Origin of the sequence: Massilia sp. 2TAF26, assembly GCF_052115005.1 — a bacterium.
In the GTDB taxonomy this organism is placed as follows: Bacteria; Pseudomonadota; Gammaproteobacteria; order Burkholderiales; family Burkholderiaceae_D; genus Telluria.
On sequence record NZ_JBFRFV010000002.1, the window covers coordinates 1 to 113,673 of the forward strand.

Consider the following 113,673-nt stretch of genomic DNA (forward strand, 5'->3'; position numbering starts at 1 on the left):
AACGTGAACGCCTATCACAGCCGGATGCGCACCTGGCTGCTGCCTTTCCGCGGCATCGCCAGCCGTTACCTGGACCACTACTTCGGCTGGCGCTGGGCGCTGGATGGCCAGCGCATTGCCAGTCCAGACGCCTTTTTGAGAGCGGCGCTCGGCAGATTCAACACTTAGCGCGAACAGCGCCTTGACTAATGTGCTGCCCGATAAGCACTAGGGACGTGGGAAACGGAACAGATCTCGTCGCTGCCCGTCTGGGAATATTCGCCTCTCGATCTGGAATGCGCCCAGGCGAAGGGCCAGTGCGCGAGCCGGGGCATTGTCATCAGTCATGTATGTTTCTACCGTTTGCCAGCCACACTCCCGATAAGCATAGGCAATCGCGGCACGCGAAGCCTCATGCGCGTAACCTTGCCCGCGTGCGTCAGGCAGCAACCACCAGGTCAACTCGCGTGGCCACCCCAGGCCCTGCCAGAACCCGCATACACCGAGCTGGGCATCGTCACGTAGTCGTTCCACAACCCACACTCCGAAACCTTGCAAGTACCAGCAGCCGATATCAGTCGCCAGCCGAGCATAGGCAGCGCTCGGACTAAGGGGGCCGCCGTAGAAAGCGGATGCCTCGGCGTCCGTATAGAAACGCCGGTAGAGATCTTCTGCGGTCGGGCTGGGTGGTACGAGACGCAAGCGTTCAGTCTTCAAGGTGGGGATCATGTATTGTAAAAAAGCAAAGAAAATGTCGAGTTATGGGCCCAGCGTTGCTGTTCGAGCTGCGAATGAGTCAGCGTGTCATTCCTAGTGCTGGCGAGCACATTGACCGAGTCCACGGAAGCGATAGGAGCGGCGGCAACGGCCGAGGCGTCGGCGGGACCGGCGCTTGCTGCGAACGATACGGTAGCGGCGGCGATCAGGGGCAGTGCATATTTGGTGCGCATGGTTCAAATCTTTTTTTCGATGTTGAGAACGGACTGAAGCCACATGCGGACTGCCGATCCACGGACTTTCAATCTCGCCGGGTCACTCGCGATGACCTGGCGAACGATGGCAGTGTAATGAGTGCACGCGCCGCGCTTCCGCGAAACGGCTGAAACGTGAAAAGCGCGGGGTGAACTGCATCTTTCGCGTAGTGGACGCGATTGCTGCCGCGCGCGCTGCAGACGCTGCTCGGCTGCGGCGAATAGAAGACGAGTTCGGGCATCAAAAAAACATCGCAGCCACACGATGAGGCAGTGGAAATCACAGCGCTATCGCCTATATCGCATTGACCGTTTCGGAAATCCGCAAGCTGCTGTCTCTGTGGCGCTTGTGACGAAGAGGCTGCTGCGGGGCGGCGCCAGATGCAGCGTGGCGGCCCGAAATGCAGGCCGCCCGTCAAGCCGCCGTCGGCATGATGTCGCCGAAGCCGGCGATCATCCCGAGCGCGCGCGGCGCGATGCCCTGGCCCTGCTGCGACTGCCGGATCCAGTAGCCGACCTGGGCGAAGTTGTGCTCGCGGTTCACGCCCAGCTGCTCGACGCGCGCCTCGTCCATAAAGCTGGTGTAGCAGTCGCCGATGCGCTGTTCGTCGGTGCCCTTGGCGGCATGCTGGGCGGCGGCTTTCTCGATGATAGCGCGCAGTTGCGGCTGGGTATTCTCGCGCAATTCCATGAACGAGCCCCAGCTCGACTTATCGGCCGGGATCTCGGCGGTCTTGAGCCACTTGCCGTTCAGGTGCTCGACGAAGTCGTCCTGCGTGCGCACGGATGGATCGACATATTGTGGGGCGATGCCGGATGCCAGCGTCTGGCCGCCGTGTGCGGCTGTGTTCTTGGCCGATCCTTCGGCGGCGTGGGCAAGCGGGGCGGTCAGTGGCAGGCCAGCGCGCTCGGTGCGGCGATGGCGCCAATGCCGGTCGGGTAGGTTGACTGCAGGCTGGCGTCCGACCGATTGCAGAGCTGGCGGCAGGGCCAGAAATTCTCCGATTATTAAAACGAAAAAATCACGTAAAGAAGCTAAACCGTTTTGCGATTCGCCCCGCGAATCTTCTTATCTTTCTGCACCAAAGTATATGTATCTGCATGGAATATGTATTCTATTATACATTAATTATTAGTTCTTGTCTTTCTTTGAATCCTGTTTGGCGGGACAAAAAATCTTATTTGCAACGAATTCAAACAAATACATTTTTTTTACTTGACCCTGAAAATACACAGGTGATCCCATTGCCGGCTTGAAAGAAAGCATCGGGCTTTCGTTCAAGATTGCTGCATATACGGCACCTTGCGGCCGGCTGTTTCCACGCCAGCCGCATTCAACACAGGAGAATAAGAAAATGATGGAGAAAGTTTTGTCCCGATCGATTCGCATGATCTGCCTCGGGAGTATGGCATTCGGCATGAATGCGGTGTACGCGCAAGACGGTCAGGACGCGTCGATGCAGCGCGTTGAAGTGACCGGCTCACGCATCCGCCAGGTCGACAGGGAAACGGCGCAGCCGGTCCAGGTGATGACCCAGGAACAGATTCAGAAGACGGGCCTGGTTACCGTGGGCGACATCCTGACCCAGCTGTCCTCGGCCGGTACGCCCGAGTTCAGCCGCGGCAACTCGCTGACCTCGAATATCGAAAACGGCGGCCAGTACATTACCCTGCGCAACCTCGGCTCGAACCGCCTGCTGGTGCTGGTCGATGGCAAGCGCTGGACCCAGACCGTCAATGGCTACACGGACCTGTCGACCGTGCCGTCGGCGATGATCGAGCGGGTCGAAGTGCTGAAGGATGGCGCGTCTTCGATCTACGGTTCCGACGCGATTGCCGGCGTGGTCAACATCATCCTGAAGAAGAAGCTGGACGGCGCCCAGCTGAGCCTGTACACCGGGGCGAACCAGAAGGGTGATGGCCGCAGCAAGGATTTCTCGCTGTCCTACGGCGCCAGCAATGACAGGGGCCGTCTGATGATCGGCCTGTCGCACACCGAGCAGGGCGTCGTGTGGCCTTCCGAGCGTGACATCACCCGCTATCCACGCGGCATCAACCACCCGACCGCAGGCTGGGGCATGGGTCCGTTCGGCGACATCAGCCCGGTCGATCCGGTCACTGGAGGGCAAAACAACGACCCGGCCACGGGTGGCTGGGAACGCGTGTTGAACCACGGGGGCGGCGTGCGCTCCGACCCGCGCTTCCCGACCAGCTACCACGACAAGACCGGCAGCATCGACGACAAGTACAACACGGCGCAGGACATGATGTTCCAGATGCCGAACAAGCTGGACACGCTGTTCACGAAGGGCACCGTCGACCTGCCGTACGACATGCAGCTGACTACGACGGCAATGTACTCGCAGCGCAAATCGAGCACCCAGATCGCCGGTCAACCGCTGACCAGCGAAACCCAGCCGGGCTACAAGGTCTACATCGACAAGAACAGCTACTACAACGGGTTCGGGCAGGACCTGTATTTCCTGCGCCGCACGGTGGAAGTGCCACGCGTGACCGATAACCAGAACCGCACTTTCCACGTCGATTCCACCCTGTCCGGCAACTTCACGATGCACGGCCTGGCGTGGAACTGGGACGTCGGCTACAACCACAGTGCACAGGACGGTTACATCTACTCGACCGGCAACCTGAACCTGCTGAACCTGAAGAAGGCGCTCGGCCCGTCGTTCATGAATGCCCAGGGCGTGGTCCAGTGCGGCACCCCGTCGGCCCCGATCTCGCTGCAGGAATGCACGCCTTGGGACCTGATCAGCGGCCCGCCTGCGTTCAACCCGCAGGTGCGCAATTACGTGATGTCGACCGGCCAGGCAAGCTATGGCAGCACCATCAACAGCGCCACCGCCAACCTCAGCGGCGAAATCTACCAACTGCCGGCCGGCGCGCTCGGGGTCGCCGCGGGCCTGGAACGCCGCGAGGTAAGGGGCGATGACCAGCCGGGACAGTTCGAGCAGTCCGGCTACTCGAGCAACCTGGCGGGCAATCCGACGCACGGCCGCTATACCGTCAAGGAAGCCTACGCCGAGGTCAACATCCCGGTCCTGAAGAACGCGCCGCTGGCCCAGTTGCTGAGCTTCGACCTGGCTACCCGCCACTCGGACTACAGCAACTTCGGCACCACCAACAACAGCAAGGCCAGCTTCATGTGGAAGCCGGTTCGCGACCTCCTGGTCCGCGGCACCTACGCGCAGGGCTTCCGCGCCCCCGCCGTCGGCGACACCTTCGGTGGCGGCGCGCAGTCGTTCGACGACATCATGGACCCGTGCGACAGCAAGTTCGGCCAGCGCGGCACCACGGGCGTGGACGCCCGCTGCACCGCCGCCGGCGCCCGTCCGGGCTTCCGCCAGATCGACCAGACCGGCACGCCGGTCACCAGCACCGATGGCACCCAGGGCATCGTGCCGTTCATCTCGAATCTCGGCAACGCCTCGCTGCAGCCTGAGCGCGCCAAAACCACGACCATCGGCTTCGTGTACAGCCCGTCGTTCCTGCCTGGCCTGTCCGGCTCGCTGGATTGGTACCACATCAAGATCAGCAACCTGATCACGGGTGTGACCGCGAACCAGACGGCCAACTACTGCTACGTCCAGGGTATCCAGTCGTACTGCGACGCGATCAAACGCGATCCGGTAACCGGCCAGATCAACAGCCTGTCGCACGGCAACGTCAACGCCGGTGGGCTGGAGACCGCAGGCTTGGACCTGTCCTTGAACTACCGCTTCCCGGGCACCCGGTACGGCCGGTTCGGCCTGCGCTCGGACTCGACCTTCGTCAGCAAACTGCGCACGAAGGCGACCAACGATGCCGAATGGATCAACCAGGTCGGCGAATACGACGCCGGCGGCGTCCTCGCCTACTATCGCATCAAGTCGAACCTGACGCTGGACTGGACCCTGGGGAAATGGAGCGCTTCGTGGACCGCCCGTTACTTCAGCCCGCTGCGCGACCAGTGCTACAGCCATGATGTGAGCGCCCCGATCGAGTGCACCAACCCGACCGGCCAGGCCAACTGGGGTACCGGCTACAACCAGATGGGCGCAATGGTCTACAACGACCTGAGCGTCGCCTACAAGACTTCGTGGAAAGGCCAGATCATGGTCGGCGCCAACAACGTGTTCGACAAGCAGCCGCGCAGCACCATCCTTGGTGCTGCCTCGGCGTCGCGCGTCGACGCTAACTTGCCGATCGACCGCTTTATCTACGTGCGTTACAACCAGGCGTTCTGACCGAAGGGCCCGCATGGGCCCATTTCGGACGCTGTCTGATCGAGGCCCCTCGGCTTGCCTGAGGGGCGCACACGGCTCAGCGCGTTTTTTTGCAGTTTGGATACGTATTTTTTTCAACTCGTCGCGCCGCGCGTGTGGCAGCACTGGAAAAAAGTATAGTGCTGCATCTCCGACTACACACATGTAGTTGGAATAAATCGAAGGAGACGAGATGGATTTTGCACCAAACAGCATCGGCAACAATAGCGACAACGATAGCGCCAACGATAGCTACAACCATAGCGCCAACGATAGGCCGACCCTGGCTTACCACCGCCCGGCCCGGCGAAAGACGCGAATCACGATCTACCTGGACGACGAAGTCCTCGACCATTTCCGCGCGCTGGCGAAACGCTATGGCACCGGCTACCAGACACTAATTAACGCCGCGCTGTGCAGCCGCCTATCAGGAGCCAGCTGCGAACCCGGTTGGTTCGTATAAGTCGCGGGCGCGGCTGCGCCTGTTGTTATTTGCGCAAAACCTTTTCGGGTGCCGTCGGAGTAATTACGCTTGAAGTAACGCATGTTTGCGACCGAATTCCGAGGCAGCGCTAGTCCCAAAACTAAACGGAGTGAAAAACAATGACGATAAGCCGTCGATCCTTTCTCAAAGCTGCTGCGGCAATGGGCGCTTCTCTGGCATGGGTCGGTCCGGCCCGGGCTTCGCGTGTCCGTTGGCACGAGCGGCGTGATCTGTATCCGCAAGGGGTTGCATCGGGCGATCCCGACCCGCACAGCGTCATTCTCTGGACCCGGCGTCCGTTTGCCGGGGAAGCGCGCCAGGTCCTGACTGTCGAGGTAGCGGAGGACGAGGCATTCCACCGGGTCATTGCGCAGGCCAAGGTGCCGGTCTCCAGCGACGCGGACTGGACCGCGCGCGTGCTGCTTGGCGGTCTCAGTCCGGCGCGCGTCTACTGGTATCGGTTCACCGACGCCGACGGAAACGGCAGCCGGGTTGGCCGCACAATCACTGCACCCTTGCCCAATGATCCGCGAACGGTGAACTTCGCGTTCGTGAGCTGTCAGCATGTCAATGAAGGCAAGCTGAATGCCTACCGCAGGATGATCTACGAAGACGAACGCGTACCTGCCGCCGAACAGCTCGGCTTCGTCCTGCACCTGGGCGATTTCATCTATGAAATGGTCCAGTACCCGGACGAAGTGCAAACCCGCTACGATCGCACGATCTATGAGGTGGCGCGCATCCCGGACGGCCACAAGATCGGCAACTTCCACATTCCGCTGACTGTCGATGGCTACCGTGCGATCTATAAAGGCTATCTCCTCGATCCCGACCTACAGGACGCGCGCGCGCGCTGGCCGTTCGTCGCCATGTGGGATAACCACGAATTCTCGTTCCAGGGTTGGCAGGGTGTTCTTAAAGTGGGCGCGTTCGAGCAGCCTGGCCAGAGCGTCAAGGTGGCAGCGAATCAAGCCTGGTTCGAGTATCTTCCTGCGCGCGTCACGCGCGGAAACCGCCCGCTCGAACGTTTCGATCCGCCCGCCGTCAACAACGTGCCGATCAAGGAGTTCGACGAGCATGGGCTGGGGACGGAACCAAACAATCTGGCGGCGATCAACAGCCTCAAGGGCTATCGGGCGCTGCGCTATGGCCGGCATTTGGACCTGATCATCACCGACCAGCATAGCTATCGAAGTGCGGACTCCTTCGGCGATCCGTCGCTCAATAAACTGTTCGGCAAGGAGTACATTGGCATGTTGCCGGAGCCGATGATGCAGATCCTGGACGGTGGGCGCGCCTATAACGGTGGCAATCCTCCTGCGGTCGTCAGCCACAATGGTGTCGAGGTGCCCAATCCGCAACACAACGCGCCGCCGCAAACGATCCTGGGAATGGAGCAGAAAGCATGGTTCAAGGACAAGCTGCAGACCTCGAAGGCGACGTGGAAAATCTGGGGCAATACGATGGGTGCACTCGATTCTCGCGCCGACCCGCAGAACCTGCCTGCCGGCCTGACCAAAGAGCCGTGGCCGCCACATACCTATGCGGCGCTGAGTGCATATGATTACGGCTCAGCGTGGGCGGAACGCGCTGAGATCTACCAACTCGTGCGCGACGCGAACATCACGGGCTTCGCGATCGTCTCGGGCGACCGTCACAGCTTCTGGGCCGGATATGCAACTGCGGAACTTCCGCCCGGTAAGTTCGACCCGGTCGGCTTGAGCTTCGTCGGCGGATCGCTCACCAGTGCCGGCACCATGGAAGCTTATGAGCACAAGCTTCCAAAGAATGCGCCCTTGCGCGCGTTGTTCCTTGCGGACAAGGAGGGAAGTGCCAAGCCAGAATGGACCCATAACATGCTGCTCAAGCACGGCGTCCGTTCATGCCTGGAATACGCAAAAAATTTCGACCTCGAGCGCGCACGGTCGCTGTCGAATCCGGATCTGGCGCCGCACCTCGAATTCATCGATCTCGGAGGGCATGGTTATTCAAAGGTACGGTTGTCGGCCGATGAAATGCGCACCGAATTCGTTTGCATTCCACGCCCGGTCACGCGCAGCGAAAGACCGGATGGGGGCGACATCCGGTATAGGGTCGTGCACACTGCAGCACTGTGGAAGGGCGGAGCGCGTCCGCGGCTGAAGACCTCGGTGCTTGAAGGCGACATCGGGCTTGCCATGTGACGGAGTCACGTCGTGATCGTCGAGATCAGTGATGAGCGACCGAAGCCGAACGCGCAGCGGTCGTCTCCGTCAGGTGTCCAGCACTGGTGATTCGACGCCGAACGTCGGGCCATGCCGCCTGCTTCGGCAGTCGCCCGCCGGTACGAGCGGAAGATGGTGTCGCCCTCTGGCTTATTCTGTCGCGCCACCCCCGGAACAGCCCCTTGAAATCAGATTCAGGAGTGTTTCACGGCTATAATTCGGCCCGTTCCAGATTCTTACTCAAGGGTCGTCGGGCGTAGTTTCGCGCTCAGTGTCAACTAAGTCTGCACCATTAGCTTCTCTACTGCGCAATCCGCGCTATCTGGAGAAGCACCATGAACCGAACCGCAAAACTCTCCCTTCTGGCCATCGTCGTCGCTGCAAGCGGCACGGCAGCCTATGCCGCCAAGGCCGGCATGGAAAACGACGCCATGGCGATCAACAAAGCCAGGATCCCACTCACGCAAGCTGTGGCGGTCGCCCAGCAGCATGTCAACGGCAAGGCAGCGCGGGCCGAGTTCGAGCATTCGAAGCAGGGCTGGGTGTATGACGTGGAAGTCGTCAGCGGCAGCAAGGTCTACGATGTGAGGATCGACGCCGACAAAGGCAGCGTCATCTCGTCCGCCGAGGACAAGGCAGACCACGACGACGACCAGGACAAGGAGGACTGACAGGGCGCATCCGGAGGCGGGACCGTCCGCGATGGCGGTCCGGCCACCGGGGCCGCGTCCAGGTCGGCAGTTCTTCCACAAGCCTGTGAAGGCCGGCCGCCTGGCGCCGAGCCGCTATTCGGCATCGGCCGCCTTGCGTAGGTTCATACTGGTCAGCATACTGCTGTTCAGGCAAAGGGCAGCGCGTGCGGCGCGCTAGGCAACATTGAAATGGAACGAGCTATCCATGCGTGTCTTACTGGTCGAGGACGACCTGATGATTGGCGAAGCGATACAGGACGCGTTGAAAGATGCGTCGTATGCGGTCGACTGGGTAAGGAACGGGCAAACGGCCTTGAGCACATTCGCTTGCCAGAAATACGACATCATGCTGCTTGACCTTGGCCTGCCCGGCAAGGACGGGCTGGAGGTGCTGACGGCCATCCGCGCCAGGAATAACCCCATCCCCGTGCTCATCATCACCGCGCGCGATCAACTGGACGATCGCCTGCGCGGTCTGGACGGCGGCGCCGACGATTACGTGCTCAAGCCCTTTCAGATGGCCGAGCTGCTGGCGAGGATGCGCGCCGTATCGCGCCGCAAGGACGGGAACCCGGTGCCGGTCCTCGGCAACGGTATCGTAGCGCTCGACCCGGCCACGAAAGTGGCCCGCCTCGTCTCGGGCGCCTCGGTGCAGCTGTCGAACCGCGAGTTTTCATTGCTCCACGCCTTGCTGGTGCGGCCTGGCGCCATCCTCTCGCGCGGCGAGCTGGAGGACCGCATCTACGGCTGGGGAGAGGAAGTCGAGAGTAATGCTGTCGAGTTCCTCATTCATTCGCTGCGGCGCAAACTGGGCAGTGACATTATCAAGAACGTCAGGGGAATGGGATGGATGGTTTCAAAAGGCGCCTGAGTGAGTCGGTCCAGCTCAAGCTCTCCTTCACACTGTCTGCCGCCATCCTCTTCGTCGCCGCCGTCGCCGGTGTTTTCTCCTTCCTGTCCGCCCTCGACGAGGCGCACGAACTGCAGGATGACGTCTTGCGCCAGGTGGCGCAACTCATGGACCGGCAGCGCTTGCCGCCTGCCGCGTCAACGATCGACGCCCGTCCCAGGAACAGCGAGGAGGAATCGCGTGTGATCGTCCAGCGGCTGGGCGACGAAAACCGGTCCCGCTTGAGCATCGACGGCGGCGGAGCGCTCCCGCTGCCGGCAGCGCTCGTCGATGGCATGCACACGCTGGACCTCGGCGGCGAGACCTTCCGCGTGCTGGTCAGGACAACCGCGGCCGGCGAGCGCATTGCAATCGCCCAGGAATCTGGCTTCCGTAATGAAATCGCGCGAGACAGCGCGCTGCGTACCACGATGCCTTTCCTGGTTCTCGTGCCAGCCCTGCTGCTGATCGTCACCGACCTGGTGCGAAAAATGTTCAAGCCGATCGCCATGCTGTCCGCCGAGATCGACCAGCGCGCCGAGCAGGACCTTCACCCCATCGAGGAAAGCCATCTTCCCATCGAAGTTCGGYCGTTTGCCGTGGCGATCAACCGTTTGCTTGGACGCGTGGACAGGGCCATGGATGCCCAGCGCCGCTTTGTTGCCGACGCCGCGCACGAGCTGCGTTCACCCTTGACCGCGCTGTCGCTGCAGGCTGAGCGGCTGGCGGCGGCGGAGATGTCGGCCGAAGCACGCGCGCGCCTCTTTGCACTGCGGGCGGGCATCGAGCGTGGCCGGAGCCTGCTCGACCGGCTGCTCACACTCGCCAAGGCACAGGTGTCGGGCGAATCGCCCGGCAGGCCGGTGTCGGCCCAGGCTATCTACCGTCGCGTACTGGAGGACCTCATGCCCCTGGCGGAGGCGAAGCAGATCGATATCGGCGTCGAGGGCGCGCAGGACGCCGAGGTATGGGTGAGTGAGCCGGACCTGATCGCCCTCGTCAGGAACCTGGTTGATAACGCCATCCGCTATACGCCCGAAGGTGGGCGCGTCGATCTTTCGATAGCCACGGCCGACGGCCAGACCCTGCTCGGCATCCGCGACACCGGTCCGGGCATTCCGCCCGCTGAGCGCGACCGGGTGTTCGATCCCTTCTATCGCGTGCTCGGTAACGAACAGGTCGGCTCCGGGCTTGGCCTGTCCATTGTCCAGGCGATCGCCAGGCGCATCGGCGCGGAGATTCGCCTTGGATTTTCCGATGAAGTAAAACGGGCCGGTTTGTCCGTCGAAATCATTATGCGCAGACTATGACTGGAGTCTTCTCACGGTAGGAAACTTCGATCGTCGTATGGACGATTTCTTCATGGACTGCCAGCTGGGAGCGGATACCTTGCTTGACCCTCCCATTATGGGAATGCTTAGAGTCGGTATCCTCATATTGAGGAGGGCATCATGTTTGACATCGGATCGGGTAGCGCAGACTCGCCAAATTCTGCCGCGGTGGCTCGTCTTCCCGTTGGCGATCGAACTGGCGCGTCTGCACGGGAGCAGAACGTGGCCAAGGCAAGGGACGGTAGGGATGCAGCGCTGGGAGCAGGGGTGGACCCTGCCGGATCCAGAAAGAAAAGCATCGGTACAGGGATTGAGGGATGCCGATGCCTGAGATCACGGTACTCCTCATTCCGGACTGACGGTAAGTGGAACGGGGGGCGTCGACGGGGCCTGCATGACAAGCCGTGGCATCCTCCGCCACGATTTCAATTCCTTCGCGGCGGTTGATTTGCGCGCAAGTGCTTGACCCACTCTTCGCAGCAGCCACGGGTGGCGCTCTTGTAAACCTCGACGGCCTGGTTCGCTGCCCCGGCGAGCATCGGCGGTCCGATCATGGCCGCCGCAACCAGGTCTTTCATGGCTGTGCGCTTGTTGCCGAGTACATCGAGACAAACCGGAAGGCGATCAAGGCGCGCGCAGGCATCGAAGGCCTCAGCCCTTGCTCCTTGAAATGCAAGTTCCGACCGATGGTCTGCTGTCGATTGAGAGTCTTGTGAAAACACCAAGGCCGTCATTACCGCAGGTCGGCAATCACTTTTCACACAGCCAAACTGGATTTCACATGGTGAAATTTGCTGCGCGCCGCTTTCACCATGAAATTTCGTTTCGCAATACTGCTTTCCACATAATGAAATAAATTTCATAAGTCATTGAAGTTAAAGGGATAAATATTCTCACAACTCTTATATAAGATAGAAGATAGTTCGTCGTGCTCGCTCTATGATGAACGCATCCGACTACGATTCGCTTCGCACCACCGTTAGCGGCGAACGCAGGAGATTTCGATTCTTTCTTATGGAGTTCATCATGTCCCAGTACCAGAACGATATCCAGGCCATCACCAGTCTCAAACAACAGCAGGGCGACGGCTGGCATGCGATCAACCCCGAGTCCGCAGCTCGCATGCGCGCACAGAACCGCTTTCAAACCGGCCTCGACATCGCCCGCTACACGGCCGGGATCATGCGTCGCGACATGGCGAACTACGATGCCGATCCATCCAAATACACCCAGTCGCTGGGGTGCTGGCATGGTTTCATCGGTCAGCAAAAAATGATCTCCATTAAAAAGCACTTCAACAATACCGACCGCCGTTACCTGTACCTGTCGGGTTGGATGATTGCCGCGCTGCGTTCGGAATTCGGTCCGCTGCCCGACCAGTCGATGCATGAGAAAACGGCGGTGCCCGCCCTGATCAAGGAGCTGTACACCTTCCTGCGCCAGGCCGATGCACGCGAGCTTGGCGGCCTGTTCCGCCAGCTCGATGCCGCGGAAGGCGAAGCGCGCGCCGCCGTCCAGGCCAGGATCGACAATTTCGTCACCCATGTGGTGCCGATCATCGCCGACATCGACGCCGGCTTCGGCAATGCCGAGGCAACCTACCTGCTGGCCAAGCAGATGATCGAAGCCGGCGCCTGCTGTATCCAGATCGAAAACCAGGTGTCGGACGAGAAGCAGTGCGGCCACCAGGACGGCAAGGTCACTGTGCCGCACGAAGACTTCCTGGCCAAGATCCGCGCCGTGCGCTACGCCTTCCTCGAACTGGGCGTGGACGATGGACTCATCGTGGCGCGTACCGATTCGCTCGGCGCTGGCCTGACCAAGCAGATCGCCTACACCCGCGAGCCGGGCGACCTCGGCGACCAGTACAACAGCTTCCTGGACGTCGAAGAGGTATCGCTCGATGCGATGGCGAACGGCGACGTGGTCATCAAGCGCGACGGCAAGCTGCTGCGCCCGAAGCGCCTGCCCAGCAACCTGTTCCAGTTCCGCGAGGGTACCGGCGAGGCGCGCTGCGTACTCGACTGCATCACCTCGCTCCAGAATGGCGCCGACCTGCTGTGGATCGAAACGGAAAAGCCGCACATCGCCCAGATCGGCGGCATGGTGAAGGAAATCCGCAAGGTGATCCCGAACGCGAAGCTGGTGTACAACAACAGCCCCTCGTTCAACTGGACCCTGAATTTCCGCCAGCAGGTCTTCGACAGCATGAAGGCCGAGGGCGCCGATGTGTCTCACTACGAGCGTTCGCAACTGATGAGCGCCGAATACGACGACTCGGAACTGGCGCGCGATGCCGACGACCGCATCCGCACCTTCCAGGCCGACGCGGCGCGCGAAGCCGGTATCTTCCATCACCTGATCACGCTGCCCACCTACCATACCGCCGCGCTGTCGACCGATAACCTGGCCAAAGAATACTTCGGCGAGCAGGGCATGCTGGGTTACGTGGCCGGCGTGCAGCGCAAGGAAATTCGCCAGGGCATCGCCTGTGTCAAACACCAGAACATGTCGGGTTCGGACCTGGGCGACGATCACAAGGAGTACTTCAGTGGCGAAGCAGCGCTGAAGGCTTCGGGGAAGCTCAACACCATGAACCAGTTCTGAGGAAATGCGCACGCACAGGCTCGCCATGGCGAGCCTGTGCGGAGCATTGCATTAGTCATATCGAGGAACCCAAATGAATTGTATGCAAAACGAGGTGCACGATGACTCTCGAACGGTCGGCCGGGTCGGCATCATCGGCGCCGATGCCATGAGCCTTGGCATCGCGGTAAGCCTGCTGGATGCCGACGTTCCGGTGACGCTCTTCGAACCCGAGCGCGAGTCACTCGACAAGGTAGTCGAGCTTGTCCGGTCGGGCTACCGGAATGCGGCCGCGAAAGGCGAGCTTCGACAGGCCGAGCGTGACAGGCGCATGGCACTGTTGGCCGGCACGGTAAATTTTCATCACTTGAAAGACTGCGACTTGATTGTCGACGCGGAGCCTGGCGACAGGGCAGGCAAAGAGAAGTTGTTCCGCCGGTTGGACCAGGTTGCCAGGTTCGGCGCCGTACTGACGACCCGAGCTTCGTATTCCGGCGTCGACCACATCGCTGGATGCACGAGGCGCCGGGGCGACGTGCTTGGCTTGCATGTTTCGGCGTCTTCGGAGACGGAGGAGATATGGACGATCGCGCCCGGGAAGGAAACTTCAGGTGACGCCCTGGCTACAGTAATCGCACTCGCGCAGAGACTTCGTAAGGGCGTCGCAGTTCGGGGCAACTTCCAGGGCATTGTCAGCAATGCGAAAAGCGTCGCGCTGGATGCCGACTGTTTCGCACCACGGAAAATCGATCAGGTACTGGACTAGTCTGGTTTGTGGTAGCACTCTGCCGCCGCCTGCTTACCGCAATGCGCGAGCTCCGCCACGGCCTCGTCGAACAGGCATCCATCATGTCCATAGGACGTATCGATAGAATCACGAGCTGGAAAAAGGGGCCGCGAATATGCTTGTCGGTATTAAATCGATAAGCGGAGACGACCATGAAACCCCGATTGCTGGCACCTGGCCTGGCGATGCATTTCCGTTCGCCTGTGCGCTTCGGTAGCGCCTTGCGTGGCTACGAAGCGCTGCTTCGCACCCTGCAGTTGATCTTGTTTTTCTGGGGCGGGGTAGTTGGCGCGAAGGTGCTTGCTCACTTCGTCACGCAGGGCGGCTGGCTGTTGGCCGGGCCGGAGAGTGCGGCCGGCGGCAACCTGGCGTTGCTGCGCACCGGCGACAGCGTGTGCGTGGACCTGAACATCGGACGCTGCGACGTACTGCTGCCGGATGCGGAGCTGGCGGCGCGCAGGAAGGATGCGCCGCCGCCCGTACCCGGCAACCAGACGCCGTGGCAGGAGATCTACCGCGCCAGCGTCGGCCAACTGCATACCGGTGCTGTAATAGAAATGGCGTTGAAGTACCGGGGCGTCGCTCAGGACATGCCACGCCATAATCACTGAGGAAGACTGTCGCGCCGCCACCGAATCAACGGCCGCGTCCAGCGTGGCGACGACGACCTGCGCCTGCTGCAGAAAGGCCATGCCTTCCGAGTCGGTATCAGTGTAGCGATGTGCGGTACAGGTCTGCCCGTCGGGTCACATCCCGGCGTCGAAGAGTTTCCTGACTGCTGCATTATTTAAAAACCTGATTGTCGAAATCGGAATGGATCGGTATCCACCATCCCTTGACTTGGGCAGACTATGTTCACTCGCAAGATTTATGGGCGGCATCAAGAAAGCGATAGAGGTGCGCCCTTACTGGCTATTACAGCGAATAGCCAGTCGCCGTTCGCCGCGAGGAAAACACATGGGGCGGGTCAAACCTAGAACTACATAAAACAGGAGATAAAAACGTGAAAAAAATGACAGGCGGGATCTTGGCTGTGATTACGGCGCTATTGCCTTGATAACGACAATGAAAATGACCTTTCGCCAAAAACTATTTCTGCCGTTGTTTCTTAGTTGGATATGCCTGCTCGCAGTATTCGTGATCGATGCCATGCGCACGCGCGAATTGCGCTTTGACGAACGCAAGATCCAGCTCGCGAATGCGGACGACATGGCGGCGTCGATCACCGGGGAGTACGAGGCATTGGCCGCCAGGGGTGCGCTGCCTCTCGACGAAGCCAAAAAGCAGGCTCTGGCGCGCATCAGGGCATTACGCTTCGGGGATAGCGGCTACATCGTCGTATTCGACAAGGACAAGATGCTGATGCACCCCTTCAAGGCCGAGTTGGAAGGCATGCCGATCGCGAAAGTGGTCGACGTGAACGGCCGGGCAATCAGTGTGGAAGGCGTCAAATCGACCTTGCAAACCGGTTCCGGCTTTACCTCGTTCATGTGGGTCAAGCCGGGCTCGCGGGAGCCGGTACCCAAGATATCCTATACCGTGCACTACAAGCCCTGGAGTTGGTACTTCATGGTCGGCCTCTATGTCGATGACCTGGACCGGGCTTTCCGCGAACAGCTGAGCGAGGCCGCGCTCTGGCTGGCCGTGATCGGTGCCGTTCTTAGTGGCGTGGTTGTGTTGCTGGTGCGAAACATCGAACGCCAGATCGGCGGCGATCCTGAAGTCGCCGTCGCGGTGGCCCAGCGCATCGCGACCGGCGACCTGAGCGTCGAGGTGGCGGTCCGCGCCGGTGACCGGAGCAGCCTGATGGCCGCGATGAAGTCCATGCGCGATGCGCTGGCCGCGGTCGTCACCCAGGTACGCGCCGGCACCGACCTGATCGCCGCTGCGTCGGGCGAAATCGCCAGCGGCATTCAAAACCTGTCGAGCCGTACCGAGGATCAGGCCAGCTCACTCGAAGAAACCGCGGCCTCGATGGAGGAACTGACCACCACCCTCAAGCAGAGCGCGGACAACGCGCGCCAGGCGAATGTGCTGGCGGAATCGTCCTCCGAGGTCGCGGGGCGCGGCGGGGCCGCGGTAGCCAGGGTGGTCGAAACCATGGCGTCGATCAACGCCTCGTCCAGCAAGATCGTCGATATCATCAGCGTCATCGACGGCATCGCTTTCCAGACAAACATCCTGGCCCTGAATGCGGCGGTGGAGGCCGCGCGCGCGGGCGAGCAAGGCAGGGGCTTTGCCGTGGTGGCCAGCGAGGTGCGCAACTTGGCCCAGCGCTCGGCCGCCGCCGCCCGAGAGATCAAGACGCTGATCGGGGACTCCGTGTCAAAGGTCGACGACGGCGTGGGTCTGGTACGGGAAGCGGGCACGACGATGCAGGAAATTCTCGCCGACGTCGGCCGTGTCGGCAGCATGATCGGTGAGATCAGCGCCGCGACCCGGGAACAGGGCATCGGTATCGAGCAGATCAACCAGTCCGTCGCCGAGATCGACCAGATGACCCAGCAGAACGCGGCCCTGGTCGAGGAAGCGGCAGCGGCGTCCGAAGCGATGCGGGAGCAGGCGGCGAGGCTGGCGCAGGCAGTCGGCGTGTTCAAGCTGGCGTCAGGCGCCAAAGCGACAAATCCAGCATTATTCAAAAAGCTGATTATATGAATCAATGTCCAACAAGTATTCAATGGGCGCGAACTTCGGCACACTGTGAGCGATGGTTCCGGACCGCATCGGGAGGCGCGGTCGAGCGAATATCTGGCCGGACAAGAAACAAGAACAGCTTAAATGGAGACTAAAGCATGAAAAAAGTAATATCCAGGGTAGTCCTCGCAGCAGGCGCGCTATCCCTCACCATGCTGGCGCAAGCCGCGGGCGAGGACACCATCAAGGTCGGACTGATCGCACCCTTTTCCGGGCCGTTCGCCGATTACGGCAAGCAAATGGAAGGCGGGATCAAAGCCTATATGGCGCAACATGGCAGCACTGTCGCCGGAAAGAAAATCGAGGTCATCGTCAAGGACACCACCGGGCCTTCGCCCGAAATCGCGAAGCGGCTGGCCCAGGAACTCGTGGTGCGGGATAAGGTCGATTTCCTGGCCGGCTTCGGCCTGACGCCGGAAGCACTTGCGGTCGCGCCGCTTGCCGAGCAGGCGAAAAAGCCGATGATCATCATGAATGCGGCCAGTTCGGCCATTACGACGAAGTCGAATTACATTGCGCGCGTGTCGATGACGCTGCCGCAAAGCTCCGCGCCGATGGCGAGGTGGGCGCTCAAGAACAAGATCCGGAACGTGGTCACGCTGGTAGCCGATTACGCGCCCGGTATCGATGCCGAAACGGCGTTCAAGGCGGCCCTGACGGAAGGAGGTGGCAAGGTCCAGGAGGCAATCCGCGTACCGCTGAAAAATCCCGACTTCGCGCCTTACATCCAGCGCATCAAGGACGCCAGGCCGGATGCGGTGTTCGTATTCGTACCGCCCGGCGAACACACCATCGCTTTCATGAAGGGCTACCGCGAGCGCGGCCTGGCCGAAGCGGGTATCAAGGTCATCGGCACCGGAGACCTGACGGACGATCATATGCTGGCGGCGATGGGCGACGCGACGCTGGGCGTGATCACCACCTTTCATTATTCGGCGGCCCACAAATCGCCTGAAAATGCCGCATTCCTCAAGAGTTTTGCCAGCGCCAACCCTGGCGCGGGCCGGCCCAACTTCATGGCCGTCGGCGGCTACGACGGCATGGCGGCAATTTATGAGGTCGCGCGCAAGCTGAACGGCGACATCAATGGCGACAAAACCATGGCAATCCTGAAGGGCATGCAGCTGAACAGTCCGCGCGGACCGATCATGCTGGACGCCGCCACCCGCGACGTGGTGCAGACGGAATACGTGCGGCGGGTCGAGAAGGTCAACGGGGAGCTGTTCAACATCGAATTCGATCAGTTCCCAAATCAGAAAGATCCGGGCAAACCCTAGCGGTATCGCCCATCGGGCATGACGGCGCAGCGGCTTGTCATGCAGCTGGCCGGGTAGCGGACGCGATATGAGGCGCGCCGCTCCCGGCGGCGTCGCCGCTGGCGAACAGCGCGGCAACCATCTGCCGCAGCCAGCGGTTCGAGACGTCGGCATGATAGCGTTCGTGCCAGTGTTGCTTGACCTGATAGCTCGGTAGATCCACCGGGATCTCCAGGAAGCGGACCGCTTCGCTGCCTGCCACCACGCTCGCATAGCGCAAGGGGACAATGGCCAGCAGCTCGGTCTGCGCCACGATGGACGCGACGCCCAGGAAGCTCGGCAGGTTCAGCACGACATTGCGCTCGATCTCCTCGCGCGCCAGTATCTTGTCGACGATCGCATGGCCGGTGCCCGAGGTACGTACGCGCACATGTCCCTCCTGCCGCAGATTCTCGACCGTCAGCGACGCGCCCACACGCGGATGCGTATGCGCGACCAGGCAGACGAAGTGTTGGTCGAACAGCTTTTGCTGGTAGAAGCCGGCCTCCAGATGTGGCATGAAACCGACCGCCAGGTCGACCGTGCCGTCCGCAAGCTCGGCGGGCGTGGCCGGGGAAATCCTCGATATCTCGAGGTGAATGCCCGGGGCAATGGCGCGCAAGTGGTTCAGCATGCGCGGCAGGAGCACGATCTCGCTGATATCCGTCATGCAGACACGGAATTGACGGGTACTCTCGGCGGGGTCGAATACCGGCTGGTCGGCCAGCGCATGCTGCACTGCCGAGATCGCGAGGCGCACGTCCCCGATCGCGTTCTGTGCGCGTGGCGTGGGCACCATGCCCTTGACGGTACGGCTGAACAGCTGGTCGTTGAAATGGCCGCGCAGCTTGCTCAGTGCGAGGCTGACGCTCGACTGCGGCAGGCCCAGGTTGTGGGCTGCCCGGGTCACGTTCCCTGTCTTGAAGATTTCGTCGAAGATCTGCAGCAGCTCGAGGTCAAAGTGCTTCATTGGTCTATCGATATTTAAAATCCTGATTATAACGATCAAAGATTATCTGTTTCGAAAATACTTCTTTTCCGTCAAAGTGCTTCCACCGCAGGAGCGACGCGGAACATGCCGCGAAATAACACAACGGTAGTAACAGTTTTCAGGAGACCAGTCATGCAATTCCATCTCGACGGATTTCGTCCCGGCGACCCGCATCTTCACCCCGTTTCGCCGCTCGCCCGGCCGCACACCGATGCCGTGCCGGCACAGGTGGATGTACTCATTGTCGGCTGCGGCCCGGCGGGCCTGACGCTGGCGGCGCAACTGGCAGCGTTCCCCGAGATTCGCACGGCGATCGTCGAGCAGAAGGATGGCCCGCTGGAGAAAGGACAGGCCGACGGCATCGCCTGCCGCACGATGGAAATGTTCGAGGCATTCAATTTCGCCGAGCGGGTGCTCCAGGAGTCCTGCTGGATCAACGAAGTCACGTTCTGGAAACCCGACGAAAAGAACCCGCGCGAGATCGTGCGTCATGGCCGCGTGCAGGACACGGAGGACGGCTTGTCGGAGTTTCCGCACGTGGTGCTCAACCAGGCCCGGGTCCACGATCTCTACCTCGAGACCATGCGCAATTCGCCGAGCCGGCTGGCGCCGCATTACGCGCGCAAGCTGCTCGACGTCAAGGTCGATGCTGCTGCCGGCGACTATCCGGTGACGGCGACGCTGGAGCGCACCGACCCGGCACATGCCGGGCAGCGCGAGATCGTGCGCGCACGCTATGTCGTGGGCTGCGACGGTGCGCGCAGTGCCACGCGCACCGCGATCGGCCGCGAACTGGCCGGCGAGGCGGCGCACCAGGCCTGGGGGGTGATGGACGTGCTGGCGGTAACCGACTTCCCCGACGTGCGCTACAAGGTGGCGATCCAGTCCCGCGAAGGCAGTCTCCTGATCATTCCGCGCGAGGGAGGGTATCTCACTCGGCTGTACGTGGAGATGGACAAGCTGAGCGAGGACGAACGCGTGTCGCAGCGCAAGATTACGATCGAGCAGTTAATCGATGCCGCGCAGCGCATTTTCCATCCTTACAAGCTGGATGTGAAGGAGGTCGCATGGTGGTCTGTGTACGAGATCGGCCAGCGCATCTGCGACAAATACGACGACGTGCCCGCAGGACGGGAAAGCGGGCAGCTGCCGCGCGTCTTCATCGCCGGCGACGCTTGCCACACCCACAGTCCCAAGGCGGGACAGGGCATGAATTGCTCCATGCAGGATGCGTTCAACCTGGGCTGGAAGCTTGCGGCTGTCCTGCGCGGACAATGCCCGCCGTCGCTCCTGCATAGCTACAATGCCGAGCGCCAGGCGGTCGGAAAGCAATTGATCGACTTCGACAGTGAGTGGGCGAAGATGATCAGCGAAAAACCGGCCGACGGACAGGGCGGAGGCCTGGACCCCAAGGAGTTCCAGACGTATTTCGAGCGGCACCTGCGGTACACCGCCGGCATGGGCACGAAATACAGCGCAGCGCTGCTCTGCGGTGACGAGACGCACCAGCATTTGGCCGCCGGCTTCGAAGTGGGGACGCGTTTTCACTCGGCTGAAGTGGTGCGCATTTGCGACGCCAAGGTAGTTCATCTGGGACATGCGGGCAAGGCCGACGGGCGTTGGCGCCTCTACGCCTTCGCCGGCAAGGATGACGCCGTGGACGGTAACAGCGGCCTGCGCAAGCTGTGTCGCTTCCTCGAAGATTCACCCGCCTCGCCAGTGCGCAGATACACTGCGGCGGGCCAGGACCCGGACGCGGTGTTCGACCTGCGCGCAGTGTTCCAGGGCAGTCACGCGGACCTCGAAATCCAGGCGATGTCCGCGCTGCTATGGCCGCAGAAAGGGCGCCATGGCCTCCACGATTACGAAAAGGTGTTCAGCGCCAAGCTCAAGCACGGCCCGGACATCTTCGACTTGCGCGGCGTGGATCGGGAACAGGGCGCCCTGGTCGTGGTGCGCCCCGATCAGTATATCGCCCTGGTCCTGCCCTTGGATGCACACCAGGCCCTGGCCGATTTCTTCGCGGAGTTCATGTTGCCCCAGGGCTGATTATCGATTCGCGCGCGTTGATGCGATCTGGTCGAGCACATGCCTGGGAACCGCCGCGTAGTGCTTGAATTCCATCGTGTAAGTCGCGCGGCCCTGGGTCAGCGAACGCAGCGTGGTCGAGTAGCCGAACATCTCGGCCAGCGGCACCACTGCCTTGATCAACTTGCCACCGCCGCCGGCAATCTCGTCCATACCCTGGACCAGGCCGCGCCGGGTCGACAGGTCGCCCATCACGTTGCCGGTAAATTCCTCGGGTGTCTCGACCTCGACCTGCATCATCGGCTCGAGAAGTTCGGGCGAGGCCTTGCGCATGCCGTCCTTGAAAGCCATCGAGGCGGCCACGCGGAAGGCGTTTTCGTTGGAGTCGACGTCGTGGTAAGAGCCGAAGGTCAGCGTCGCGCGCACGTCGACCACCGGGTAGCCGGCCAGCACGCCGGAAGGCAGCGTCTCCTGGATGCCCTTGTCGACCGCCGGGATGTACTCGCGCGGCACCACGCCACCCTTGATGGCGTCGACGAATTCGTAACCCTTGCCGGGCTCGAGCGGCTCGAGCTTGAGCACCACGTGGCCATACTGTCCCTTGCCGCCCGATTGCTTGACGAACTTGCCTTCGACGTTCTCGACCGCGTTGCGGATGGTTTCGCGGTACGCCACCTGCGGCTTGCCGACCGTGGTTTCGACGCCGAACTCGCGCTTCATGCGGTCGACCAGGATTTCCAGGTGCAGCTCGCCCATGCCGGACATGATGGTCTGGCCGGATTCCTCGTCGGTGCGGACACGGAACGAGGGGTCTTCCTGCGCCAGGCGATTCAGGGCGACCCCCATCTTTTCCTGGTCGGCCTTGGTTTTCGGTTCCACCGCCTGCGAGATCACCGGTTCCGGGAACACCATCTTTTCCAGCACGATCACGTGGTGCGGATCGGAGAGCGTATCGCCTGTGGTAACCGCCTTCAGGCCTACCGCGGCCGCGATGTCGCCGGCGAACACTTCCTTGATTTCCTTGCGCTCGTTGGCGTGCATCTGCAGGATGCGGCCCAGCCTCTCCTTTTGGCCCTTGGTCGGGTTGTACACGCTGTCTCCGGAATTGACCACGCCCGAATACACGCGGAAGAAGGTCAGCTGGCCCACGAAAGGATCGGTCATGATCTTGAAGGCCAGCGCGGCGAACGGCTCCTCGTCCGACGGGTGGCGCTCGATCGGCTGGTCGTTCTCGTCATGGCCCGCAATGGCCGGCACGTCGATCGGAGAGGGCAGGTAGTCGATCACGGCGTCCAGCATCGCCTGCACGCCCTTGTTCTTGAAGGCGGAGCCGGCCAGCATCGGCACGATTTCGCCGGCCACGGTGCGCTGGCGCAGCGCCGCCTTGATCTCGTCTTCGGAAAGCGGCTCGCCGTTCAGGTATTTCTCGGTCAGCTCGGGGGTTGCCTCGGCCGCCGCCTCGACCAGGCTTTCGCGCCACGCGCGCGCGACCCCTTCCAGTTCGGCCGGGATGTCGCCGTACTCGAAGTGCACGCCCTGACCGGCTTCGTCCCAGCGGATGGCGCGCATCTTGACCAGGTCGACCACGCCTTCGAACCTGTCCTCGGCACCGATCGGCACCTGGATTGGCACCGGGTTGCCCTTCAAACGGTCGTGGATCTGCTGCCGCACGCGGAAGAAATCGGCGCCGACGCGGTCCATCTTGTTGACGAAGGCGATGCGCGGCACCTTGTATTTGTTCGCCTGGCGCCACACGGTTTCGGATTGCGGCTGCACGCCGCCGACCGAGTCGTACACCATCACCGCGCCGTCCAGTACCCGCATCGAGCGTTCGACCTCGATGGTGAAGTCGACGTGCCCCGGGGTGTCGATGATGTTGATGCGATACTCCGGGTAATTGCCGGCCATCCCCTTCCAGAATGCCGTGGTCGCAGCCGAGGTGATCGTGATGCCGCGCTCCTGTTCCTGTTCCATCCAGTCCATGGTCGCCGCGCCGTCGTGCACCTCGCCTATCTTGTGATTGACGCCGGTGTAGAACAGGATGCGCTCGGTCGTGGTCGTCTTGCCGGCGTCGATGTGGGCGCTGATGCCGATGTTGCGGTAGCGCTCAATGGGGGTCTTACGGCTCATTGCACTCTCCTGAATGTGCGCCCATACCCTGGGCAGGGTGCTGTCTCGTTCTCCCGGGCTGTGGAACGAGCTCGTTTCCGCAATTAGAACATGTCCAGGATACCTGTGTTTCTTGTGCCGTTGAATCGCCAGAACCTGCGGGGTCTGCCCGCGCTGGCTACCGTATCACGTCGATATCGCCAAATGAGAGCGCCGACCCGGCGGACCCTTTCGCATCGGCACCGGGATGCCGGGTTCGGGGCCGGCTGCACCGGCGATCGGTGCAGCCGCGAGCAGGACGTAGCGCCGTCTCAGATCTGGCGGAGGCCGCCATCCACGAACAGTTCGATGCCGTTCACGAAACTCGCGTCGTCCGACGCCAGAAATACTGCCGCCTTCGCGATTTCGTCCGGCTCGCCGACGCGGCCCATCGGAATGAGCGAGGCGAGGTGGTCGAGGAAGCCTTGTTGCTGATCCGGATCGGTGCCAACGAGCTCGACCAAGCCAGGCGTCCTGATCGGACCCGGGCTCAGCGTGTTGATGCGGATACCGCGACCCTTCAGGTCGAGAATCCAGTTGCGGGCGAAGGCACGGACGGCGGCTTTGGAGGCGGCGTAAACGCTGAACGCTTCGGTCCCGCCGCTGGCTGCCGTGGAGCCGGTCAGGATGACCGACGAACCTGTGCCCAGCAGCGGCAAAGCGGTCTGGACGGTGAACAGGGTGCCTTTCACGTTGCGCGAGAAAGTGTCGTCGAAGTGTTCTTCGGTGATATGCCCGAAGGGCATCAGTGCGCCGCCGCCCGCATTTGCGACGAGAACGTCGAGCTTGCCGTGCTTCTGACCGATCCGATCGAACAGGGCGCGCAGCTGCGCGATATCCGCAGAGTCCACACGGGCGCTTTCCGCATCGCCTCCGATTGCCTGGACGGCGGCATCGAGTTCCGCCTGGCGGCGACCGGTGATATAGACTTTCGCGCCTTCGCTGACGAAACGTCTGGCAATGGCCAGGCCGATGCCGGTACTTCCGCCGGTAACGACCGCTACTTTTTGTGCAAGTTTCAGTGACATGGTTTTTCCTTGGCTATGAAATCGGGTTTTGCATTGAACGCAGTCCTCAGTGTGGGGCGAAGCCGGCGGAAGGAGAAGACAGGCCGGCGTCATATCATTTATGCTCTCATTGCATGAATCGAAATCAGGCCTGGGAAAAATGGATAAGTTGATGTGGATGCATTGCTTCGTACGGGCGGTCGAAACAGGCAGTTTCTCCGCAGTGGCAAGGGAGCTGCAGATCGGCCAGCCCAACGTCAGCCGGCATATCGCCTCGCTCGAGAAACTGCTGGGTACGCGGCTGCTGCATCGCTCGACACGCCATCTGGCAACGACGCCGGAAGGACAGGCCTATTACGCGCAGGCAAAGCATGCCCTCGATGTCATTGCGCAGGCGGAGTCCGACGCCCGCGGCGAAGAGCATCCGCATGGCTTGCTGCGCGTGGCATGCGCGGAGAGCCTAGGTACCGAGGTTCTGATGGCGGCCTTGCCCCGGTTCTTATCCCGTTATCCCGACGTGCAGGTCGAACTCAGGCTCAGCGACAGCTATATCGATCTGGTCGCCGAAGGCGTCGACATCGCGATCCGCGGCGGCGCCCTCAAGGACAGCGCGCTGCGTGCACGGCGCGTCGGGACATCCGAGCGCATCTGCGTCGCCAGCAAGGCCTATCTCGAACGGCATGGGGCGCCGGCCGAGCCGCCGGACTTGATGCAGCACGAGTGCATCGTCTACACCCTGCTGGGCAGCGGCGGCTGGCCCTTCAGCACGGGCGAGGTCCACGTCGGCGGGCGTCTACGGCTCAACAACCTGGAAGGCATCCGCCGCGCAGTGCTGGGCGGCCTGGGCATCGGCTATCTTCCTTCCTGGATGGTCGCCGGCGAACTCGATCGCGGCGAGGTAAGCGCGCTGCTGAGCGCCTACGCCGTATCGGGCACGCCCTTGAACGCCTTGTATGCGGCCGAGCGGCTGCTGCCGCAACGGGCATCCGTATTCCTCGAATTCATCAGCGGCGTGTTTGCGGGAACGCGCGGGCTCAACGGCGTGCCCCTGGTCTAGCGGCCTGCGTTCAGGCGCCGGCTTCCGTGGCCGGTGTCATTCGTCGATATGCACCGGGGCCGACAGCCGCACCAGTCCGTACTGTTCAGCAAGAGCAAGGAGGAGGCACCGGCGGAGCCGGCGTCCCCAGCACGTAGCCCAGCGACTCGACCGGCGCGATCGTCGTCGCCTTATGGAGGCGGACGCGCAGGTCGACCAGGGGAAGCAACAAGGCCGAGGGCACGGCGTCGCATTCACCGGCCACATGCAGGTCGCAAACGCTGGCCCGCACGAAGCGGATGCAGTTGGCGGCGTGCGAATTGGCCATGCAGATCGCGCGATTGGCAGCGGCGCTGGCGGGCCAGGCAGTTTCCGGGATCACGGATAAATCGAATTTCAGGTACTCGAGGCGCACGTGCTGGTCCGTGATCGGCGGTGCAAGCACGAGCTCGCCAGGTGAATTCCGGAAGACGGCATCCTGCTTCACTTTGTCGATTGCGGTGGTGTCGCTCGGGTAGATGTTGACGGCGGCGGCGGCGGCGCGGCGTGTGACTTCCTGCAGGGTGTTGTACACGAACAGCAGGCGGGAGACTTCCATGATCCCGAACACGAAGCTGAAGAAGACGACCGCAAGCACCGTGAATTCGATGGCAGCGATCCCCGATTCCCGCACCCCGGGATGTCGTGGAGCACGGCGCGTAGATTTAATTGCCGGCATAGCGCATCGTCACGTCAGCAGTGACTAACAGACCGTAGCGGCCGGTGTCCACGGCGCCGAAGAATGTGTCGGCCATGCCGAAACTGATGTAGACACGCACCTTGGATGGCGTCTTCCCGGTCGAAGAGCCGCACGACAGGCCGTCGCAGGTGATCTGCGGCGGGTCGAACTCCTTGCCGGGAGCAAGTTCGGCGATCTCCTGATTCGCTATCTCTTCCGCAATCTTTTGTGCCGCGGCGCCCAGTTTCTTGGAGCGCATCTCGGCAGCCGGTACCGAAGCCATGTAGCGTGCCGCGTCCTGTGCCGCTTTCTGCGCAACGGTGTAGTGCCACAAGCAGCGCGCATAGAAAACCGGAAAGGTCAGGAGTGTGATGAGGATCGGCAGTATGAGGGCCAGTTCGACGGCCGCGGAGCCGCGCTCCCGCCTGGGCGAACGTGGCAACTTCCTTGGCAAACGCGCTTTCATGGATAGAGCTCCACTTGACCGGAAAGTGCCTGTTCCGGGATCAGGCCGGCAAACTCGGCGATCAGGCTGGTATCTGTAGCCGGGACCGTCATGAAGAATTTGCCGATCGCCACTACGGTCGCGCTGGTGTTGGTGCCGGACGGTGCTGCCGGGGAGCAGGACAATAGAGGTATGTTGAGGACCCGCCGATTCAGCGTCGAGATATCGAGGTGGTCGGCGCCCGGGCTGGCGTAATTGCCGGAGGAGGTGCTGGTCGACAGGTAAGGCGTGGCTGTCGCGGTCGGGTAGCCCGGTGCGGTCGGGCCGGACTTGTACAGGGTCGACCAGTCCGACGTACTGAAGGTCGCATAGCCGCTGGCCGGTTCCGGCGCGTCCAGCGGCGTCGGGGCCTTGGCCGCTTTGGCGAAAGCCCATAGCGGACCGTAGTCGCCCGCCGACGCGGGGGCGGTCAGAAGATCCGCGGCGGTCTCGCGCTTGCCTCGCGAGGTCACCGTCAGGGCGGCCCGGCTGCCCTTCGTCGGATTCATCCATTTGACGGCGTTGTTCTTGTCGTATTCGTAGGCCTGGACGTTGTAGTCCGGAGGGGCGCCATTGGCTGCGCAGGGACCGCTTCCGTAGATGTCGAAGCGCGAATTGAGCGGCGTGGACAGGGATGCCAGCGGCGATGTGGATGGGAGCGAGGTCACGCGAATGGTGCCGCCCGTGAGGCGCGGGACCCATACGCTGCCGCTGCACATGAACGGACCGAGACTCGAGCTGCTGAATGCGGGGCCGGCGCCTCCCGGTACGGCGACCGGGTTGACGATATAGCTGATTGCGCTGGTCCCATTCGGGTTGAGCTGCATCAGATCGTAGCTCACTCCGCGCCTGTAGCCGTATTGAACCAGTTCGTTGAGTGTCACGCCGCCGGAAGTCGTAAAGGTGTACTTGCTGGCGGCGTCAGTGGACATTGCGCAAATCGCTATCGGTGTCACGTTGAGCGCCGACCGTCCCGCCACCGCACTTTCTCTCATCCGGATCGCACTGGTGGCGCCGGTCACCAGATGCATGAGGAAGGTATTCACGGTGCCGACGGAAGGGTCGAGTCCGGCGGTGTCGACCTTGGCGTAGTAGAGCGCCGATTTCGTTGTCTGGGGCGTTCCGTTGGCTGAAGAGGCTGGAATCCAGTTCCCGTCGCGCGCGGGTGCGGTGCTGAAGCTCAGGGCGGCCTCGTTCCATGGGACGGGGGCGCCGTCCTGAAAATAGCCGTAGCGAAGGGCCTCGGCGGTCTCCCTGGCCCTTTTCTTTGCCATCGTGATGCCGTCGTCCGTGCCGTTGAGTTCGCGTGCGGCCGCCAGGGCGACTGCCTTGGCCACGCCGGTCAGGTCGACCTTGCGGTTGTACAGCTGGCCGGCATCCAGGGCCAGGCCGCAGAACGCGACGATGACGAACAGCAGCGGTACGAACATGATGGCGAAAGCGCCTCGTTCGCGGCGGCGCCTCGTCGCGGCATGCCCCGACCTGCGCATGGCCGCTGTGCCGTAAGCGCCGGCCTGGCCGGCACACGATTCGGATTCCGATCCCATACCTTCCCTCGCCATTTCCTTCGATTTCTTTTTCGATGGCACTAGCCGGACCGAATCAGTCTATCGATATATGGGCAAGAAAATTTGAGAATTGGCAAACCGGGGACAGCAAGGCAGACGCGTTCCGGGCGTTGACCGAGGCGCTCAGGCGGCCTGCGGGCGGCGCGGTACCGCCAGCCGCTCGAGGAGCGCCAGGTAGGCGTCCTGGGCGCGCCCGATGTCACCCGCCGCGAACCACTCCTGCTCATCGATGTTGCCGGCGTCGGCATAAACGCGGTAGTAGCGCACGAGCACGCGCAATTCCTGCGCCGGGTCGTCCTGGATCAGGGCGATCTGTGCGCCGTACTGCTGCCCGCGCGCACGGTAGGACAGATAGCGGTACAGATAGGCCTTGCCGGTGCGGCGCTCGTCGCCACCGACTTTGATGTGACTGCCCAGGCCATTGCCGGCCAGGTCGAACTGCGCCAGGACCGCGTCCTGCACGCGCTCGAGCATGGCTTCGACCTGCTCTCCCTTGGCGCCGAACACTCTTTTGGCGGCTTTCGGAAAGTCGGTCCGCATGCGCACTTCGATCGCCGCGAGTACCGCCTCGTGGACCCTGTTTTTCAAGGCCTGTTTGTAGTAACGCACGATCCCGCCATCCTCGAAGGGATCGTCCTGCGCGCGTTCGAGGTACCTGCGCTCGTTCGCCGTCAGCTCGGCCGCGGCATCGGCCGCTTCTTCCATGTTCACGTTTTTCATCGCTCAATACCCATCCATGAATAACTCCATCTCGACACCGCGTGTCGTCCAATTCCCGGCGCCGCCGTCCGCCAGCGGCATCCGGGGATAGCCGTCCTTTTAGATGGCGTACGCCGGGCCCCGGGCGGGGAGCTCATGCCACAGGGCGAGGATCACCGCGAGCTCCGCACGACGATTTATTGAAGCAAACCGAACTTGATGCATCCGTTGGTTCCTTGCTGAGTCACGACAGCATAGGCCGTATGTTGACTAAATGCAACTTGAAGCCTATGCTGCTGGCGGCTCAACTCCAGGCAGACGACCATGTCCGAAGAACTCTTTTCCCACCCGGGATTCAGCAAACTGCGCGAAGCCCTGTCGGTATTCAACCCGTTCGAGGTGCTCGGCCTGGAAACCTACGAACTGCGCCACACCAAGACACTGGCATGGCTCCTGGACCCCAAGGGCAGCCATAACCTGGGTACGGCCTTCATCGAGCGCTTCGTCCGGGGACTGCCTGCCGGGGTCGCAGGGCATGTGCCGGCGAATCTGGACGCGGCGCGCGTCTTTTCGGAACTGCCGGTCAGGAACAAGACCCTGATGCTCGGCGAAGCTTCGTCGCCGGAGGTGGCCGAAGCGGCCCAGCAGGACAGCAGCAAGCGCATCGACGTCTATGTCCAGGTCGACTCCACCTTCTTCCTCGCCATCGAAGCCAAGATCGGCGCGAACGAGCACGGCGATCAATTGCAGCATTACCGCGAAGCGGTGCAAAAGCAGGCCGGCGGACTGGCTTCGGCCAGGACGCTGCTGCTCTACCTGACCCTCGACGGTGCGGCCCCGGCACAGCCGGCCGAAAGGGACTATTGGACGCCCATCGACTGGAGCGGCCATGTCCTCGCTCCCTTGCAGGCGATGCTGCAGGCAAGTCCCCAAGCCGGTGACTGCGCCGGACAGCCCGGTCCCAACGTGATGCATTTCCTGTCCGACTACCTCCGCACCCTGCAGAAAGTCACGGGATCGCGTGACTTCGCTCCCCGCGTACTTGCCGAAGACCTCCTGAAAGAGGAAGACTACGAAGGGCCGATCGGAAACATGCTCAAAACCTTTCATGGCCAGAACGCCGAGGCGAAGGCCCGGCTCGAGTTGCAGCTGAAGGGGCTAAAGGGAGGGCTGGAAGCGGCGAAACTGCTGCAAGCGGTCGAATCCGATCTGCGCGCCAGGGTCTGCGACACGCTCGCATCCCACATCGTGCGCGACGACTGGGTGCGAATCGGTTCCGGCGCGAAAAGGCAGCGGCAATCGGCCACGTCGACCAAGATCGATTTCATGACCCCGACCATGGCGAAGCTGATGGGAACCGGCAAGCCACAGTTCTTTTTCAGGCTCGACATTCGCAGGGCGAAGACGGTCGAACTCAAGCTGTTCTTCGAAAATCCGCAATGCGTCGAGGACAAGGAAACGCTGCCGTCGCTGCAGCGGAAGCTGATGGCATGGCCGGGCAATAAGAGCAAGGAAGAATGGCCCGCTTTCATGGAAGAACACTGGAACCTTGGCCAAAAGATCCCGAAAGGCGGCATTGGCCAGAAAATGGCCTTGACCACCTTCGGTGGGGTCCCAAGGACGATCCTCAGGCCGCATCCTGAACCCAAAGAAATAAGACAGGCGCAGGACTGGCTCGCAAACGTCGTTCGTTTCGTCGACCGCAAGATCGACGGGATGTCGGGCGGGGCGCCGGCCTAGACGCGCTCCACCGAACCGGCGCGACGCGGATTGTCGCTTCATGATCGATAATCGTCATGACTGCAATCGAGGAGCGCCTTTGTCTTTATATACGCACTATCCCGTCAATACGAATGGCCGCGACTTCGTGGTCGGCGATATCCATGGCTGCTTCGACCTGCTGTCGGCGGCATTACGCGATATCCGCTTCGATCCGGAAGCCGACCGGCTGTTCAGTGTCGGCGATCTCGTCGACCGGGGGCCACAGTCGGCGCAGGTCGTCGAATGGCTGGCGCAGCCGTGGTTTCATCCGGTGCGGGGCAACCACGAGCAGATGGCGATCGACTACGTCGCGGGCGAACAGGATGGCCTCGAGTACCGGGTGAACGGCGGCCGCTGGTTCATCGACCTGCCCGCCGGGATGCAGGCCGACATCGCCCGCATGTTCAGCGTGCTGCCCATCGCCATCGAAGTCGGGACGCGCTCGGGAGCGGTCGGGATCGTGCATGCCGACTGTCCTTTCGACAGCTGGCAAGAGCTGGTCGCCGAGCTGGGCGGCGAAGACGGTGAGGTAATCGCCAACATCAGCATGTGGAGCCGTGAGCGTTTCGGCGCCCGCATCTCTTCCCATGTCGCCGGCATCACCAAAATCTTCGTCGGCCATACGCCGGTGGACCGCGACCTCTTGCTCGGTAACGTGCACTACATCGATACGGGTGCGGTATTCAACCAGACCTTGACGGTGCTCCCGCTCGAACAGGAATAGGCAGGACTTGCCGGTAAATGTGTATACTCGGCATTTTGCCGATGTAGTTCCATGGCTGCTGATCAACAAGACAGAACCTCCTTCCTGGCAGGCCGCTTCCGTGACCTCACTGCGACGCTGCTTTCGCTGGCCGCCGTGCTGTGCGCCGGTCCCGTGTCGGCACAGGCCGGCAAGCCGGCGGCACCCGCGGCTGCGGCCGCACCGGTCAAGCTCGACACCGTCACCGCGCGCCGGGGCGACTTCCAGCTGACGGTCGACGCCGCCGGCAAGCTCCAGCTTCATAAATGGGCCGATGCCTATGCCCAGATTGCCGGACAGGTGAAAGACGTGCCGGTCGCCATCGGCGACACGGTCCAGGCGGACCAGGCCTTGCTCGAAATCGCCCCGGCCCAGCAGGCCACCAAGGTCGAGAGCAATCGCGCCCAGATGGCCCGGCTGCAGGCCGAACTCGCCGACCAGCGCGCACAACTCGATTTCGCCCAGCTCCAGTTCAAGCGCCAGACGCAGTTGAAAGCGCAGAACGCGACCCGCGAGGAAGCCTTTGAATCGGCGCGGATGAACGCGTCGTCGGCCAGCGCGCGCCTCGATGCGATCACGGCGCAGATCCGCGAACTCGAAGCGACCTTGAAGATCGATGAGGAAGCCCGCCAGAAGACGCTGGTCAAGTCGCCGATTGCCGGGACCGTGGTGTCCTTGGCCGCGCGCCCCGGACAAATCCTTGCCGCCTCGCAGCTTGCCGCACCGCTGCTTCGGATTGCCGACCTGTCGGAAATGACGGTGGCCGCGCGCGTGGCGGAAAACGATGTGACGCGCTTGCGGCCGGGCATGGCCGCCAGTTTCACGACGCCCGGCTATCCCGGAAAGCGCTGGTCGGGAAAGCTGCGCCAGGTTATTCCCGTCCCGGCCGACGGCACGGGCGAGCAGGGCAAGCAGGCCTTTTATATCGTCCTGTTCGAGGTCAAGAATCCGGATCACGAACTGATGAGCGGCATGAGTGCCCAGGTGCAATTCCTTGTCGCCCAGGCGCGCGATGCCGTGCTGCTGCCGGCCAGCTGCCTCGGCGCGCCGGACGAAGACGGCCTGGTCAAGGTCAACGTGGTCGACGCCGGCCAGCGCGTCAGTGCCCGCAAGGTGAAGGTCGGACTGCGCAATGCGCAACAGGCGCAGATCCTGTCCGGCCTGGCGGCGGGCGACAAGGTGCTGGCCGGTCCCGTGCCCGATGCGCTGGCGGCGCCGGCATCAGGCACTTGAGGTGCGCCCATGACGCCTCGCGCTTTCAGATCGTCTCTCCTGTTCGGCCTGGTTTGCGCCGCGCTGGCGGGCTGCGCCGGCCGTGGTCCGATCGCGGAGCCGCCGCCCAAGGTCGACTTGCCTGCCGCCTGGACGGCCGCCGGGGCCCCGAACCATCAGGAATGGCCCGACAAGAACTGGTGGCAGCGATTCGGCAGCCCTGAACTGACCCGTCTGGTCGATGAAGGCCAGTCCGGCAACCTGGAGCTCGCGGGCGCACTCGCACGCGTGAGACAGGCGGAGGCCGAGGCGCGCATTGCCGGCGTGTCCCTGCTGCCGACGGCGACTTTCTACAGCGACGCCAACCGCTCGGTACCGATCCGGAGCGGCAGCGCAAGCACCTCCGCCGACAGCGGTCTGCAGGTCTCCTACGAAGTCGATTTCTGGGGCAAGAACAAGGCAGGCGTGGCGTCGGCGGAAGCCTCGCTCGAGGCCAACCGTTTCGACCGCCAGACCGTGGCATTGACGGTCACCAGCGGCATCGTCTCGACCTATCTGCAGGTGCTGTCGCTGCGCGACCGGCTTGCCGTCGCGCGCGGGCATGTCGCGAATGCCGAGCACGTCCTGTCCCTGGTGCAGGCGCAAAAGAACGCGGGCGCCGCCTCTTCGCTCGACCTGGCGCGCCAGCGCTCCGTCGTCGCGCAGCAGAAGTCGGACATACCGGACCTGATGCAGCAGGAGCGCGAAGCGCAGTCGGCCCTTGCCATCCTGCTCGGCAAAACGCCGCAGACCTTCTCCGTCGGCCAGAAGGGACTGGACACGATCACCTTGCCCGAGGTGTCCCCGGGCCTGCCCTCCGAGCTGCTGTCGCGCCGCCCCGATATCCGCCGCGCCGAGGCCAGCCTGGCCGCCGCCAATGCCGACGTCGCCGTCGCTCGGGCGAACCTGTTCCCCAGCATTAACCTGACAGGCGCGATGGGCACCCAAAGCAGCGCCTTGCTGTCGCTGCTGAATGCACCGAACCTGCTCGCCAATGTCAGTGCGTCGCTGATCGCGCCGATTTTCGACGGCGGCCGGCGGAAGCGGGAACGCGATCTCGCCATCGCCCGGAAACAGGAGCTGGTCCAGGTGTATCGCGCGACCGTGATCGCCGCCCTGTCCGAAGTGGACACGGCGCTGGGCCAGATCCGCAGCCTGGATGAACAGCGGCGCCTGAAGACCACCGAGCTGGAAGAGGCGCGCCAGGCCTACGACCTGGCGGAAATCCGCTACAAGGCCGGGGCCGAAGACCTGATGACGGTCCTCGACACGCAGCGGGCCTTGTCGGACGTGCAGAACGATATGGGAAAACTGAAACTGAAGCGGCTGCAGGCGACGGTGTCCTTGTACAAGGCGCTTGGTGGTGGCTGGAAGGACGATCCGGGGCAGGGCGTTCCGCTTCCCGCAAAGACCTGAGGCTTGGCGGCGAAACGACACGCCGGCTGGTGCCCTTGGTACAATGAGCTCACCATGAACAAGCCCGCCATCTCCCTCATTCTCGGCGCGACCATGCTGTCCGCCACGCTGGCTGCCTGCAACAGCAAGACCTCGGCCAGCGAAAAGAACTTCGGCATCGCCGTCACCCAGTATTTCGCCAAGAAGGGCGACATGTGCCTGGACCCGGTGAAATGGCCGGTCGACGTGTATGAAACCGACCTGCGCCAGCAGAAGCTGTATCCGGACGGCGTCGCCGGCCAGATGGCGGCGCTGGAAGCGGCGGGCCTGGCCAGGGGCGAGGACGTCGAATCGCCCGGAAGCGCGCCGAAGGTCAAGGTCAGGCGCTACACGATGGCCGACGCCGCCAAGCCTTACCTGCACGCGGACGCCGGGGGAGAGCCGCGCATCTGCTGGGGCCGCAAGTCGCTGGAGAAGGTGGAGCGCTGGACCGACCCGGTCAAGGCGGGCGACCATGAGGAAGCCAGCGTGATCTACACCTACAAGCTGTCGAACGTGGCCGAGTGGGCCAGGAAGCCGCAGGTCAAGGAGGCCTTCCCGGTGCTGGGGCGGAACGTCGACGGCGAGCACAGCCAGAAGGAAAAGCTGTACGTCAGGTCGACGCCGCAGGGCTGGGAAGCGCTCTGATCAATCGTGCGGCGATGGCTTCTTCCCCATTCTTGGAGTAAATTGGAGGAAATTGTATAGAGGTGATGCGATGCTGAACCTGCTCAACGATTTCGAACCCAGGCTCCTCCTGCATGCCGCCATACTCGTGTTTGGCCTCGCCACGTTTTTCGCCCTGATCCTTGTCAGCCGCTGCCCGCAGTGCAACTGGCTCGAATGGGTAAGCGAGCGCTTCAACGCCGACGACACCGAATAACAGACTCGCCGTCAGTTTCTTTTCAGCACCTTCGATCTTGCCCAACGGGCAAGAGAATGCGTTATGCTTGAGTTCGCTCAGCAAGCACATTCCATCCCATCGAAGGAGCCGACGTGAAACGATTGACCGCCAGCCTCGTTGCCATTGCCCTGATCGCATCCGACGCCTCGACCCTGGTCCTGGCGCAGGATTATTCGAAGTACAGTCAGGAGGCACTGGACAAGGAGCTGGCCCGTAACGCGGTGGCGCGGCTGGGCGTGATGGTGCCCATGCGCGATGGCGCCGCCCTGTCGACCGATGTCTACACGCCGAAGAACGCCAAGGGACCGCTGCCCACCATTCTCTGGAAAACGCCGTACAACGAGCACAAGCTGCGCGGAGGGACCCTGCGCTACGTGCTCGAATCGGTCAAGCGCGGCTATGTCTTCATCGTACAGAACGAGCGCGGGCGCTATTTTTCGCAAGGTAAATGGGAGATTCTCGGTCACCCGCAGACCGACGGCTACGACACCCTCAGCTGGATCGCACAGCAGCCCTGGTCGAACGGCAAGGTCGGCACGCTGGGCTGCTCGTCCTCGGCCGAGTGGCAGCTGGCGCTGGCCGGGATGAATCACCCGGCACATGCGGCCATGGTGCCGATGTCGGCCGGCGCCGGCATCGGCAAGGTCGGACGCTTCCAGGAGCAGGGCAACTGGTACACGGGCGGGGTGCCGCGCAATCTCTTCTTCGTCTGGCTGTACGGGGTCGAGAACCCGCTGCGCGCGGAACTGCCGAACGGGCTGCTTTCCGACGAAAAGCTGCGCGCCCGTATCGAGGCCTATAACGACCTGGATGCGAGCAAGCCCAAGGTCGAGTGGAACAAGCAGATCAGGCACCTGCCGGTCGAGCAGATGCTGACTTCCCTCGGCGAGCCGCCATCCACCTTCGAGCAATTCATCAAGCGCGGCCCGGCCGATCCCGCCTGGAACAAGGGCGGCCTGTATCACGAAGGCATGGGCTGGGGCGTGCCGGCGCTCTGGTTCAACAGCTGGTACGACGTCTCGATCGGGCCGAACCTGGAACTGTTCAACCTGGCGCGCACGGCCAACACCGACAAGGAGGCGAGCGCCAACCAGTACGCGGTGGTGGCGCCGGTGCCGCATTGCCAGTACGCGCGGCTCGGGCCCGACACCGTGGTCGGCGAACGCGCCATGGGCGACACCAGCTTCGACGTCGACGGCGCCGTCTACGGCTTGTTCGACCGCTGGCTGAAGGGCGACCAGAAGGCCTTCGCGCAAACGACACCGCGGGTGCGCTACTACATGATGGGCGCCAACCGCTGGCAGAGCGCGGCCCAGTGGCCGCCCGAGAACGCCAGGCCGATGCGCCTCTACCTGCGCTCGAAAGGGAATGCGAACAGCCTGTACGGCGACGGCCGCCTGCTCGGCGAGGCGCCGCCGGCGGGCGAGGCGCCGGACCGCTACCGCTACGATCCCATGAACCCGGTGCAGACCATCGGCGGCGGCGACTGCTGCAACGGCGGCGTGGTGGTGCCGGGCGCCTTCGACCAGCGTCCGATCGAGGCGCGCAGCGACGTGCTGGTCTACAGCAGCGAGCCGCTTACCAGGCCGGTCGACGTGGTCGGCTTCGTGGACGCCGTGCTGAAGGTGTCGTCGAATGCGAAGGACACCGACTTCGCGGTCAAGCTGGTCGACGTCGCGCCCGACGGTACCGCCTGGATCGTCGGCGACACGATCTTCCGCGCCCGCTACCGCAACGGCTACGACAAGCCCGCGCCCCTGAACCCGGGCGAGGTGGTGACCATCCACCCGACGCCGATCGCGACCGCGATCCAGTTCGGCGTGGGCCACCGCATCCGCGTCGAAGTCACCTCGTCGAATTTCCCGAAATTCGTCCGCAACCTCAACACCGGCGGACCGAACGAGAGCGAGAAGGAGGGCGTGGTCGCGGACAATGCCGTCCATCACGCGCCGGATGCGGCGAGCTATATCGAGCTGCCGGTACTGCGCTAAGGCTTGCCGGGCCGCCGGACAAGCCAGTACCGCATGCCTGCCAACAGGAAGCGGTGGACTTCGTCGATCGGCGATGCGTCCCCCTGGCGCCGGAAGCCCGGTTCGCCCAGGATGGCGGACTGGGCTGTCCCGCGCAGCAAGGCAATCCGCCTGTCCTTCCTCTCCCGTGTTGTGGATTTTAACTTTCCTACCCCATCCGCGTAACCAAAGGTGCCGAGCTTGCAACTACCAGCAGTGCGAGTCTTGTGTTGTCATCTTTGTCATGGCAGGATGAGCCATCCTGAGCTCGCACACATTTGTGCGCATGTTCGAACCGGGCTTCGATATGCCAGAGAAAAACACTCCATCCGACAACGACGGGAATCTCGACGGTCAGGCAAGCGAAGCCCGCTATCGCGCGGCGTTCGAGCATTGCACCGACGCCCTGTTCCTGACCGGACTGGATGGCGGCATCCTGTCCGCCAACGTCGCCGCCTGCCAGCTGTTCGGCTATACGCAGGAGGAACTGCTGGCGCGCAATATCGGCGACCTGCTCGACAGCAAGGACCCGGACCTGGTCGCCGCGCTGGCGCGGCGTGCCGCGGCCGGCGAGGGCACGTCCGAGCTGCGCTTTGCGCGCCCTGACGGCGAAGGTTTCGAGGCGCGGGTCGTGGCCAGGGTGTTCACGGACGGCAACGGCCGGCCGGTGACCAGCATGAACGTCCACGACATCAGCGACAGCAAGAATGCGGAAGCGCTATTGCGCGAAAGCGAGCAGCGTTTCCGCCTGCTGTACGAGCATGCGCCGATCGGCATCGGCCACATCGACCTCGACGGCAAATGGATCTATGTGAATCGCGCCTTCGCGGCGATCGCCGGCTATACGCCGGAAGAACTGATCGGCCGCGACAATCTCGAGCTGGCCCCGCCGGACGAGCGCGAGCGCAGCCGCCAGTTCACCGAGCAGCTGCTGTCCGGCGCCATCGAGATCCAGCGCGACCGCCGCCTGCTGCGCAAGGACGGCAGCACACGCTGGATCCGCCTGACCGCGAAGATGCTGCGCGACGAAAGCGGCCATCCACTGTACGGCATCATCCTGTTCTTCGACATCACCGACGCCATGCACGCCGAGGAAGCCCTGCGGCGCAGCGAGGAGCGTTTCCGCACGACCTTCGAGCATGCGCCGCTCGGGATCGCCGAATGCGCGCCGGACGGCCGCTTCGTGGCCGCCAACACGACCCTGCTGGCGATGCTGGGCTATACCTTGGACGAGCTGGAAACCCTGTCGAACCAGGACATCACTCATCCGGCCGACCAGGAAACGGCAGTCCACAATTTCCACAAGCTGTTGACCGGCCAGCAGGCCGTGACGGTGGCGGAGCAGCGCTACCTGCGCAAGGACCGCTCGCAATTCTGGGTCAACGTCACCTGCTCGCTGCGCAACAGCGGCGACGGTCCGCGCGTGCTCGAGATCGTCGAGGACGTCACGGGGCGCAAGAAGGCCGAGGAAGCCCTGCGCGGCGCGGTCGAGTATTCCTACCACCTGGCCAGCCACGACGCCCTGACCGGCCTGGCCAACCGCGCCAGCTTCAACGAGCGCCTGAAGGACGCGCTCAAGTACGCACAGCGCGATGGCCACCTGGTGGCCGTGCACATGCTCGACCTGGACCGCTTCAAGTCGATCAACGATACCCTCGGCCACCACGCCGGCGACCTGCTGCTGAAGGAAGTCGCGCGCCGCCTGCGCACCCACATCCGCGAGACCGACCTCGCCGCGCGCCTCGGCGGCGACGAGTTCGTGATCGTCCAGACCCACCTGGCGGAGGCAGGCGCCGCCGAGGTGCTGGCCGACAAGATCGTGGTCGAGCTGAGCCTGCCTTACCTGCTGGACGGCCAGGAAGTCTACAGCGGCACCAGCATCGGCATCGCCGTGTATCCGAACGATGCGCACGAGCCGGGCCAGCTGGTGAAGCTGGCCGACCTGGCGCTGTACGAAGCCAAGAACCAGGGGCGCCTGAACTACCAGGTGTACCGCGAATCGCTGGGCAAGGCGGCCCAGGAAGCCAAGCGCTTCGAGCGCGAGCTGGAGCGCGCGCTGCGCGACGAGGAACTTTGCCTGCACTACCAGCCGCAATACGACCTGGAAAGCGGGCGCATCGTCGGCATCGAGGCCCTGATCCGCTGGCTGCACCCGGAGCGCGGCCTGTTGACCGCGGCGGATTTCATCCAGGAAGTGGAAAACGCCAACCTGATGCTGCCGGTGGGCGAATGGGCGCTGCGCACCGCCTGCTCGGCCCAGGCCCGCTGGGTGCGCGACGGGCTCGTGGTGCCGCTGACCTTGAACGTGTCCTCGAAACAGATCCGCCATCCGCGCTTTCCGGCCATCTTGAACCGGGTGCTCGACGACACCGGCCTGGCGCCCTCGCTGCTGCGCCTGGAGATGCGTGAGAGCGTGCTGCTGGATCCGAAGTTCTCGGCCCAGGCACTGCAGGAGGTGCGCAAGCGCGGCGTGAGGCTGGGACTCGACGATTTCGGCGCAGAGCTGGCGGCCCTGTCGTCGCTGCAGAAATTCCCGCTCGACATCGTCAAGCCGGGCCAGGAACTGGTGCGCCGGCTATCGCGCCACGACAACGCCTCGGCCATGCTGTCGGCCCTGGTCGGGGTCGCGCGCGACGTCAAGATCACGGTCTGCGCCGACGGCATCGAAACGGCCGACCAGCTGGCCGCCGTCAAGAATCTCGGCTTCGATTGCGGCCAGGGCTATCTGCTCAGCCCGCCGATGGCGGCGTCCGACATGGATCGCCTGGTGGCGGCCGAACTGGCCGGCTGAGGCACTTTTCGCCTGTCATGCATTGACCAGGCGGCCATGCGATCCAAGGCAAGCACGACGTCAAAACGGCTTCCTCGCGCACGCGCACGCGTGTCCAGTGAGTTTTTAAACTGGTAACAAGAGCGTAATGTAAACCACATCGCTGAGTGATCGCTGACCGCCTCGTTTTTATCGGCATGTCGCGATAACCCGCGTGCGGCTGGCATTTCATGCGAATTGCTTATCGAATTCCTGCATAAGCATTTACGACCGGTTGTGAATCCATGAATTCACTTTGCATGAATCCGGTTTCTGTCAGTGTTTTTTACAATACCAAAAATTAATTTGAAAAAAATAACTGCAAGTCGTTGAAAAATTTAAAAAAATCTACAGTGGCATAAAAAATGCTACGTGAGGAGCGCAACATCCCAATCAAAATAAAGGAGCTTTTATGTCTATTGCATCCAAATTCGCCGTCGTCGCAATCCTGTCGGGGGCTGGCGTTGCAGCGCAAGCCGCGCCGGTTACCTACCTTGGCGGTGACAATAACGTGTCCTCGCTTGCGCAAATGGTCAACTCTACTGCGGCAGCCGCAGCTTTTCTTTCGGTTGCCGGAAATCTCAATACGGTTGATTTCGAGTCGGCCCTGCCGGCCAACCTGACCATCACTGGCGGCGTCACAACCAATAACTCGGGATGTGGTGCCTTATGCGGGTTTAACACGACGGCCGGCGGACAATACTTCCGCAGCCTGGTTGGCGGTTCGGCGACGTTCAGCTTCGTTAATCCGGTCGATGCTTTCGGATTTTACGTTACCGGCCTGCAGACAAATCTAGTGTCGCAACAAACCATCGTCTATGTCGATGGTTCGTCAGTCACCCAGACGATCAACGTACCGTCCGCAACGGATGGGGGAGGGGCCTTCATCGGGTTTATCGATTACGGCAACCTGATTGCAAGCGTAACTTTCAACGCTACCAACGATATCGTCGCGTTCGATGATTTACGTTTTGGCCGCTCCGAAAACAATCCAGGCGGCCCCAATACCGATGTGCCGGAACCCGCTACGCTTGCCTTGTTCGGTCTGGCTTTCGCAGGACTCGCTTCGACCCGGCGTCGCAAATCCAGCTAAGTACTTGACCGGAAATAAATGTGAATTTTGGCAAATAGAACCGGATGCGGTGCAAGGCGGCGAGTGCGCCGCAGTGCGAGCACTGCAAGCAGGAGCCAACGCAGCAACGCGCCGGTTCTGGCAGCCAAAAACACATTTATTTATGGGCGAGTACTTAATCACATGAATGGCTGTCCGACTGGCGCAGAGCCATTCTCTACGCCAGTAATTTCGCAACAAATAAGTATTGCCGACAAGGTGCTCGGTGACCGGCAAGCTAGCGAAGCCTTGACGAGGCCGATTTATAAGCCTTCATCAAATCCAGAACGACCCGCGCCGCTCGGCAAACTTCCAGCCGCTGTCCGTCAGCCTGAACCTGTCGTAAAAGACGCCGGGCACGGGCGCCTCGGCGGCGGCCGGCCTGGACCCCTCCTCGGCGGGACGCCTGGCCGACAGCAGCAGGATCCGCGATTGTCCGCGCGCCGACCCGGCATCGTCGACGCTGACGATGATGTCGGTGCAGACATGGAAGGTCATGACGTCAAGAGGCCGCTTGCGGAAGGCGGCGAGGATGGCATCAATGCCGGCGATGGCCTGGTCCGGCGCCGATGGCCGAAAGAGCAGGGCGTCCGGCGTGAACAGGGCCGCAAGTTCCTCGTAACGCCGCTGGTCGTTCAGGTAGGCGTATTCCGAGATCAGGCGGGCGCAGGCCCTTTCGATGGCGGCGTGGTCGTCGACGTGCATGCTCATCGTCCTCAGGCCGACTCCGGCACCCGCCGGGTTTTCAGGAAGTCTTCGAGGGTCTCGCCACGCATACTGGCGTAGACGGCCGGGTTCGACATCTTGACCACGCGCGCGAATTTTTCCAGCACGAAGAAGCTGACGCCATACTTCACCAGCCCGAGCCAGTCCTGGCGGGTCACCAGGCCGCGCTCTTCCTCGTTCAGCTGCAGCTCGTCGAAGGCGGCGTCCAGGTCGCGCGCGACCAGTTCGCGGAAGGCCGGCTCGCGATGGCGCCAGAAGAAGCGGTTCAGGCGAGCCGCGTGGATGCTGGCGTTCAGGTCGAAGGGATAGGTGCCTTCGAGTTCCTCCAGGCCGGCGGTTTGCGGATTGCCGTACACCGGCGCGGCGGGGGCGTGTCCGTCGCCCCCCTGTTCGTAGATGGCGACCGCCATATTCGTGGTGGTGGCCAGGTAGTAGCTCTGGTGGATGCACCTGATGTTGTCGTTCAGGGCGCCGCGCATGGCCAGCCACATGATCACCTCGGCGCTTTCGGCGCCGCCGAGTTCCACCAGTTCCGCGTGGCGCATCTTCGCCAGCCTTTCCGGCTCCTCGACGATCAGACGCAGGAATTCCTCGTCCCACTCGATGTTGTTGAAGCCGGTACGTTCGCCGTGGATCTGGTGCGAGAGGCCGCCGGTGCCGACCACCGCGACCTTCAGGTCTTCCGGATAGGATTCGATGGCGCGCCGCACCGCCTTGCCCAGCTTGTAGCAGCGCGCGGCGGTGGGCAGCGGGTATTGCAGGACGTTGATCGCGATCGGCACGATGGCGCCCGGCCAGGTGGGCTCGTGCGGCCACATCAGGGCCAGCGGCGAATTGCAGCCATGGTCGAGCGGACGGTCCTGGAACATGGCCATGTCGAATTCGTCGTTGACCAGCGATTCCATGACGTGGATGGCGAGCTTCGGATGGCCCTTGATATCGGGCAGCGGACGCTTGCCCGCACCCTCGTCGGCCATCTCGAAGTTCGGCGAGATGCCGACCGCGAAGGTCGGATAGCAATCGAAAAAGAAGCTGTTCGCGTGGTCGTTGTAGAAGAACAGCAGCACGTCCGGCTTCTGCTCTTCCAGCCATTTCGCGACCGGCTTGTAGTTCTCGAACAGCGGCGCCCAGGCCGGATCGTTCTGCCGCTTCTTATCGTATGCCAACCCGATGGTGGGGACGTGCGAGGTCCCGATACCGCCAATAATCTTCGCCATGTTCTCTCGACTTCCTCGTTCAGATCGTATTCATGTCCAGCCATTCCCGCAAGGCGCGCAGGACCGCTTCGGGTTCTTCCATCATCGACATATGGCCGCTGTGTTCGATCAGGCGCAGCTTCGCGCCCGGGATCAGTTCGGCCATGCGCTCGTGGCGTTCGGGCGGGCTCCAGCCGTCTTCCATCCCGCAGATCACCATCGCCGGGCAGGCGATGCTCCTCAACACATCGGTGGCATCGGGGCGGCCGAGGAGGGCGCGGGTCTGGCCCGCGTAGATCGCGCCCGACATCCGTCCCACCATGTCGACCACCGCCTTTACCAGCCGCGGTTCGGAGCGCTTGGCGGGGGCCAGCATCGGCAGGCCCCAGGTCGCGGCGATCGAGGCGATACCTTCCTTCAGCGCCTGGTTCACCAGGACCATACGCCTTTGCTGTTCGCCGGGCGCGGCGGCCTCGAAGCCGGTATCCAGCAGGGCCAGCCTCTCGACGCGCTGCGGCGCGCGCCGGACGACTTCCAGCGCCACCCTGCCGCCCATCGAGTGGCCGGCCAGGGCAAAGCGCGCGGGCGCATCGGCCAGCACCTTGTCGGCCATGGCCTGCATCGACGCCAGACCCTCGAAGCTGATCGTGCGGACTTCGTGGTCCGGCTGCAGGGCCGCGGCCTGGGCTTCCCAGACGGCGGCGTCGCACAGCAGGCCGCACAGGAGATAAATCGTTTTCTTCATATCAATCGATGTATTTGAGACCGGCTTGCGCCAGCGGCTCGCGCATGCCGTACATGTCCATGCCCAGCACGCCGGAGGCCAGTTTCGTGCGCTTCTCGCCTTCGAGGTCTTCGCGCTTCTGCGCGGCATCCGCAACCCTTGCGGCATCGCCGCCCGGCACCACCACCACGCCGTCGTCGTCGGCGATCACGGCGTCGCCCGGGTTGACCAGGGCGCCGGCACAGATCACCGGGATGTTCACCGAACCGAGCGTCGCCTTGATCGTGCCCTTGGCGCTGATCGCCTTGCTCCACACCGGAAAGCCCATCTCCTTCAGCACGCGCACGTCGCGCACGCCGGCGTCGATGATCAGGGCCTTCGCGCCGCGCGCCATGAAGCTGGTCGCCAGCAGGTCGCCGAAGAAGCCGTCCGTGCACTCGGCGCTCAAGGCGGCCACCACCACATCGCCGGGCTGGATCTGTTCCGCCGCCACGTGCAGCATCCAGTTGTCGCCGGGATGCAGCAGCACGGTGACGGCGCTGCCACCCACCTGGGCGCCCGGGTAAATGGGGCGCATATAGGGCTTCATCAGGCCGACCCGGCCCATGGCTTCGTGCACGGTGGCGCTGCCGAAGGCCGCCAGGCGCTCGACGATACCGCGGTCGGCGCGCTCGATGTTGCGCTTGACGATGCCGAGCTGGTTCATATGAGGCGTGGTCATCTTACAGTCCTTTGTTCCTGAGTGCGGTGTCCAGGCGCGGGTAGACCTTGCGCGCATTGCCTTCGAAGATCTGGAAGCGGTCTTCGTCGCTGAGCGTGGCGGCCTGGATATAGCGTTTGGTGTCGTCGTAGTAGTGGCCGGTTTGCGGGTCGATGCCGCGCACGGCGCCGATCATCTCGGAGGCGAACAGCACGTTCTTCACCGGGATCACCTTGGTCAGCAGGTCGATGCCCGGCTGGTGGTAGACACAGGTGTCGAAGAAGATGTTATTCAACAGGTGCTCTTCGAGCAGCGGCTTCTTCATCTCCTGGGCCAGGCCGCGGAAGCGGCCCCAATGGTAGGGCACGGCGCCGCCGCCGTGCGGGATCAGGAACTTCAGGGTCGGGAAGTCCTTGAACAGCTCGCTGGTGAGGCATTGCATGAAGGCGGTGGTGTCCGCGTTCAGGTAGTGGGCGCCGGTGGTGTGGAAGCAGGCATTGCAGCTGGTCGAGACGTGGATCATCGCCGGGATGTCGTACTCCACCATCTTTTCGTAGATCGGATACCAGAAGCGATCGGACAGCGGCGGCGAGTTCCAGTGGCCGCCCGAAGGGTCCGGGTTCAGGTTGATGCCGACCATGCCGTATTCCCTGACGCAGCGCTCCAGCTCGGGAATGCAGGTGCGCGGGTCGACGCCCGGCGACTGCGGCAGCATGGCCGCGCCGATGAAATGATCGGGGAAGAGCTGGGACACGCGGTAGCATAGCTCGTTGCAGATCGCGGCCCAGGTGGCGCTGGTCTCGAAGTTGCCGATGTGGTGGGCCATGAAGCTGGCGCGCGGCGAGAAGATCGTCAGGCTTGATCCGCGTTCCTTCATCAGGCGCAGCTGGTTGGCCTCGATCGAGGCGCGCAGCTCGTCGTCAGTGATGCGAAGGTCGGAGACGCGCGGGCCCAGTTCGGGCGTGCTCAGGTTGGCGACCTGGGCGTTGCGCCAGTCTTCCAGGGCTTTCGGCGCGGTGGTGTAGTGGCCGTGGCAATCGATGATCAAAGGCTTTTTCATTGTGCTTTCTCGTGCAGGAGGGCGGCGGGTACCAGGACTTCGCCGCGCATGATGGGACGCGCCGTGCGCAGCAGGGCGGCGCCGGCGACTTTCTGTTGATCCCGAGGGTCGAGTTCCAGTTCGACGCTGAACTCGCCGGTCGGATGTTCGACCGAGACGGTGCGCCGCAAGCCGCTGCCGGCCCGCGCCAGTCCCCGGGTCACCGAACCCTCCAGCACGCAGGCCGTGGCCACGGTCACCGCCGCCAGCACCCCGATGGCGTCGTGGCAGACGTGGGGGATGAAGCAGCGGGTCGAGACGGCGCCGCCGGCGCCGGGCGCGGACACCAGGCACATCTTCGGGTAGTTCCTGGCCTTGACGTCGCCCAGGCCCATCGCCGGGCCGACGGCCAGGCGCAGCGCTTCCAGCCTGGCCTTCAGGGCCTCGTCGGCGTTCAGCTCCGCCGCGCTCTCGCGTCCCGTGATGCCGAAATCGGCGGCTCGCACCAGCACCATCGGCATGCCGTTGTCGATCAGGGTGGCGTCCACTTCCTGAATGGCGCCGCCGGCGGTGGCGAAGGACACGCGGTCCAGCGTGTTCCCGGTCGGGAGCATGGCAGGGCAGACCGAGCCGGCCGTATCGAGGAAGTTGATCTTCACGGCGGACGCGCTGCCGGGCACGCCGTCGATGCGGGTGTCGCCCGCATAGCGCATGCGCCCGCCCGGCGTCTGCACCGTGACATCGCACTGCATGCCGGTATTGAGGGTCAGGATGCGCGCCGTGGTGGTGCCGGGGCCCGCCTGCACCAGCCCGCGCTCGATGGCGAAGGGCAGCACCGCCGCCAGCATATTGCCGCAGTTGGGCGTGGTGTCGACCTTGTCGGAATCCGGCTGCAGCTGGGCGAACAGGAAATCCAGGTCCACGCCCGGAGTGCCGCTCGCGCTGACGATGCCGACCTTGCTGGTCAGCGGATGGGCGCCGCCCAGGCCGTCGATCTGGCGCTTGTCGGGCGAGCCCATGACGGCCAGCAGCACGCGGTCGCGGCTGGCGACATCGGCCGGCAGGTCGGAGGCCAGGAAGAAGGGGCCGCGGGAAGTACCGCCGCGCATCAGCGTGCAGGGGAGGGGACGGTAGTCGTCGTCGTTGTCGGTCTCGGTGATCATCTGGAATGTGCTCCACTCGGATGGATCAAGTATCGGCAGCCGGGCGCATATTTGGGTTGCCTTATGCGCGAAAACCGTTCCAAAATACTTATCGGCGCTCCAGCGGCCCGGTCAAAACCTCTATCCTTCGGTGCCATGTCGATCATTAATCTCCACCATCTGCGCGCTTTCAATACCGTTGCCGCCACCGGCGGCATCCGGCGTTCCGCCGACATGCTGTACCGGGCATCCAGCGCCGTCACGCGTTCCGTCGCGTCGCTCGAGGAAAGCCTGGGCACCCAATTATTCGAACGGAAGGGGCGCGGCATGCTGCTGACCGCGGCGGGGGAGGTGGTGCGCCTGCGGGCCCAGATCATCGAGGCAGAATTGCGCGAGGTGCGCGACGACGCCGCCCGGCTCGGCGCGCGCGAAGGCTACCTGGTCACCAGCATGGAAGCCCTGTTCAACGAACGCCGCCTGCAGGTGGCGACCATGCTGGCCGAGGTCCACCACATGCCGACCGTGGCCCAGGCGATGGACATGTCGCAGTCCGGGGTCAGCCAGGCCCTGGCCAAGCTCGAGGAAGGGCTCGGGCAAAGCCTGTTCCGGCGTACCGCCCACGGCATGCTGCCCTCGGATGCGGGCAGCCGCTGGATCCTGCGCTTCAACCGGGTGCTGGTCGAGCTCGAGCACATCCACGCCGATATCGCCGCCCTGAACGGCGTGCTCGAAGGTGTGGTCACGATCGGGGCGCTGCCGCTGGCGCGGACCCTGGTGCTGCCGGCGGCGATCGCCGCGTTGGTCAAAAAATATCCGCGGCTGCGGGTGCGGTCCCTCGAAAGCCCATACGAGGAACTGGCGGCGGGGCTGTTGAGCGGACGGGTCGACTTCATCATCGGCGCGCTGCGCAAGTCGGCCAGCCAGGGGCTCGACAGCACGCCGCTGATGCAGGACCATCCCGCCCTGATCGCGCGGGTCGACCACCCGCTTGCCGGCAAGGCTGGATTGTCCTTCAAGGATCTCGAACCCTATGCCTGGGTGCTGTCGCGCGCGGGTTCGCCGCTGCGCATGGCGCTCGAGAACTTCTACAACGAGCATGGCCATCCGCCGCCGCCGCCGGCCGTCGAAACCGGCGACCTGGCCCTGCTGCGCGGCCTGCTGCTGTCCTCGGACATGCTGACCGTGCTGTCGCCGCACCAGCTGCATTACGAGATCGAAACGGGGCAGCTGGCGGTGCTGCGGCTGGAGATGCCCGGCCTCGAACGGCAGATCGGCGTCACCACCCGCGCGGGCGCGCACCTGTCGCCGGGGGCAAAAGCCCTGCTGGCCGAGCTGCATCTGGCGGCCGCCACGGTCGAATCCCACGATAAGTAAATTGGAACGCAATTGGTGTTGAAAGCAATCCTGCGTCAACTGGCCGTGTGTAGAGTCTAGTCAGACAAAACAGGAGACGGCAATGACTGCAGTTCAAACGCTCGATATCCGAGCCCATACCAATGGCCGCAAGATGAGCGGCGCCCAGACCGGCCTGAACGCCTTCGCGCCTTCCTGCTACCCGACCGCGGTCCGCGCCACCGGCGTGTCGTGGATGCTCGGCGTCGGCCGCTTCGGCAGCATCCTCGGTTCCTTCCTCGGTGGCCTGCTGCTGACCATGGGGTGGAGCTTCTCCGCGGTGATCGGCATCCTCGCCATGCCGGCCATCTTCGCGGCCCTGTCCATCGTCGCGTCCCGCAGCGCGGCGCGCACCGCGCTGGCCTGAGCCTCGCCCATAACAAACAAGATCATGCCGGCACCGGTGCTGCAGCGCCGGCGCCTGCCGGGACTCGCGTCTGGTACAGGCAACGAGAGCGCTGCAGCGCATCCTGGAGACACAATGAAGAAGACCTACATACTCGCCGCAGCCATCGCAGCCCTGTCCGGCGCCGCCCATGCACAGTCCAGCGTCACGGTCTATGGCCTGATCGATGCCGCCATCGAACACTACGACAACGCGAACGCGTCCGGCGCGGGCGTGACCCGCGTGCCCGGCCTGACCGGCGGCATGTTCCCGTCGCGCCTGGGTTTCCGCGGCAGCGAAGATCTCGGCAACGGCCTCTCGGCCATCTTCACGCTGGAGAACGGCTTCCAGCCCGATACCGGCAACGTGAACCAGGGCGGGCGCCTGTTCGGCCGCCAGGCCTGGGTCGGCCTGGCCGGCAAGTGGGGCGCGCTGACCATCGGCCGCACCTACAATATGCTGTACATCTCGACCTTCGACGTCGACCCCTTCGGCCCCAGCGTCTACGGCATCGGCACCCTGGACTCCTTCATCCCGAACGGGCGCCACGACAATTCGATCTCGTACAAGGGATCCTTCGACCGCATCACGGTCGGCGCCACCTATAGCCTCGGCCGCGACGTCTCGGCGGCGGGCGGGCCGTCGGCCACCAACTGTCCCGGCGAATCCGCCACCAGCGCCCAGGCCTGCCGCGAATATTCCGGTCTGCTGCGCTATGACGCCCCGGGATCGGCATTCGGTGCCGTGGTCGCCTACGACAATCTGCGTGGCGGCCCCGGTGCCGCCGCCGGGCTGACGAGTGCGGACCTGTCGGATTCGCGCCTGCATGTTGCCGGCTACGCCAACGTGGGCGCATGGAAACTCGGCGCCGGCGTCCTGCACCGGAATAACGAGGGCAGCAAGACCCAGCCGAAGAGCACGCTGGCCTACGTCGATGCCGCCTATTCCGTGACTCCGCAACTGGTCGTCGACGGGCAGATCGCCAGGCTCGATTTCAAGGACAGCCCGAACGATTCGGCGCAGCTCCTGCTGCGCGCCATGTATAACTTCTCGAAGCGCACCACCGTGTATGTCGCGGCCGGCCATATCGTCAACGACGGTACTGCCGCTGTGGCCCTGAGCTCGGGCGGCTCGGTCGGTGCGGGCCTGTCGCAAACCGGCGTGATCACCGGTATCAAGCACTCGTTCTGAGGCAAGGGAAGTAGGGGCAAGCGGCGGCGATGTCCGCTTGCCCCGGCCGGGTTCAGGCGCCCGGATCGCGGAACTTCTCGATCTTGTCGAACTCCACGTTGTACCAGCCGCCGTTCACCTTCTCGGCCTTGCGCAGATAGACGTTCTGGATCGTGTCGCGGGTCGCCGGGTCGATCTCCATCGGGCCGCGCGGGCTAACCCAGGCCATGCCCTTCATCGCCGCCAGCAGCTTGTCGCCATTGCTGTCGCCGCCGGTCTTGGCCAGGGCCAGGTAGAGCAGCTGCATGCCATCGTAGGCGCCGACCGAGTGCATGTTCGGGCGCATGCCCTTGTTGGCCTTCTCGAAGGCCTCCACATACGCCTTGTTCTCCGGCGAGGGATGGGCGGCCGAGTAATTGAAGCTCGAGACCACGCCTTCCGAAGCCGCGCCGATGGTTTCCATCAGGTCGTCGTCGACCACGTCGCCGGTGCCGATCAGGCGGATGCCGGCATTGGCCAGGCCACGGTCGGTGAACTGCTTCATCACCGCCGCCCCCTCGCCCGAGGGGACGAACACGAACAGCGCGTCCGGCCTGGCGTCGCGCACGCGCGCCAGGAAGGGCGCGTAGTCCGGATTGCGCAGCGGGACGCGCAGGCTTTCCAGGATCTTGCCGCCCGCCTTGGTGAAGCGCGTGACGAAGGTCTTTTCGGAGTCGAGCCCCGGACCGTAGTCGGACACCAGGGTCACCACGGTCTTGATCTTGTTCTTCGGCGCCCATTCGGCCAGCGGCGCCGTGACCTGCGGCAGGGTCAGGCCGGTGCGCACGATGTAGGGCGAGCGCTGCGGAATGATCGAGGTGGCGGCCGCCATCACGATCATCGGCACCTTGGCCTGGGTGGCGATGGGGGCCGCGGCCAGGGCCAGCGGCGTCAGGCCGAAGCCGGCCAGCACCTCGACCTTGTCGCGCGCCACCAGTTCCTGGGCCAGGCGCTTGGTGACGTCGGGCGAGAGCCCGCCGTCGTCCTTCAGGATGACTTCGATCTTGCGGCCGGCCACGGTATCGCCGTGCTGCTGGATGAACAGCCGCACCGCCGCGTCGACCTGGCGGCCGGTGGAGGCGAAGGGGCCGGACATCGGCACGATCAGGCCGACCTTCAGCGGGGTGGCGCCGGCGGCGCGCGCGAACGAGGGCAGCAGGCCGGCGGCCAGGGCGGTGCCGCTGGCCAGCAGCAGGTGGCGACGTTGCAGGTCGATTGGATGGGGCATCTTGTCTCCTTTATTGTCGTTGGATGGGATCCCGGACGTAAGGACACCGCGACCAGGATTGCCTGATTGTCGGGCAAGCGCCGAACGGAGGGGTGCGAAATGCTGCTGATGTGGTCTAATTTACTTATCGCAAAGTCTTGCGCGCCCACTGGCAGGGCCGTGCTACCATCGGCTGTAACTTCCGGTTTCTCAGCGCGGATCACATCATGGCCTCCCACAACGCCCCGGCAATCCAGCCCCAGCTCGACGATCTGCTCGAGCACATTCCCGCGGGCGTCGTCGTGCATGGCGTCGACGGCCGCATCCTGAACGCGAACCGGCTCGCCTGCGAACTGATCGGCATGAGCGTCGAGCAATTGAAGAACAGGGTCAGCGGGAAGGCCCGGCCCCTGCTGCGCGCCGACGGCTCGCCCTTGCCGCCGGATGAACTTCCCGCCAACGTCGTGCTGCGCACCGGCAGCAAGGTCTCGGAAGTCATCCTCGGCATTGCCGAACCGCAGCCGGAATCGGTGCGCTGGCTGATCTGTAACGCGTATCCGGAATTCGATTCCAAGGGCAAACTTTGCCGGGTCATCGTCTGCTTCACCGACTGTACCGCGATGAAGCAGGCCCAGCAGGGATTGCAGAAGTCCGAGGAACGGCTGCGCCTGATCCTGCAAGGCTCGACCGATGCGCCGTGGGACTACGATCTCGAGAAGAACGAGATTTATTACTCGGACCGCTGGTGGGAAATGCTCGGCTACCGGCCCGGCGAACTGGGGACCGATACCAGCCTCTGGCTGGACCTCGCCCACCCCGACGACAGGGTGCGTGTTGCCGGCTACTGGGACGATCTGCTGGCCAGCCAGCGCGGCACCTATAGCGTCGAATGGCGCCTGCGCCATCGCGACGGCCACTACGTACCGGTGCTGTCGCGCGGCCTGGTGACGCGCGATGCGGCGGGCAAGGCCCTGCGTGTATCCGGAACGAATACCGACCTGACCGAGCAAAAACTGGCGGAGCGCCGTATCTACGAACTGGCCTATTACGACCATCTCACCGGCCTGCCGAACCGCCGCCTGCTGGGCGAGGAACTGGACAAGGCGCTGGCGCGCAGCGAACGCACGGGCCGCCTCGGGGCGGTGGTCTTTCTCGACCTGGACAATTTCAAGCTGCTCAACGATACGATGGGCCACGACTTCGGCGACATGCTGCTGCGCCAGGTGGCCGAGCGCCTGCGCCATACCTTGCGCCACTGCGACCAGCTGGCCAGGCTGGGCGGCGACGAGTTCGTGCTGGTGCTGGAAGACCTGGGCGACGACCCGCACGAGGCGGTGATCGAGGCCCAGCACGTTCTGGAAAAGCTGCTGTTCACGCTCGGCCAGCCTTATTACCTGGATGGACGCCTGTTCGTCAGCACGCCGAGCATCGGGGTCACCTTGTTCGACGGCGCCGCGACCGGCATCGAGACCCTGCTCAAGCAGGCCGACCTCGCCATGTACCGTGCCAAGGCGGAAGGACGCAATACCGCGCGCTTCTTCGATCCTCGCATGCAGGCCTCGGCCGAATACCAGGCAAGGCTGGAGCGGGCGCTGCGGGAAGGCTTGCTGGACCACCAGTTCGTGCTGTTCTGCCAGCCCCAGTTCAACAGTGAGGGCCAGGTGGTCGGCGCCGAAGTGCTGCTGCGCTGGCGCCGCGCCGACGGCTCGCTGCTCGGTCCCACCGAATTCATCGGCCTGGCCGAGTCGTCGGGCATGATCGTGCCGCTCGGCCAGCACGTGCTGGAGGAAAGCTGCCGCGCGCTGGCACGCTGGCGCAGCGACCATGTACTCGGACAGCTCGAGCTGGCGGTCAACGTCAGCGCGCACCAGCTGCGCAGTGCCGATTTCGTCGCCCGGATGGTCGACATCCTCGAGGAAACCGGCGCGCCGCCGGGCAAGCTCTGCCTGGAACTGACCGAAAGCGTGCTTGCCGAAAATGTCGCGGACACGATCGAGCGCATGCGCGCACTGCGCGGCCACGGCCTGCATTTCTCGCTGGACGACTTCGGTACCGGCTATTCCTCGCTCGCCTACCTGAAGCGCTTTCCGCTCACCGCCCTGAAGATCGACCGCTCCTTCGTGCACGACGTCCACGTCAATCCCGATGCCGTGCCGATCGTCAAGGCGATCATCGCGCTGGCGCGCACGCTCAAGCTCGACATCGTTGCCGAGGGCGTCGAACACGAAGCGCAGCGCAACTTCCTGGTCGATGGCGGCTGCGGCACGCTGCAGGGTTACCTGCTGGGCCGGCCGATGCCCATCGGGGACTTCGAACGGATGTACGGCAGCGGCGGGATCGGCACGGCCTAGACCTTGCGCCCAGGGCGCCGGCCTCAGCAGCCGCGCGGTCGCGGCAGGTAAGGACGCGGTGCCGGATGCCGGCGCCGGTCGGCCAGCCTTTGCCGTTCATCTCCACCTCGCCGATGACGGTCGTCGTATCCGGCGAGCCCGCCAGCATCCACGTCACGCGATACAGGCGCCGCCTCGCTCGCGGCGGGTTGTTCGACGGTCTCAAGTAAGTGTCCAAACGAAAGGTGGTGACATGGAAACTTTCGGTAATCTTTACGCATTTCTTTGGGGTTACAATGAATGTTCAGTTAAGTCGTTGATCTGAAAGAACTCATTTAAGCTGGAATGTATTTTGCTGTGGTTAAGAGTTGCATTACTTGGATGTCCATATAAAAGCGAAGTAACTTCTGGGGGAGCAAAATAATGAGATCTAAGGTTCTGAAAATTGCATTGACAACGGCATTTCTAACGGGCGCGGCGCCAGCGTTCGCAAACCTGGTCTATCAAACGGGAACGCAACAGACCGGCACCGGCCTGGGGGCGGTACAGACGGTGGTAACGGTCCAGGACAATGGTGGTGGGAAGAAAAACGGCACCGAGTCCGGATGCGTGACCTACGTCAGCGGCAATCCGGCCACCCCGGCGGAAACCTGCCCGACGGCCTTAAAGTTGGGCATGCCCACGGCCCTGGAAGGCGGCGACAACACTGCCGGTAACGCTGGTAACAATACCTATTTCCTCAGTTCGATCACCGGCCTCGCCAGCGCGGGCCAGCTCGGCTTCGTCGTCAACGTCAGCGAGCCCGGCGCGACCACGGCCACACTGACCGACCTCTATATGAGCCTGTTCAGGGTTTCGGACAGTACGACGAGATACTACAACTACATGGGACCGGACCTGGTGCTCAGCGACACCGGTGGTATCGGCCAATCGGGCCTTCACCGTTTCGTCCTGGACGACGCCCAGGCCGCCGACGCCGCGGGCTTCTGCAGTAACCTGGCCAACTGCATTGTCGGAGGTGGTGTCCAGTTCCTGAACGGCACAACGCAAGGGGCGCCGGAAACCGTCCGGGTGGCCGCCTTCGAGCGCGAGACCCCGGGCAATCCCGGCGGCGAGGTGCCGGAACCGGGCTCGCTGGCCCTGCTGGGCGCAGGCGCGATGGCCTTCGGCGCAATGCGCCGCCGCTTCACCGCAAAGCAGTAAGCCAGGCGGACAAGGGCCCGGGCGACCGCATCGGTATCACTTGAAGCGGCGTCCGGGCCGGCCGTCCATCCAGGCCGGGCGCCGGCAAGCATTACCCATCACCCATCATCCAGGCAGGCGGTACTGGCGCCTGGCGTCGCGAATCGCTTCGTGATGCCGGTTGGCCCAGTCGACCAGGCCACGCATCGGCACCATGAAGGAACGCCCGAGCGGCGTGAGCTCGTATTCGACCCTCGGCGGCACTTCCGGATACACGGTCCGCAGCACGAAACCGTCTTCTTCCAGGCGCTTGAGCGTGGTCGACAGCATCTGCTTGGACACGTCGCCGATCGCACGCATCAATTCATTGAAGCGCAGGGTGCCGCAATCGAGGGAATGCAGGACCAGCAGGGTCCACTGGTCGCCGATGCGGTCGAGGATGTCGCGGATCGGGCAGCCGTCCGCGGTGTCGGCGTCCAGGCAGGGATGGGCAATTAGTGTGTCGCGCATGGGAATCGGTCCGGCATGGTCAGGCCGCACTGACCAGATCATGCCGCGGTGACTTCTTGTAAAGGGCTCCAGCCTAGCATAGGATGGGGCGTGGTCTACACGGAGAAATTTTCATGGCAAGTATTGCCCTCATCGGCGCCACCGGCAACGTCGGTTCCCGCCTGCTCGACGAACTCGTTTCACGCGGCCACCAGGTCACCGCCATCGGCCGCGATCCCGGCAAGGTTCCGGCGCGTGCGGGCGTCAGCGCCGCGCGCGCGGACATCAATGACGAAGCCGGCCTCGCCGCCGTACTGCGCGGACACGATGCCGTGATCAGCGCGGTGCGCTTCCTGGACAGCGACCCCGAAACCCTGCTGGCCGCGGTGCGCAGCGCCGGCGTGCCGCGCTACCTGGTGGTGGGCGGCGCCGCGAGCCTGCTGGTGGCGCCCGGCAAGCGCCTGCTCGACCAGCCCGATTTCCCCGAAGCCTACAAGGCCGAGGCGACGCGTGGCGCCGCTTTCCTCGACGCCCTGCGGCAAGTCCAGGACCTGGACTGGACCTTCCTGTCACCGTCGGCGATGTTCGTGCCCGGCGAGCGCACGGGCCGCTTCCGGCTCGGCCAGGACGAACTGCTGACGGGCGAAAAAGGCAGCTCGATCTCGTACGAGGATTTCGCCATCGCGATGGTCGACGAACTCGAGAAACCGGCCCATTCGCGCCAGCGCTTCACCGTCGGTTACTGAACCCGCAGCGCCAGCCGGAGCTGCCGCAGCAGATAGTCGACGTCGGCGGCGCCTGTGTAGCGGCCCAGGGTGATCCGCATCGCGCCGCGGGCCAGCGCCTCGCTCAGGCCGAGCGCGCGCAGGACGTAGGAGGGCGCGGCGCTGGCCGAGTTGCAGGCGGAACCGGCCGACACCGCGATGCCGGGCAGCTTGTCGGCCAGGGCATCGGCGCCGGCGCCGGTAAAGCTGATGTTCAGGTTGTGTGGAATGCGCTGTTCCATGTCGCCGTTGAAGCGCACGCCGGGCAGGGCGGCGAGCCCGCCGCACAGGCGCTCCCGCAGCGCGCCGATGCGCGCGGTTTCGTTCGCCATGTCCAGGCGCGCCAGTTCGAAGGCCTCGCCCATGCCCACGATCTGGTGGCTGGGCAGGGTGCCGGAACGCAAGCCCTTCTCGTGCCCGCCGCCATCCATCTGCGCCTCCAGCCGCACCCGCGGATCGCTGCGCACGTAGAGGGCGCCGATGCCCTTGGGACCGTAGACCTTGTGGGCGCTCAGCGACAGCAGGTCGACCTGCAGGCGATCGACGTCGATCGCCACCTTGCCGGCCGCCTGTGCCGCGTCCACGTGCAGCAGTACGCCGCGGGCGCGGCAGATGCGTCCCAGTTCGCCGATCGGTTGGATCACGCCGATCTCGTTGTTGACCATCATGACCGAGGCCAGGATGGTGTCGGGCCGCAGCGCCGCTTCGAAGGCGGCCGGGTCGAGCAGGCCGTTCGGCTGCGGCTGCAGGTAGGTGACCTCGTAGCCCTCGCTCTCCAGCCGGCGCATGGTGTCCAGCACGGCCTTGTGCTCGGTCGTCAGCGTGACCAGGTGCCGGCCTTTGGCGCGGTTCGCGTGGGCCGCGCCTTTCAGCGCGAGGTTATTGGATTCGGTGGCGCCGGAAGTCCAGACGATGTCGCCGGCGGCCGCGCCGACCAGGGCCGCGACCTGGGCGCGCGCCCGCTGCACCGCCGAAGCGGCCTCAATGCCGAAAGCGTGGGAGCTGCTGGCCGGGTTGCCGAATTTTTCGGTCATGTACACCAGCATCTTCTGCGCGACGCGCGGATCGACGGGCGTGGTCGCCGCGTAGTCGAGGTAAATGGGAAACCCCGCAGGAAGCGCCGCCGGCGCCGGGAGATCGGCAGCGCTGCGACAGGATGCCGCCGCGCGGCTGGGCGTGAGTGTGTCGGTCATGGCGGTGTGGTTCAATGATGGGAAAGCCCACCTTAACCGCGTCCGCGACGAAAGCAAACGACCGATTATGCAGATCGATATCGGATTTTCGACGCTCCCAGGCGGCGGCATGCTGATATAATATTTGCCACACTGCAAGCCCATCCCATGAGCGCCCTTTTCGACCACGAGATCATCGAACAGCTGCACGACAGTTCCCGCTCGCTGGTCTATCGCGCCCGCGCGCGGGACGGTACTGCGCTCATCGTCAAGCAGCCCAACCAGCAGTTCCCGTCCTTCCAGCAGCTGGCGCAGTTCAAGCGCGAGTACGCGATCGCGCGCCGCTGCCGCCATCCGGGCGTGGTGCGTCCGCTCGCGCTGGCGCTGCATGGCGGGCGCTGGACCATGATCCAGGAAGACGCCGGCGGCCTCGCCCTCGACAAATTCCTGCGCGCCCAGCCGCAGGGCATCCTGGCGCTGGACGACTTCTTCGAGATCGCGCTGCAGCTGTGCGCGGCGCTGGAAGAGGTCCACCGCCAGGGTGTGATCCACAAGGACATCAATCCCTCCAACCTGGTGTGGAATGCCGAACGGCGCCTGCTGCAGCTGATCGACTTCGGCATCGCCTGCGAGCTGCCGCAGGAAAACCAGGGCATCGTCCACCCGCATGCGCTGGAAGGCACGCTGCGCTACATGGCGCCGGAGCAGACCGGGCGCATGAACCGGCGGGTCGACTACCGCGCCGATTTCTACGCGCTCGGCGCCACCTTCCACGAATTGCTGGCCGGCCAGCCGCCCTTCGATGCGCGCGACGGCATGGAGCTGGTGCACTGCCACATCGCGCGCAGCCCGGACTGGCTCAACCCGGCGCTGGCCGGCCTGCCTGGCGCGCTGCTGGCGATCGTCCAGCGCTTGCTGGAAAAGAACGCCGACCAGCGCTACCAGAGCGTGGAAGGCCTGCGCCGCGACCTCGAAGCCTGCCGCGCGGGTCAGGCGGCACCGGCGCAGCCGCTGCGGCTGTCCGACCACAACGGCCGCTTCCTGGTACCGCAGGCCCTGCACGGGCGCGAAAAGGCGATCACGGCACTGCTGGCGGCCTTCGAACGCAGCGCCGATGGCGGCGGCGAGATGCTGCTGGTGGCCGGCTATTCCGGCATCGGCAAGTCGGCGGTGGTGAACGAGGTGCAGAAGCCGATCGTCGCCCGGCGCGGCTGCTTCCTGTCCGGTAAATTCGACCAGTTCCAGCGCGACCTGCCTTACGCCTCGCTGATCCAGGCCTTCCAGGGACTGGTGCGCCAGCTGCTCGCCGAGCCCCAGGACGTGCTGCGGCAATGGGCGGACAAGCTGCGCGAGACCCTGGGCAGCGGGCTTGGCGTAATGGCCGAACTGATTCCCCAGCTAGCGCTGATCGTCGGTCCGGTCGAGGCGGCGCCCCTGCTGGCGCCGGAACAGGCCCAGCTCCGCCTGAGCCGGGTGTTCCCGCGCTTTGCCCAGGTATTCGCCGCTGCCGGGCATCCGCTGGTGCTGTTCCTCGACGACCTGCAATGGGCCGACGCGCCGACCTTGCGGATGATCGAGCTGTTCATGCGCTCGCGCCACCTGCTGGTCATCGGCGCCTACCGCGACAACGAAGCCGAGGCCACCCGTCCGCTGATCGGCTTGCGCGACAAGCTGCTGGCGGACGGCCTCAAGGTATCGACGCTGGTGCTGGGGCCCCTGACCGAGCAGCAGGTGGCGCGCATCGTCTCGGCCACGGTGCGCGTGCCGCTCGCCGACTGCGCGCCGCTCAGCCGGCTGTGCTTCCGCAAGACCGCCGGCAATCCCTTCTTCCTCAACCAGTTCCTGGGTTCGATCCATGAAGCGGGCCACCTGCGCTACCGCGCCGCGGACAATTGCTGGGACTGGGACCTGGCCGCGATCGAGCAGGCGGCGTACACCGACAACGTGGTCGATCTCCTGCTCGACAAGATCCGCCGCCTGCCGTCGGCGACCCAGCACCTGCTGCAGCTGGCCGCCTCGATCGGCAACCGCTTCACGCTCGACACGCTGGCCCTGGTGGTCGAACGCGCCGCCTGGCGCACGCAGCAGGACCTGTGGCCGGCGCTCGATGCGGGGCTGATCCAGCCGCTCGACGAACGCTACAAATACCTCGATGCGGATGCCGGCCCCGCCGCCGGCAGCAGCGGCATCGGCTACCGCTTCCTGCACGACCGCGTGCAGCAGGCGGCCTACGAAGTCCTCGACGCCGGCGCGCGCGGCGCCAACCACCTGCGCATCGGCCGCCTGCTGCTGCGGGACACGGCGCCGGAGCGGCAGGACGGCAAACTGTTCGAGATCGTCGAGCAGCTCAACGCCGGCCGCGGCTTGATCCAGGACGCCGCCGAGCGCCTGCAGCTGGCCGGGCTGAACCTGCGCGCCGGCGCCAGGGCGCGCCGGTCCGCCGCCTTCCAGGCCACGCTGGAGCACATGCGCATCGGCCTCGAGCTGCTGCCGGCGGATGCATGGCAGCACCACACCGGCCTCTGGCTCGACCTCCAGCTCGGCGCCGCCGAAGCCTATTACCTGTGCGGCCGGTTCGACGCCGCCGAGGCGATCTACCCGATGGTGCGCGCGCACAGCCGCACGCCCCTCGAACAGGTGCGCTGCATTTCCGTCCAGGCCCACCAGTACCAGTTGCAGGGCCGCTTGCAAGATGCCATCGCCGTGCTGCGCGAAGGCCTGGCGCTGCTGGGCGTCGACATCCCGCACGAGGCGGCCCTGCTGAAGACGCGCTTCGACGAACTCATGGCCGACACCATGCGCCTTCACCAGGGCCGCGATCCCGAGGAGCTGCTGGCGGCGGGCGAGATGCGCGATCCGGCCGCGGTGGCGGCGCTGCAGCTGATGCACGGCCTGTGGATGGCCGCGTATTATGCCGGCACGCAGGATATAAGCGGGCTGATGCCCCTGGAGATGACCCATCTCTCCATGCAAGAGGGAAAAAGCGACTTCAGCGCCGCCGGCTACGTCGCCTACGCGACGCATTTCGCGCTGCAAAGCGGCGACTTCGAGCGTAGCTATCGCTTCGGCGCGATGGCGCTGGCGCTGGCCAGGAGCCGCGCCAACGTGCAGATTCGCATCCAGACCACCCTGATGTTCGCCGCCATGTGCAATCACTGGACGCGTCCGCTGCGCAGCTCGGATGCCCTGTACGAGGAAGCCTTCGGCTGGGCGCTGGAGATCGGCGATTTCGTGCAGGTCGGCGTGGTGGCTGCCGTGCGCGCGACCGAAAGGATCATCCTCGGCGACTACCTGCCGGACCTGATGCAGGACGTCGAGCACGACCTGGCGCTGATGCGCGCCAACGGGCAGCAGGCGATGGCCGACTGCTGCGTCGCCGGCGCGCTCCAGCCGATCAGGTCCCTGATGGGCCTGACGGCGCGCAGCGACAGCTACGACGACGACACGTTCAGCGAGGCGCGCTTCCTCGAGCAGTACGGCGCTTCGCGCCTCTACAATGCCTACTTTTTGCAGGGGAAGATCCGCAACGCCTGGCTGTTCGACGCCGCCGATGCCGAGGCGCTGGCCGGCCAGCTCGGCATCATCACCGCAATCATGCGCGGCCAGGCCAAGGTGCCGGAATCGAGTTTCTACGCGGCGCTGATCCTGATCCGCGCCTTGCGCCGCGAGCCGGGACGGCCAGACGCCGGCGAACTGCTGGAGCGGATCGAGGCGCTGCGGTCCAGCCTCGCCCACTGGGCCGGCATCGGCCCTGAGAATCTCGGCGCGAAAGACCTGCTGGTACAGGCCGAGCTGGCCCGCTTGCGCCAGGACCTGCCGCTGGCGACGCGCTGCTACCAGCAGGCGATCGACGCCGCCGGCCTGGCCGGCTACGTCAACGTGCAGGCGCTGGCGAACGAGCTGTGCGGCGAATGCTGGCTGGAGCAGGGCCAGCCGCGCGTGGCGGCGGTCTTCCTCAGGGACGCCATCGCCCGTTACGGCCAGTGGGGCGCCGCGGGCAAGATCGCGCAGCTGCGCGCGCGCCACAGCGGCCTGCTGTCGAACCTGGACGGGCGCACCACGCTCCCGCATTCCGGCACCCACACGCAAACCCACGCCAACGGCGCCAGCGCCCTCGACCTGGTCTCGCTGTTGAAGGCGACCCAGATCCTGTCGAACGAGGTCGGGCTGCGCAATGTGCTGCAGCGCCTGGTGTCCATCGTGCTGGAAAACTCCGGCGGCCAGGTGGCGCGCCTGCTGCTGCTGACCGATGGCGTCTGCCGGCTGGAAGCCAGCATCGACGAGGAGAAGGATGGCGAAGGCGTCACGGTGCTGCAGTCGCGCCCGATCGACCTGGACGCCGCCGCCGATCCGCAGTTCCCGCTGTCGGTGCTGCGCTACGTGATCCGCACCGGCCAGGAAGTCATCGAAGACAATATCGCAGCGGCCTCGCGCTTTGCCGCCGACCCCTATGTGCAGCGTCTGCAGCCGCGCGCCGTGATGTGCCTGCCGATCCGGCACGGCGGCCGCATCGACGGCGTGCTGTACTTCGAGAACCGGCTGGCCGAAGCCTCCTTCACCGCGGAGCGCGTGGAATTCCTGCGCATGCTCGGCGCCCAGGCCATGATCTCGATCGCCAGCGCCAGGCTGCACGACAGCCTCGAACAGCGCGTCGCCGAGCGCACCGCGCAGCTCGAAGACGCCAACCGCAAGCTGGCGACGCTGTCCATCACCGACGGCCTCACCGGCCTCGCCAACCGCCGCCATTTCGACGAGGTGCTGCGCGCCGAATGCGCGCGCGTGGCCCGCCTCGGCCAGCCGCTGGCCGTGGTCATGCTCGACGTCGACCACTTCAAGAAATTCAACGACCGCTACGGCCACCAGGCCGGCGACGCCTGCCTGGTGCGGGTAGCGCACGCGCTGGCCGCCGGCACGCGGCGCGCCGGCGACCTGACCGCGCGCTACGGCGGCGAAGAGTTTTCGATCGTGCTGCCCAACACCGGCGCGGACGAAGCCCGCGACATCGGCGAGGCGCTGCGCGCGGCGATCGAAGTCCTGCACATCGACCACGCGGGTGCGGCCTCGGGGCAGGTGACGATCAGCGTCGGCATCGCGGTCCAGCCGGGGCTGGAGGCAGGGAACCCGGATACCCTGATGCGGCTGGCCGATGCGGCGCTGTACCGCGCCAAGGCGGCCGGGCGGAATCGTGTGGTGCTCAGCGAATGAGCGTGTCCCACCAAACCTGGTCTCGTCGTAAGAGCGGCAAGACCGTGGCTTGAGCCATTCAGGGCTTCTGCGATCGACCTGTCGTGTTGAAAAATTTCCTGGACAGTCAGCCGCGTCGCACGCGGCGGCGAGTGGCCCCGAGAGCGGTCAGGCCTAGCGCTATCAGGGACAGCGGGCCTGGCGCGGGCACCATGTTCACCTGTCCTTCGATGACGTCGTTCTGGCAGGTCTCGCCCCAATGCATGGCGATGGACGAAAAGTTCAACAGGTCGGTCGACGATACATCGATCTGGAATTCCAGCGTCTGGTCGGGCGTCACTGTCCAGGTGCCGGTCAGCCCGGTGTCGGTCACGCTCCCGGAGCCGGTGTCCACGGCCGTCGCCTGGCCATCACGGTAGTAGCAGGCGCTGCCCAGGCCGCAGCTCATGAAGGATTCGCTCATCTTGATGCCGGCGTTGTTGGCCGGGCCATTTAGCTGGTAGAGCCTGAAGCTGCCTCCGCTATTACTGTAGCGGTTGTCGAGGCTGAAGCCATACGACCACAGTGTGCCGTTGCCGGCGTTGTCGCTGACATGGTGGGCATCGCTGCCGTAGGGCGTCCAGGCCGAAGCCAGGAACACGTCGCCATAACCGATACCGCCCGAGGTGAGCGCGGCGTCGATGCCGGCGTGGCCTGCGAAGTTGGTGGCAATGCCTATCGTCAGCATGGCGCCGGCGCGGGTGATCGTGGCGCCATGGATGTAATAGGGCGTGTCCCCGATCACGTCGCCGTAGCCGTGTGAATCGCTGCCCCAGTAGGCGTTGTCGCCCGTGTCGGTGATGACGCCGGCATGCGTACTGGCGGCGGTAAGAAGAGCAAGGGCGGCGAGCATGGTCTTGATGACGTTTTTCATGAATTCTCCAAGTTAATTTGATGCAGCAAATACAAGCAGAAACCATGCCACACGTAAATTAAACTTGAAAATCATGCATTTGTTGTTTCCTATGTTCTACAAATAGTGCAACCTGTAAAGTTTTTCGACAGGGTGAACGATGTCTTTTGGCACCTGGGTCACAGCGCCGGAAGTGACGTTTACCTCGTGGCGACGCTCGGCCATGACAGGACGTCCATGCTGGTCGGCGGACCGATGCCATCGCCTGAAGCACTTCTCCCCCGGCCTGAGGATGACGCCTGCCCGATGCGCTTCAAAGCCGCGTCCAGCCACCCTTGTACAGCACCGGCCCTGTCGGCGCATCCGGATTCGGCGAACCGCCTTTCGGCTCCAGGCTGATCGCCAGCAGCATCACGTCCGGGCCGATGGCGCGCTGGTCGAGCACCAGCTCGGCGCTGTGGTTGTCGGGCAGGATACCGAGCGAGCGCGGCTTGCCGTCGCGGGCGATCGCCCACAGCTGCAGGGTGCGGTCGTCCGGTACGCGTACGTCCTGTGCGACCTGGACGTGGAGGCGCCGGCGTGCCGGATCCGCGGTGACGACGAGGGCGGTACGCGCCTGCGCGTCGGCAAGGGCCGCGACCTGCCGCGGCAGCGGCGCTTCGCCGCGCCCGGCCAGCAGCACGGCCAGGACCACTGCGGCGGCGCTTGCGAAGAATGCGAGCCCGGCCCAGGGCCGTGCCGCGTCCACGCGCCAGAACTGCCACCACGGCGCCGGCGACAGCTGCAGGCGGCGTTCGATGCCGCCCCAGACGCGTGCCGGCGGCGTGACCGGTCGGCCCATCTCCGCCATCGCGGCCAGCCGTCCCTGCCAGCTGGAGACGGCGGCGCGCAGGGCGGCGTCGGCGCGCAGCCAGGTCTCGAAGCGGCGCCGTGCCGCACCGCGCAGGGTGCCGAGCGCGTATTCGGTCGCCAGCCTTTCCCGCAGGACGGCGTTGTCCCGGATGTTCATGCAGTCTCTCCCTTCGTCAGGCAGTCGCGCAGGCGCTCGAGACCGCGGCGGATCCAGGTCTTCACGGTGCCGAGAGGAAGACTGAGCCGGGCCGCCACTTCGCTGTGCGACAGCTCGTGCAGGTAGGCCATGCCGATCGCCTGGCGCTGGCGGCTTGCCAGCCTTTCCATGCAGGCGGCCAGCGCCAGCGCTTCGCGCGAGAGCTGGGCGCGTTCCTGCGGTCCGGCGGCGCTGTCCTGCAGCGCTTCGACGGGGTCGCAGTCGCCCGCCGCGAAAGCGGTTTCCCCGCTGGCCTGCAGGCGGCGGTACGCGTCCAGGGCCTTGTTGCGCACGATGGCCGCCATCCAGGTCAGCGGCGCCGAAAGATGCACCTGGTAGCTCGATGCCGCGTGCCAGATCGAGACGAAGGCGTCCTGCAGCGCTTCTTCCGCCAGCTCATCCTTCCTCAGGATGCGCAGGGCAAAGCCGAACAGCCTGGCCGACGTCGCGTCGTACAAGGTGCGGAAGGCCTTCCTGTCCCCGAGCGCCACGGCGGCAAGAAGCCGGCGCAGATCCTCGTTTTCGTCGAATTCCCTGCTCACGGCGGCCTTGTGATTGGCGAGATGAAACCATTGTAGCGTTTCATCTCATGCTTGCGTTAAATTCATCAATTTATGGTGTCCTCCTTCGCGGACAGGTACTGCTCGCGCACCGACAGCCCGCTCTGTGGCAGGTGGGAGGCCGTGACGGTCGCGAGATAGTCCGCATAGCGGTATTGAAGCCGGGCGGTCTGGATCGGCAGCGCCGCCAGCGCTTCCGGCGCCGGATCGCCCAGCGTCACGGTCGGCGCGCCGAGGGCGCTGCGCAGGCGGGCGGCGGCCGAGGACCATACCGTGCGCAGCGAGGCCGCATCCATGCCGCGCCGGTAGACGTCGACGCCGACCAGGCGGCCGGCCGGGCCGAAGCTCAGCCACAGTTCGCTGACCGGCGGCCCGTCCAGCGCCAGCGTGCCGGCGTCGATGCCGCGGCAGCGCAGGTGGCGGTAGCCGCGCAGCTGCGCTTCGCATTGCGCATGGGCGCGCCCGAGCAGGGCCAGGGCCTCGGCTTCGGTGGTCCGGTCGAGCTGCATGCCCGCCAATGCCGGACGGGCAGGCGCAGGTTCGCTGCCGCGGATCGAGGCCAGCCCCACCTTGCGCAATTGGGCGACCTGTTCCGGGGTCACCGTGCGTACCGGGCAGGGGACGCCGGCGGCAGCCAGGAAGCGCAGGCCGGAGGGCGTGTGCATCCAGCCGATCGCGCCGAGCGCCAGCAGCACGGCGCCGCCGATGCCGGCGCCCAGTTGGAGAGGGCGGCTGAGCGTGTTCATGACTGGCAGTTGGCCGCGGTGTTCGGGCCAAGGTAGACCGGTGCGCCGGAGACGATGGAGCCCTTCAGTCCGACCAGGGTCGGCGCCACGCGATTGATGTAAGCGTCCGGTACGCCGTCCTGTTTCATGACCGCCGCCAGGTCGACGATGAACTGGTCGAACACGCAGCCGGGAATGCCGAGGTCCTTGTGGGCCGTGACCATGTCTTCGCAGGTCTGGGTGGTGTCGTCGGCGGTGACGGGGCCGGGATAGGAATAGGGGCCGCCGAGCACGGCGTTGAACTGCAGGCGCAGGCAGGCCTTCAGGCGGTCGGGCGAGTCGTGGCCCGGTTTGCCGACGACGGCGAAATAAGGGGCTTCCTTCGGATCGGCGAGCAGGCCGGCGACGGCGTCGTCGACGACCTTGCCGACCGCCGCCGGCGCCTTGGCGTCGCCGCCCAGGGCCAGCCAGATATCATTGTTCTGAGGAAATTGGGCCATCGGCTTGTCGTCATTGCCGCCACCGCAGGCGGACAGGACGGCGCACAGGCATGCCGAGGACAGGAAGAGGGTGCGCTTCATAGGGTCTCCAGAAAGTGGTCGATCCGGGGAAATGTCCCCGCCTGGAAGCGCTGCGGTTCCGAGCGTCGCTCTTCAGCCGTCAGGCGCTTTGACCTATATACGTAGCGGATTCGGTTTTGGATTCAAACAGTGGCGAGTGCAAATAGCCCTGCGCTACTTCACCATTTGCGCCATCCTGCGCTGCCGGGGGACATGGCGCGTTCGATTGCTGCCGCCAGCGCTTTCAGGCACAAAGGCTTTTGTACCCAGGCGTCGATCGATGTCGCCGGCGCCTGTGGCTGGCGCCCGCCCACCACGATCACTTTCAGATGCCCTTGCAGCTTCTTGAGCCGTGCCGCCACCGTGCCGCCGTCGGGGTCGCGCAAGCCCAGGCTGATGATCGCCAGGTCGACCCGGAGCGACTCGAGGACGCCGGCGGCGCAAGCGAGGTCCTCGAAGGCGACCGGCACATGCTTCAGCCCGTCCAGCAGGTAGACCACGGCCTGACGCGTGAGCGGATCGTTTTCTACGAGAAGTGTGGAGAGCGGCATCGGTAAGGTAGGGGGAGATTGCTCCTGATTACCTTAGCGCGGCGGAAGAGGAAGTTGGTAAACTGTAACTATTGCTTACAACAAATTAAATTTTCGTTATGCAAACTAGCGCAGCAGTGCCACCCCCTTGATCTGTACCCACAGTTCGCGTCCCGCGCCGATGCCCAGCTCGCGCCGCGAACGCTCGGTGATGCGCGCCAGCAGCGGCGTCTCGCCCATGCGCAGCTGCACCAGCACGTGGCCCGGCGTATCGGTGGCCGCGGTCGCCGTCACCACGGCGGGCAGCAGGTTGACGATGCTGGAGTCGAGCGGGCGCGACAGCGCCAGGCTGACGTCGCGCGCATGGATGCGGCAGCGCAGGCGGCTGCCGATCGCTTCATGGCGCCGGCCGACGCGCAGCACGCCGCCGGCGAAGGCCAGGCGCGACAGGGCATCGTCCTCGTGGCCTTCGAGGATGGTGTCGAGCACCACGCCGGCGTCGTCCACGAAGGCGGGCGGCAGGTCGGCGCGCGCCAGGGTCTCGGTCAGCGGGCCGCTGGCGACCACGCGGCCGGCGTCCAGCAGCACCAGATGGTCGGCCAGGCGCGCCACCTCGTCCGGCGCGTGGCTGACGTAGACGATCGGCACCGACAGCTCGTCGTGCAGGCGCTCCAGATAGGGCAGGATCTCCTGCTTGCGGCGCAGGTCGAGGGCGGCGAGCGGCTCGTCCATCAGCAGCAGGCGCGGGGAGGCCAGCAGGGCGCGCGCGATCGCCACCCGCTGGCGCTCTCCGCCGGACAGCCGGTCCGGCCGGCGCTCGAGCAGGTGGTCGATGCTGAGCAGGGCGGCCACCGCTTCCGGCTCGAAGCGGCGCGCGGCCGGCGGCACCCGCTTGCGGCCGAACTCCAGGTTGGCGCGCACGCTCAGGTGGGCGAACAGGCTGGCTTCCTGGAACACGACGCCGAGGGCGCGCTTGTGCACCGGGACGAAGATGCCGGCCGCCTCGTCCTGCCAGACCTCGCCACCGACCGCCACATAGCCGCCCGGCGCGCGCTCCAGGCCGGCGATGGCGCGCAGGCAGGTGGTCTTGCCGGAGCCCGAGGGGCCGAACAGGGCCGTGATGCCCTGGCCCGGCAGGTGCAGGTCGACGTCCAGCGCGAACGCGTCGCGCTGCAGGTGCAGGCGTACGCGAATTCCAGCATCTTCCATCATCGGCGTCCCTTCAGCGATTGCGGATTGAAGGTGTACAGGGCCAGCAGCACCGCGAAGCTGAACACCAGCATGGCCGCCGACAGCCAGTGCGCCTGCGCGTATTCGAGCGCTTCGACGTGGTCGTAGATCTGCACCGAGACGACGCGCGTGCGGTCGGGGATGTTCCCGCCGATCATGAGCACGACGCCGAACTCGCCCACCGTGTGCGCGAAGCCCAGCACCGCCGCGGTCAGGAAGCCGGGACGCGCCAGCGGCACCGCCACGCTCCAGAAGGCATCCCAGGGACTGGCGCGCAGGGTCGCCGCCACTTCGAGCGGGCGCTCGCCGATCGCCTCGAAGGCGTTCTGCAGCGGCTGCACGACGAAGGGCATCGAATACAGAACCGAAGCCAGCACCAGTCCCGTGAAGGTGAATGGCAGCAGCCCCAGGCCGAGGGTGCTGGTGAGCTTGCCCAGGAAGCCGTTCGGCCCCATCACGACCAGCAGGTAGAAGCCGATCACCGTGGGCGGCAGCACCAGCGGCAGCGCCACCACCGCCGCCACCGCGTTCTTCAGGCGCGAGCGGGTGCGCGCCAGCCACCAGGCGACGGGCGTGCCGAGCACCAGCAGCAGCAGGGTGACGACGGTGGCGAGCTTCAGGGTCAGCCAGATGGCGGCGAGGTCGGCGGCGTCCATCCAGGTTCAGATTTCGTAGCCGTAGGCGCGGATGATGCCCTTTGCCTTGTCGGATTTGAGGTAGTCGCTGAGGGCCCTGGCGGCCGGATTGGCGGCGCCCTTGAGCAGGATGACGGCGTCCTGGCGGATCGGGCTGTGCATGGACTCGGGGACGATCCAGCCGGAGCCGGACGTGAACCTGCCGTCGCGCGACACCTGGGACAGGGCGACGAAGCCGAGTTCCGCATTGCCGGTGCTGACGAACTGGTGGGCCTGGGCGATGTTCTCGCCCTGGACGATCTTCGGCTGCAGGTGCTGGTGGAGCTTCAGCCTGGTGAGGGTCTCGACCGCGGCGGCGCCGTAGGGCGCGGCCTTCGGATTGGCGATCGACAGGTGGGCGAAGTGCCCGTCCTGCAGCACCTTGCCCTGGCTGTCGACATAGCCTTCCTTTGCCGACCACAGCACCAGCTTGCCGGTGGCGTAGGTGAAGCGGGTGCCGGGCACGGCCTGCTTTTCGGCCTCGAGTCTGGCCGGGGTCTCGTCGTCGGCCGCCAGCAGGACTTCGAACGGCGCGCCGTTCGTGATCTGCGCATAGAACTTGCCGGTGGCGCCGAAGGCGAGCACGGCCTTGTGTCCGGTGTCCTGGGCGAAGGCGTCGGCGATCTTCTGCATGGGCGCGGTGAAATTCGAGGCGACCGCCACCTGCACCTCGCCGGCATGGGCGCCGGCGGTCGTCAATATCGTGGCCAGCAGGCCGGCAAGTCGTTTCATGGATGATGGCTCCGAAGCGTTATATTTGTGAGTATATAGCGTTATTTTCATCTTGGCATCTGTTATCGTGGCGCCTGGATCGGGGGAAGAGATGGACAAGGAATTTGCATTGCAGGGCATGGTGTGGATGACGGTGGGTGGCGAGAACTTCGGCGGCCCCGGGCGGGTCGACCTGCTGGCCAAGGTGGCCGAGACCGGCTCGATCAGCCAGGCCGCCAGGGCCATCAGGATGAGCTACAAGGCCGCCTGGGACGCCATCGATGCGATGAACAACCTGGCCGGCGAAGCCCTGGTCGAACGCCAGACCGGCGGCAAGGGCGGCGGCGGCACCCGCCTGACCGCGCGCGGCGAGCAGCTGGTGAAGAACTTCCGCCGGCTCGAACAAGTGCACCGCGATTTTGTCGAACAACTCAACCGCCAGGCGGCCGGCGTGGCCGACGACCTGAACCTGATCAGCAGACTGAATATGAAGACCAGCGCACGCAACCAGTTCTTCGGCACCGTCACCGGCGTCAAGCCGGGCGCCGTCAACGACGAGATCGAACTCGACATCGCCGGCGGCCACAAGCTGGTCGCCATCGTCACCCGCGAAAGCACCGAGACCCTCGGCCTGCAGCCGGGCCGCCAGGCCTTCGCCCTCATCAAGTCGTCCTCGGTGATCCTGGTGACGCAAGCGGATGGCGCGCGCTTCTCGGCGCGCAACCGCCTGCAGGGGACGATCTCGCGCCTGACGCCGGGCGCGGTGAATACCGAGGTGGTGCTGGACCTGCCGGGTGGCGGCACGGTGGCGGCGGTGATCACCAACGAGAGCGCGGAGTCGCTGGCGCTGGCGGAAGGGGCGGCGGCGATGGCGATGTTCAAGGCCTCGAGCGTCATCGTCGGCGTGACGGGATAGCCGCCGGGTTGGCTTCGCATCCCGGGTATATGCTAAAGTGATAACAAAGTCCCGGGTGTCCCATGAACTTGTTCGAACATTTGGCCCTACTGGCCGTATTGGTGCTTGCCGCCGGCTTCCTGTCCCTGACGGAGATCTCGCTGGCCGGCGCACGCAAAATCAAACTCAAGCTGCTGGCCGAGGCAGGCGACGAGCGCGCCCACAAGGTCATATCGCTGCAGGCGCAATCGGCCGATTTCTTCGCGGCCTCGCAGATCGGCCTGAATGCGATCGCCATCCTCGGCGGTATCCTCGGCGAAGGGGCCCTGCGGCCATTCTTCTTCGACTGGCTGTCGGTGGTGTATGCGGGGCCGGGGCGCGAGAACCTGGCTTTCGCCCTGTCCTTCGTGTTCGTCACGACCCTGTTCGTGCTGTTCGCCGACCTGATGCCCAAGCGCCTGGCGATGATCGCGCCGGAGAGCACGGCGATGGCCGTGATCCGGCCGGTCCTGTTCATCATCCGCTTCTTCAAGCCCTTCTCCTGGGCGCTGAACAAGGTGGCGAACATGCTGTTCCGGGTCTTCGGCATCGACACCACGCGCGAAGACCGCATCACCTTCGACGAGATCTCGGCGGTGGTGGAAGCCGGCGCCCAGGCCGGCGTGCTGCAGAAGCAGGAGCAGCACTTCATCGAGAACGTCTTCGAACTGGAGTCGCGGGCGGTGACGTCCACCATGACGACCCGCGAGAACGTGGTGTTCTTCAACCTGAGCGAGCCGGAAGACAGCATCCGCCAGAAGATCGCGACCCATGCGCTGTCCAAGTTCCCGGTCTGCGACGGCGTGATCGACCGCGTGATCGGCTATGTCGACACGCGCGACATCCTGGTGGGCCTGCTGCACAAGCGCTCCGGCTTCCAGCTGAACGAATCGAGCATCCGCACGGTGCTGATGATTCCCGACAGCCTGACCCTGTCCGAACTGCTGGACCGCTTCCGCGCCACCAAGGAGACCTTCGCGGTGGTGATCAACGAATACGCGCTGGTGGTCGGCGTGATCACCCTCAGCGACATCATGGTGACGGTGATGGGCAAGTGGGGCAGCCCGATGGAAGCCGACCAGCAGGCCCTGCGGCGCGAAGACGGCTCCTGGCTGATCGACGGCAGCACCCCGGTGGCGGACATGAAGCGCGTGCTCGAGCTCGATTCCCTGCCCGAGGAAGAGCACTACGAAACCGCGGCCGGCTTCATGATGTACATGCTGCGCAAGGTGCCCAAGCCCACCGACAGCGTGGAGTACGAGGGCATGCGCTTCGAGGTGCTGGACGTCGACCATTACCGCATCGACCAGCTGCTGGTGAAGCGGGTCGGGCGCGGCGAGGCTTCCCCGGCCTTTGCCGCCTCCAGCAGCGATTGAGCTGAGCAGGCCTTTCAAGCCGCGGCGCGCAGCTCCCTGGCCGCGGCCACCATATTGCTCAGCGCCGGGATCACCTCGGCCCACTGGCGCGTCTTCAGGCCGCAATCCGGATTGACCCACAGCCGCTCGGCCGGAATGCGCTCGGCCGCCTTCTTCATCAGCTGCACGATGTGTTCGGTAGTCGGGATGTTGGGCGAGTGGATGTCGTAGACGCCCGGACCGATCTCGTTCGGATAGCGGAAGTCGTCGAAGGCGTCCAGCAGCTCCATGCTGGAACGCGAGGTCTCGATGGTGATCACGTCGGCATCCATGCCGGCGATCGCGGCGATGATGTCGTTGAACTCCGAATAGCACATATGGGTGTGGATCTGGGTGCTGTCCCGCACGCCGTTGGCGGCGATGCGGAAGGACTCGATCGCCCAGTCCAGGTAGTCCCGCCATTGCGCGCGGCGCAGCGGCAGGCCTTCGCGCAGGGCCGCCTCGTCGATCTGGATCACGCGCACGCCGGCCCGTTCCAGGTCCAGCACTTCCGCGCGGATCGCCAGCGCCAGCTGCCGGCAGGACTCGGCGCGCGGCTGGTCGTCGCGCACGAAGGACCAGTTCAGGATGGTCACCGGGCCGGTCAGCATGCCCTTCATCGGCTTGTCCGTCAACGACTGGGCGTAGGCGATCCAGTCGACCGTCATCGCCCGCGGACGCTTGATGTCGCCGAACAGGATGGGCGGCTTGACGCAGCGCGAGCCATAGGACTGGACCCAGCCGTACTGGCTGAAGGCATAGCCCTCGAGCTGCTCGCCGAAGTATTCGACCATGTCGTTGCGCTCGGCCTCGCCGTGCACCAGCACGTCCAGTCCGAGGGCTTCCTGTTCGCGCACGCTGCGTGCGATCTCGGCGCGCATCGCCGCCCGGTAGCCGGCGTCGTCCAGCAGGCCGGCCTTGTGATTGCTGCGCGCCTGGCGGATTTCAAGCGTCTGCGGGAAGGAGCCGATGGTGGTGGTCGGGTAGGCCGGCAGGCGGAGCAGGGCGGCTTGCAGCGCGGCCCGTTCGGCATAGGCGCTGTCGCGGCAGCCGAGGGCGGGATCGACCGCCTTGACCGCGGCCCGCACCACCGGGTCGTGCACGCGCGGCGAGGCGCGGCGCGCGGCCAGGGCGGCGGCGTTGTCCGCGAGCGCCTCCTTCACCGAGTCGCGGCCGCCGCGCAGGGCCTGGGCCAGCACCCGCAGTTCGTCCAGCTTCTGCAGGGCGAAGGCGAGCCAGGACTTGATCTCCGCATCGAGCTTCTGTTCGCTGCCCAGGTCCACCGGCACGTGCAGCAGCGAGCAGGAAGGCGCGATCCACAGGCGCTCGCCCAGGCCGGCCGCGATCGGCTCCAGCCAGTCCAGCACCGCGTTCAGGTCGGTCTTCCAGATATTCCGGCCGTCGATCACGCCCAGCGACAGCACCTTGTGGTTGGGCAGGAGATTCAGCAGCGGACGGACGTCCTCGCGGCCGCGGATGGCGTCGACGTGCAGCCCGGCCACCGGCAGGTTGGCGGCCAGATAGAGGTTTTCCTGCAGCTGGCCGAAGTAGGTCGCCAGCAGCAGCTTGACCGGGCAGGCCTTGAGGTGGTGGTAGGTGCTGTTGACGGCGTGCTGCCAGTCGGCGTCGAGCTCCGTCACCAGGATCGGTTCGTCCACCTGCACCCATGTCACGCCCTGTTCGGCGAGGACGCACAGCAGTTGCGCGTAGACGTTCAGCAGGGCGGGCAGCAGGGCCAGCTTGTCGGCGCCATCCTTCGCCTTGCCCAGCGCCAGGTAGCTGACCGGGCCGAGGATCACCGGCTTGGCTTTCACGCCCTGGGACCTGGCTTCGGCCAGCTGGGCGAGCAGGCGCGAGGCGTCGAGCCTGAATTCGGTCCCGGCCGAGAACTCCGGCACGATGTAGTGGTAGTTGGTGTCGAACCACTTGGTCATCTCGCCGGCCGCGACCCCACCGCAGCAGCCCGGATGCTCTTCGGCCGATTGCGCCGAGCGGCCGCGCGCCACGCGGAAGTAGTTGTCGAGCGCGTCGCCGTGGAAGCCCTGCACGCGCTCGGGCAGGTTGCCGAGGGTGAAGCTCATGTCGAGCACCTGGTCGTAGAAGGAGAAGTCGCCCACCGGCACGAGATCGAGGCCGGCCTGGTCCTGCCAGTGGCGTGCGCGCAGCCCGGCACCCAGCTGCTGGAGCGTCTCGCGCGAGGATTCGCCCTTCCAGTAAGCCTCCAGCGCGAATTTCAGTTCGCGTTTGACGCCGATGCGCGGGAATCCCAGGTTATGAATAGTGGTCATGCCAACTCCATGAATGATTTATTTCATTCATGTTATTGGCGCTTAGTCATGAAGTAAAATGGTCATTTTTCACGTATCCATCGATTTCATTCATATATGCTCGAGCGCGCCCATCTGGAAATCCTCCTCGAAGTGAAACGCCAGGGATCGGTCACGGCCGCCGCCGAGGTGCTGCACCTGACCCAGTCGGCGCTGAGCCACAGCATGCGCAAGCTGGAGCAGCATGCCGGCACCGAGATCTGGATCCGCGAAGGCCGCTCGCTGCGCCTGACCCAGGCCGGCGACTACCTGCTTGCGGTGGCCCAGCGCCTGCTGCCGCAGCTGGTGCTGGCGGAGCAGCAGCTGGCCCAGTTCGCGCAGGGGGAGCGCGGCACGCTGCGCATCGGCATGGAGTGCCATCCCTGCTACCAGTGGCTGCTGAAAGTGGTGACGCCCTATCTGGAGGCGTGGCCGCTGGTCGACGTCGACGTCAAGCAGAAGTTCCAGTTCGGCGGCATCGCAGCCTTGCTGGGCTACGAGATCGACCTGGTCGTCACGCCCGATCCGGTGCTGCGTCCCGGCCTGCGCTTCGAGCCGGTGTTCGGCTACGAGCAGGTGCTGGTGGTACACCAACACCATCCCTGGGCCGGCCAGGAAGAGGTGAGGCCGGAGCAGCTGATCGAGGAAACCCTGATCACCTATCCGGTGCCGATCGACCGCCTCGACGTCTACACCATGTTCCTGCTGCCGGCCAACTGCAGGCCGCGCCGGCACAAGACCATCGAGACCACCGACATCATGCTGCAGATGGTGGCCAGCGGCCGCGGGGTGACGGCGCTGCCGAAATGGCTGGTGACGGATTACGCGCCGCAGCTGCGCCTGCATACCTTGCGGCTCGGGCCGACGGGGATCCAGAAGCACATCCACCTCGGCGCGCGCGAGGCGGACTGGGATACCGACTACCTGCACGCCTTCGTGGCGCTGGCGCGGCAGACCGGGCAGTAGCCGGCGGATTGCTCTATAATCGCCGGTTGCCCACCGCCGCTTGCCGGCCGAACGATCATGAGTCAAGAGATCAAGAACATCAAAGAAGCCGGCGCACTGGTGCTGCGCGCCTGGCGCCAGGCCTCGCCGTTTTTCCTCAGCATCGAGCTGCTGCTGATGCTGCTGCTGTCCTTCGTCAGCGTCGCCGGCGTCTGGCTCGCCGTCATCGGCGACCTGCGCTGCCTGCTGGCCTTCGGTGCGGCGGGCGCCTACCTGACCGCGCGCCCGCTGCTGCACGTGAAGCGCGTGCTGGCCTGGCCCTTCATGCGCTGAGCGGCGCGTCCACCAGCAGTGCCGGATCGAGGGCGCGGATGCGCGGCTCGACGTAATAGCCGCCGGCTTCCACGTACTTCAGGCAGCATCGCCCGCACACGCTGCACTGGAACACGCCGCAGCGGTTGTAGGGATAGTGGCGCCAGGCGATCGGCGCCTCCGCCGACCAGTAGTTCGTCTTGTGCGGATGGTATTCGTCGTAGCTCGCTTCGGCGTAGGGATCCTCGACCAGCGTGCCAAGGGCGCGCACCTGCTGCTCCGGGAAGGCTGCCGGAATGCGCGTCCATTCGCGGAAGGAGTCGATGGCGCAAGTACAGTCCTGCGTGACGGCTGCCGATGCCGTCGCCAGCTGCGTCAGTTCCTCGAAACTTAATCGTTTATCTGTATTCATGGTGGTCCTGAAGTCGGGCCAGCCAGTATGCCATTGCGCGCCGCCGTCTGCCGGCGGCGGCCTTGGGCGCTCGACTCTTGAGCCATCGCACAGCGCGCGTCTGGCAGGGGCGTAGGATTCTCTTCGGCGAGGTAGCAAAGAGGTTATGCAGCGGCTTGCAACGCCGCCCAGACAGGTTCGATTCCTGTCCTCGCCTGAACCGATTCATGACAAAGCCCACTCGCAAGTGGGCTTTTTCTATTTCGTTGCAAACGTCGGCAAACGCAACAGCCAGCGTCATGTTGCCAGCCGCCGGGCGTCGCGAGACCTTGGCTGAACACTAGATTTCAGCCCGAATGTTGCTGGATTCCGGATCAATCACCACACCTGGTTTCGCGCCCCATCGTTTATTTAGGTACAAGCGCGCCGGGTGCTCGATCAGGTGGAAAGCTGCCCACCCGGCGGTCGAAGCCAGTATGAGGCCCAGAACTGGCGACATGCCATGGTGGCGGTAGAGTTGATAGAAGGGCTGCTGCCATAGATACAGCGAGAACGAACAGGTCCCGAGCCTGCGCAGCCATCCAAACTCGAAGATCGAACGATACCAGCCGGGGGCACCGGCCATGCCATTGATCGCCACGGCAAACGCAATGGGACCGGCAATCAGCCGTAGGCCTGGCGGGACTGACCACCAGTAGGCTGCGCCGCCGATCATCAGCGCTATTGGTGAAACCCAAGGGCGGCTCAAGCGCACGCCACCCTCGGTCATACTCAAGAAAATGAATCCAGCCGCAAAAATACCCAGCGACGCTACCTCGGTATGGGAATGGTAGCCGCTTACCTTCGCAGAAGGCACGAGTGTGTAGACCGCGATTGCAGCGATGATCACCGCCAGGATCAGGCCGATTGCGGACCTGCCACGACCTTCATGCGTACGGCACCACAATGCGGCGAGCGAAAGAATGACATATGAATGTTCTTCGACACTCAGCGACCAGATATGCCCAAGAGGCATTACCCATCGGTCGACCACAAAATAGTTATTCGTGAACGTAAGGGCGGACAAAAATTCCGTAGCCGAAATCGGTTGACCGGTAACGACCCATACGCCAAGGATGACTGCAAGATAAACGGCCACTGATGGGAAAACCCGTGCGACGCGCCGCCGATAAAATGTTCCGAAGCCTACTTCCTTGACGAACAGAACATTCGCCATCAACAAGCCTGAGAGGACGAAAAACAGGCCCACCCCGACGGTGCCCAGATTTATTCCTGGAATCGCGAAAAAATGTCCTATGAGCAAGCAACTGATTGCTGCGCCGCGCCAACCATCGAGATAAGGAATGTTTTTTTCCATTATTATGTCCGTTTACTCATGGTTATAATAATTGCAAATATTGATGGGTGAAAGTTGTTTTTTGCCTCAAGATCTTGCTTGATTCTTCACGCAGCCAAACTTCGGTCGCGAGCAACATGCCGTCACTGCCCGGCGACATGCCGACATAGGGTGCTAGGAGTTCTTGCTGGGTGGGGAACCGGAGGGGTGTAGTGCGCAGAGTTGAGGCGCTTCTAATAGCGGGGTTAGAACAACTGCGTCAATATGGACGGTAATAACTTGCCGGTTTACAAGAATTTATCTTGTAAATACGGTTTTCCGAAAGCACAGCGCTTCAATCAAGTCTATTGTTAAATTTTCAGACAGGAAAGAGCAGGAAATTAACGCTTGTTGTAAAAAGTGTTTTCGATACTTGTTAAGTTTTCGGTAAGTAACTTGGTCGCTGATATTATCAATCGGTAATCCAAAGAAAAACTTACAGTCGAGAACACGGACTTGCCATGCGCTTACTAAACATCGAGAAAACAAATCAGCTGAATGATCGGACCCGGATAACCGGACAGGTTCAATACGACGACGGCTTTATCGAAGACTATTGGTTTGAGCTGCCCGGTGCATATGAGCCAAGCACATCTGGCAATCCCTGGCTGTCGATTCTCCTGCCAATAGCGGCAACCCTTGGCGAAAGCCTGCATATTCCTTTTCCTGTCGACCCTGAGCTGATGCGCGGAGCCGAAAGTATTTTGCGGCTATGGGCCTACTGGCGGAAGGACGTCCACGTGGTAGATATAGTCTCGGGACCGCCCGAGGTTCATGCATTCGCACATGAGCGCGGAGCTGCCTCCTTTTTCTCAGCCGGAGTCGACTCGACATTCACGGTTTTACGACGCCCCGATGTGAAGAACTGGATCACGGTTCAGGGTTTCGACATGCCTATTTCTAAGAATGATGAGTTTGAGGAGCATTGCGCACGGCTTGGAAAGATGGCCGAGCACTACGGGGCAAGCTTTATCCCGGTGAGGACCAACATCCGGGAAACGCGATGGCGCAAGGCCCATTGGGAAGCTATTTCGCACGGTCCGGCACTCGCGGCAGTGGCTCTCATGTTCGAAAACCATTTTCATGAGACCCTGATACCGGCTTCCTATGACTACGGTAGTCTGGACCCATGGGGATCCCACCCCTTGTCGGACCCGCTTTTTTCGACCGTTCACACTAAAATTGTCCACGAGGGAACAGCCTATACCCGAACGGAAAAGATCGAATACCTGACCAAGGACCTGAATGCCCTCCGCGAGCTCCACGTTTGCTATCGCGGCGCGGACTCGAAAGGGCAAGACCATAAAAATTGTTGCCGTTGCGAGAAGTGCTATCGCACGATGATTGCGCTCGAACTGTTCGGCAAACTAGATGAGGCATCGTTGTTCGAGAGAGAAAAATTCGAGATCAAGCGAATTGCAAAGATCTTTATCGGCCACAGGTTGGACGAGAAATTTTTTGAAAACCTCTACCAAACCTCGGTGGAGAAGGGCAGGAATGACATCGCCGAGCAGATTGCGATCGCAATTCGCCGTTCGAAATACATAAAACGACTCGGTGCCGCGAGCAAGCTGCCTTTGCTATGGCGGCCGGCGCAAGCCTTCACCAAACACCTGTTGCGCGATTCCCCACGATAATCGGCGCGGCCATACGCTCCAGCCACTTCGCGCGAAAACTTGAGCACGGCAAAGCAGTTCGCGACCCTAGTCCACACCGCGCCAAGCCACCCGATTCCGCCCCCATGCTTGGCCCGGTACAACTGCACATCAGCCGCCTCGAACAGCTCGGCCGCCATTTCCGGCCGCTGTACCTTTCTCAGAAGCGGTAGTCGACGCGCAGGTCGGCGGTACGCGGCTCGCCCGGCAGCGCCATGCCGAAGCTGTTCACGGTGGTCGGACGCACTTCATTCTCGAGGTTGCGCACGCGCGCCTGCACGGTCCAGCTGGCGCCCAGCGGTTCCCAGGCCAGGCGCAGGTCGGACTCGGTGTGGCCCGGCACCCAGTACTTCAGGGCCTGGGTCGGCACCGTCAGCAGGGCGCGGCTGCTGGCGCGCGTGTGGACGCCGGCCACCAGCGCGCCGCCGGGCAGGCCAAAGCGGTGCTCCCAGCCGAGCGACAGGGTGCGGGTGGGCGTGCGGTCCAGCTTCACGCCGGCCCAGGAATGCACGCCGTCAGGCGAGTAGCTGATGTAATGGGCGTCGGTGAAGGTCAGCGCATAGTCGAAGCGGTCGGCCGCGGTGGGGCGCAGCTGGCCTTCGGCTTCGAGGCCGTTGACCACGGCCTGGCCGGCATTGCTGGTCACGTAGACCGGTGAGCCGTTGTGGAAGGCCACCGCCGACAGCTGCAGGTTGCGGTAGTCGTAATGGAAGGCCGCCAGGTTCAGGCTGGCGCGATTGCCCCAGAAGCGGGTCTTGGCGCCGGCTTCCCAGGAGCGGACAGTCTCCGGTGCGTAAGTCAGGTCCGCGGCCGGCACCTGGCTCAGCGCATTGCAGCGCACGCCGAGCTTTTCATCACCGGCCGCGCAGCCGTCGTTGAAGCCGCCGGCCTTGAAGCCGGTGGCGGCGGTCCCGTACAGCATGCTGCCCGGTGCAAGATCAAGCTCGGCACCCAGGCGCCAGGTGGTCTTGTGGATCGACAGCTCGCCGTGGTCGAGGGCGCGCAGGTCGGTGGCCGGATTGAAGGCGCGCGCCTGCTGGTAGCCGATGGTGCCGACCCGCGACTTATTGTCCATGTTGTAGCGGGCGCCGGCGGTCAGGCGCAGGCTGTCGGTCACCGGGTAGGTGGCCTGGCCGAACACGGCGCGGCTGCGCGACACCGACGGGATGATGTCCCAGACGTAGTAGGGCGTCAGGCCGATCGGCTCCATGTCGCGGTAGACGTAGTGGTTGCTGGCGTCTTCGCGGAACCAGTACAGGCCGCCCTGGGCGTTCAGGCGGCCGCCCGACTTGGTGGCGAAGCGCAGCTCGTGCGAGTCCTGGTTGTAGTCGCCGTTGAAGTCATGGCGCAGGCCGATCGCGAAGGTCGGCACCACCCGGTAGTAATAGTTGTACAGGTAGTTGTTCGAAAAATCGCGGTGCGAGCCCAGCCAGGTGGCGTTGAACCCGCCCAGGTCCCAGTTCAGCTCCGCCGACAGCGCCGAAGTGGTCTTGTGCGTGTAGCCCTGTTCGGGGCGCATGTTCGGCGCGATGAAGGCGTTCGTCAGACGCTGCGCGGCGGGAGCGTCGAACCAGACCGGCGCGCCCTGCGCGGCACCGCGGTAGAAATTCGTGTCGGGCAGGCTGTCGTCGTTGCTGGCGTCGTTCTGCGTGTGCTCGTAGCGCAGCAGCAGCGAGCCGTCCCTGCCCAGGCCCAGTCTGGCAGAGAGGCGGGCGGACCAGTCGTCGCGGTCCAGGCCAAGGTGGTAGGGCGTGCCCTGGGCATTGCGCAGGAAGGACTCGCGCTGATTGGCTGCGACCGCAGCGCGCAGCGCGAGCGTCTCGCTCACCGGCACGTTGACGGTGGCGCCCAGCTTGCGGCTGTCGTAGCTGCCGATTTCCGCATGCGCCTCGCCTTCGAACCAGGGCACCGGCGTCTTGCTGATCACGTGGACCACGCCGGCCGTGGTATTGCGGCCGTACAGCGTGCCTTGCGGACCACGCAGCACTTCGATGCGGTCGACGTCGAAGAAGGACACGGTCTGGCTCTGCGGACGCGCGATGTAGACGCCGTCGAGCATGAAGGCGGCCGAGGGATCGCCCTTTTCGGTATTGTCGGCACTCGAGACGCCGCGGATCGTGATGCGCAGGCCGTCGTTGCCGTATTGGAAATAAGTATTCGGCAGGCGGTCGCCGATCGCCATCGGATCGTCGAGGCCGAGCTTGGCGAGCTGCTCGCCGGTGAGCACGCTCATCGCCACCGGGGTCCTGGATTCGGGTGCGGCGCTGCGTTGCGCGGTGACGATCACTTCCTGGATGCCATCGCCGGCGGCGCCTGGCGTTACGGTCTGGGCGCCGGCGGCATGCCAGGCGATGCCGGCCAGTGCGGCGGCCAGCAGGCTGGGGTTCGGGCGAACCCGGTACGTCTTCATGAACTTTCCTGATGCTTGAAGGATAGCCGGAGAGTCTAGCAGTTAGTGCTTATGCGCAATAGTCTCGGGTTACCAGAACGCAACGGTTTGTGACTTCTACGCACCGGATTCAGGCGGGCGCCGACATGAAATTTTCGCAAGCCGCCTTGCCACATCGTCGATTTCCGTCGCCGGCACCTGGCTGTAGCCAAGCAGGAGGCCGGTCCACCCTGTCTTGCGCAAGCCGGTTTCATGCCGTGTCATGCAATGCGCGGTGATGCCGGCACCCCGTGCTGCGTCACTGATGCGGTCATCGCGCCAGTCTGGATCGGCAAACCGGAGCGCCAGGTGCATGCCCGTGCCGGCGCCATGGACCGCCGCCATATCGCCGAAATGCCGGCCCAGGGCTTCGAGCAGGGCATCGCGCCGCTCGCGGTACAGGCGCCGCATGCGGCGCAAGTGCTGTACGAACTGCCCGTCGTTCAGGAATGCCGCCAGGGCGCGCTGTTCAGGCACCCGCCCATGCATGGGCAGGCGGGCCAGGGCCGGACGCGCGGCTTCGGCCAGGCCGGCCGGCAGCACCATGAATCCGGTACGCATGGCCGGGAACATGGTCTTGCTGAAGGTGCCGAGATAAATCACCGGCGCTGATGGCGCGAGGCCTTGCATCGCGGGCAGCGCCGGGCCGTCGTGCCTGAACTCGCTGTCGTAATCGTCCTCGATGATCAGGGCGCCGGCACGGGCCGCGCTGTCCAATAGCGCAAGCCGGCGGCGCATGCCCAGCACCCCCCCGCTCGGATACTGGTGCGACGGGCTGGTATAGATCAGCCGCGGCGGGGTACGCCGCCAGTCTTCGTCGGCCGGCGCGATGCCCTCGCCGTCCACCGCGATGCCGACCGACCGCAGCTGGCCCCCGCGAAACGCCGACAGCGCGCCGAGGTAGCCCGGATTCTCGATCCAGGCAGTGTCGCCGGCATCGCTGAACAGCTGGACGCAGAGCTCCAGGCTGGCCTGCGTGCCATTGGTAACGACGACCTGTGCGGCGTCGCAGCGCACGCCGCGCGCAGCCTGCAGGTAGTCCGCGATCGCCTTGCGCAGGACCGGCAGGCCGGCAGGGTCGCAGTAATCGAACTCGAAGGGACCGGTTTCGCGCCAGGCACGGTCGAGTGCGCGGCGCCAGGCCGCCATGGGAAACGCGTCGAGCGCGGGCACGCCGAGCGCGAAGGCCCCGGTCAACACGCCGGGCGAGGCCATGCCGGTCAGCGCTTGCGCGCGGCGCGACAGGGCCGACGGCGGCCGCTCCGACCCGATCCCTGCGGGAGTGGAAACCGCCACCGGCGCCACCACCGTGCCGCCGCGGGATGTGAGCAGGAGTCCTTCCGCCATGAGTTGCTCATAGGCGTACAACACGGTGTTGCGGGCGATACCCAGCTCGCGCGCCAGGATCCGGGTGGACAGGAGGCGGTGGCCGGCCGCCAGGCGGCCATCCAGGATGGCCGCGCGCAGGCTGGCGTGGACCTTGCGCTGGCGCGGCCAGCCGTCAACATCGTGGTGGCGTTCGAAATCGGCGAGCAGGAGACCATAGTCCACAGGTAGTCCTATCAGATCGGCATCGGCTGGCCCTTTCTTGGTGCCAGTGTGCTGATTATAGTCAAGGCGCTAATTAATCTTTCATGGTCTGTCGAAATCCGTTTCTTCGTTCGTCGATAAGGAATCGAACCACTGCATCCGGTATGACCCATCACCCGACGACACAATGAAAACGCCGATTGCTGCAATATTTCTCGTGCTTGGCCTGCACTGCCCCGCGATCGCGGGTTTCGCCGAGGGCGCCGCGGCCTATCGCGAGCACGATGACGAATTGGCGCTGAAGGAAATCGCGCCGCTTGCCCGGGGCGGCAATGCAGACGCCCAGCATTTGCTCGGCCTGATGTACTTCATGGGCCGTGGGGTGCCGCGCAATTACAGGCAGGCCTTCGAATGGCACTACAAGGCGGCGCTGCAGGGCGTGCCCGACGCGGAGTACGTGATCGGCGCGATGTATTACACCGGCAATGCCGTCCCGCAGGACCAGAAGCTGGCATTGTCGTGGTTCCGCAAGGCCGCGCAGCTTGGCCAGCCGGATGCCCAGTATGCCCTCGGCCTGATGGTTCGGCACCACGTGGCCGACGTGCCGGAGGATGCGGTCACGGCCTACATGCTGTGGGATCTCGCTGCGGCAAGCGGCCACCGCAACGCCGGCGAGCAGCGCGACGACCTGGCGCGCCACATGACTGCACAGCAAATCGATGAGGCGCAAAGACGTTCACGCAACTGGCATCGCGGCATGGCTTTGCCATAAACCTTGAAAGAGAGCGCAAATGAGCTTATTCAGAACAAAGAATCTGGACCATTTAATGGCCAGCAGCCGCAAGCCGGGAGGCCTGAAGAAAGTCCTGGGGCCATTCGACCTGATACTGATGGGGATAGGCGCGGTGATCGGGACCGGCATTTTCGTCCTCACGGGAACGGGCGCCGTCACGGCCGGACCCGCCTTGACGCTCTCCTTCATCATCGCCGGCGTCTGTTGCGGACTGGCGGCCCTGTGCTATGCGGAGTTCGCCTCGACCGTTCCGGTGGCAGGGTCCATCTACACTTACAGCTATGTGACGATGGGCGAGCTGGTCGCCTGGATCATCGGCTGGGACCTGCTGCTCGAGTACGGCCTGGCGACCTCCGCGGTGGCGGTCGGCTGGTCCGGCTATTTCCAGTCCCTCATGACGAGCTTCGGCCTGTCCCTGCCGGAGTCGCTGCGCGGCGCGCCCGGGGCGGTGCCGGGGCAGCACACCTGGTTCAACCTGCCGGCCTTCTGCATCATGATGGTACTTACGGGGATGCTGTCGCTGGGCGTGCGGGAATCCGCGCGCGTGAACAACATCATGGTGATCATCAAACTGGGCGTGGTCCTGCTGTTCATCGGCGTCGGCGCCCGCCACGTCCATCCGTCGAACTGGCACCCCTTCATGCCGAACGGCGCCGGCGGCACGCTGAGCGCCGCCGCTCTCATGTTCTTCGCCTTCATTGGCTTCGATTCCGTCACCTCGGCCGCCGAGGAAGTGAAGCGTCCCGAGCGCGACTTGCCGATCGGCCTCATCGGAACGCTGGCGACGTGCACGATCATGTACATCATCGTGACCGCCATCATGACCGGCATCGTTCCCTACGCAAAGTTCCTCGGCATCGACCATCCGGTGTCGCTGGCGCTTCAATACGCTAACGAGACCTGGTTCGCGGCCTTCGTGGACGTCGGGGCCATCCTCGGCATGACGACCGTGATCCTGGTGATGGCCTACGGCCAGACACGCATCCTGTTCGCCATGTCGCGTGACGGCCTGCTGCCGCATAAGCTGTCCGAGATCCATCCGCGCTTCGGCACGCCTTTTTTCGCCACCTGGATCGTCGGGCTCATCTTCGGCTTGCTGAGCGCGGTCGTGCCGCTCGGCGTGCTCGGCGAACTGGTCAACATGGGCACGCTGGCGGCCTTCTGCCTGGTCTCGGTCGCCGTCATCGTGCTGCGCAAGAAGCGCCCCGACCTGCACCGCGCCTTCCGCTGCCCTGGAGTGCCCGTCGTGCCGGTGCTCGCGATCGTGTTCTGCGCCGTGCTGATGGCCTTCCTGAGCAGGACCACCTGGGCCGCCTTCCTGGCATGGCTGGCGCTCGGCCTGGTGGTGTACTTCGGCTATGCCCGGCAACGGTCCCTGCTGAACCTGCCCGACCATCAAGCGCAACATCAGGAGGAGAAGGAATGTCCGAACTAAAGGTAAAGTGTTTTTCCGTGTCGCTCGATGGCTTTGGCGCCGGCCCGAACCAGAGCCTGGAAAATCCCATGGGTGAAGGCGGGGGCGGATTGCACCAGTGGTTCCGCGGCACCCGTACTTTCCAGCGCATGACAGGAAACGAAGGCAAGGGCGTGGATGGTCCGGACGAGGATTTTGCAGCCCGCGGCCTCGACAATCTTGGCGCATGGATCCTGGGCAGGAATATGTTCGGTCCGATCCGCGGGCCATGGCAGGACGACGAGTGGAAAGGCTGGTGGGGCGACGAACCCCCGTATCGCGTCCCCGTCTTCGTGCTGACCCACCCTGCACGCGCGCCGCTGGCGAGGAAGGGCGGCACGACCTTCTATTTCGTTACCGACGGCATCGAGTCCGCCTATGCGCAAGCCCGCCGCGCCGCGAACGGCAAGGACGTGCGCCTGGGCGGCGGCGTGGCGACCGTACGCGAGTACCTCGAGGCCGGCCTGGTGGACGAGATGCACCTGGCGATTGCCCCGGTGTTGCTGGGATCCGGCGAATCCCTGTTTGGAGGCCTCGATCTTCGCAGCATGGGATTCCGCTGCACCGAGCACCTGCCGACGCCCTCGGCGACGCACGTCGTGCTGCGCAAGGACTGACGGCCGCGCCGGGCCGGGGTCCAGCTCAGTGGCCCCGCAGCAGGTCGGCGCGCGGATAAGCCCACCCCGGCACCCGGGCCGGGCAGGGCGCCTGCGCCAACCCGGCATACCCCATGGTCGAGAAATTCCGGCTACCCGGCTCACCCCAGCGCACATCGGTCGCCACCCAGTCGGCCAGCGAAGGCGCGCGCGCAAATCGCATCCAGGCATTCACATGGCAGTTGGTGGAAGCAAGCTTGCGCAGCGCCGCCACCGGCTGGCGGTCTTCGGCCTGCCAGGCAATCTGCGGCGGCGCGTCCTCGAGCGCGGGACCGGCGATGCGCACAGGGCAGTGCGACACCGGGCTCAAGCCGGGCGCGATGCTCAGCATGCCGCGCCGCAGGTGGACGGTGCCGGCGGCGTCGGTACCGGTGCGGGCCACGGTGACGAAGGACCAGCACAGCGGATTGGCCGGGTAGGCCGACAGCGCCGTGTCCAGCAGGCGCTCGCCGGCATCGATGCGTTTCAGTTCCGCGTCGACGATGGCGTGCGCCTGCTGCAGGGCCATCGCTTGCACGCCGACGAAGAGCAGGGCGGCCGCCAGTCCGGCGCCGAGCGCCATGCGTCCGCGTTCGGCGCGGGTCTCGCCGTGGTGTTCGTCGTTCCAGCGCTGGATCCAGGCCAGCAGCAGGCCCAGCGCCGCCAGGCCGGCCAGCGAACCCCATTGCAGGAAACCCAGCACGGCAGCCGCCAGCGGCACCAGGGCGATCACGGCCAGCCACAGCCGGCGCAGCGGACGGCTGCGGATCATCTCCGCCAGCGGCACGCCGAAAGCGATCCAGAACACCGGTTCGACGATGAAGACCAGGTCGCCGTAATACCAGTTCGGGTCGAAGGGCCAGAAGGGATGCACGCCGTAGACGTTCAGGCTGTCCATGCCGATGTGCAGCAGCAGCCCGATGCTTGATGCCAGCAGGGCGCCGAGCCGCGCCGTCGGACTCTCGCGCAGCAGGCGCCGCGCGGACGGCCACAGCAGCCAGACCAGGGCCAGCAGCAGAGCGGCCTCGGCGAGGGCGACCACGAGCGTGTGCGTGTGGCCGCGGTGGTGCAGCAGATAGCCGAGCGGCGGTCCGAGCAGGCCGGTCAGCACCAGGTCGAGGTCGGGGAAGTTGCTGGCCAGGCAGCCGATGGTGAGCAGCATGCGCGAGCGTACGCGGCGGTGTTCCACCTGAGGTTCGGCGGGCAGGCTGCGGTCGATCAGGGCGCCGATCCCGAGACCGACGACGGAGTGGGTGAGATTATCCATTCTGCAATCTTACCCGGAATACATTGGAAATGGCTTAGCCGGGCGGCACTACCAGCGCTCCCACATAGCCTTCGGGCAGGGCGAGTGCCAGGCAGCGGCTCGCACGCAATGGAGCATCGCCGTCCTCACTCCATTCGACCAGCTCGCGGCCCAGGTATTTCAGGCGCGCCTCGCGTTCGGTCCAGGCGCGCGCAAAGGCCAGCATGCGCTCGTCGGGCGGCAGTGGAATCAGCCTTTCCGCCACCTCAGGGCCGAGAAAATCGCGCGCCACCGCTTCCCAGTCGGGGAAGGCGGCGGCGTCAAAGACCTGGGTGACGTCGATGCCGACCGCGCCCCGCAGCGAGATCGCCGCCACCGACAGCGCGCCGTCATGGCTGATCGCCAGCCAGGCGCGGCGCAGGCCGGAGGGCGCATCCAGCACCGCATAGGGCGGCACCCCTGGTTCGGCGTGCAGGACGATGCGTTCAAGCGGCAGGCCGCTCAACTGCCCGAGCGCGGCGACGATGGCGTCGCGGATCGCCCGCCGGGCATGGTCGCGGTCGGCATCGCCCTGGATGCCGATGACGCCGACCTCATAATCTGCAACTAACCGACAAGGTCCGGCAGGCTCGGCGAAAAACCCCCGGCCGCCAGCAGAGCCCGGGGGAAGCAGCATCCATTGAACGGGAACTGCGGCGGCGTCCTCCATCGATATCCTCCTCGGGCCCGCTCAGCTTCGTTGTGGCGCGGCCGGCAGGCCGGACCAGGCGGTGGCATCCGGAATGTGCTCGCCCTTCATCACCAGGGTCAGCGGGCCGATGCGGGCGTTGTGGCCGACCCGGGCGCTGTACAGCACCGCGCTGCGCGGGCCCACGTACACCTTGCTGCCGATCTCGACCTGGTCGATCTTCATCACGCGGTCTTCGAACAAATGGGTCTGCGGGCAGGACAGGGCGTTCAGTTCGCTGTGGTCGCCGATCGTCACGCAATCGAATTCCGTGATGTCGGTGGTGTCCATGTAGACGCCCTTGCCGATCCGGCAGCCGAGCATGTTGAAAGCCAGCGGCAGCCAGGGTGTGCCGCGCAGGTAGCGCATGAAGTTGGGCACGGCAATGCCCTCGTACATATTGGTCACGCCCTCGGACAGCCAGACGAAGGGCGTCCACATCGGGTCGGCGCGCTTCTTGTAGCGGCCCAGCAGCAGCCATTTGAAGGCCAGCACGAACAGGTAGTTGCCGATGCCGTAGGCCAGTCCGATCAGGGCCAGGTACCAGATCACTTCGCCCCAGCGGCCGGCGCCGGCCAGCGGCATCAGGTCCAGCACCACCGTATAGCCTACCGCGATCACCACCGCGTGCGGCGCGACGATGCGGAAGGCTTCCACCAGAGTGCGGCCCAGGCGCCGCGCCATTGATGGGCGATAGGTCAGGTGTTCCGGATAGCCGCTGACCTGTTCGCGCGCCGGCAGGTGGATCGGCGGCGAGCCGAGCCAGGTGTCGCCGCCCGTCATGCGTTCATTGGCCGGGGCGTGGGTGTGCACGCCCACCAGCACCCCTTCCGGCAGCACGGTGCCGTCCGGGATGTAGCTGCCGTTGCCGACGAAGCTGCGGTTCGAGACCACGGTCGGTTCCATCGTCATCCAGCCGCCGTCGATCTGCTCGTCGCCCAGCATCACGGCGTCGGCGATGAAGGTCTCGTCGCCGAGGGTCAGCATGTCGGGCACCACGCCCAGCGCGGTCGAGATCTCGGCGTCGCGGCCCACCTTGGCGCCCAGCAGGCGGTACCAGAAGGGCGCGAACACGGTGGCGTAGATGCCGTGCAGGACGTTCAGGCTCGATTCCTGGATGTGGCTGACCAGCCACTTCTTGCAATAGGTGTTCGAGTGGACGGCCGAGCGGCCCGGCTGCATGCGCGGCAGGAAGCCCCAGCGGATCGCCGCCGACACCAGCATGGTCAGGAAGATCAGCACGGCGCTGGCCGGCAGCGCCAGCACGAAGTAGCGCACCAGCTGGCCGTGGATGGTGTTGGCCTGCATCCAGGCCAGGGTACCGCGTTCGTCGAACCAGTCGATCAGCACGAAGCTCGGGAAGACCGGCATGAAGAACAGGGTCGCCACCAGCAGGATGCCGAACACGAAGAACAGCGCTTCGCCGGCCAGCCGCAGGCGGGAAGCGCGCGGCCGCGGCGGCAGGATGGAGGGATCGAAGGCGCCCGCGTCGCGCGCCGGCGAGCCGGACCACACGCGGCCGTCCGGCACCATGGCGCCGTCGCTGAGGGCCGACTGGCCTTCCATGTGGCCGCGCCGGCCGACCCGGGTATTCCCTTCGAGGATGGCGTAGGACGAGACGCAGGCATCGTCGTCGAGCGTGATGTGGCCGAGGAGCAGGCGTCCGCGTTCGACGCGCGCGTTCTCGAAGTTGACGCCGTTGCCGATGCTGACGTTGTCGCCGAGGGTGAACAGGTCCGGCGAGCGCAATGTCATCGAGCCGATCACGACGTCCTTGCCGACCTTCGCGCCCAGCACCCGCAGCCACCAGGCGTACAGCGAGGAGCCGGCCAGCAGATAGGTGGGCGCGGCTTCGACCAGGCGGTCGGACAGCCACCAGCGGTAATAGGTCATGCCCCACAGCGGATAGCTGCCGGGCTTCAGGCGGCCGGCCACCAGCCATTTACCGGCGGCGGCGAACACGAATTCCATCAAGGTCGCCAGCAGGAACACGCCGATCGAGGCCGCGACCGCGCGCAGGGTCGAGTCGCCCGGGTCGCCGGTCATGAAGTGGTAGGTGAAGAAGGGCGCCAGCCACTGCGCCATGCGCAGGGTCACCAGCACCGGCACCGCCGCCAGCTGGGCCAGGCCGCAGGCCCAGCGCCGCGCTTCCGGCGGCGGGGTCCAGTCCTGCTCCATCTGGGCGGTGCCGGCGGCCTGGTCGAGGCCGGAGGCGATCGCACCGATCTGGCGTTGCTGGTAGATGTCGCGCACCGTCATGTGGGCGAAGCGCGGATCGCTGCGCATGGCCGTGGCCAGGCGCGCGGCGAAGAAGGAGTGGCCACCCAGGTCGCTGAAGAAATCGAGCTCGCGGCGGATCGGCTGGCCCGGGAACAGCTGGGCCAGGGCCGCGAACAAGGCTTCCTCGGCCGGGGTTTCGGCGATGTCCGATTCGGCGGCGTCGCTGGGCAGCGGCGCGCTCAGCGCCATCGCCTTCAGCGCCTTGCGGTCGATCTTGCCCGAGGTCAGGCGCGGCATCACGTTCAGGACTTCGAAGCGGCTCGGCACCATATACGGCGGCAGGCGGGCGGCCAGCGCCTTGCGCAAGGTGGAGGCGGCCAGCTGCTCGCCGGTGGCACCAAGGGCCGGCACCAGGTAGGCCACCAGGCGGTCGATGCCGTCGTCCTTGCGCAGCAGGACCGCGGTGGTGCCGATGCCGTCCTGCTGGGCCAGCACGGCTTCGATTTCGCCCAGCTCGACGCGGAAGCCGCGGATCTTGACCTGGTCGTCGGTGCGGCCCAGGCAGACCACTTCGCCGTCCGGCTCGATGCGCGCCAGGTCGCCGGTGCGGTACAGGCGGGTGTCGTCGGCGCTGGCGCTCCAGGGATTGGCCTGGAATTTTTCGGCGGTCAGGTCGGGGCGGCCCAGGTAGCCGGCGGAAAGCCCCGGGCCGATGATGCACAGCTCGCCGGTGTCGCCGCGCGGCAGGATCTGCAGCCCCTTTTCGGTATCCGTGGAGATTACCAGCAGCCCGTAATTGGGGAGCGGCTTGCCGATCGTGATCAGGCGTCCCGGATGGAGCGAAGCCAGGCTGGCCGAGACCGTGGCTTCGGTCGGGCCGTAAGTGTTGAACATCTGGCGGCCGGGCTTCGAAAAGCGTTCGACCACGGTTTCCGGGCACATCTCGCCGCCCAGGTTGATGATGCGCAGGCCAGGGACGTCCTCGGCAAACAGGGCCAGCAGGGTCGGCACCGCGTGCAGCACCGTGACGCCGTTTTCCTGCAGCAGGCGCGGCAAGGCTTCGGGATCGCCGGCCGTCTCCTTGGGTCCCAGCCACAGGGTGGCGCCAACCAGCCAGGAGATCCAGATCTCCTCGAAGGACATGTCGAAGGCGACCGAGAAGCCCTGGTAGACCGTGTCGTCGGCCCGCACGCCCAGCACTTCGTTTTCGCTGCGCAGGAAGTGGCAGATGCTGCGCTGGTCGATCAGGATGCCTTTCGGCTTGCCGGTCGACCCCGAGGTATAGATGACGTAGGCCGGGGCGCTGCCGCCGACCTTGCCGCGGCGTTTGAGCTCGTAGCCGGCGGGGGCGGGCGCCAGCAGGCTTTCCGCGGTGTGGATGGGGCGGTCGACCGTGGCCAGGCGCTCGCCCATGCGTTCGCTGCTCACCAGGGCCGGCGAACCGGCGTCTTCCATGCACACCAGCAGGCGTTCGACCGGGGTGTCTTCGTCGACCGGCAGCCAGGCGGCGCCGGCCTTGGCGATGGCGGCCTGCATCAGCAGCAGGTCGATTCCGCGCGGCATCCATAGGCCGACGATGTCGCCGGGCCCGATGCCGGCCTCGATCAGGCGCGAGGCGGCCAGGCTGGCCAGTTCGTCGAGTTCGCGGTAACTGAGCCGGCGGTCGCCGGCGATCAGGGCGGTCTGGCCGGGCGCGCGGCGGGCGCTGGCTTCCAGCAGGTCGGCGAGGATTTCGTCACGCAGCAGCTCGGGCTGGTGCGGACCGTACAGCACATCGGGATGCCGTGTCAGGGAGGAAATATCGTTCATCAACGGCGGCGGATGAGATCTATCGAAAAAAGCATGAGCGGGCACATGAGCGCAGAGTACCGTATTTTCGCTTCTCCCATGGTTAGCTGTCGAACTTTGCGGATTACAGAATGTTTCTCAAAGGTTTTTGATGTAGATCAAGGAAATGACCCGATTGACGTCTGTACACTTCGCGTGTTAGAAGTATTGCCGTAAAGAAACAAGGGAGTTTGTCGTGCGCACCAACCTGCCGGTCACCGGCATCGAATACATCCTCACCGATGGCCAGTCCATCGTCTCCAAAACCGACACCAAGGGACGCATCACCTACGTCAACCCCAGCTTCATCGAGGTCAGCGGCTTCGAACCCGAAGAACTGATCGGCAAGGCCCACAACGTGGTCCGCCATCCCGACATGCCGCCCGAAGCCTTCGCCGACCTGTGGCAGACGCTGAAGGCCGGTCTGCCCTGGACCGGCATGGTCAAGAACCGCCGCAAGAACGGCGATTATTACTGGGTGGTCGCGAACGTGGTGCCGGTCAAGGAGAACGGCGTCACGGTCGGCTACATGTCGGTGCGCACCCGTCCCGAACGCGAACAGGTGAAGGCCGCCGAGGAGCTGTACCGTCGCTTCCGCAATGGGGAGGCGCAGGGCCTGGCGATCCGCCGCGGCGCCGTGGTCCGGGCTGGCCTGCAGGGCCGCCTGCGTGCCCTGCGCAACCTGCCGCTGGGCCGGCGCCTGGGCCTGATGCTGGGCACCCAGTCGGCCCTGCTGGTGGCGCTGGCGGCCGCCGCCGACGGTACCGTCTGGCGCGTGCTGGGCGGCGCCGGCGCGCTGCTCACGCTGCTGGCCTGGGCCGAGCTGCAGCGCTCCATCGTCGGCCCGCTGCGGCAGGCCCAGGACGCGGTCCACGCACTGGCCGGCGGCGACCTCTCGCACCTGCCGCCGGTGGGCCGCGACGACGAAGTCGGCCGCCTGCTGCTGGCGCTGCGTCAGCTGAACGTCAACCTGACCGCCATCGTCGGCGACGTGCGCGCCAACGTCGCCTCGATCGAGTCCGCCACGCGCGGCATCGCCGCCGGCAACCAGGACCTGGCGCGCCGCACCGAGTCCCAGGCCGCCAGCCTCGAGCAGACCGCCGCCAGCCTGGCCCAGGTGGCCGCCGCGGCCGGCAACAACACCGACAGCGCGGTGCGGGCCGACGGCCTGGTGGACACGGCCTCCAGCGTGGCCGACCGCGCCGGCGTCTCGGTCCAGCAGGTGGGCGCGACGATGGGCCAGATCAGCGGCTCGGCCACCCGCATCGTCGACATCATCGGCCTGATCGACGGCATCGCCTTCCAGACCAATATCCTGGCCCTGAACGCGGCCGTCGAGGCGGCCCGCGCGGGCGAGCAGGGCCGCGGCTTCGCGGTGGTCGCCGGCGAGGTACGCTCGCTGGCCCAGCGCTCGGCCGGCGCGGCCAAGGAAATCAAGCGCCTGATCGAGGATTCGGTCGAGCAGATCGGGCAGGGCGACGAACTGGTGGGCGCCGCCGGGCAGACCATGCGCGAAGTGGTCGCCTCGGTGCAGGAAGCGGCGAGGATCATGCACGGCATCACCGTCGCCTCGCGCGAGCAGCACGGTGGCATCGCCCAGGTCAACGCCGCCATGCGCGACCTGGACGGCATCACGCGCGAGAACGCGGCCCTGGTCGAGGAAGCGGCGGCGGCGTCGGCGAATGTGGCCGAACAGGCAAGCCATCTATCGCAGGCTTTGTCGGTGTTTAAGGTCGGCCGTTTTTGATGCAGGTCAAGGATTTTCCTGATCTAAATCAATAGACTCCTTGCATACAGTGCGCTACCCATCGGTAGCGCCCGCAAGGAGTTCCTCATGACGCAGCAGTTGCAAGCAGTACCCGCCAAGATCCCGCCCTTCCAGCCGCATGTCGATTTCGACGCCGGGCTGATCTCCCGCCTCAGCAAGTCCGGCCCGCGCTACACCTCTTACCCGACCGCCGACCGCTTCACGGAAAGCTTCGGCTACCGCGACTACCTGCACGCCGTGGCCGACCGCCGCACGCGCGGGAATGCGCGTCCACTGTCGCTGTACCTGCATATTCCGTTCTGCGACACGGTCTGCTACTACTGCGCCTGCAACAAGATCGTCACCAGGAACCGCGAAAAGGCGGCCACCTACCTGGCTTACCTGAAGCGCGAAGTCGCGATGCAGGGCGCCCTGTTCGCCGGGATGAACGATGTCGAACAGCTGCACTTCGGCGGCGGCACGCCCACCTATCTGTCGGATGCGCAGATGGGCGAGCTGATGGACCATCTGCGGCGCTGCTTCCGCTTCGCTCCGGATGCAATCGGCGAGTATTCCATCGAAGTCGACCCGCGCACCGTGTCGGTGGAGCGCGTGCACAGCTTGCGCGCGCAAGGCTTCAACCGCATCAGCCTGGGCGTGCAGGATTTCGACGCCGAGGTCCAGAAGGCCGTCAACCGCATCCAGCCGGAAGAAGAGACGCGCGCCGTGATCGCCGCCGCGCGCGCCGCCGGCTTCCGTTCGGTCAGCATCGACCTGATCTACGGCCTGCCGAAGCAGACCCCGCAGACCATGACGGCCACCCTCGCGAAGGTGGTGGCCGCGGATCCGGACCGCATCGCCGTCTACCACTACGCCCACCTGCCGCACCTGTTCAAGCCGCAGCGCCGCATCCTGGAACAGGACATGCCGGACAGCGACGCCAAGCTGCGCATGCTCCAGATGTGCATCGAGCGCCTCACCGCCGCCGGCTACGTTTACATCGGCATGGACCATTTCGCCAAGCCGGAAGACGACCTCGCCATCGCCCAGCGCCAGGGCCGCCTGCACCGCAACTTCCAGGGCTATTCGACCCATGCGGATACGGACCTGGTCTCCTGTGGTGTCTCCGCCATCGGCGCGGTGGGCGCGACCTACAGCCAGAACGTCAAGACCCTGGACGCCTACTACGATGCGCTCGACCGCAACGATCTGCCGGTGGCGCGCGGCACCCGCCTCGGCATGGACGACGTCCTGCGACGCACCGTGATCCAGAAGCTGATGTGCCAGTTCGAGCTGTCGATCTCCACCATCGAGCAGGCCTTCCCGGTGGTATTCCGCCAGTACTTCGCGGCCGAACTGGCGCAACTGGCGGCGATGGAAGAGGATGGACTGGTGGTCGTGAACGGCGACTGGATCAGCGTCAGCAGCAAAGGGCGCCTGCTGATCCGCAACGTGTGCATGGTGTTCGACCGCTATCTCGCCACCCGCAGCGCCGAACCGCATTATTCGAAGACAGTGTGAAATGGGTATCGGTGGTATCGGCCTGTTGCCGGTGTTCGTGGTCGGGCTGCTCGGCAGCGTGCACTGCGCCGGCATGTGCGGCGGGATCGTCGGCGCGCTGTCGGTGGCGCCGGTGACGCTGCATGCTGCGCGCCCGGCCCGTCCGGCGCTGGCAAATGGTCTGGCATACAACGCCGGCCGCATCGGCAGCTACATGCTGGCGGGTGCGCTGGCCGGCGGGATCGGCCAGGGCGCCGGCGCGCTGGCGCGGCTGCCGGCGCTGCAGACGGGCGCCTACTGGATGGCCAACCTGATGCTGGCCATGCTGGGGCTGTATCTGATGGATGCCTGGCGCGGCCTGGCGCGGCTGGAGCAGGGCGGCCAGATCGTCTGGCGCCGCGTGCAGCCGCTACTGCGCCGTGTGAGCCCGGGGCCGGGCGCGGGCCTCGGCCCGGGCCGCATGCTGGCCGCCGGGCTTCTGTGGGGCTGGCTGCCCTGCGGGATGGTCTACAGCGTGCTGGTGACGGCCATGCTGTCCGGCTCCGCCGCGGGCGGCGCGCTGGTGATGCTGGCCTTCGGCCTCGGCACGCTGCCGATGCTGCTCGGTCTCGGCCTGCTGGGCGCGCGCCTGCGCGCTTCCCTGCGCCGGCGCGAGGTGCGCCTGGCCTGCGGCGCGCTGGTGCTGGGCTTCGGCCTGCTCGGCCTCGCGCGCGCGGCCGGCGGCCTGCCGCACAGCTGGCTGGAGAGCGTCTGCCTGACGCCGGGAGGTGGAGCATGAACGCGATTGCCGACTTTGCCGCCTGCTACCACTGCGGCCAGCCGGCCGTCGGGGGCAGGCGCTGGCAGGCCAGCATCGGCGGGCAGGCGCGCACCATGTGCTGTCCCGGCTGCGCCGCCGCCGCCCAGGCGATCGCGGACGCCGGCCTGCACGACTACTACGACAGCCGCACCGCCTTCGCCGCCCCGCCTGACGACACCGGCGGCAGCGATGCGTCCCTGAAGCTCTACGACGAGATGGGGCTGGACGGTGACGCCGTGTTCACCGTCGAGGGCCTGCGCTGCGCCGCCTGCGTGTGGCTGATCGAACGCCGCGTAACTTCGCTGCCGGGCGTGCAGTCCTGCGTGCTGAACGTCGCCACCGAGCGCCTGCAGGTGCGCTGGGATGCATCGATCTGCCGTCCCAGCGCCATCATCGCGGCCTTGCGCGCCATCGGCTATACCGCCTATCCCTACGACGCCACCCGCCACGGCGCCCAGCTCGAACGCGCCCGCAAATCCCTGATGCGGCGCCTGTTCGTGGCCGGGCTGTCGATGATGCAGGTGATGATGTACGCCGTCCCGGTCTACATGGCCACCGACGGCACCATGGACGCCGACATGACGGCCCTGATGGGCTGGGCCTCCTTCCTGCTCACGCTGCCCGCGGTGAGCTACTGCGCCTGGCCGTTCCTGTGCGGCGCCTGGAGCGACCTGCGGCGCGGCCTGCCCGGCATGGACGTGCCGGTGGCGCTGGGCATCCTGGCCGCCTTCGTGGGCAGCGCGGTGTCGCTGGTGCGCGGCAGCGGCGAGGTCTATTTCGATTCGATCACCATGTTCGTGTTCCTGCTGCTGGGCAGCCGCTGGCTGGAACTCGATGCCCGCCGCAAGGCCGCGCGCGCACTGGAAAGCCTGCAGCATGCGGCGCCCGCCACCGCGCTGCGGCTGCCGTACTGGCCGGCTTCGATCGAGCCCGAAACCATCGCCGCCGGCAAGCTGGTGCCCGGCGACGTGATCCTGGTCCCGCCCGGGCAGACGGTGGCGGCCGATGGCGTCATCCTCGAAGGTCACACGGAAGTCGACCTGTCCCTGCTGACCGGCGAGAGCCGCACGCGGCCGATGGCGCCCGGCGACCAGCTGCCCGGCGGCGCCGTCAACGTGGCCCAGGCGGTGACGGTGCGGGTGAGCAGCAGCGCCGCCGCCAGCACCCTGGCGACCCTGGTGCGGCTGAGCGAACGCGCCGGCCAGGACAAGCCGAGACTGGCGCAGTGGGCCGACCGCGTCGGCGCCTGGTTCGTGGTGGTGCTGCTGGTGCTGACGGCCGCCGTGTTCGCGTACTGGCATGCGGTGGACCCGGCGCGCGCCTGGCCGGCGGCAATCGCGGTGCTGGTGGTGTCCTGTCCCTGCGCGCTGTCGCTGGCGACGCCGACCGCGTTGGCGGCGGCATTGGAACGCCTGCTGCGCCACGGCGTGCTGGCCGTGAAGCCGCACGTGCTGGAGACCCTGGAGCGGGCTACCCACGTGGTGTTCGACAAGACCGGCACCGTGACCCGCGGCCGTCCCGTGCTGCGCGACACCGTGACCCTGGGCATGGCCGAAAGCGCCGACTGCCTGCGCATCGCGGCGGCGCTCGAAGCGGGCAACGCGCATCCGCTGGCCCAGGCCCTGCGCGAAGCGCGGGCCGCGCTGGACGCCGCCGCGCTGGAGGCGGACAGTATCGAGAATGTGGTCGGACAGGGCATCGAAGGCGAGGTGGCCGGCCTGCGCTACCGCCTGGGCAGCGCTGATTTCGTGGCCGCCCTGGCCGGCGGCGTGGCGCCCCTGGGCGCGCCGGCCGGCGCCAGCGCGGTCTGGCTGGGCAGCAGCGACCGCTGGCTGGCCCGCTTCGACCTGGTCGACGCCCTGCGCCCCGAAGTGCCGGCCCTGGTGCGCCAGCTACAGGCGCGCGGCAAGACCGTGCTGCTGCTGTCCGGCGACGACGAGGAAGCGGTGCAGGCAGTGGCCGCCCAGCTCGGCATCCGCGAGGCGCGCGGCCGCCAGCTGCCGCAGGACAAGCTGGACGCGGTGCGCGCCCTGCAGGCCGAGGGTGCGGTGGTGGCGATGGTCGGCGACGGCATCAATGACGCCGCCGTGCTGAGCGGCGCCGACGTCTCGTTCGCGATGGGCCAGGGCGCCCAGTTGGCCCAGCTGCATGCCGACTGCGTGCTGCTGGATACCGGCGACGCCGGCCTCGAACCGCTGGGCGAAGCGGTGCGCACCGCCGGCGCCTGCGTGCGCATCATCCGCCAGAACCTGGGCTGGGCGATGCTCTACAACCTCGTGGCGATACCGGCCGCTGCCAGCGGCCTGCTGAATCCCTGGCTGTCCGGCCTGGGCATGGCCGGCAGTTCGGCCCTGGTGGTGCTGAATGCCTTGCGGCTGAGGAGGGCGGGCTGATGGAAGCCCTGTATCTGCTGATTCCGCTGAGCCTGATCCTGGTGGCGTTTGCGGTGTGGATTTTCTTCGGGGCGGCCGAGAGCGGGCAGTTCGAGGATCTGGATGGGCCGGCTTTGCGGATACTGAATGATGATGATTAAGCGTCGTTCCCGCCACCACCGTCGTCCCCGCGAAGGCGGGGCCTCAAGTTTGCTTGAGCTGGCACGACGCTCGCAGAACCTTGACCCCCGCCTGCGCGGGGGCGACGTTTACAAGTCAATGGTGCCTGGGACAAGGCGGCGGTGCTCCGCGTTGCAGGTCGTTACATCGTCGGCCCGCGCCCGGTCCGCTGTTCCTTCTCGATCCGCTCATGGCATTCGATACGGGTCTGCACCGTAGGCGTCGCCAGCAGATCGGTTTCGTGCTCGGCCAGGTGTTCTTCGTTGTGGCTCAGCATTTCGCCGGCCGGGGCGTCGTCGTTCGAGCCCATGCGGGCCATCGGCGAGATCGCCGGGCGGTCGTCGGTGCCGCCGCCGCTGCGGGCACGGATGGTGGCAAGCATGTCTTCGCGGCTCCGGCGCAGACGCTTGCCGATTTCTTCGTGCGGTTCTGATGCGATGGGTGGCATGCGAAGTCCTCAAGTGTGGGTTTTTGTCTCCTGCCACAGCCCGTTCCGGACATTTTGATTCACATCAAGGATTTTCCACGTTCAGAAACTTACGCTCCTGATGTCGTCCTTTATTTCTTCTAGGGAGTGCATCTTGAGCACCAGTCTAAACTACAACTATAAGATCGTGCGCCAGTTTGCCATCGCCACCGTGGTCTGGGGCGTGATCGGCATGCTCGCCGGCGTCTGGATCGCGGCCCAGCTGGCCTGGCCGGCGCTGAACTTCGACATCCCGTGGCTGACCTACGGCCGCCTGCGCCCGCTGCACACGAATGCCGTCATCTTCGCCTTCGGCATCTGCGGCCTGTTCGCCACCTCCTACTACGTGGTGCAGCGGACCTGCCAGGTGCGGCTGTTCTCGGACAGGCTGGCCGCCTTCACCTTCTGGGGCTGGCAGGCGGTGCTGGTGGCGGCCGCGATCACGCTGCCGATGGGCTTCACGCGCGGCAAGGAATACGCCGAGCTGGAATGGCCGATCGCGATCCTGATCGCCATCGTCTGGGTGGCCTATGCGGTGGTCTTCTTCGGCACCATCGTCAAGCGCCGCGTGCAGCACATCTACGTCGCCAACTGGTTCTTCGGCGGCTACATCATCGCCGTGGCGGTGCTGCACATCGTGAACGGCATGTCGATGCCGGCGTCGCTGTGGAAGTCCTACTCGATGTACGCCGGGGTGCAGGACGCGATGATCCAGTGGTGGTACGGCCATAACGCGGTCGGCTTCATCCTGACCGCCGGCTACCTCGGCATGGTCTACTACTTCATCCCCAAGCAGGCCGAGCGCCCGGTGTATTCCTATCGCCTGTCGATCGTGCACTTCTGGGCCCTGATCTTCACCTATATGTGGGCCGGCCCCCACCACCTGCACTACACCGCGCTGCCCGACTGGACCCAGTCGCTGGGCATGGTGTTCTCGCTGATCCTTTTGGCGCCGTCCTGGGGCGGCATGATCAACGGGATGATGACCCTGTCGGGCGCCTGGCACAAGCTGCGCTCGGATCCGATCCTGAAGTTCATGATCGTCTCGCTGTCCTTCTACGGCATGGCCACCTTCGAGGGCCCGATGATGTCGATCAAGACCATCAACTCGCTGTCCCACTACACCGACTGGGGCATTGCCCACGTCCACGGCGGCGCGCTGGGCTGGGTCGGCTTCATCACCATGGGATCGCTGTATTACCTGATCCCGCGCCTGGCCGGCAAGAAGCAGATGGAAAGCGTGGCCCTGATCGAGGCCCACTTCTGGCTCGGCACCATCGGCATCGTGCTGTACATCGCCGCGATGTGGATCGCCGGCGTGATGCAGGGCCTGATGTGGCGCGCGGTGAACCCGGACGGCACCCTGACCTATACCTTCGTCGAAGGCGTCAAGGCCACTTATCCCTACTACGTGATCCGCTTCGGCGGCGGCCTGATGTACCTGAGCGGCATGTGCCTGATGGCTTATAACACCTGGCTGACGATGCGCGGCACCCGGTCCGTCGATGCGCGCATCCCCGACCTGCAGCCGCACAAGCCAGAACCCGCCGCGAACGGCGCCGTCCCCGAACACGCATAAACAAAGCAAGGAACCATCATGAAATTCACCCACGAGTGGATCGAGAAGAACCCCTGGCTGCTGATCGGCCTGGTGCTGGTCGTGATCTCGTTCGGCGGCCTGGTCGAGATCGTGCCGCTGTTCTTCCAGAAGTCGACCACCGAGCCGGTCGCCGGCCTCAAACCGTATTCCGCGCTGCGCCTGGCCGGCCGCGACATCTATATCCGCGAAGGCTGCTACAACTGCCACTCGCAGATGATCCGTCCCTTCCGCGCCGAGACCGAGCGCTATGGCCACTATTCCGTGGCCGGCGAGTTCGTCTACGACCACCCCTTCCAGTGGGGCAGCAAGCGCACCGGCCCGGACCTGGCGCGCGTGGGCGGCCGCTACTCGGACGAGTGGCACCGCACCCACCTGGACAACCCGCGCGACGTGGTCCCGGAATCGAATATGCCGGGCTATCCCTGGCTGGCCAGCAACAAGCTCGACCCGCAATCCATCGTGCCGAAGATGCGCGCGATGCAGCGCCTGAACGTGCCGTACTCGGAAAAGGACGTGCAGGACGCGCCGGCCGAACTGGAAGGCAAGAGCGAGCAGGACGCACTGATCGCCTACCTGCAGGGCCTGGGCACGCAAATCAAGACAAGGAACTGAGCGAGGAACCGACATGGCACTTCAACATATTTTCGACGACGCGAGCCGTATCATGACGGTGATCAGCTTCGCCACCTTCGCCGGCATCCTGGCCTGGACCTACGTGCTGCGCAAGGAACACGATTTCGCCCAGGCGGCCGCGCTGCCTTTCGCCGACGATAACGACGACATCGGAGAAGACTATGTCTGACTTCACCAGCGGCTTCTGGAACTGGTACATCGTGCTGATCACGGTGCTCGGCATCGCCGGCTGCGCGATCCTGCTGTGGTCCCAGTCAAAGCACAAGGTCAGGATCGGCGATGACGGCCAGCTTGACAAGACCACCGGCCACGTCTGGGACGAAGACCTGACGGAGCTGAACACCCCGATGCCGCGCTGGTGGATGGGACTGTTCTACCTGACCATCGTGTTCGCGGTCGTCTACCTGGTGCTGTATCCAGGCCTGGGCACGTACGCGGGCAAGCTGGGCTGGAAATCCAGCGGCGCCTATCAGCTCGAGGTGAAGCAGGCGAATGCCGACTACGGCCCGCTGTTCGACAAATACCTGAAGCAGGACATCAAGATGGTGGCGCGCGACCCGCAGGCCCATGCGATCGGCGAGCGCCTGTTCCTGAACTACTGCGCCCAATGCCACGGCTCCGACGCGCGCGGCAACAAGGGTTATCCGAACCTGACCGACAAGGACTGGCTGTACGGCGGCGAACCCTCCGTCATCAAGGAAACCATCATGAAGGGCCGTAACGGCCAGATGCCGCCGATGGGCGCGGCCCTCGGTGCCGACAGCGATGTCGAGAACGTGGCCCACTACGTGCGCAGCCTGTCCGGCCTGACCGCGGATCCGGTCAAGGTCGCCTTCGGCAAGCCGAAGTTCGGCGCCTGCGCCGCCTGCCATGGCGCCGACGCCCATGGCAACCCGGCCCTGGGCGCACCGAACCTGACGGACAAGGTCTGGCTCTACGGCGGCAGCGCGGAAACCATCATGGAGACCATCCGCAAGGGCCGCAACAACACCATGCCGGCCTGGGGCGAATTCCTCGGCGAGGGCAAGGCGCACGTGCTGGCGGCCTATGTCTGGAGCCTGTCGAACGATCCGAACGCGCCGGAGGCGGCAAAATGAATGCGCGGGAGCCCGTGGTGAAGGAAGCGGTCATCAAGATGTACGCCGCGCGCGAGGAGATCCACCCGCGCGAGGTGAAGGGCCGCTTTGCCACCTTGCGCTGGGCCTGCGTCTGGCTCACGCAGATCCTGTTCTACGGCCTGCCCTGGCTGCAATGGAACGGACGCCAGGCGGTGCTGTTCGACCTCGGCGCCCGCAAGTTCCACCTGTTCGGCCTGGTGCTGTGGCCCCAGGACTTCATCTACCTGGCCGGCCTGCTGATATTCTCCGCCTACGGCCTGTTCCTGGTGACGACCGTCGCCGGGCGGATCTGGTGCGGCTATGCCTGCCCGCAGACGGTGTACACCGAGATCTTCCTGTGGATCGAGCGCCGCATCGAGGGCAACCGCAGCGCACGCATCCGCCTCGACCGCCAGCCGTGGACGGCGGAGAAGCTGGGCAAGCGCGGCGCCAAGCACCTGGCCTGGGGCATCGTCGCGCTGTGGACCGGCTTCAGCTTCGTCGGCTATTTCACGCCCGTGCGCCAGCTCGGCCATGAGGCGCTGGGCTTTTCGCTCGGCCCCTGGGAAGCCTTCTGGGTGCTGTTCTACGCCTTCGCCACCTACGGCAACGCCGGCTGGATGCGCGAGCAGGTCTGCAAGTACATGTGCCCCTATGCGCGTTTCCAGAGCGCGATGTTCGACCGCGATACCCTGATCGTCAGCTACGACACGGCACGCGGCGAACCGCGCGGCGTCTCCAGGACCGAGCAGAAGGGCGACTGCATCGACTGCAGCATGTGCGTGCAGGTCTGCCCGACCGGGATCGACATCCGCAGGGGCCTGCAGTACGAGTGCATCGGCTGCGCCGCCTGCATCGATGCCTGCGACAGCGTGATGGACAAGGTGAACAAGCCGCATGGCCTGATCCGTTATGCGACCGAGAATGCGCTGGCCGGCGGCTGGTCCGCGGCCCAGGTCAGGCGCCGCCTGCTGCGTCCGCGCGTGGTCGGCTACGGCCTGGTGTTCTTCGCCATCGCCGCGGCCTTCGCCGGCGCGCTGGCCCTGCGCACCCCGCTCAAGCTGGACGTGATCCGCGACCGCGGCGCGATGGGGCGCGAAGTCGAGGACGGCATGATCGAGAACGTCTACCGCCTGCAGATCATGAATACGGCCGAGCGCGAGCACCTGTACCGCATCCACGTGGACGGCATCGCCACCGCCGGCATCGCCGACGAGGACCTGGTCGAACTGGCCGGCGCCTCGACGCGGGCGGTGCCGGTGCGGGTAAGAGTCCAGCCCGGCAAGGCGGCCGGCGGCTCGCACCCGATCCGCTTCACGGTCAGCGCCCTCGACGACCCCTCGCTGCAGGTGAGCGAGAAGGCGGTTTTCATCGTTCCGAAATGAGAGGAAGCGACATGCACGTCACGCCCGATACCGCCCAGGCAGCGCCCTGGTACACGCACCGCTGGCCCTGGTTCCTGATGCTGGGCCCCGCCACGGTGGTGGTGGCCGGCTCCTTCGCCACCTGGCTGGCGCTCGGCCACCCGGACGCCATGGTGGTCGACGACTACTACAAGCAGGGCAAGGCCATCAACCAGGACCTGCGCCGCGACCGCGTGGCCAGCGCGATGCGCATCGTGCTGGACATGCGCTACGGGGGCGGGCGCCTGACCGGCCGGATCGAAAGCCTCGGCCGGCCGCTGGCGGCGCCGTTTACCATCCGGCTCGCGCATCCGACGTTGCCGGAACGCGACCTGAGCCTGCTGGTGAAGCCAGATGCCGACGGCGCCTTCTCGGTGCCGCTGCCGGTGCTGGAACAGACCCACTGGCAGGTGGTCGTCGAAGGCAGCCGGCGCGACTGGCGCCTGGCGAAGAGCTGGTCCTGGCCGCGCCAGCGGGAACTGGCGATCGCGGCCGATCGTTAGCAAGCCCTAGTTCCCGCGGTAGGTCGAGAAGCCGTAGGGGCTGAGCAGCAGCGGGATGTGGTAGTGCGGCAGCTTGCCGTCCGCCTTGAAGATCACCGGCACCTCCGGAAAGAAGGTCTCGGCCTGGCGCGCGGCGAACCACTTGCCGGTCTTGAAGGTGACCTTGTAGGTGCCCGCGCTCCATGCGCGGCCGTCCGGGAAGAGGGCGCCGATCCGGCCCTGTTGGTCGGTCGCGGCGGTATTCAGCGGGGTCCAGCGTCCGTCCTCCTGCTTTTCGAGCACGACCTCCACACCGGGCGCCGGCCGTCCATCCTGCAGGTTCAGCACGTGCACGCTCAGCGGGTTCGGCGCGGCCGCATGGGCAGCGTTCATCAGGGCGCCGGCGGCCAGCAGGCAAGCCATTTTCTTCATCGTCATCCTCCTCGTCCATATCGATGGCATCCATGGTAGCCAGCAGCGTCGCAGGCATGGATGACGCTTCGATTACAACTTTGTAAGCCAGCGGCGGCGCGCGCGCGGTAAGCTATGCGGCATGACGATCCTGATTGTGGAAGACGAAGCGAAGACCGCGGACTACCTGCGCAAGGGCCTGCAGGAGTCCGGCTACCTGGTGCAGGTGGCGGCCACTGGGTCCGAGGGGCGCAGGCTGATCGAAAGCGAGCGCTATGACCTGGTGGTGCTGGACGTGATGCTGCCCGGCGTCGACGGCTGGGAGCTGCTGCGCCGGCTGCGCCGCGAATCCGATGTGCCGGTGATGTTCCTGACCGCGCGCGATGCCGTCGAAGACCGGGTCAAGGGACTCGAACTGGGCGCCGACGACTACCTCGTAAAACCCTTTTCGTATGCCGAGTTCCTGGCGCGCGTGCGCACGCTGCTGCGGCGCACCGCGCGCGACGCCGAACGCCTGCAGGCCGCCGACCTCGAACTCGACCTGCTGCGCCGCCAGGCCATCCGCGCCGGCGAGCGCGTCGAGCTGACCAACAAGGAATTCGCGCTGCTGCACCTGCTGCTCAGCCGCGAAGGCGAGGTGCTGTCGCGCACCTATATTGCGTCCCAGGTCTGGCGCATGAACTTCGACAGCGACACCAACGTCGTCGACGTCGCCATCCGCCGCCTGCGCGCCAAGATCGACGACGGCCATTCCCTGAAACTGATCCACGCCGTGCGCGGGGTCGGCTACGTGCTGGAGGCGCGCGCTTGAGCGGCTGGCCGCGCGCGCTCAGCCAGCGCCTGGCCCTGCTGTTCGCGCTCGGCAGCGCGCTGCTGCTGGGCGCCATCTGCATCTTCCTGTACGGCGCGCTGGAACGCGAGATCGCCTGGCGCGACGACCAGGCCCTGGCCGGACGCATCGAGCGGACGCGTTCCCTGATCGAAGACAGCGCCGACCTCGAAGTCCTGCGGCGCCGGCCGCGCCTGTACGACAATATGCTCGGCAACCGCGACAGCGCGCTGTGGATCGTCGATGCCGCCGGCCAGGTACGCATCGCGGTCGACCCGGCCGGCGTGGCCTTGCCCGCATCGCTCTCCACCTTGGCGCCCGGCGACGGCAAGCTCGTGCTGCGCACCATCGAGGGCAGGCAGCCGGTGCGCCTGGCCTGGATGCGGGTGCCGGGCCCGGACGGCAGCCTGACCCTCATCGCCGGCAAGCTGCTGGCCGAGCGCGAGCAGATGCTGGGCGCCTACCGCCTCAAGCTGTGGCTGGCGCTGGCCGCCGGTTCCGGCCTGGCCTACCTGCTCGGACTGGCGGTCGCCACGCGCGGCTTGCGGCCGGTGCGCGAGCTGGCCGCACGCGCCGCCGCGATCGACGTCCAGCACCTGTCGCTGCGCCTGGTCGACGCCAGCGAATTGAGCGAGCTGCAGGCGCTGCGCGCGGCGCTGAATCAGATGCTGGAGCGCCTGGAAGCCGGCTTCGCCCAGCTGGCGCGCTTTTCCGAAGACCTGGCCCACGAGATGCGCACGCCCCTGAACAACCTGATGGGGCAGACCCAGCAAGCCCTGAGCCGGGCCCGCTCGGCCGCGGATTACCAGGACGTGCTGGTGTCGAACCAGGAGGAGTACGAGCGCCTGGCGCGCATGATCGACAGCATGCTGTTCCTGGCCCGCACCGAAGCCTCGTCCGCGATCGCGCGCGAAGCCGTCGACCTGCACGAACTGGCCGCCCAGCTGTGCGACTACTTCGAAGGCATGGCCGAGGAACGCGGCATGGCGCTGCTGAACCGCATGCAGGGCAGCCTCCCGGCCGACCGCGAGCTGCTGCGCCGCGCCCTGGCCAACCTGCTGGCCAATGCCCTCCGCTATGGCGAGGCCGGCACCGCGATCACGCTCGCCGCCGGCGTCACGGCAGGCGGCATTGAACTGTCGGTCCACAACCTCGGCGCGCCGATCGCGTCCGAACACCTGCCGCATCTGTTCGAGCGCTTCTACCGCTGCGATCCGGCGCGGCACGGCCCCGGCGAATCGGGCGGCCTCGGCCTCGCCATCGTTCGTTCCATCATGCAACTGCATGGCGGCAGCGTGCGGGCGGAGAGCGGCCCCGAGGGCACCCGCTTCGTATTGACGTTTCCAAGCGTGGAGGCTTCATGTTAAATTTCCGTTAGTCAACAAAAACACGGAAGAGAGACATGACCCAGACCCGACAGCGCATCCTGCGCACGACCATCGCTTCGCTGTTCCTCCCGCTGGCCCTGGCCGCCGTCATGCCTCCGGCCATTGCCGCCGGCAAGACGGCCAAGGCCGCCGCCACGGCGCCCGCCGTCAAGCCGAACAAGGCCTTCGACGCCTGGGCCGACCGCTTTGCCGAAGACTGGGTGCGCGCCAATCCGCAAGAGGCGACCTCGACCCAGTATTTCACGGGCGCCGAACAGGACGCCCTCGACCGTCAGCTGACCCCGCTGACCCGCGCCCAGCGCCAGAAGCGGATCGCACTGGCCAGGAGCGGCGTGGCGCGCCTGGACAAATTCCTGGCCGGCCCGCTGAGCGAAGAACAGCGCACCTCGGCCGCGGTAATGCGCTGGAGCCTGGCCAACACCGTCGACAGCGAACCCTACGAAGACTACAACTTCGTGTTCAGCCAGTTCGGCGCCCAGGTCGGTCTGGTCAACTTCATGACCAACACGCATCCGATGCGCCGCGCATCCGACCTCGCCAGCTATATGGCGCGCCTGGAGCAGGTGGGACCGCGCCTCGACGAAGCCCTGGTGCGCGCCAGGGAGGCCGCCGCGAAAGGCATGCTGCCGCCGCGCTTCATCCTCGAACGCGGCCAGTACCAGGTCGACCTCTTCCTCAAGCCGGAAGCCGGCCAGAACGTGCTGGTGACCACCCTCGACCAGCGACTGGCGAAGCTGCCGGACGTGCCGGGAGCGGCGCGCAGCAAGGCGGTCGCGGATGCCGCGCGCATCGTCGACGCGAAGATCCGCCCGGCCTACCAGCGCATCCAGGCCTTTTTGGCCGAGATCCATCCACGGACCAACGACACCGCCGGCATCTCGCGCCTGCCGGGCGGGCTCGCGGCCTACCAGCAAGCCCTGAAAACCTACACGAGCACCAACCTGACGGCGGAACAGATCCACGAGATCGGCCTGCGCGAAGTCGCCCGCATCGAAGCCGAGATGGACCGCCACCTGCGTTCGCTCGGCTATACCGACGGCACGATCGAGCAGCGCATGAAGCAGCTGGATGCCAGCTTCCAGCCGAAGGGAGAAGGGGATCCGCGTCCCGAGATCCTGCAGAAGTACGCGGCGATGGTGGCGGACGCCGAACAGCGCAGCAACGCCCTGTTCAAGCTGAAGCCGCGCGCCCCGGTGGAAGTGCGCCGCGAGCCGCCGCTGACCGAGCCTTCGGCCTCGGCCCACTACTCGCTGCCGGCGCCGGACGGCAGCCGTCCCGGCATTTTCTGGGTGCCGATGCGCGGCCCTACTTTCGACATGATCCGCATGCGCAGCCTGTCCTACCACGAAGCGGTGCCGGGCCACCACTTCCAGCTGGCGATCCAGCAGGAACAGACCGGCCTGCCGAAATTCCGCGCCCAGCGCATCTTCGGCGGCGGCAGCGCCCACAGCGAAGGCTGGGGCCTGTACGCCGAGCGCCTGGCGGTGGAGCAGGGCTGGTACGAGGGGGACGTCCCGGGCCTGCTCGGCGCCCTCGGCTCCGAACTGTTCCGCGCCCGCCGCCTGGTGGTCGATACCGGCCTGCACACCAAGGGCTGGACCCGCCAGCAGGCGATCGACTATGGCATCGGCGCCCAGGAAGTGGAGCGCTACATCGCCCGCCCGGGCCAGGCCTGCGCCTACATGATCGGCATGCTGCGCATCCTCGAACTGCGCGACCAGGCCAGGCGCGAGCTGGGCGACAAGTTCTCGCTGCCGGCCTTCCATGACGTGGTGCTGAAGAATGGTTCGGTACCGCTGGATGTGCTGGGGGAGATCGTGCAGCGCTGGGTGGCGCAGCAGAAGGCTGCCTGAAGACGGATACGAGGATGTGTGGTTCGACTCCACGCTGTTATCGGAAAGATGAAGGCAAACAAGCCATGACGACATCGAAGCGAAGCTGGCTCAACGGCAATACCATGTACGAGGGCTTTCCGCTCTATATGCGCCGGCCGGACGTCAAGGTCGCGGAGTTCGCGCGACTTCGGCCGACGTTTCCGCGATTGCTGGTACTGACGCACAAGCTGAAGCATGTGAGGGAAAACGGTCTTCCGGAAGGGGATTACAACGACTCGCTCATAACGCTGGGCAGCTGCGTGACGACGCCCTTCGACGATGAAACGCGAGGGCTGATTGCCGTTATCGAAACCTTTGCAGGCAAGCGGACTTACTATATCTATCTTGCGCCTTCATTCGATGCGAAAGCTTTTGTTCAGGGAGTCAAGGATCGTTTTCCCGACGAAGAGTTCGCCGGCAAGGTGCATGAAGACCCGACGTGGAAGTTCTTTCATGGGTATGCCGGGGAGTTTCAGTTTGCTTAGGAATGCCGAACAAAACCTCGTGCCTGTCGCTGAGCAAGGATGCCGTACGCGGTGGCTGAACACCATGTAAACATTTAAGGATGCACTTCTCATGAATGACGCCCTTACGATTTCCGTGCCTCGCCTTCACACCGATCGGCTTACGCTTCGGGAATATCGTGTTGAAGACTTCGAATTATTTGCGGATCATTTGTCGAATGCTGAAAGCTCAGCGCATTTAGGCTCGGCAGACCGTCAGACCGCCTGGCGCATCTTCAACTCACATGCTGGATTCTGGCTCCTGAACCGGGCTGGCTGGTGGTCGATAGAGGACCGGCAGACAGGTCAGCTGGTTGGCAGCGTGGGCGCTTTCTTCCGCCACGAATCAACCGTGATGGAGATGGGATGGAATACCTATCGGGCATTCTGGGGAAAGGGAATTGCGAACGAAGCGGCGGCGGCAGTCCTGAAGTATGCGTTCGAGGTCCGGGGTGAGCCGAAGGTTCGGGCACTGATCGCTTCTGGCAATGAATCATCGCGTCGTGTCGCCGAGCGCCTGGGAATGACGTACGAAATGAAAACTGAACTGAACGGCAAGGAAATCAATAGTTACGTGCGTGAGAATACCTGAAGCGGCTGCGATCGGCGATATGCCGATGTCCCTTCGGGTCCCATGAGCGGACGTGGGCAGTCGCATCATGGCAATCGTATTTGCATGCGGTCCCGGACAGTCCACCTGGACGCGATTACTCCGGAAATTCCGGCTGCTGCGAAGGTGGGTTGTGGCGACGCCTATTCGGCTCCAAAAAGATGCGCATCTCGAAATCAGGCGGGAGGGGCCGCTCTGAAAGTTCGCCGGCGGCGTGCGCGCGTACTTCAGCAGAGCTCGAGTAGATCGCTGCGTCGATCAATAGGGCGGTCTTGTAGTCGCGGCGTCGGTTCATCACGCGATTCCCAATAGTGGGCGGATATGCTGAGTATATCCATTCGCGCTTGAGGTGGCGCGCCCGGCAGTGAAGCGAATCCGGCTTATGCAGCCTGGCTCGGCACCGCCCGGGATTACGTGTACTGCATCGACGACGCTGGTAGATCCTGGCGCCGATCTGCACGAATATGGTTTCCCCTCGGGTGGGTCATTTCGGCACCGGTTTGCCAACCGTCGTGGTGAGCGATCGAATATCACCCAAGGCGCCGCACCAGTTCCGCCAGGCGGCGGCCACACGGTCCGCATCCACGTTGCTCAGGTAGTCCTGCCTTCGCAGGCCGGCGCCGCCATGGACATGGCGGGCCGCAACTTCGACCAGTTCACGGCGGAACAGCGCGCCGCCGTGGTCGCCGCCCACCCGCGCGGACAGGATTTCGGCCACCGGGTGCTGAAGCGGCGCCCGGACACCACCTTCGCTAGCTTCAATGACGATTTCCTCGCCTTCAAGGGTCCCGGATTCCAGCGCGGGAACATGTGCGGCATCCTTCCCGGCTCGCGCTGGGAAGGATGAGGCGGCCGCCCGGCTCAGGCTTGGCCGACCACCACCTGACTGATCTGGACGACCGGCGTCTGGTTGGTGTAATTCGGAATGTCGCCCATGATTTCCTTCGTATGCGGGCCGAAGCCGGCCTGGAAGGCATCGACCGAGTCGCAGAACAGGTGACCCATGGCGATGTAGGGCGCGTTCGACGCCGGCGCACCGCCGGCCATTCCCCTGTCGATCGTGTAGTACATTAAAGCATCGCCCATCAGTTCCTTCACCATGGGCATGTGCCGCTCCCGGTAGTAGTCGTCGTCGAAACGGGCGTCCGGGCCGTTGGGATACATCACGCTCACCTTGATCATCTCTGTCTCCTCGTCGTAATTGCTTCAGTTCGATTTCGATGCCGGAATTTCGTAAAAACAGAGTTTGTCGCCACGATTCGCCATTTCTACGCCGACCTGGTCCAGGGCTTTACGCGCAGCCTCGTTGTCCTTCGGGCAGGTGATGATGAACGAGTCCATTCCGTGTCGCGACGCCAGCTCGCCCAAGGCCTTGATGGCGTCTTTGCTGTGACCTCTGTTCCGGTACGCTTCATCCACGTATCCCCCGGCGTTGCCGATCTCTCCCACCGCTTCCGGCGCGCCCGGTGCAAAGTGATACTGGCCGACAAGAGCTCCGTCGTCGTCGACGAGATTGAAGACATAGAGTGGAAGCTTGCGTATCGGATCGAATCGAAACCCATCCAGATCGAGCCGGGTTCGGCCTTCGCGCAAGCTGCCAATGTCCTCAAGAAGCCCATGGCGGGATGGCGCGCCCGAGAGTTCTTCAACTAAGTTACTTGTCGTCATGTCGACCTCCGTTTTGTGCTTGGCCTACGTCAGACGACCAGCATGTACCCACTGGATCTTATTGTCGAGGGGAGTGCCTGAAATACAACTGCCTGGCCCTGGGCCCGCAAGGCGAACAAATGGTCGTGCAAGTCGTCGACGGCAACGTCGTCGCGCCGGAAGCCGCACCGGCCGATCAAAAGCCGGAAGCAATCCAACAGGCTAGTTGATCACGCCATCGGACTGCACTGCTCGGTCCCGGCCGCCATCGCCTTCAGCCGCGCCGGTTCGAGCAGGGTCACTTCGCGCTTGTCGACCTGCAGCAGGCCAAGCTTCTTGAAGCGCGACAGCAGGCGGCTGATGCTCTCGATGGTCAGCCCCAGGTAGTTGCCGATGTCCTCGCGCGACATGCGCAGCTGGAAGCTGTTGGCCGCATAGCCGCGCGCGGCGTAGCGGGCCGACAGGTTCACCAGGAAGACGGCGAAGCGCTGCTCGGCGCGCATATTGCCGAGCAGGAGCATGACGTTCTGCTCGCGCGTGATTTCCTGGCTCATGATGCGGTGGAAGTGGCGCAGCAGGGCAGGCACCTGGCCAAACAGGTCTTCCAGGTTGGTGAAGGGGATCTCGCAGACTTCGCTGTCTTCCAGCGCGACGGCGTCGCAGTGGTGGCGGTCGGCGCTGATCGCATCCATGCCCAGCAGTTCGCCGGCCATCTGGAAACCGGTGATCTGCGCCTCGCCGGCCGCATTCACCTGGTAGGTCTTGAAGTGGCCGAAGCGCACCGCGTAGAGGTTGCGGAAGGGCTCGCCCATCTTGTACAGGGCTTCGTCGCGCTCGAGACGGCGGCGGCGGCCGATGATCTTGTCGAGGCGGTCGATGTCCGCGTCTTCCAGGCCCATCGGCAGGCACAGCTGGTGCATGCTGCAGGCCGAGCAGCTGGCCTTGAGCGCGGGAACGTTCAGCGGCTTGTCGTCGCTCTGGAAAGAGATGGCCTGGATCATCGGATAAAGGATGCGAATGGATGTCAATACCCCGGATTATACGGCCCCATGCCGAGCTTGCGTTCGCAAAGCCGGGGCTGCCTCGACGCCTGATCATACTCCGTGGCATTTTGAACGCGGCCAGGCATCGCTACTGCGCCAATCGTGCGCGGCTCAGCACGTGCTAGATTCTACACACGACAATAGCGGAGGGGACTCATGTTCGGATTGGCGGCATTGGACCTGGCGCGCCTGCAGTTCGCGTTCACGATGTCGTTCCACATCCTGTTTCCGGCCATCACCATCGGCCTGGCCAGCTACCTGGCCGTGCTCGAGCTGTGCTGGCTGAAGACCAGGCGCCAGGTCTTCGTCGATCTCTATCACTTCTGGCTGAAGATCTTCGCCGTCAACTTCGGCATGGGCGTGGTCTCCGGCATCGTGATGGCCTACCAGTTCGGTACCAACTGGAGCTATTTTTCCGAATATGCCGGCGCCATCACCGGGCCGCTGCTGGCCTACGAGGTGCTCACCGCCTTCTTCCTGGAGGCCGGCTTCCTCGGCGTGATGCTGTTCGGCTGGACCCGGGTCGGGCCCGGGCTGCACTTCCTCGCCACCTGCATGGTCGCGCTCGGCACCTTGATTTCCGCCACCTGGATCCTCGGCTCGAACAGCTGGATGCAGACGCCGCAGGGCTACGACATCGTCAACGGCCGCATGGTGCCGGTCGACTGGTTCAAGATCGTCTTCAATCCCTCCTTCCCCTACCGGCTGGTGCACATGTCGATCGCGGCCTTCCTGTCGACCGCGCTGTTCGTCGGCAGCTCGGCGGCCTGGCATCTGCTCAAGGGACGGGGGAGCGAGGCGGTGCGCACCATGCTGTCGATGGCGATGTGGATGGTGCTGATCGTGGCGCCGATCCAGGCCGTGGTCGGCGACATGCACGGCCTGAACACTCTCAAGCACCAGCCGGCCAAGATCGCCGCCCTCGAGGGGCATTGGGAAAACGAGGGCGACAAGCCCCTGCCACTTTTGCTGTTCGGCATACCCAGCATGGAGGACGAGGAAACCAAGTTCGCCATCGGCATCCCGCGCGTGGGCAGCTGGATCCTGACCCATACCTGGGGCGGCCAGATCAAGGGTTTGAAGGAATTTCCGCGCGACCAGCGGCCGAATTCCCTGATCCTGTTCTGGAGTTTTCGCGTGATGGTGGGCCTGGGCCTGCTGATGATCGCGCTGGGCGCCTGGGGCGTGTGGCTACGCTTCAGGAAGCGCCTGTTCGACAGCCGCGGCTTCCTGCGCATGGCCATGTGGATGGGGCCGGCGGGTCTGGTAGCGGTGCTGGCCGGCTGGATCACCACCGAGGTCGGGCGCCAGCCCTGGATCGTCTATGGCGTGCTGCGCACCGCCGACGGCGCCTCGAAGATCGACGCCGGGCCGGTGGCGCTGAGCCTGGCGCTGTTCGTGGTTTCCTACTTTTTTGTGTTCGGGGTCGGCATCGCCTATGTGCTGAGGCTGGTGCGCAAGGGGCCGCAAGCCTTCGATACCACGCGCATCCCGCAAGGCGGGCCGGGCAGGGGACGCACGCCGGCGCGGCCGCTGTCGGTGCCGGAGGCCGATGCCTCCGCCAACCAAGACAATATGACGTGAACATGGACATGGACATCGACATCACCGCGGTCTGGGCCGGCATCATCTTCTTCTCCGTGTTCATGTACGTGATCCTGGACGGCTTCGACCTCGGCATCGGCATGCTCTACCCCTTCGTCCCGGCCAGGCGCGACCGCGACGCGATGATGAATTCGGTGGCGCCGATCTGGGACGGCAACGAAACCTGGCTGGTGCTGGGTGGCGAAGGGCTGCTGGCCGCCTTCCCGGTGGCCTACGCCGTGATCCTGCCGGGCCTCTACCTGCCGCTGATCTTCATGCTGCTGGGCCTGATCTTCCGCGGCGTCGCCTTCGAATTCCGCTTCAAGGCCAATGACCGCGAACGGCCGATCTGGGACCTGGCCTTCACCGGCGGCTCGATGGCGGCGGCCTTTTTCCAGGGCGTGGCGCTGGGCGCCTTCCTGTCCGGGATTCCGGTGTCGGGACGCAGCTATGCCGGCGGGCCGCTCGACTGGTTCGCGCCGTTTCCGCTGGCGGCCGGCTTTGGCGTGATGATCGCGTATACGGTGCTGGGGGCGACCTGGCTGGTGATGAAGACCGAGGGCGAACTGCAGCGCCGCATGGTCGCCCTGGCGCGGCCCTTTGCCCTGCTGCTGCTGGCGGCGGTGGTGGTGGTCAGCATCTGGACCCCGCTGTCCCAGCACCAGGTGGCCGCGCGCTGGTTCAGCTTC

98 protein-coding genes, 1 tRNA gene and 2 pseudogenes (1 of these 101 only partly in view) are annotated in these 113,673 nt (G+C 64.9%); 56 read left to right on the forward strand and 45 right to left on the reverse strand.

Annotation, left to right across the window (positions count from 1 at the left end; translation table 11 throughout):
- Positions 1–207: 207 nt before the first annotated feature.
- From AB4Z32_RS02115 to AB4Z32_RS02130, 4 genes are all read right to left on the reverse strand, one after another.
- A complete protein-coding gene (locus AB4Z32_RS02115) occupies positions 208–708 on the reverse strand; it encodes a GNAT family N-acetyltransferase (RefSeq protein WP_441933908.1) in 501 nt (166 codons plus the stop codon).
- The gene (locus AB4Z32_RS02120; RefSeq protein ID WP_441933909.1) at positions 705–929 is read right to left on the reverse strand and encodes a hypothetical protein; all 225 of its coding nucleotides are present in this window, start codon (positions 927–929) and stop codon (positions 705–707) included. The genes AB4Z32_RS02115 and AB4Z32_RS02120 overlap by 4 nt, the downstream gene beginning before the upstream one ends.
- 436 nt (positions 930–1,365) lie before the next feature.
- Complete coding sequence (locus AB4Z32_RS02125; protein ID WP_441933911.1) at positions 1,366–1,734, reverse strand: hypothetical protein; 369 nt, start codon at positions 1,732–1,734, stop codon at positions 1,366–1,368.
- A gap of 348 nt (positions 1,735–2,082) precedes the next feature.
- A complete protein-coding gene (locus tag AB4Z32_RS02130) occupies positions 2,083–2,340 on the reverse strand; it encodes a hypothetical protein (RefSeq protein ID WP_441933913.1) in 258 nt (85 codons plus the stop codon).
- A 67-nt stretch (positions 2,341–2,407) separates the two neighbouring features.
- On the opposite strand from AB4Z32_RS02130, the gene AB4Z32_RS02135 reads away from it, so the two are divergent.
- From AB4Z32_RS02135 to AB4Z32_RS02160, 6 genes are all read left to right on the forward strand, one after another.
- On the forward strand, positions 2,408–5,194 hold the full coding sequence (locus AB4Z32_RS02135) for a TonB-dependent receptor plug domain-containing protein (RefSeq protein WP_441933915.1): 2,787 nt from the start codon (positions 2,408–2,410) through the stop codon (positions 5,192–5,194).
- A gap of 211 nt (positions 5,195–5,405) precedes the next feature.
- Positions 5,406–5,675 (forward strand): BrnA antitoxin family protein, encoded by a 270-nt coding sequence (locus tag AB4Z32_RS02140; RefSeq protein ID WP_441933917.1) that lies wholly within the window; start codon positions 5,406–5,408, stop codon positions 5,673–5,675.
- A 140-nt stretch (positions 5,676–5,815) separates the two neighbouring features.
- Positions 5,816–7,879: an alkaline phosphatase D family protein gene (locus AB4Z32_RS02145; RefSeq protein ID WP_441933919.1), complete on the forward strand. Its 2,064-nt coding sequence runs from the start codon at positions 5,816–5,818 to the stop codon at positions 7,877–7,879.
- A gap of 356 nt (positions 7,880–8,235) precedes the next feature.
- Positions 8,236–8,571: a PepSY domain-containing protein gene (locus AB4Z32_RS02150; protein WP_441933920.1), complete on the forward strand. Its 336-nt coding sequence runs from the start codon at positions 8,236–8,238 to the stop codon at positions 8,569–8,571.
- Positions 8,572–8,797: 226 nt separating this feature from the next.
- The gene (locus AB4Z32_RS02155) at positions 8,798–9,463 is read left to right on the forward strand and encodes a response regulator transcription factor (protein ID WP_441933922.1); all 666 of its coding nucleotides are present in this window, start codon (positions 8,798–8,800) and stop codon (positions 9,461–9,463) included.
- Positions 9,439–10,791, forward strand: a complete 1,353-nt coding sequence (locus tag AB4Z32_RS02160) for an ATP-binding protein (RefSeq protein ID WP_441933923.1) — start codon at positions 9,439–9,441, stop codon at positions 10,789–10,791. Before AB4Z32_RS02155 ends, AB4Z32_RS02160 begins: the two co-directional genes overlap by 25 nt.
- A gap of 446 nt (positions 10,792–11,237) precedes the next feature.
- Here AB4Z32_RS02160 and AB4Z32_RS02165 read toward each other — a convergent pair whose 3' ends face one another.
- A complete protein-coding gene (locus AB4Z32_RS02165) occupies positions 11,238–11,675 on the reverse strand; it encodes a hypothetical protein (protein WP_441933924.1) in 438 nt (145 codons plus the stop codon).
- A gap of 163 nt (positions 11,676–11,838) precedes the next feature.
- Between AB4Z32_RS02165 and AB4Z32_RS02170 the strand changes: the two genes are divergently transcribed.
- The 5 genes and pseudogenes from AB4Z32_RS02170 (at position 11,839) to AB4Z32_RS02190 (ending at position 18,156) form a co-directional block, all read left to right on the forward strand.
- The gene (locus AB4Z32_RS02170; RefSeq protein WP_441933925.1) at positions 11,839–13,419 is read left to right on the forward strand and encodes an isocitrate lyase; all 1,581 of its coding nucleotides are present in this window, start codon (positions 11,839–11,841) and stop codon (positions 13,417–13,419) included.
- A gap of 82 nt (positions 13,420–13,501) precedes the next feature.
- A complete protein-coding gene (locus AB4Z32_RS02175; RefSeq protein ID WP_441933926.1) occupies positions 13,502–14,164 on the forward strand; it encodes a 3-hydroxyacyl-CoA dehydrogenase NAD-binding domain-containing protein in 663 nt (220 codons plus the stop codon).
- A 350-nt stretch (positions 14,165–14,514) separates the two neighbouring features.
- Positions 14,515–14,796 (forward strand): annotated as a pseudogene (locus tag AB4Z32_RS02180) (dihydroxy-acid dehydratase); the annotation flags it as partial.
- 454 nt (positions 14,797–15,250) lie between these two features.
- Positions 15,251–16,840: a methyl-accepting chemotaxis protein gene (locus AB4Z32_RS02185; RefSeq protein WP_441933928.1), complete on the forward strand. Its 1,590-nt coding sequence runs from the start codon at positions 15,251–15,253 to the stop codon at positions 16,838–16,840.
- Between the two features lie 137 nt (positions 16,841–16,977).
- Positions 16,978–18,156 carry an ABC transporter substrate-binding protein gene (locus AB4Z32_RS02190; RefSeq protein WP_441933930.1) on the forward strand — a complete coding sequence of 393 codons (1,179 nt, stop codon included), beginning with the start codon at positions 16,978–16,980 and terminating at the stop codon, positions 18,154–18,156.
- Positions 18,157–18,193: 37 nt separating this feature from the next.
- Here AB4Z32_RS02190 and AB4Z32_RS02195 read toward each other — a convergent pair whose 3' ends face one another.
- On the reverse strand, positions 18,194–19,144 hold the full coding sequence (locus tag AB4Z32_RS02195) for a LysR family transcriptional regulator (RefSeq protein ID WP_441933931.1): 951 nt from the start codon (positions 19,142–19,144) through the stop codon (positions 18,194–18,196).
- A 153-nt stretch (positions 19,145–19,297) separates the two neighbouring features.
- Here AB4Z32_RS02195 and AB4Z32_RS02200 point away from each other — a divergent pair, with 153 nt between their 5' ends.
- The gene (locus AB4Z32_RS02200) at positions 19,298–21,214 is read left to right on the forward strand and encodes an FAD-binding monooxygenase (protein ID WP_441933933.1); all 1,917 of its coding nucleotides are present in this window, start codon (positions 19,298–19,300) and stop codon (positions 21,212–21,214) included.
- On the opposite strand, the gene fusA is transcribed toward AB4Z32_RS02200, so the two are convergent.
- Both fusA and AB4Z32_RS02210 read right to left on the reverse strand, forming a co-directional pair.
- Positions 21,215–23,323 carry an elongation factor G gene (gene fusA, locus AB4Z32_RS02205; RefSeq protein WP_441933935.1) on the reverse strand — a complete coding sequence of 703 codons (2,109 nt, stop codon included), beginning with the start codon at positions 23,321–23,323 and terminating at the stop codon, positions 21,215–21,217.
- Between the two features lie 290 nt (positions 23,324–23,613).
- Positions 23,614–24,369 (reverse strand): SDR family NAD(P)-dependent oxidoreductase, encoded by a 756-nt coding sequence (locus AB4Z32_RS02210; protein ID WP_441933937.1) that lies wholly within the window; start codon positions 24,367–24,369, stop codon positions 23,614–23,616.
- A 49-nt stretch (positions 24,370–24,418) separates the two neighbouring features.
- Between AB4Z32_RS02210 and AB4Z32_RS02215 the strand changes: the two genes are divergently transcribed.
- Positions 24,419–25,405 (forward strand): LysR family transcriptional regulator, encoded by a 987-nt coding sequence (locus AB4Z32_RS02215; RefSeq protein ID WP_441933939.1) that lies wholly within the window; start codon positions 24,419–24,421, stop codon positions 25,403–25,405.
- Positions 25,406–25,490: 85 nt separating this feature from the next.
- Here the strand turns inward: AB4Z32_RS02215 and AB4Z32_RS02220 are convergent, their stop codons facing one another.
- The 4 genes from AB4Z32_RS02220 to AB4Z32_RS02235 form a co-directional block, all read right to left on the reverse strand.
- Positions 25,491–26,057: a TadE/TadG family type IV pilus assembly protein gene (locus AB4Z32_RS02220; protein ID WP_441933941.1), complete on the reverse strand. Its 567-nt coding sequence runs from the start codon at positions 26,055–26,057 to the stop codon at positions 25,491–25,493.
- Positions 26,058–26,088: 31 nt separating this feature from the next.
- Positions 26,089–26,568: a TadE/TadG family type IV pilus assembly protein gene (locus tag AB4Z32_RS02225; protein WP_441933943.1), complete on the reverse strand. Its 480-nt coding sequence runs from the start codon at positions 26,566–26,568 to the stop codon at positions 26,089–26,091.
- A complete protein-coding gene (locus AB4Z32_RS02230) occupies positions 26,565–28,016 on the reverse strand; it encodes a pilus assembly protein TadG-related protein (protein WP_441933945.1) in 1,452 nt (483 codons plus the stop codon). Before AB4Z32_RS02230 ends, AB4Z32_RS02225 begins: the two co-directional genes overlap by 4 nt.
- A 261-nt stretch (positions 28,017–28,277) precedes the next feature.
- Positions 28,278–28,874, reverse strand: coding sequence for a hypothetical protein (locus AB4Z32_RS02235; protein ID WP_441933947.1), 597 nt, complete (start codon positions 28,872–28,874; stop codon positions 28,278–28,280).
- A 303-nt stretch (positions 28,875–29,177) separates the two neighbouring features.
- Here AB4Z32_RS02235 and AB4Z32_RS02240 point away from each other — a divergent pair, with 303 nt between their 5' ends.
- From AB4Z32_RS02240 to AB4Z32_RS02260, 5 genes are all read left to right on the forward strand, one after another.
- Positions 29,178–30,593, forward strand: a complete 1,416-nt coding sequence (locus AB4Z32_RS02240; protein ID WP_441933949.1) for a PD-(D/E)XK nuclease family protein — start codon at positions 29,178–29,180, stop codon at positions 30,591–30,593.
- 79 nt (positions 30,594–30,672) lie between these two features.
- Positions 30,673–31,338: a metallophosphoesterase gene (locus AB4Z32_RS02245; protein WP_441933951.1), complete on the forward strand. Its 666-nt coding sequence runs from the start codon at positions 30,673–30,675 to the stop codon at positions 31,336–31,338.
- A gap of 51 nt (positions 31,339–31,389) precedes the next feature.
- Positions 31,390–32,589, forward strand: a complete 1,200-nt coding sequence (locus AB4Z32_RS02250) for an efflux RND transporter periplasmic adaptor subunit (protein WP_441933954.1) — start codon at positions 31,390–31,392, stop codon at positions 32,587–32,589.
- 9 nt (positions 32,590–32,598) lie between these two features.
- On the forward strand, positions 32,599–34,023 hold the full coding sequence (locus AB4Z32_RS02255) for an efflux transporter outer membrane subunit (protein ID WP_441933956.1): 1,425 nt from the start codon (positions 32,599–32,601) through the stop codon (positions 34,021–34,023).
- Positions 34,024–34,077: 54 nt separating this feature from the next.
- Positions 34,078–34,689: a hypothetical protein gene (locus AB4Z32_RS02260; protein WP_441933958.1), complete on the forward strand. Its 612-nt coding sequence runs from the start codon at positions 34,078–34,080 to the stop codon at positions 34,687–34,689.
- On the opposite strand, the gene AB4Z32_RS02265 is transcribed toward AB4Z32_RS02260, so the two are convergent.
- Positions 34,655–35,008: a hypothetical protein gene (locus AB4Z32_RS02265; protein WP_441933960.1), complete on the reverse strand. Its 354-nt coding sequence runs from the start codon at positions 35,006–35,008 to the stop codon at positions 34,655–34,657. The two genes, AB4Z32_RS02260 and AB4Z32_RS02265, sit on opposite strands and share 35 nt — an antisense overlap.
- 29 nt (positions 35,009–35,037) lie before the next feature.
- On the opposite strand from AB4Z32_RS02265, the gene AB4Z32_RS02270 reads away from it, so the two are divergent.
- The 3 genes from AB4Z32_RS02270 to AB4Z32_RS02280 all read left to right on the forward strand — a co-directional run bounded on the left by AB4Z32_RS02270 (position 35,038) and on the right by AB4Z32_RS02280 (position 40,856).
- Positions 35,038–36,936 (forward strand): CocE/NonD family hydrolase, encoded by a 1,899-nt coding sequence (locus tag AB4Z32_RS02270; RefSeq protein WP_441933962.1) that lies wholly within the window; start codon positions 35,038–35,040, stop codon positions 36,934–36,936.
- A 325-nt stretch (positions 36,937–37,261) separates the two neighbouring features.
- Complete coding sequence (locus tag AB4Z32_RS02275; RefSeq protein ID WP_441933964.1) at positions 37,262–39,745, forward strand: sensor domain-containing protein; 2,484 nt, start codon at positions 37,262–37,264, stop codon at positions 39,743–39,745.
- Positions 39,746–40,175: 430 nt separating this feature from the next.
- Positions 40,176–40,856, forward strand: a complete 681-nt coding sequence (locus AB4Z32_RS02280; RefSeq protein WP_441933966.1) for a PEP-CTERM sorting domain-containing protein — start codon at positions 40,176–40,178, stop codon at positions 40,854–40,856.
- 294 nt (positions 40,857–41,150) lie between these two features.
- Here the strand turns inward: AB4Z32_RS02280 and AB4Z32_RS02285 are convergent, their stop codons facing one another.
- The 6 genes from AB4Z32_RS02285 to AB4Z32_RS02310 are packed head-to-tail and all read right to left on the reverse strand — an operon-like array spanning position 41,151 to position 46,422.
- Entirely contained in the window at positions 41,151–41,585 is a 435-nt protein-coding gene (locus AB4Z32_RS02285; protein ID WP_441933968.1) for a nuclear transport factor 2 family protein, read from the reverse strand.
- A 5-nt stretch (positions 41,586–41,590) separates the two neighbouring features.
- A complete protein-coding gene (locus tag AB4Z32_RS02290; RefSeq protein WP_441933970.1) occupies positions 41,591–42,817 on the reverse strand; it encodes a gallate dioxygenase in 1,227 nt (408 codons plus the stop codon).
- A gap of 19 nt (positions 42,818–42,836) precedes the next feature.
- Positions 42,837–43,541, reverse strand: coding sequence for an alpha/beta fold hydrolase (locus AB4Z32_RS02295; protein WP_441933972.1), 705 nt, complete (start codon positions 43,539–43,541; stop codon positions 42,837–42,839).
- A gap of 1 nt (position 43,542) precedes the next feature.
- Positions 43,543–44,226, reverse strand: coding sequence for a 4-carboxy-4-hydroxy-2-oxoadipate aldolase/oxaloacetate decarboxylase (gene ligK, locus AB4Z32_RS02300; RefSeq protein ID WP_441934445.1), 684 nt, complete (start codon positions 44,224–44,226; stop codon positions 43,543–43,545).
- A 16-nt stretch (positions 44,227–44,242) separates the two neighbouring features.
- On the reverse strand, positions 44,243–45,268 hold the full coding sequence (locus tag AB4Z32_RS02305; protein WP_441934447.1) for an amidohydrolase family protein: 1,026 nt from the start codon (positions 45,266–45,268) through the stop codon (positions 44,243–44,245).
- 8 nt (positions 45,269–45,276) lie between these two features.
- On the reverse strand, positions 45,277–46,422 hold the full coding sequence (locus tag AB4Z32_RS02310; RefSeq protein ID WP_441933973.1) for a 4-oxalomesaconate tautomerase: 1,146 nt from the start codon (positions 46,420–46,422) through the stop codon (positions 45,277–45,279).
- A 135-nt stretch (positions 46,423–46,557) separates the two neighbouring features.
- Between AB4Z32_RS02310 and AB4Z32_RS02315 the strand changes: the two genes are divergently transcribed.
- The 3 genes and pseudogenes from AB4Z32_RS02315 to AB4Z32_RS02325 all read left to right on the forward strand — a co-directional run bounded on the left by AB4Z32_RS02315 (position 46,558) and on the right by AB4Z32_RS02325 (position 49,369).
- A complete protein-coding gene (locus tag AB4Z32_RS02315) occupies positions 46,558–47,775 on the forward strand; it encodes a LysR family transcriptional regulator (RefSeq protein ID WP_441933975.1) in 1,218 nt (405 codons plus the stop codon).
- 133 nt (positions 47,776–47,908) lie between these two features.
- Positions 47,909–48,160 (forward strand): annotated as a pseudogene (locus tag AB4Z32_RS02320) (aromatic acid/H+ symport family MFS transporter); the annotation flags it as partial.
- A 114-nt stretch (positions 48,161–48,274) separates the two neighbouring features.
- Complete coding sequence (locus AB4Z32_RS02325) at positions 48,275–49,369, forward strand: porin (protein WP_441933977.1); 1,095 nt, start codon at positions 48,275–48,277, stop codon at positions 49,367–49,369.
- Positions 49,370–49,421: 52 nt separating this feature from the next.
- Here the strand turns inward: AB4Z32_RS02325 and AB4Z32_RS02330 are convergent, their stop codons facing one another.
- Positions 49,422–50,615: an ABC transporter substrate-binding protein gene (locus AB4Z32_RS02330; protein ID WP_441933979.1), complete on the reverse strand. Its 1,194-nt coding sequence runs from the start codon at positions 50,613–50,615 to the stop codon at positions 49,422–49,424.
- Between the two features lie 206 nt (positions 50,616–50,821).
- Here AB4Z32_RS02330 and AB4Z32_RS02335 point away from each other — a divergent pair, with 206 nt between their 5' ends.
- The gene (locus AB4Z32_RS02335; RefSeq protein ID WP_441933981.1) at positions 50,822–52,945 is read left to right on the forward strand and encodes an EAL domain-containing protein; all 2,124 of its coding nucleotides are present in this window, start codon (positions 50,822–50,824) and stop codon (positions 52,943–52,945) included.
- Positions 52,946–53,533: 588 nt separating this feature from the next.
- Entirely contained in the window at positions 53,534–54,127 is a 594-nt protein-coding gene (locus tag AB4Z32_RS02340; protein ID WP_441933983.1) for a PEP-CTERM sorting domain-containing protein, read from the forward strand.
- Between the two features lie 105 nt (positions 54,128–54,232).
- On the opposite strand, the gene AB4Z32_RS02345 is transcribed toward AB4Z32_RS02340, so the two are convergent.
- Positions 54,233–54,616 carry a winged helix-turn-helix transcriptional regulator gene (locus AB4Z32_RS02345; protein ID WP_441933985.1) on the reverse strand — a complete coding sequence of 128 codons (384 nt, stop codon included), beginning with the start codon at positions 54,614–54,616 and terminating at the stop codon, positions 54,233–54,235.
- Between the two features lie 113 nt (positions 54,617–54,729).
- Between AB4Z32_RS02345 and AB4Z32_RS02350 the strand changes: the two genes are divergently transcribed.
- Positions 54,730–55,341: an NAD(P)-dependent oxidoreductase gene (locus tag AB4Z32_RS02350; protein WP_441933987.1), complete on the forward strand. Its 612-nt coding sequence runs from the start codon at positions 54,730–54,732 to the stop codon at positions 55,339–55,341.
- On the opposite strand, the gene AB4Z32_RS02355 is transcribed toward AB4Z32_RS02350, so the two are convergent.
- Positions 55,335–56,552, reverse strand: a complete 1,218-nt coding sequence (locus AB4Z32_RS02355; RefSeq protein ID WP_441933989.1) for an IscS subfamily cysteine desulfurase — start codon at positions 56,550–56,552, stop codon at positions 55,335–55,337. The genes AB4Z32_RS02350 and AB4Z32_RS02355 overlap by 7 nt on opposite strands.
- A gap of 147 nt (positions 56,553–56,699) precedes the next feature.
- Between AB4Z32_RS02355 and AB4Z32_RS02360 the strand changes: the two genes are divergently transcribed.
- Positions 56,700–61,736, forward strand: a complete 5,037-nt coding sequence (locus AB4Z32_RS02360; protein ID WP_441933991.1) for a diguanylate cyclase — start codon at positions 56,700–56,702, stop codon at positions 61,734–61,736.
- A gap of 106 nt (positions 61,737–61,842) precedes the next feature.
- Here the strand turns inward: AB4Z32_RS02360 and AB4Z32_RS02365 are convergent, their stop codons facing one another.
- From AB4Z32_RS02365 to modA, 9 genes are all read right to left on the reverse strand, one after another.
- Complete coding sequence (locus AB4Z32_RS02365; RefSeq protein ID WP_441933993.1) at positions 61,843–62,628, reverse strand: hypothetical protein; 786 nt, start codon at positions 62,626–62,628, stop codon at positions 61,843–61,845.
- A gap of 292 nt (positions 62,629–62,920) precedes the next feature.
- A complete protein-coding gene (locus AB4Z32_RS02370) occupies positions 62,921–63,616 on the reverse strand; it encodes an anti-sigma factor (protein ID WP_441933995.1) in 696 nt (231 codons plus the stop codon).
- Positions 63,613–64,197: a sigma-70 family RNA polymerase sigma factor gene (locus AB4Z32_RS02375; protein WP_441933997.1), complete on the reverse strand. Its 585-nt coding sequence runs from the start codon at positions 64,195–64,197 to the stop codon at positions 63,613–63,615. Before AB4Z32_RS02375 ends, AB4Z32_RS02370 begins: the two co-directional genes overlap by 4 nt.
- A gap of 65 nt (positions 64,198–64,262) precedes the next feature.
- Positions 64,263–64,961 (reverse strand): hypothetical protein, encoded by a 699-nt coding sequence (locus tag AB4Z32_RS02380; protein WP_441933999.1) that lies wholly within the window; start codon positions 64,959–64,961, stop codon positions 64,263–64,265.
- Entirely contained in the window at positions 64,958–65,521 is a 564-nt protein-coding gene (locus AB4Z32_RS02385; protein WP_441934000.1) for a hypothetical protein, read from the reverse strand. Before AB4Z32_RS02385 ends, AB4Z32_RS02380 begins: the two co-directional genes overlap by 4 nt.
- A 158-nt stretch (positions 65,522–65,679) precedes the next feature.
- The gene (locus AB4Z32_RS02390; RefSeq protein WP_441934002.1) at positions 65,680–66,051 is read right to left on the reverse strand and encodes a response regulator; all 372 of its coding nucleotides are present in this window, start codon (positions 66,049–66,051) and stop codon (positions 65,680–65,682) included.
- A 105-nt stretch (positions 66,052–66,156) separates the two neighbouring features.
- Positions 66,157–67,242 (reverse strand): molybdenum ABC transporter ATP-binding protein, encoded by a 1,086-nt coding sequence (gene modC, locus AB4Z32_RS02395; protein ID WP_441934004.1) that lies wholly within the window; start codon positions 67,240–67,242, stop codon positions 66,157–66,159.
- Positions 67,239–67,916, reverse strand: a complete 678-nt coding sequence (gene modB / locus AB4Z32_RS02400) for a molybdate ABC transporter permease subunit (protein ID WP_441934006.1) — start codon at positions 67,914–67,916, stop codon at positions 67,239–67,241. The genes modC and modB overlap by 4 nt, the downstream gene beginning before the upstream one ends.
- Positions 67,917–67,922: 6 nt before the next feature.
- Positions 67,923–68,666: a molybdate ABC transporter substrate-binding protein gene (gene modA / locus AB4Z32_RS02405; protein WP_441934008.1), complete on the reverse strand. Its 744-nt coding sequence runs from the start codon at positions 68,664–68,666 to the stop codon at positions 67,923–67,925.
- 91 nt (positions 68,667–68,757) lie between these two features.
- Between modA and AB4Z32_RS02410 the strand changes: the two genes are divergently transcribed.
- Together AB4Z32_RS02410 and AB4Z32_RS02415 are read left to right on the forward strand one after the other, a co-directional pair.
- Complete coding sequence (locus AB4Z32_RS02410) at positions 68,758–69,561, forward strand: TOBE domain-containing protein (RefSeq protein ID WP_441934010.1); 804 nt, start codon at positions 68,758–68,760, stop codon at positions 69,559–69,561.
- 62 nt (positions 69,562–69,623) lie between these two features.
- Positions 69,624–70,955, forward strand: a complete 1,332-nt coding sequence (locus AB4Z32_RS02415) for a hemolysin family protein (protein WP_441934012.1) — start codon at positions 69,624–69,626, stop codon at positions 70,953–70,955.
- Positions 70,956–70,969: 14 nt separating this feature from the next.
- Here AB4Z32_RS02415 and metE read toward each other — a convergent pair whose 3' ends face one another.
- Complete coding sequence (metE, locus tag AB4Z32_RS02420) at positions 70,970–73,261, reverse strand: 5-methyltetrahydropteroyltriglutamate--homocysteine S-methyltransferase (protein ID WP_441934014.1); 2,292 nt, start codon at positions 73,259–73,261, stop codon at positions 70,970–70,972.
- Between the two features lie 96 nt (positions 73,262–73,357).
- On the opposite strand from metE, the gene AB4Z32_RS02425 reads away from it, so the two are divergent.
- Entirely contained in the window at positions 73,358–74,245 is an 888-nt protein-coding gene (locus tag AB4Z32_RS02425) for a LysR family transcriptional regulator (RefSeq protein ID WP_441934016.1), read from the forward strand.
- A gap of 57 nt (positions 74,246–74,302) precedes the next feature.
- A complete protein-coding gene (locus AB4Z32_RS02430; RefSeq protein WP_441934017.1) occupies positions 74,303–74,557 on the forward strand; it encodes a hypothetical protein in 255 nt (84 codons plus the stop codon).
- Here AB4Z32_RS02430 and AB4Z32_RS02435 read toward each other — a convergent pair.
- Positions 74,547–74,948 (reverse strand): hypothetical protein, encoded by a 402-nt coding sequence (locus AB4Z32_RS02435; RefSeq protein ID WP_441934019.1) that lies wholly within the window; start codon positions 74,946–74,948, stop codon positions 74,547–74,549. The two genes, AB4Z32_RS02430 and AB4Z32_RS02435, sit on opposite strands and share 11 nt — an antisense overlap.
- A 125-nt stretch (positions 74,949–75,073) precedes the next feature.
- Here AB4Z32_RS02435 and AB4Z32_RS02440 point away from each other — a divergent pair.
- A tRNA-Cys gene (locus AB4Z32_RS02440) sits at positions 75,074–75,144 on the forward strand.
- Positions 75,145–75,267: 123 nt separating this feature from the next.
- Here AB4Z32_RS02440 and AB4Z32_RS02445 read toward each other — a convergent pair.
- Positions 75,268–76,284: an acyltransferase family protein gene (locus tag AB4Z32_RS02445; protein WP_441934021.1), complete on the reverse strand. Its 1,017-nt coding sequence runs from the start codon at positions 76,282–76,284 to the stop codon at positions 75,268–75,270.
- Positions 76,285–76,763: 479 nt separating this feature from the next.
- Between AB4Z32_RS02445 and AB4Z32_RS02450 the strand changes: the two genes are divergently transcribed.
- The gene (locus AB4Z32_RS02450) at positions 76,764–77,939 is read left to right on the forward strand and encodes a hypothetical protein (RefSeq protein WP_441934023.1); all 1,176 of its coding nucleotides are present in this window, start codon (positions 76,764–76,766) and stop codon (positions 77,937–77,939) included.
- Between the two features lie 178 nt (positions 77,940–78,117).
- Here the strand turns inward: AB4Z32_RS02450 and AB4Z32_RS02455 are convergent, their stop codons facing one another.
- The gene (locus AB4Z32_RS02455; RefSeq protein ID WP_441934025.1) at positions 78,118–80,367 is read right to left on the reverse strand and encodes a TonB-dependent receptor; all 2,250 of its coding nucleotides are present in this window, start codon (positions 80,365–80,367) and stop codon (positions 78,118–78,120) included.
- Between the two features lie 96 nt (positions 80,368–80,463).
- Positions 80,464–81,936 (reverse strand): MocR-like pyridoxine biosynthesis transcription factor PdxR, encoded by a 1,473-nt coding sequence (pdxR, locus tag AB4Z32_RS02460; RefSeq protein ID WP_441934026.1) that lies wholly within the window; start codon positions 81,934–81,936, stop codon positions 80,464–80,466.
- A 166-nt stretch (positions 81,937–82,102) separates the two neighbouring features.
- Between pdxR and AB4Z32_RS02465 the strand changes: the two genes are divergently transcribed.
- From AB4Z32_RS02465 to AB4Z32_RS02475, 3 genes are read left to right on the forward strand one after another with little or no spacing between them, the layout of a single operon-like run.
- Positions 82,103–82,687 (forward strand): tetratricopeptide repeat protein, encoded by a 585-nt coding sequence (locus AB4Z32_RS02465; protein ID WP_441934028.1) that lies wholly within the window; start codon positions 82,103–82,105, stop codon positions 82,685–82,687.
- Between the two features lie 19 nt (positions 82,688–82,706).
- Positions 82,707–84,143: an amino acid permease gene (locus AB4Z32_RS02470; protein WP_441934030.1), complete on the forward strand. Its 1,437-nt coding sequence runs from the start codon at positions 82,707–82,709 to the stop codon at positions 84,141–84,143.
- Positions 84,131–84,778, forward strand: a complete 648-nt coding sequence (locus AB4Z32_RS02475) for a dihydrofolate reductase family protein (RefSeq protein WP_441934031.1) — start codon at positions 84,131–84,133, stop codon at positions 84,776–84,778. The genes AB4Z32_RS02470 and AB4Z32_RS02475 overlap by 13 nt, the downstream gene beginning before the upstream one ends.
- 25 nt (positions 84,779–84,803) lie before the next feature.
- Here the strand turns inward: AB4Z32_RS02475 and AB4Z32_RS02480 are convergent, their stop codons facing one another.
- The 3 genes from AB4Z32_RS02480 to AB4Z32_RS02490 are packed head-to-tail and all read right to left on the reverse strand — an operon-like array spanning position 84,804 to position 90,798.
- Positions 84,804–86,063, reverse strand: coding sequence for a metal-dependent hydrolase (locus AB4Z32_RS02480; protein ID WP_441934033.1), 1,260 nt, complete (start codon positions 86,061–86,063; stop codon positions 84,804–84,806).
- A 34-nt stretch (positions 86,064–86,097) separates the two neighbouring features.
- A complete protein-coding gene (locus tag AB4Z32_RS02485) occupies positions 86,098–86,718 on the reverse strand; it encodes a 4'-phosphopantetheinyl transferase family protein (RefSeq protein ID WP_441934035.1) in 621 nt (206 codons plus the stop codon).
- A 54-nt stretch (positions 86,719–86,772) separates the two neighbouring features.
- Positions 86,773–90,798 carry a Pls/PosA family non-ribosomal peptide synthetase gene (locus AB4Z32_RS02490; RefSeq protein ID WP_441934037.1) on the reverse strand — a complete coding sequence of 1,342 codons (4,026 nt, stop codon included), beginning with the start codon at positions 90,796–90,798 and terminating at the stop codon, positions 86,773–86,775.
- A 214-nt stretch (positions 90,799–91,012) separates the two neighbouring features.
- On the opposite strand from AB4Z32_RS02490, the gene AB4Z32_RS02495 reads away from it, so the two are divergent.
- The 5 genes from AB4Z32_RS02495 to ccoS all read left to right on the forward strand — a co-directional run bounded on the left by AB4Z32_RS02495 (position 91,013) and on the right by ccoS (position 97,395).
- Complete coding sequence (locus AB4Z32_RS02495; RefSeq protein ID WP_441934039.1) at positions 91,013–92,563, forward strand: methyl-accepting chemotaxis protein; 1,551 nt, start codon at positions 91,013–91,015, stop codon at positions 92,561–92,563.
- Positions 92,564–92,650: 87 nt separating this feature from the next.
- Positions 92,651–94,084 carry an oxygen-independent coproporphyrinogen III oxidase gene (gene hemN / locus AB4Z32_RS02500; protein WP_441934041.1) on the forward strand — a complete coding sequence of 478 codons (1,434 nt, stop codon included), beginning with the start codon at positions 92,651–92,653 and terminating at the stop codon, positions 94,082–94,084.
- 7 nt (positions 94,085–94,091) lie between these two features.
- On the forward strand, positions 94,092–94,841 hold the full coding sequence (locus tag AB4Z32_RS02505) for a sulfite exporter TauE/SafE family protein (RefSeq protein ID WP_441934449.1): 750 nt from the start codon (positions 94,092–94,094) through the stop codon (positions 94,839–94,841).
- A complete protein-coding gene (locus AB4Z32_RS02510; RefSeq protein WP_441934042.1) occupies positions 94,838–97,255 on the forward strand; it encodes a heavy metal translocating P-type ATPase in 2,418 nt (805 codons plus the stop codon). Before AB4Z32_RS02505 ends, AB4Z32_RS02510 begins: the two co-directional genes overlap by 4 nt.
- Positions 97,255–97,395 (forward strand): cbb3-type cytochrome oxidase assembly protein CcoS, encoded by a 141-nt coding sequence (gene ccoS / locus AB4Z32_RS02515; protein ID WP_441934044.1) that lies wholly within the window; start codon positions 97,255–97,257, stop codon positions 97,393–97,395. The genes AB4Z32_RS02510 and ccoS overlap by 1 nt, the downstream gene beginning before the upstream one ends.
- Positions 97,396–97,556: 161 nt before the next feature.
- Here the strand turns inward: ccoS and AB4Z32_RS02520 are convergent, their stop codons facing one another.
- Positions 97,557–97,862, reverse strand: coding sequence for a TraR/DksA family transcriptional regulator (locus AB4Z32_RS02520; RefSeq protein WP_441934046.1), 306 nt, complete (start codon positions 97,860–97,862; stop codon positions 97,557–97,559).
- A gap of 133 nt (positions 97,863–97,995) precedes the next feature.
- On the opposite strand from AB4Z32_RS02520, the gene ccoN reads away from it, so the two are divergent.
- The 6 genes from ccoN to AB4Z32_RS02550 are packed head-to-tail and all read left to right on the forward strand — an operon-like array spanning position 97,996 to position 103,116.
- A complete protein-coding gene (gene ccoN / locus AB4Z32_RS02525; protein WP_441934048.1) occupies positions 97,996–99,459 on the forward strand; it encodes a cytochrome-c oxidase, cbb3-type subunit I in 1,464 nt (487 codons plus the stop codon).
- An 18-nt stretch (positions 99,460–99,477) separates the two neighbouring features.
- The gene (ccoO, locus tag AB4Z32_RS02530; RefSeq protein ID WP_441934050.1) at positions 99,478–100,092 is read left to right on the forward strand and encodes a cytochrome-c oxidase, cbb3-type subunit II; all 615 of its coding nucleotides are present in this window, start codon (positions 99,478–99,480) and stop codon (positions 100,090–100,092) included.
- A gap of 13 nt (positions 100,093–100,105) precedes the next feature.
- On the forward strand, positions 100,106–100,282 hold the full coding sequence (locus AB4Z32_RS02535) for a cbb3-type cytochrome oxidase subunit 3 (RefSeq protein WP_441934051.1): 177 nt from the start codon (positions 100,106–100,108) through the stop codon (positions 100,280–100,282).
- Positions 100,275–101,210 carry a cytochrome-c oxidase, cbb3-type subunit III gene (gene ccoP, locus AB4Z32_RS02540; RefSeq protein ID WP_441934053.1) on the forward strand — a complete coding sequence of 312 codons (936 nt, stop codon included), beginning with the start codon at positions 100,275–100,277 and terminating at the stop codon, positions 101,208–101,210. Before AB4Z32_RS02535 ends, ccoP begins: the two co-directional genes overlap by 8 nt.
- On the forward strand, positions 101,207–102,595 hold the full coding sequence (ccoG, locus tag AB4Z32_RS02545; protein ID WP_441934055.1) for a cytochrome c oxidase accessory protein CcoG: 1,389 nt from the start codon (positions 101,207–101,209) through the stop codon (positions 102,593–102,595). The genes ccoP and ccoG overlap by 4 nt, the downstream gene beginning before the upstream one ends.
- 11 nt (positions 102,596–102,606) lie before the next feature.
- Complete coding sequence (locus AB4Z32_RS02550) at positions 102,607–103,116, forward strand: FixH family protein (protein ID WP_441934057.1); 510 nt, start codon at positions 102,607–102,609, stop codon at positions 103,114–103,116.
- 6 nt (positions 103,117–103,122) lie between these two features.
- Here the strand turns inward: AB4Z32_RS02550 and uraH are convergent, their stop codons facing one another.
- Complete coding sequence (gene uraH / locus AB4Z32_RS02555; protein ID WP_441934059.1) at positions 103,123–103,527, reverse strand: hydroxyisourate hydrolase; 405 nt, start codon at positions 103,525–103,527, stop codon at positions 103,123–103,125.
- A 121-nt stretch (positions 103,528–103,648) separates the two neighbouring features.
- Between uraH and AB4Z32_RS02560 the strand changes: the two genes are divergently transcribed.
- From AB4Z32_RS02560 to AB4Z32_RS02580, 5 genes are all read left to right on the forward strand, one after another.
- On the forward strand, positions 103,649–104,317 hold the full coding sequence (locus tag AB4Z32_RS02560) for a heavy metal response regulator transcription factor (protein WP_441934061.1): 669 nt from the start codon (positions 103,649–103,651) through the stop codon (positions 104,315–104,317).
- Positions 104,314–105,702 (forward strand): heavy metal sensor histidine kinase, encoded by a 1,389-nt coding sequence (locus AB4Z32_RS02565; protein WP_441934063.1) that lies wholly within the window; start codon positions 104,314–104,316, stop codon positions 105,700–105,702. Before AB4Z32_RS02560 ends, AB4Z32_RS02565 begins: the two co-directional genes overlap by 4 nt.
- A gap of 35 nt (positions 105,703–105,737) precedes the next feature.
- The gene (locus AB4Z32_RS02570) at positions 105,738–107,576 is read left to right on the forward strand and encodes a DUF885 domain-containing protein (RefSeq protein ID WP_441934065.1); all 1,839 of its coding nucleotides are present in this window, start codon (positions 105,738–105,740) and stop codon (positions 107,574–107,576) included.
- Between the two features lie 65 nt (positions 107,577–107,641).
- Positions 107,642–108,082 (forward strand): DUF695 domain-containing protein, encoded by a 441-nt coding sequence (locus tag AB4Z32_RS02575; RefSeq protein ID WP_441934067.1) that lies wholly within the window; start codon positions 107,642–107,644, stop codon positions 108,080–108,082.
- A 91-nt stretch (positions 108,083–108,173) separates the two neighbouring features.
- Positions 108,174–108,692 carry a GNAT family N-acetyltransferase gene (locus AB4Z32_RS02580; RefSeq protein WP_441934069.1) on the forward strand — a complete coding sequence of 173 codons (519 nt, stop codon included), beginning with the start codon at positions 108,174–108,176 and terminating at the stop codon, positions 108,690–108,692.
- A 115-nt stretch (positions 108,693–108,807) separates the two neighbouring features.
- Here the strand turns inward: AB4Z32_RS02580 and AB4Z32_RS02585 are convergent, their stop codons facing one another.
- Positions 108,808–109,005 (reverse strand): hypothetical protein, encoded by a 198-nt coding sequence (locus AB4Z32_RS02585; protein ID WP_441934071.1) that lies wholly within the window; start codon positions 109,003–109,005, stop codon positions 108,808–108,810.
- Between the two features lie 330 nt (positions 109,006–109,335).
- On the opposite strand from AB4Z32_RS02585, the gene AB4Z32_RS02590 reads away from it, so the two are divergent.
- A complete protein-coding gene (locus AB4Z32_RS02590; protein WP_441934073.1) occupies positions 109,336–109,557 on the forward strand; it encodes a hypothetical protein in 222 nt (73 codons plus the stop codon).
- Between the two features lie 14 nt (positions 109,558–109,571).
- On the opposite strand, the gene AB4Z32_RS02595 is transcribed toward AB4Z32_RS02590, so the two are convergent.
- The 3 genes from AB4Z32_RS02595 to fnr all read right to left on the reverse strand — a co-directional run bounded on the left by AB4Z32_RS02595 (position 109,572) and on the right by fnr (position 111,358).
- Positions 109,572–109,892, reverse strand: coding sequence for an EthD family reductase (locus tag AB4Z32_RS02595; protein WP_441934075.1), 321 nt, complete (start codon positions 109,890–109,892; stop codon positions 109,572–109,574).
- 24 nt (positions 109,893–109,916) lie between these two features.
- Entirely contained in the window at positions 109,917–110,378 is a 462-nt protein-coding gene (locus AB4Z32_RS02600; RefSeq protein ID WP_441934077.1) for a GNAT family N-acetyltransferase, read from the reverse strand.
- Positions 110,379–110,587: 209 nt separating this feature from the next.
- The gene (fnr, locus tag AB4Z32_RS02605; protein WP_441934079.1) at positions 110,588–111,358 is read right to left on the reverse strand and encodes a fumarate/nitrate reduction transcriptional regulator Fnr; all 771 of its coding nucleotides are present in this window, start codon (positions 111,356–111,358) and stop codon (positions 110,588–110,590) included.
- A 198-nt stretch (positions 111,359–111,556) separates the two neighbouring features.
- On the opposite strand from fnr, the gene AB4Z32_RS02610 reads away from it, so the two are divergent.
- Positions 111,557–112,984, forward strand: a complete 1,428-nt coding sequence (locus AB4Z32_RS02610; RefSeq protein ID WP_441934081.1) for a cytochrome ubiquinol oxidase subunit I — start codon at positions 111,557–111,559, stop codon at positions 112,982–112,984.
- Between the two features lie 8 nt (positions 112,985–112,992).
- Positions 112,993–113,673 carry the 5' portion of a cytochrome d ubiquinol oxidase subunit II gene (gene cydB / locus AB4Z32_RS02615; protein ID WP_441934450.1) on the forward strand. The gene runs 327 nt beyond the window's last position, so the window shows 681 of its 1,008 coding nt (coding positions 1–681); it begins with the start codon at positions 112,993–112,995; its stop codon lies beyond the right edge, outside the window.

Excerpts from the sequence above, each read along its gene's own strand:
- AB4Z32_RS02115 (WP_441933908.1), bottom strand. The coding sequence starts at position 708 with ATGATCCCCACCTTGAAGACTGAACGCTTGCGTCTCGTACCACCCAGC.
- AB4Z32_RS02120 (WP_441933909.1), bottom strand. The coding sequence starts at position 929 with ATGCGCACCAAATATGCACTGCCCCTGATCGCCGCCGCTACCGTATCG.
- AB4Z32_RS02130 (WP_441933913.1), bottom strand. The coding sequence starts at position 2,340 with ATGCGAATCGATCGGGACAAAACTTTCTCCATCATTTTCTTATTCTCC.
- AB4Z32_RS02135 (WP_441933915.1), top strand. The coding sequence starts at position 2,408 with ATGCAGCGCGTTGAAGTGACCGGCTCACGCATCCGCCAGGTCGACAGG.
- AB4Z32_RS02140 (WP_441933917.1), top strand. The coding sequence starts at position 5,406 with ATGGATTTTGCACCAAACAGCATCGGCAACAATAGCGACAACGATAGC.
- AB4Z32_RS02145 (WP_441933919.1), top strand. The coding sequence starts at position 5,816 with ATGACGATAAGCCGTCGATCCTTTCTCAAAGCTGCTGCGGCAATGGGC.
- AB4Z32_RS02150 (WP_441933920.1), top strand. The coding sequence starts at position 8,236 with ATGAACCGAACCGCAAAACTCTCCCTTCTGGCCATCGTCGTCGCTGCA.
- AB4Z32_RS02155 (WP_441933922.1), top strand. The coding sequence starts at position 8,798 with ATGCGTGTCTTACTGGTCGAGGACGACCTGATGATTGGCGAAGCGATA.
- AB4Z32_RS02165 (WP_441933924.1), bottom strand. The coding sequence starts at position 11,675 with ATGAAATTTATTTCATTATGTGGAAAGCAGTATTGCGAAACGAAATTT.
- AB4Z32_RS02170 (WP_441933925.1), top strand. The coding sequence starts at position 11,839 with ATGTCCCAGTACCAGAACGATATCCAGGCCATCACCAGTCTCAAACAA.
- AB4Z32_RS02175 (WP_441933926.1), top strand. The coding sequence starts at position 13,502 with ATGCAAAACGAGGTGCACGATGACTCTCGAACGGTCGGCCGGGTCGGC.
- AB4Z32_RS02185 (WP_441933928.1), top strand. The coding sequence starts at position 15,251 with ATGAAAATGACCTTTCGCCAAAAACTATTTCTGCCGTTGTTTCTTAGT.
- AB4Z32_RS02190 (WP_441933930.1), top strand. The coding sequence starts at position 16,978 with ATGAAAAAAGTAATATCCAGGGTAGTCCTCGCAGCAGGCGCGCTATCC.
- AB4Z32_RS02195 (WP_441933931.1), bottom strand. The coding sequence starts at position 19,144 with ATGAAGCACTTTGACCTCGAGCTGCTGCAGATCTTCGACGAAATCTTC.
- AB4Z32_RS02200 (WP_441933933.1), top strand. The coding sequence starts at position 19,298 with ATGCAATTCCATCTCGACGGATTTCGTCCCGGCGACCCGCATCTTCAC.
- fusA (WP_441933935.1), bottom strand. The coding sequence starts at position 23,323 with ATGAGCCGTAAGACCCCCATTGAGCGCTACCGCAACATCGGCATCAGC.
- AB4Z32_RS02210 (WP_441933937.1), bottom strand. The coding sequence starts at position 24,369 with ATGTCACTGAAACTTGCACAAAAAGTAGCGGTCGTTACCGGCGGAAGT.
- AB4Z32_RS02225 (WP_441933943.1), bottom strand. The coding sequence starts at position 26,568 with ATGAAAGCGCGTTTGCCAAGGAAGTTGCCACGTTCGCCCAGGCGGGAG.
- AB4Z32_RS02230 (WP_441933945.1), bottom strand. The coding sequence starts at position 28,016 with ATGTTCGTACCGCTGCTGTTCGTCATCGTCGCGTTCTGCGGCCTGGCC.
- AB4Z32_RS02235 (WP_441933947.1), bottom strand. The coding sequence starts at position 28,874 with ATGAAAAACGTGAACATGGAAGAAGCGGCCGATGCCGCGGCCGAGCTG.
- AB4Z32_RS02240 (WP_441933949.1), top strand. The coding sequence starts at position 29,178 with ATGTCCGAAGAACTCTTTTCCCACCCGGGATTCAGCAAACTGCGCGAA.
- AB4Z32_RS02250 (WP_441933954.1), top strand. The coding sequence starts at position 31,390 with ATGGCTGCTGATCAACAAGACAGAACCTCCTTCCTGGCAGGCCGCTTC.
- AB4Z32_RS02255 (WP_441933956.1), top strand. The coding sequence starts at position 32,599 with ATGACGCCTCGCGCTTTCAGATCGTCTCTCCTGTTCGGCCTGGTTTGC.
- AB4Z32_RS02260 (WP_441933958.1), top strand. The coding sequence starts at position 34,078 with ATGAACAAGCCCGCCATCTCCCTCATTCTCGGCGCGACCATGCTGTCC.
- AB4Z32_RS02275 (WP_441933964.1), top strand. The coding sequence starts at position 37,262 with ATGCCAGAGAAAAACACTCCATCCGACAACGACGGGAATCTCGACGGT.
- AB4Z32_RS02280 (WP_441933966.1), top strand. The coding sequence starts at position 40,176 with ATGTCTATTGCATCCAAATTCGCCGTCGTCGCAATCCTGTCGGGGGCT.
- AB4Z32_RS02285 (WP_441933968.1), bottom strand. The coding sequence starts at position 41,585 with ATGAGCATGCACGTCGACGACCACGCCGCCATCGAAAGGGCCTGCGCC.
- AB4Z32_RS02290 (WP_441933970.1), bottom strand. The coding sequence starts at position 42,817 with ATGGCGAAGATTATTGGCGGTATCGGGACCTCGCACGTCCCCACCATC.
- AB4Z32_RS02295 (WP_441933972.1), bottom strand. The coding sequence starts at position 43,541 with ATGAAGAAAACGATTTATCTCCTGTGCGGCCTGCTGTGCGACGCCGCC.
- ligK (WP_441934445.1), bottom strand. The coding sequence starts at position 44,226 with ATGAACCAGCTCGGCATCGTCAAGCGCAACATCGAGCGCGCCGACCGC.
- AB4Z32_RS02310 (WP_441933973.1), bottom strand. The coding sequence starts at position 46,422 with ATGATCACCGAGACCGACAACGACGACGACTACCGTCCCCTCCCCTGC.
- AB4Z32_RS02315 (WP_441933975.1), top strand. The coding sequence starts at position 46,558 with ATGTCGATCATTAATCTCCACCATCTGCGCGCTTTCAATACCGTTGCC.
- AB4Z32_RS02325 (WP_441933977.1), top strand. The coding sequence starts at position 48,275 with ATGAAGAAGACCTACATACTCGCCGCAGCCATCGCAGCCCTGTCCGGC.
- AB4Z32_RS02330 (WP_441933979.1), bottom strand. The coding sequence starts at position 50,615 with ATGCCCCATCCAATCGACCTGCAACGTCGCCACCTGCTGCTGGCCAGC.
- AB4Z32_RS02335 (WP_441933981.1), top strand. The coding sequence starts at position 50,822 with ATGGCCTCCCACAACGCCCCGGCAATCCAGCCCCAGCTCGACGATCTG.
- AB4Z32_RS02345 (WP_441933985.1), bottom strand. The coding sequence starts at position 54,616 with ATGCGCGACACACTAATTGCCCATCCCTGCCTGGACGCCGACACCGCG.
- AB4Z32_RS02350 (WP_441933987.1), top strand. The coding sequence starts at position 54,730 with ATGGCAAGTATTGCCCTCATCGGCGCCACCGGCAACGTCGGTTCCCGC.
- AB4Z32_RS02355 (WP_441933989.1), bottom strand. The coding sequence starts at position 56,552 with ATGACCGACACACTCACGCCCAGCCGCGCGGCGGCATCCTGTCGCAGC.
- AB4Z32_RS02360 (WP_441933991.1), top strand. The coding sequence starts at position 56,700 with ATGAGCGCCCTTTTCGACCACGAGATCATCGAACAGCTGCACGACAGT.
- AB4Z32_RS02365 (WP_441933993.1), bottom strand. The coding sequence starts at position 62,628 with ATGAAAAACGTCATCAAGACCATGCTCGCCGCCCTTGCTCTTCTTACC.
- AB4Z32_RS02370 (WP_441933995.1), bottom strand. The coding sequence starts at position 63,616 with ATGAACATCCGGGACAACGCCGTCCTGCGGGAAAGGCTGGCGACCGAA.
- AB4Z32_RS02380 (WP_441933999.1), bottom strand. The coding sequence starts at position 64,961 with ATGAACACGCTCAGCCGCCCTCTCCAACTGGGCGCCGGCATCGGCGGC.
- AB4Z32_RS02385 (WP_441934000.1), bottom strand. The coding sequence starts at position 65,521 with ATGAAGCGCACCCTCTTCCTGTCCTCGGCATGCCTGTGCGCCGTCCTG.
- AB4Z32_RS02390 (WP_441934002.1), bottom strand. The coding sequence starts at position 66,051 with ATGCCGCTCTCCACACTTCTCGTAGAAAACGATCCGCTCACGCGTCAG.
- modC (WP_441934004.1), bottom strand. The coding sequence starts at position 67,242 with ATGATGGAAGATGCTGGAATTCGCGTACGCCTGCACCTGCAGCGCGAC.
- modB (WP_441934006.1), bottom strand. The coding sequence starts at position 67,916 with ATGGACGCCGCCGACCTCGCCGCCATCTGGCTGACCCTGAAGCTCGCC.
- modA (WP_441934008.1), bottom strand. The coding sequence starts at position 68,666 with ATGAAACGACTTGCCGGCCTGCTGGCCACGATATTGACGACCGCCGGC.
- AB4Z32_RS02410 (WP_441934010.1), top strand. The coding sequence starts at position 68,758 with ATGGACAAGGAATTTGCATTGCAGGGCATGGTGTGGATGACGGTGGGT.
- AB4Z32_RS02415 (WP_441934012.1), top strand. The coding sequence starts at position 69,624 with ATGAACTTGTTCGAACATTTGGCCCTACTGGCCGTATTGGTGCTTGCC.
- metE (WP_441934014.1), bottom strand. The coding sequence starts at position 73,261 with ATGACCACTATTCATAACCTGGGATTCCCGCGCATCGGCGTCAAACGC.
- AB4Z32_RS02425 (WP_441934016.1), top strand. The coding sequence starts at position 73,358 with ATGCTCGAGCGCGCCCATCTGGAAATCCTCCTCGAAGTGAAACGCCAG.
- AB4Z32_RS02430 (WP_441934017.1), top strand. The coding sequence starts at position 74,303 with ATGAGTCAAGAGATCAAGAACATCAAAGAAGCCGGCGCACTGGTGCTG.
- AB4Z32_RS02435 (WP_441934019.1), bottom strand. The coding sequence starts at position 74,948 with ATGAATACAGATAAACGATTAAGTTTCGAGGAACTGACGCAGCTGGCG.
- AB4Z32_RS02445 (WP_441934021.1), bottom strand. The coding sequence starts at position 76,284 with ATGGAAAAAAACATTCCTTATCTCGATGGTTGGCGCGGCGCAGCAATC.
- AB4Z32_RS02450 (WP_441934023.1), top strand. The coding sequence starts at position 76,764 with ATGCGCTTACTAAACATCGAGAAAACAAATCAGCTGAATGATCGGACC.
- AB4Z32_RS02455 (WP_441934025.1), bottom strand. The coding sequence starts at position 80,367 with ATGAAGACGTACCGGGTTCGCCCGAACCCCAGCCTGCTGGCCGCCGCA.
- AB4Z32_RS02465 (WP_441934028.1), top strand. The coding sequence starts at position 82,103 with ATGAAAACGCCGATTGCTGCAATATTTCTCGTGCTTGGCCTGCACTGC.
- AB4Z32_RS02470 (WP_441934030.1), top strand. The coding sequence starts at position 82,707 with ATGAGCTTATTCAGAACAAAGAATCTGGACCATTTAATGGCCAGCAGC.
- AB4Z32_RS02475 (WP_441934031.1), top strand. The coding sequence starts at position 84,131 with ATGTCCGAACTAAAGGTAAAGTGTTTTTCCGTGTCGCTCGATGGCTTT.
- AB4Z32_RS02480 (WP_441934033.1), bottom strand. The coding sequence starts at position 86,063 with ATGGATAATCTCACCCACTCCGTCGTCGGTCTCGGGATCGGCGCCCTG.
- AB4Z32_RS02485 (WP_441934035.1), bottom strand. The coding sequence starts at position 86,718 with ATGCTGCTTCCCCCGGGCTCTGCTGGCGGCCGGGGGTTTTTCGCCGAG.
- AB4Z32_RS02490 (WP_441934037.1), bottom strand. The coding sequence starts at position 90,798 with ATGAACGATATTTCCTCCCTGACACGGCATCCCGATGTGCTGTACGGT.
- hemN (WP_441934041.1), top strand. The coding sequence starts at position 92,651 with ATGACGCAGCAGTTGCAAGCAGTACCCGCCAAGATCCCGCCCTTCCAG.
- AB4Z32_RS02510 (WP_441934042.1), top strand. The coding sequence starts at position 94,838 with ATGAACGCGATTGCCGACTTTGCCGCCTGCTACCACTGCGGCCAGCCG.
- ccoS (WP_441934044.1), top strand. The coding sequence starts at position 97,255 with ATGGAAGCCCTGTATCTGCTGATTCCGCTGAGCCTGATCCTGGTGGCG.
- AB4Z32_RS02520 (WP_441934046.1), bottom strand. The coding sequence starts at position 97,862 with ATGCCACCCATCGCATCAGAACCGCACGAAGAAATCGGCAAGCGTCTG.
- ccoO (WP_441934050.1), top strand. The coding sequence starts at position 99,478 with ATGAAATTCACCCACGAGTGGATCGAGAAGAACCCCTGGCTGCTGATC.
- AB4Z32_RS02535 (WP_441934051.1), top strand. The coding sequence starts at position 100,106 with ATGGCACTTCAACATATTTTCGACGACGCGAGCCGTATCATGACGGTG.
- ccoP (WP_441934053.1), top strand. The coding sequence starts at position 100,275 with ATGTCTGACTTCACCAGCGGCTTCTGGAACTGGTACATCGTGCTGATC.
- ccoG (WP_441934055.1), top strand. The coding sequence starts at position 101,207 with ATGAATGCGCGGGAGCCCGTGGTGAAGGAAGCGGTCATCAAGATGTAC.
- AB4Z32_RS02550 (WP_441934057.1), top strand. The coding sequence starts at position 102,607 with ATGCACGTCACGCCCGATACCGCCCAGGCAGCGCCCTGGTACACGCAC.
- uraH (WP_441934059.1), bottom strand. The coding sequence starts at position 103,527 with ATGAAGAAAATGGCTTGCCTGCTGGCCGCCGGCGCCCTGATGAACGCT.
- AB4Z32_RS02560 (WP_441934061.1), top strand. The coding sequence starts at position 103,649 with ATGACGATCCTGATTGTGGAAGACGAAGCGAAGACCGCGGACTACCTG.
- AB4Z32_RS02570 (WP_441934065.1), top strand. The coding sequence starts at position 105,738 with ATGACCCAGACCCGACAGCGCATCCTGCGCACGACCATCGCTTCGCTG.
- AB4Z32_RS02575 (WP_441934067.1), top strand. The coding sequence starts at position 107,642 with ATGACGACATCGAAGCGAAGCTGGCTCAACGGCAATACCATGTACGAG.
- AB4Z32_RS02580 (WP_441934069.1), top strand. The coding sequence starts at position 108,174 with ATGAATGACGCCCTTACGATTTCCGTGCCTCGCCTTCACACCGATCGG.
- AB4Z32_RS02585 (WP_441934071.1), bottom strand. The coding sequence starts at position 109,005 with ATGAACCGACGCCGCGACTACAAGACCGCCCTATTGATCGACGCAGCG.
- AB4Z32_RS02590 (WP_441934073.1), top strand. The coding sequence starts at position 109,336 with ATGGACATGGCGGGCCGCAACTTCGACCAGTTCACGGCGGAACAGCGC.
- AB4Z32_RS02595 (WP_441934075.1), bottom strand. The coding sequence starts at position 109,892 with ATGATCAAGGTGAGCGTGATGTATCCCAACGGCCCGGACGCCCGTTTC.
- AB4Z32_RS02600 (WP_441934077.1), bottom strand. The coding sequence starts at position 110,378 with ATGACGACAAGTAACTTAGTTGAAGAACTCTCGGGCGCGCCATCCCGC.
- fnr (WP_441934079.1), bottom strand. The coding sequence starts at position 111,358 with ATGATCCAGGCCATCTCTTTCCAGAGCGACGACAAGCCGCTGAACGTT.
- AB4Z32_RS02610 (WP_441934081.1), top strand. The coding sequence starts at position 111,557 with ATGTTCGGATTGGCGGCATTGGACCTGGCGCGCCTGCAGTTCGCGTTC.